94 protein-coding genes and 2 tRNA genes (1 of these 96 running past the window's edge) are annotated in these 115,343 nt (G+C 58.3%); 51 read left to right on the forward strand and 45 right to left on the reverse strand.

Annotated features, from left to right (window positions below):
• Window positions 1-156: 156 nt before the first annotated feature.
• Window positions 157-2,403 carry a mechanosensitive ion channel family protein gene (locus RBB47_RS21605; RefSeq protein WP_305987966.1) on the reverse strand — a complete coding sequence of 749 codons (2,247 nt, stop codon included), beginning with the start codon at window positions 2,401-2,403 and terminating at the stop codon, window positions 157-159.
• 225 nt (window positions 2,404-2,628) lie between these two features.
• On the opposite strand from RBB47_RS21605, the gene RBB47_RS21610 reads away from it, so the two are divergent.
• Genes RBB47_RS21610 through RBB47_RS21620 form a run of 3 tightly spaced genes read left to right on the forward strand, consistent with a single transcriptional unit; the run spans window position 2,629 to window position 4,877 of the window.
• Window positions 2,629-3,054: a DUF805 domain-containing protein gene (locus tag RBB47_RS21610; RefSeq protein ID WP_305987967.1), complete on the forward strand. Its 426-nt coding sequence runs from the start codon at window positions 2,629-2,631 to the stop codon at window positions 3,052-3,054.
• A 51-nt stretch (window positions 3,055-3,105) separates the two neighbouring features.
• Window positions 3,106-4,281: a succinyl-diaminopimelate desuccinylase gene (gene dapE, locus RBB47_RS21615; RefSeq protein ID WP_305987968.1), complete on the forward strand. Its 1,176-nt coding sequence runs from the start codon at window positions 3,106-3,108 to the stop codon at window positions 4,279-4,281.
• An 11-nt stretch (window positions 4,282-4,292) separates the two neighbouring features.
• Window positions 4,293-4,877, forward strand: a complete 585-nt coding sequence (locus tag RBB47_RS21620; protein ID WP_305988069.1) for a hypothetical protein — start codon at window positions 4,293-4,295, stop codon at window positions 4,875-4,877.
• Between the two features lie 61 nt (window positions 4,878-4,938).
• Here RBB47_RS21620 and dapD read toward each other — a convergent pair whose 3' ends face one another.
• Complete coding sequence (gene dapD / locus RBB47_RS21625) at window positions 4,939-5,790, reverse strand: 2,3,4,5-tetrahydropyridine-2,6-dicarboxylate N-succinyltransferase (protein ID WP_305987969.1); 852 nt, start codon at window positions 5,788-5,790, stop codon at window positions 4,939-4,941.
• Window positions 5,791-6,435: 645 nt separating this feature from the next.
• On the opposite strand from dapD, the gene RBB47_RS21630 reads away from it, so the two are divergent.
• The gene (locus RBB47_RS21630; protein ID WP_305987970.1) at window positions 6,436-7,341 is read left to right on the forward strand and encodes an EamA family transporter; all 906 of its coding nucleotides are present in this window, start codon (window positions 6,436-6,438) and stop codon (window positions 7,339-7,341) included.
• A gap of 57 nt (window positions 7,342-7,398) precedes the next feature.
• Here RBB47_RS21630 and RBB47_RS21635 read toward each other — a convergent pair whose 3' ends face one another.
• Window positions 7,399-8,445, reverse strand: coding sequence for an alcohol dehydrogenase family protein (locus RBB47_RS21635; protein WP_371932828.1), 1,047 nt, complete (start codon window positions 8,443-8,445; stop codon window positions 7,399-7,401).
• A 67-nt stretch (window positions 8,446-8,512) separates the two neighbouring features.
• On the opposite strand from RBB47_RS21635, the gene RBB47_RS21640 reads away from it, so the two are divergent.
• The gene (locus RBB47_RS21640; protein WP_305987971.1) at window positions 8,513-9,034 is read left to right on the forward strand and encodes a TetR/AcrR family transcriptional regulator; all 522 of its coding nucleotides are present in this window, start codon (window positions 8,513-8,515) and stop codon (window positions 9,032-9,034) included.
• A 9-nt stretch (window positions 9,035-9,043) separates the two neighbouring features.
• Here the strand turns inward: RBB47_RS21640 and RBB47_RS21645 are convergent, their stop codons facing one another.
• The 8 genes from RBB47_RS21645 to rpmH form a co-directional block, all read right to left on the reverse strand.
• Window positions 9,044-9,919, reverse strand: coding sequence for a LysR substrate-binding domain-containing protein (locus RBB47_RS21645; protein ID WP_305987972.1), 876 nt, complete (start codon window positions 9,917-9,919; stop codon window positions 9,044-9,046).
• A 358-nt stretch (window positions 9,920-10,277) separates the two neighbouring features.
• On the reverse strand, window positions 10,278-11,021 hold the full coding sequence (locus tag RBB47_RS21650; protein WP_305987973.1) for a pyrimidine 5'-nucleotidase: 744 nt from the start codon (window positions 11,019-11,021) through the stop codon (window positions 10,278-10,280).
• The gene (argB, locus tag RBB47_RS21655; RefSeq protein WP_305987974.1) at window positions 11,018-11,905 is read right to left on the reverse strand and encodes an acetylglutamate kinase; all 888 of its coding nucleotides are present in this window, start codon (window positions 11,903-11,905) and stop codon (window positions 11,018-11,020) included. The genes RBB47_RS21650 and argB overlap by 4 nt, the downstream gene beginning before the upstream one ends.
• A gap of 108 nt (window positions 11,906-12,013) precedes the next feature.
• Window positions 12,014-12,661 carry a ribosome biogenesis GTP-binding protein YihA/YsxC gene (yihA, locus tag RBB47_RS21660; RefSeq protein WP_305987975.1) on the reverse strand — a complete coding sequence of 216 codons (648 nt, stop codon included), beginning with the start codon at window positions 12,659-12,661 and terminating at the stop codon, window positions 12,014-12,016.
• Between the two features lie 9 nt (window positions 12,662-12,670).
• Window positions 12,671-13,351 carry a CatB-related O-acetyltransferase gene (locus RBB47_RS21665; RefSeq protein ID WP_305987976.1) on the reverse strand — a complete coding sequence of 227 codons (681 nt, stop codon included), beginning with the start codon at window positions 13,349-13,351 and terminating at the stop codon, window positions 12,671-12,673.
• A gap of 182 nt (window positions 13,352-13,533) precedes the next feature.
• Entirely contained in the window at window positions 13,534-15,381 is a 1,848-nt protein-coding gene (yidC, locus tag RBB47_RS21670; protein WP_305988071.1) for a membrane protein insertase YidC, read from the reverse strand.
• 9 nt (window positions 15,382-15,390) lie between these two features.
• Complete coding sequence (gene rnpA, locus RBB47_RS21675; RefSeq protein ID WP_305987977.1) at window positions 15,391-15,792, reverse strand: ribonuclease P protein component; 402 nt, start codon at window positions 15,790-15,792, stop codon at window positions 15,391-15,393.
• A gap of 59 nt (window positions 15,793-15,851) precedes the next feature.
• Window positions 15,852-15,986 (reverse strand): 50S ribosomal protein L34, encoded by a 135-nt coding sequence (rpmH, locus tag RBB47_RS21680; RefSeq protein ID WP_006934271.1) that lies wholly within the window; start codon window positions 15,984-15,986, stop codon window positions 15,852-15,854.
• A gap of 288 nt (window positions 15,987-16,274) precedes the next feature.
• Between rpmH and RBB47_RS21685 the strand changes: the two genes are divergently transcribed.
• The 5 genes from RBB47_RS21685 to RBB47_RS21705 all read left to right on the forward strand — a co-directional run bounded on the left by RBB47_RS21685 (window position 16,275) and on the right by RBB47_RS21705 (window position 23,422).
• Window positions 16,275-17,132 carry a TVP38/TMEM64 family protein gene (locus RBB47_RS21685; protein WP_305987978.1) on the forward strand — a complete coding sequence of 286 codons (858 nt, stop codon included), beginning with the start codon at window positions 16,275-16,277 and terminating at the stop codon, window positions 17,130-17,132.
• Window positions 17,133-17,187: 55 nt separating this feature from the next.
• A complete protein-coding gene (locus RBB47_RS21690; protein ID WP_305987979.1) occupies window positions 17,188-18,618 on the forward strand; it encodes an NAD(P)/FAD-dependent oxidoreductase in 1,431 nt (476 codons plus the stop codon).
• A 50-nt stretch (window positions 18,619-18,668) separates the two neighbouring features.
• Window positions 18,669-20,141, forward strand: coding sequence for a HAMP domain-containing sensor histidine kinase (locus RBB47_RS21695; RefSeq protein WP_305987980.1), 1,473 nt, complete (start codon window positions 18,669-18,671; stop codon window positions 20,139-20,141).
• A 227-nt stretch (window positions 20,142-20,368) separates the two neighbouring features.
• Window positions 20,369-20,445 (forward strand) — tRNA-Arg (locus RBB47_RS21700).
• Window positions 20,446-20,782: 337 nt separating this feature from the next.
• Complete coding sequence (locus tag RBB47_RS21705) at window positions 20,783-23,422, forward strand: AsmA-like C-terminal region-containing protein (protein ID WP_305987981.1); 2,640 nt, start codon at window positions 20,783-20,785, stop codon at window positions 23,420-23,422.
• 82 nt (window positions 23,423-23,504) lie between these two features.
• Here the strand turns inward: RBB47_RS21705 and RBB47_RS21710 are convergent, their stop codons facing one another.
• Window positions 23,505-24,530: an AraC family transcriptional regulator gene (locus RBB47_RS21710; protein ID WP_305987982.1), complete on the reverse strand. Its 1,026-nt coding sequence runs from the start codon at window positions 24,528-24,530 to the stop codon at window positions 23,505-23,507.
• Window positions 24,531-25,105: 575 nt separating this feature from the next.
• Here RBB47_RS21710 and RBB47_RS21715 point away from each other — a divergent pair.
• From RBB47_RS21715 to RBB47_RS21735, 5 genes are all read left to right on the forward strand, one after another.
• Complete coding sequence (locus RBB47_RS21715) at window positions 25,106-26,050, forward strand: class I SAM-dependent methyltransferase (protein ID WP_305987983.1); 945 nt, start codon at window positions 25,106-25,108, stop codon at window positions 26,048-26,050.
• 145 nt (window positions 26,051-26,195) lie between these two features.
• A complete protein-coding gene (locus tag RBB47_RS21720) occupies window positions 26,196-27,548 on the forward strand; it encodes an aspartate aminotransferase family protein (RefSeq protein WP_305987984.1) in 1,353 nt (450 codons plus the stop codon).
• On the forward strand, window positions 27,545-28,630 hold the full coding sequence (locus RBB47_RS21725) for an anhydro-N-acetylmuramic acid kinase (RefSeq protein ID WP_305987985.1): 1,086 nt from the start codon (window positions 27,545-27,547) through the stop codon (window positions 28,628-28,630). The genes RBB47_RS21720 and RBB47_RS21725 overlap by 4 nt, the downstream gene beginning before the upstream one ends.
• A gap of 331 nt (window positions 28,631-28,961) precedes the next feature.
• Window positions 28,962-29,969, forward strand: a complete 1,008-nt coding sequence (locus RBB47_RS21730) for a YncE family protein (protein ID WP_305987986.1) — start codon at window positions 28,962-28,964, stop codon at window positions 29,967-29,969.
• Window positions 29,970-30,306: 337 nt separating this feature from the next.
• Window positions 30,307-30,924, forward strand: coding sequence for a GntR family transcriptional regulator (locus RBB47_RS21735; RefSeq protein ID WP_305987987.1), 618 nt, complete (start codon window positions 30,307-30,309; stop codon window positions 30,922-30,924).
• Window positions 30,925-30,932: 8 nt separating this feature from the next.
• On the opposite strand, the gene RBB47_RS21740 is transcribed toward RBB47_RS21735, so the two are convergent.
• From RBB47_RS21740 to RBB47_RS21755, 4 genes are all read right to left on the reverse strand, one after another.
• Window positions 30,933-31,349 (reverse strand): MAPEG family protein, encoded by a 417-nt coding sequence (locus RBB47_RS21740; RefSeq protein WP_305987988.1) that lies wholly within the window; start codon window positions 31,347-31,349, stop codon window positions 30,933-30,935.
• A 145-nt stretch (window positions 31,350-31,494) separates the two neighbouring features.
• Window positions 31,495-33,087 (reverse strand): bifunctional aspartate transaminase/aspartate 4-decarboxylase, encoded by a 1,593-nt coding sequence (locus RBB47_RS21745; RefSeq protein ID WP_305987989.1) that lies wholly within the window; start codon window positions 33,085-33,087, stop codon window positions 31,495-31,497.
• Window positions 33,088-33,106: 19 nt separating this feature from the next.
• Window positions 33,107-34,816, reverse strand: a complete 1,710-nt coding sequence (gene aspT, locus RBB47_RS21750) for an aspartate-alanine antiporter (protein WP_305987990.1) — start codon at window positions 34,814-34,816, stop codon at window positions 33,107-33,109.
• Between the two features lie 116 nt (window positions 34,817-34,932).
• Window positions 34,933-36,327 (reverse strand): L-serine ammonia-lyase, encoded by a 1,395-nt coding sequence (locus RBB47_RS21755; RefSeq protein WP_305987991.1) that lies wholly within the window; start codon window positions 36,325-36,327, stop codon window positions 34,933-34,935.
• A gap of 249 nt (window positions 36,328-36,576) precedes the next feature.
• Here RBB47_RS21755 and kynU point away from each other — a divergent pair, with 249 nt between their 5' ends.
• Entirely contained in the window at window positions 36,577-37,797 is a 1,221-nt protein-coding gene (gene kynU, locus RBB47_RS21760; RefSeq protein WP_305987992.1) for a kynureninase, read from the forward strand.
• Here kynU and RBB47_RS21765 read toward each other — a convergent pair.
• Entirely contained in the window at window positions 37,790-39,778 is a 1,989-nt protein-coding gene (locus tag RBB47_RS21765) for a bifunctional diguanylate cyclase/phosphodiesterase (protein WP_305987993.1), read from the reverse strand. The genes kynU and RBB47_RS21765 overlap by 8 nt on opposite strands.
• A 384-nt stretch (window positions 39,779-40,162) precedes the next feature.
• Between RBB47_RS21765 and RBB47_RS21770 the strand changes: the two genes are divergently transcribed.
• The 10 genes from RBB47_RS21770 (at window position 40,163) to hemP (ending at window position 49,006) form a co-directional block, all read left to right on the forward strand.
• Entirely contained in the window at window positions 40,163-40,390 is a 228-nt protein-coding gene (locus RBB47_RS21770) for a hypothetical protein (protein WP_305987994.1), read from the forward strand.
• A 70-nt stretch (window positions 40,391-40,460) separates the two neighbouring features.
• The gene (locus RBB47_RS21775) at window positions 40,461-41,231 is read left to right on the forward strand and encodes an ABC transporter ATP-binding protein (protein WP_305987995.1); all 771 of its coding nucleotides are present in this window, start codon (window positions 40,461-40,463) and stop codon (window positions 41,229-41,231) included.
• On the forward strand, window positions 41,228-41,935 hold the full coding sequence (locus RBB47_RS21780) for an ABC transporter ATP-binding protein (RefSeq protein ID WP_305987996.1): 708 nt from the start codon (window positions 41,228-41,230) through the stop codon (window positions 41,933-41,935). The genes RBB47_RS21775 and RBB47_RS21780 overlap by 4 nt, the downstream gene beginning before the upstream one ends.
• A 5-nt stretch (window positions 41,936-41,940) precedes the next feature.
• The gene (locus RBB47_RS21785) at window positions 41,941-42,813 is read left to right on the forward strand and encodes a branched-chain amino acid ABC transporter permease (RefSeq protein WP_305987997.1); all 873 of its coding nucleotides are present in this window, start codon (window positions 41,941-41,943) and stop codon (window positions 42,811-42,813) included.
• Window positions 42,814-42,828: 15 nt separating this feature from the next.
• A complete protein-coding gene (locus RBB47_RS21790; RefSeq protein WP_305987998.1) occupies window positions 42,829-43,794 on the forward strand; it encodes a branched-chain amino acid ABC transporter permease in 966 nt (321 codons plus the stop codon).
• A 93-nt stretch (window positions 43,795-43,887) separates the two neighbouring features.
• Complete coding sequence (locus RBB47_RS21795; protein ID WP_305987999.1) at window positions 43,888-45,093, forward strand: ABC transporter substrate-binding protein; 1,206 nt, start codon at window positions 43,888-43,890, stop codon at window positions 45,091-45,093.
• A 292-nt stretch (window positions 45,094-45,385) separates the two neighbouring features.
• Window positions 45,386-46,564: an NAD(P)/FAD-dependent oxidoreductase gene (locus tag RBB47_RS21800; RefSeq protein ID WP_305988000.1), complete on the forward strand. Its 1,179-nt coding sequence runs from the start codon at window positions 45,386-45,388 to the stop codon at window positions 46,562-46,564.
• Between the two features lie 98 nt (window positions 46,565-46,662).
• The gene (locus tag RBB47_RS21805) at window positions 46,663-47,691 is read left to right on the forward strand and encodes a substrate-binding domain-containing protein (protein WP_305988001.1); all 1,029 of its coding nucleotides are present in this window, start codon (window positions 46,663-46,665) and stop codon (window positions 47,689-47,691) included.
• Window positions 47,692-47,782: 91 nt separating this feature from the next.
• A complete protein-coding gene (locus RBB47_RS21810) occupies window positions 47,783-48,247 on the forward strand; it encodes an Rrf2 family transcriptional regulator (RefSeq protein ID WP_305988002.1) in 465 nt (154 codons plus the stop codon).
• Between the two features lie 543 nt (window positions 48,248-48,790).
• A complete protein-coding gene (gene hemP / locus RBB47_RS21815; protein ID WP_305988003.1) occupies window positions 48,791-49,006 on the forward strand; it encodes a hemin uptake protein HemP in 216 nt (71 codons plus the stop codon).
• A gap of 110 nt (window positions 49,007-49,116) precedes the next feature.
• On the opposite strand, the gene RBB47_RS21820 is transcribed toward hemP, so the two are convergent.
• From RBB47_RS21820 to betI, 4 genes are all read right to left on the reverse strand, one after another.
• Window positions 49,117-50,400: an adenylate/guanylate cyclase domain-containing protein gene (locus tag RBB47_RS21820; RefSeq protein ID WP_305988004.1), complete on the reverse strand. Its 1,284-nt coding sequence runs from the start codon at window positions 50,398-50,400 to the stop codon at window positions 49,117-49,119.
• Window positions 50,401-50,593: 193 nt separating this feature from the next.
• A complete protein-coding gene (gene betB / locus RBB47_RS21825) occupies window positions 50,594-52,057 on the reverse strand; it encodes a betaine-aldehyde dehydrogenase (protein WP_305988005.1) in 1,464 nt (487 codons plus the stop codon).
• Between the two features lie 44 nt (window positions 52,058-52,101).
• On the reverse strand, window positions 52,102-53,760 hold the full coding sequence (gene betA / locus RBB47_RS21830) for a choline dehydrogenase (protein ID WP_371932829.1): 1,659 nt from the start codon (window positions 53,758-53,760) through the stop codon (window positions 52,102-52,104).
• A 14-nt stretch (window positions 53,761-53,774) separates the two neighbouring features.
• Window positions 53,775-54,377, reverse strand: coding sequence for a transcriptional regulator BetI (betI, locus tag RBB47_RS21835; protein ID WP_305988006.1), 603 nt, complete (start codon window positions 54,375-54,377; stop codon window positions 53,775-53,777).
• Window positions 54,378-54,578: 201 nt separating this feature from the next.
• On the opposite strand from betI, the gene RBB47_RS21840 reads away from it, so the two are divergent.
• From RBB47_RS21840 to choV, 3 genes are all read left to right on the forward strand, one after another.
• Window positions 54,579-55,526, forward strand: a complete 948-nt coding sequence (locus RBB47_RS21840) for a choline ABC transporter substrate-binding protein (RefSeq protein ID WP_305988007.1) — start codon at window positions 54,579-54,581, stop codon at window positions 55,524-55,526.
• A 77-nt stretch (window positions 55,527-55,603) separates the two neighbouring features.
• Window positions 55,604-56,446 (forward strand): choline ABC transporter permease subunit, encoded by an 843-nt coding sequence (gene choW, locus RBB47_RS21845; RefSeq protein WP_305988008.1) that lies wholly within the window; start codon window positions 55,604-55,606, stop codon window positions 56,444-56,446.
• Entirely contained in the window at window positions 56,443-57,486 is a 1,044-nt protein-coding gene (gene choV, locus RBB47_RS21850; protein ID WP_305988009.1) for a choline ABC transporter ATP-binding protein, read from the forward strand. Before choW ends, choV begins: the two co-directional genes overlap by 4 nt.
• Window positions 57,487-58,833: 1,347 nt before the next feature.
• Here the strand turns inward: choV and RBB47_RS21855 are convergent.
• Complete coding sequence (locus RBB47_RS21855) at window positions 58,834-59,046, reverse strand: cold-shock protein (RefSeq protein WP_305988010.1); 213 nt, start codon at window positions 59,044-59,046, stop codon at window positions 58,834-58,836.
• Between the two features lie 376 nt (window positions 59,047-59,422).
• Between RBB47_RS21855 and RBB47_RS21860 the strand changes: the two genes are divergently transcribed.
• Window positions 59,423-59,764 carry a BA14K family protein gene (locus RBB47_RS21860; RefSeq protein ID WP_305988011.1) on the forward strand — a complete coding sequence of 114 codons (342 nt, stop codon included), beginning with the start codon at window positions 59,423-59,425 and terminating at the stop codon, window positions 59,762-59,764.
• Window positions 59,765-60,034: 270 nt separating this feature from the next.
• On the opposite strand, the gene RBB47_RS21865 is transcribed toward RBB47_RS21860, so the two are convergent.
• Both RBB47_RS21865 and RBB47_RS21870 read right to left on the reverse strand, forming a co-directional pair.
• Window positions 60,035-60,508 (reverse strand): YaiI/YqxD family protein, encoded by a 474-nt coding sequence (locus RBB47_RS21865; protein WP_305988012.1) that lies wholly within the window; start codon window positions 60,506-60,508, stop codon window positions 60,035-60,037.
• Window positions 60,505-61,728 (reverse strand): TIGR03862 family flavoprotein, encoded by a 1,224-nt coding sequence (locus RBB47_RS21870; RefSeq protein ID WP_305988013.1) that lies wholly within the window; start codon window positions 61,726-61,728, stop codon window positions 60,505-60,507. Before RBB47_RS21870 ends, RBB47_RS21865 begins: the two co-directional genes overlap by 4 nt.
• Window positions 61,729-61,928: 200 nt before the next feature.
• Here RBB47_RS21870 and RBB47_RS21875 point away from each other — a divergent pair, with 200 nt between their 5' ends.
• Complete coding sequence (locus RBB47_RS21875) at window positions 61,929-63,122, forward strand: HD domain-containing phosphohydrolase (RefSeq protein WP_305988014.1); 1,194 nt, start codon at window positions 61,929-61,931, stop codon at window positions 63,120-63,122.
• Between the two features lie 231 nt (window positions 63,123-63,353).
• Here the strand turns inward: RBB47_RS21875 and RBB47_RS21880 are convergent, their stop codons facing one another.
• Both RBB47_RS21880 and RBB47_RS21885 read right to left on the reverse strand, forming a co-directional pair.
• Complete coding sequence (locus RBB47_RS21880) at window positions 63,354-64,139, reverse strand: glycosyltransferase family 2 protein (RefSeq protein ID WP_305988015.1); 786 nt, start codon at window positions 64,137-64,139, stop codon at window positions 63,354-63,356.
• 84 nt (window positions 64,140-64,223) lie between these two features.
• Entirely contained in the window at window positions 64,224-65,858 is a 1,635-nt protein-coding gene (locus RBB47_RS21885) for an alpha-glucosidase (protein ID WP_305988016.1), read from the reverse strand.
• 580 nt (window positions 65,859-66,438) lie between these two features.
• Here RBB47_RS21885 and RBB47_RS21890 point away from each other — a divergent pair.
• Window positions 66,439-67,605 carry an acetyl-CoA acetyltransferase gene (locus tag RBB47_RS21890; RefSeq protein WP_305988017.1) on the forward strand — a complete coding sequence of 389 codons (1,167 nt, stop codon included), beginning with the start codon at window positions 66,439-66,441 and terminating at the stop codon, window positions 67,603-67,605.
• 302 nt (window positions 67,606-67,907) lie between these two features.
• Window positions 67,908-68,435, forward strand: a complete 528-nt coding sequence (locus RBB47_RS21895; protein ID WP_305988018.1) for a hypothetical protein — start codon at window positions 67,908-67,910, stop codon at window positions 68,433-68,435.
• A gap of 497 nt (window positions 68,436-68,932) precedes the next feature.
• Here RBB47_RS21895 and RBB47_RS21900 read toward each other — a convergent pair whose 3' ends face one another.
• On the reverse strand, window positions 68,933-70,024 hold the full coding sequence (locus tag RBB47_RS21900) for a hypothetical protein (RefSeq protein ID WP_305988019.1): 1,092 nt from the start codon (window positions 70,022-70,024) through the stop codon (window positions 68,933-68,935).
• A 253-nt stretch (window positions 70,025-70,277) separates the two neighbouring features.
• On the opposite strand from RBB47_RS21900, the gene cysG reads away from it, so the two are divergent.
• The 5 genes from cysG (at window position 70,278) to RBB47_RS21925 (ending at window position 75,105) form a co-directional block, all read left to right on the forward strand.
• On the forward strand, window positions 70,278-71,741 hold the full coding sequence (gene cysG, locus RBB47_RS21905; protein ID WP_305988020.1) for a siroheme synthase CysG: 1,464 nt from the start codon (window positions 70,278-70,280) through the stop codon (window positions 71,739-71,741).
• 19 nt (window positions 71,742-71,760) lie between these two features.
• Entirely contained in the window at window positions 71,761-72,060 is a 300-nt protein-coding gene (locus RBB47_RS21910; protein WP_305988021.1) for a DUF2849 domain-containing protein, read from the forward strand.
• A gap of 67 nt (window positions 72,061-72,127) precedes the next feature.
• Window positions 72,128-73,786: a nitrite/sulfite reductase gene (locus RBB47_RS21915; protein ID WP_305988022.1), complete on the forward strand. Its 1,659-nt coding sequence runs from the start codon at window positions 72,128-72,130 to the stop codon at window positions 73,784-73,786.
• Window positions 73,773-74,534, forward strand: coding sequence for a phosphoadenylyl-sulfate reductase (locus RBB47_RS21920; RefSeq protein ID WP_305988023.1), 762 nt, complete (start codon window positions 73,773-73,775; stop codon window positions 74,532-74,534). The genes RBB47_RS21915 and RBB47_RS21920 overlap by 14 nt, the downstream gene beginning before the upstream one ends.
• 37 nt (window positions 74,535-74,571) lie before the next feature.
• Window positions 74,572-75,105 (forward strand): DUF934 domain-containing protein, encoded by a 534-nt coding sequence (locus tag RBB47_RS21925; protein WP_305988024.1) that lies wholly within the window; start codon window positions 74,572-74,574, stop codon window positions 75,103-75,105.
• A 402-nt stretch (window positions 75,106-75,507) separates the two neighbouring features.
• Here RBB47_RS21925 and RBB47_RS21930 read toward each other — a convergent pair whose 3' ends face one another.
• Window positions 75,508-77,754 carry a xanthine dehydrogenase family protein molybdopterin-binding subunit gene (locus tag RBB47_RS21930; protein WP_305988025.1) on the reverse strand — a complete coding sequence of 749 codons (2,247 nt, stop codon included), beginning with the start codon at window positions 77,752-77,754 and terminating at the stop codon, window positions 75,508-75,510.
• A 4-nt stretch (window positions 77,755-77,758) separates the two neighbouring features.
• Window positions 77,759-78,220, reverse strand: a complete 462-nt coding sequence (locus RBB47_RS21935) for a (2Fe-2S)-binding protein (RefSeq protein ID WP_305988026.1) — start codon at window positions 78,218-78,220, stop codon at window positions 77,759-77,761.
• A gap of 166 nt (window positions 78,221-78,386) precedes the next feature.
• On the opposite strand from RBB47_RS21935, the gene RBB47_RS21940 reads away from it, so the two are divergent.
• A complete protein-coding gene (locus tag RBB47_RS21940) occupies window positions 78,387-78,950 on the forward strand; it encodes a TetR/AcrR family transcriptional regulator (RefSeq protein WP_305988027.1) in 564 nt (187 codons plus the stop codon).
• A 31-nt stretch (window positions 78,951-78,981) separates the two neighbouring features.
• Here RBB47_RS21940 and RBB47_RS21945 read toward each other — a convergent pair whose 3' ends face one another.
• The 10 genes from RBB47_RS21945 to RBB47_RS21990 all read right to left on the reverse strand — a co-directional run bounded on the left by RBB47_RS21945 (window position 78,982) and on the right by RBB47_RS21990 (window position 90,967).
• Window positions 78,982-81,288: a fused MFS/spermidine synthase gene (locus RBB47_RS21945; RefSeq protein WP_305988028.1), complete on the reverse strand. Its 2,307-nt coding sequence runs from the start codon at window positions 81,286-81,288 to the stop codon at window positions 78,982-78,984.
• A 96-nt stretch (window positions 81,289-81,384) separates the two neighbouring features.
• Window positions 81,385-83,007 (reverse strand): ATP-binding protein, encoded by a 1,623-nt coding sequence (locus RBB47_RS21950; protein ID WP_305988029.1) that lies wholly within the window; start codon window positions 83,005-83,007, stop codon window positions 81,385-81,387.
• Between the two features lie 12 nt (window positions 83,008-83,019).
• A complete protein-coding gene (locus tag RBB47_RS21955; protein ID WP_305988030.1) occupies window positions 83,020-83,730 on the reverse strand; it encodes a response regulator transcription factor in 711 nt (236 codons plus the stop codon).
• 431 nt (window positions 83,731-84,161) lie between these two features.
• Entirely contained in the window at window positions 84,162-84,569 is a 408-nt protein-coding gene (locus tag RBB47_RS21960; RefSeq protein ID WP_305988031.1) for an MAPEG family protein, read from the reverse strand.
• 94 nt (window positions 84,570-84,663) lie between these two features.
• Window positions 84,664-85,047, reverse strand: coding sequence for a VOC family protein (locus RBB47_RS21965; RefSeq protein WP_305988032.1), 384 nt, complete (start codon window positions 85,045-85,047; stop codon window positions 84,664-84,666).
• A 115-nt stretch (window positions 85,048-85,162) separates the two neighbouring features.
• On the reverse strand, window positions 85,163-86,410 hold the full coding sequence (locus RBB47_RS21970; RefSeq protein ID WP_305988034.1) for an RNA polymerase sigma factor: 1,248 nt from the start codon (window positions 86,408-86,410) through the stop codon (window positions 85,163-85,165).
• Window positions 86,379-86,771, reverse strand: a complete 393-nt coding sequence (locus tag RBB47_RS21975) for a YciI family protein (protein WP_305988035.1) — start codon at window positions 86,769-86,771, stop codon at window positions 86,379-86,381. Before RBB47_RS21975 ends, RBB47_RS21970 begins: the two co-directional genes overlap by 32 nt.
• Window positions 86,772-87,282: 511 nt before the next feature.
• Window positions 87,283-88,677, reverse strand: coding sequence for an aspartate aminotransferase family protein (locus RBB47_RS21980; protein ID WP_305988036.1), 1,395 nt, complete (start codon window positions 88,675-88,677; stop codon window positions 87,283-87,285).
• Window positions 88,678-88,710: 33 nt separating this feature from the next.
• On the reverse strand, window positions 88,711-90,117 hold the full coding sequence (locus tag RBB47_RS21985; protein WP_305988037.1) for a glutamine synthetase family protein: 1,407 nt from the start codon (window positions 90,115-90,117) through the stop codon (window positions 88,711-88,713).
• Between the two features lie 142 nt (window positions 90,118-90,259).
• Window positions 90,260-90,967, reverse strand: a complete 708-nt coding sequence (locus tag RBB47_RS21990) for a GntR family transcriptional regulator (protein WP_305988038.1) — start codon at window positions 90,965-90,967, stop codon at window positions 90,260-90,262.
• Between the two features lie 155 nt (window positions 90,968-91,122).
• Between RBB47_RS21990 and RBB47_RS21995 the strand changes: the two genes are divergently transcribed.
• From RBB47_RS21995 to RBB47_RS22020, 6 genes are all read left to right on the forward strand, one after another.
• On the forward strand, window positions 91,123-92,511 hold the full coding sequence (locus RBB47_RS21995) for a glutamine synthetase family protein (protein WP_305988039.1): 1,389 nt from the start codon (window positions 91,123-91,125) through the stop codon (window positions 92,509-92,511).
• Window positions 92,512-92,667: 156 nt separating this feature from the next.
• Entirely contained in the window at window positions 92,668-93,756 is a 1,089-nt protein-coding gene (locus RBB47_RS22000) for a polyamine ABC transporter substrate-binding protein (RefSeq protein ID WP_371932830.1), read from the forward strand.
• A gap of 79 nt (window positions 93,757-93,835) precedes the next feature.
• The gene (locus RBB47_RS22005) at window positions 93,836-94,993 is read left to right on the forward strand and encodes an ABC transporter ATP-binding protein (RefSeq protein WP_305988041.1); all 1,158 of its coding nucleotides are present in this window, start codon (window positions 93,836-93,838) and stop codon (window positions 94,991-94,993) included.
• A gap of 9 nt (window positions 94,994-95,002) precedes the next feature.
• Window positions 95,003-95,932 (forward strand): ABC transporter permease subunit, encoded by a 930-nt coding sequence (locus RBB47_RS22010; protein WP_305988042.1) that lies wholly within the window; start codon window positions 95,003-95,005, stop codon window positions 95,930-95,932.
• The gene (locus tag RBB47_RS22015) at window positions 95,929-96,750 is read left to right on the forward strand and encodes an ABC transporter permease (RefSeq protein ID WP_305988043.1); all 822 of its coding nucleotides are present in this window, start codon (window positions 95,929-95,931) and stop codon (window positions 96,748-96,750) included. Before RBB47_RS22010 ends, RBB47_RS22015 begins: the two co-directional genes overlap by 4 nt.
• A 129-nt stretch (window positions 96,751-96,879) precedes the next feature.
• Entirely contained in the window at window positions 96,880-98,094 is a 1,215-nt protein-coding gene (locus RBB47_RS22020) for a GNAT family N-acetyltransferase (protein WP_305988044.1), read from the forward strand.
• Here RBB47_RS22020 and RBB47_RS22025 read toward each other — a convergent pair.
• Window positions 98,039-98,281: a DUF6460 domain-containing protein gene (locus tag RBB47_RS22025; RefSeq protein WP_305988045.1), complete on the reverse strand. Its 243-nt coding sequence runs from the start codon at window positions 98,279-98,281 to the stop codon at window positions 98,039-98,041. The two genes, RBB47_RS22020 and RBB47_RS22025, sit on opposite strands and share 56 nt — an antisense overlap.
• Before the next feature lie 470 nt (window positions 98,282-98,751).
• On the opposite strand from RBB47_RS22025, the gene RBB47_RS22030 reads away from it, so the two are divergent.
• The 3 genes from RBB47_RS22030 to RBB47_RS22040 all read left to right on the forward strand — a co-directional run bounded on the left by RBB47_RS22030 (window position 98,752) and on the right by RBB47_RS22040 (window position 101,112).
• Complete coding sequence (locus RBB47_RS22030) at window positions 98,752-99,294, forward strand: hypothetical protein (RefSeq protein ID WP_305988046.1); 543 nt, start codon at window positions 98,752-98,754, stop codon at window positions 99,292-99,294.
• Window positions 99,295-99,777: 483 nt separating this feature from the next.
• On the forward strand, window positions 99,778-100,473 hold the full coding sequence (locus RBB47_RS22035) for a CoA transferase subunit A (RefSeq protein WP_305988047.1): 696 nt from the start codon (window positions 99,778-99,780) through the stop codon (window positions 100,471-100,473).
• 12 nt (window positions 100,474-100,485) lie between these two features.
• Window positions 100,486-101,112 carry a CoA transferase subunit B gene (locus RBB47_RS22040; protein ID WP_305988048.1) on the forward strand — a complete coding sequence of 209 codons (627 nt, stop codon included), beginning with the start codon at window positions 100,486-100,488 and terminating at the stop codon, window positions 101,110-101,112.
• A gap of 162 nt (window positions 101,113-101,274) precedes the next feature.
• On the opposite strand, the gene ftsH is transcribed toward RBB47_RS22040, so the two are convergent.
• From ftsH to RBB47_RS22060, 4 genes are all read right to left on the reverse strand, one after another.
• A complete protein-coding gene (ftsH, locus tag RBB47_RS22045) occupies window positions 101,275-103,101 on the reverse strand; it encodes an ATP-dependent zinc metalloprotease FtsH (protein ID WP_305988049.1) in 1,827 nt (608 codons plus the stop codon).
• 89 nt (window positions 103,102-103,190) lie between these two features.
• Window positions 103,191-104,879 (reverse strand): iron ABC transporter permease, encoded by a 1,689-nt coding sequence (locus RBB47_RS22050; protein WP_305988050.1) that lies wholly within the window; start codon window positions 104,877-104,879, stop codon window positions 103,191-103,193.
• Window positions 104,880-104,992: 113 nt separating this feature from the next.
• Window positions 104,993-106,036, reverse strand: a complete 1,044-nt coding sequence (locus tag RBB47_RS22055; protein WP_305988051.1) for a Fe(3+) ABC transporter substrate-binding protein — start codon at window positions 106,034-106,036, stop codon at window positions 104,993-104,995.
• Between the two features lie 287 nt (window positions 106,037-106,323).
• Entirely contained in the window at window positions 106,324-110,964 is a 4,641-nt protein-coding gene (locus RBB47_RS22060) for an ATP-binding protein (RefSeq protein WP_305988052.1), read from the reverse strand.
• Window positions 110,965-111,220: 256 nt separating this feature from the next.
• Between RBB47_RS22060 and RBB47_RS22065 the strand changes: the two genes are divergently transcribed.
• The 3 genes from RBB47_RS22065 (at window position 111,221) to RBB47_RS22075 (ending at window position 112,725) form a co-directional block, all read left to right on the forward strand.
• Window positions 111,221-111,607, forward strand: a complete 387-nt coding sequence (locus RBB47_RS22065; RefSeq protein WP_305988053.1) for a phasin — start codon at window positions 111,221-111,223, stop codon at window positions 111,605-111,607.
• A gap of 334 nt (window positions 111,608-111,941) precedes the next feature.
• The gene (locus RBB47_RS22070; RefSeq protein WP_305988054.1) at window positions 111,942-112,460 is read left to right on the forward strand and encodes a phasin; all 519 of its coding nucleotides are present in this window, start codon (window positions 111,942-111,944) and stop codon (window positions 112,458-112,460) included.
• A gap of 188 nt (window positions 112,461-112,648) precedes the next feature.
• Window positions 112,649-112,725 (forward strand) — tRNA-His (locus RBB47_RS22075).
• A 113-nt stretch (window positions 112,726-112,838) separates the two neighbouring features.
• Here RBB47_RS22075 and RBB47_RS22080 read toward each other — a convergent pair.
• Window positions 112,839-115,343 carry the 3' portion of a DUF5801 repeats-in-toxin domain-containing protein gene (locus RBB47_RS22080; protein WP_305988055.1) on the reverse strand. 2,580 nt of this gene lie beyond the right edge of the window, so the window shows 2,505 of its 5,085 coding nt (coding positions 2,581-5,085); its start codon lies beyond the right edge, outside the window — the gene reads right to left on this strand; the stop codon is at window positions 112,839-112,841.

Below are 115,343 nucleotides of genomic sequence, written 5' to 3' on the forward strand. Positions count from 1 at the left end.
CAAACGGGGACGACAAATCCGGGTAAATTACGCGAGACACGACTTGGAGACGGCTTGTATTGTACCGTTGTTCTAGCGGCATGCTCTCAATCGCATAATCCAAACCGGAAAGCGGTCGCACAGGTCATGGCATGACGAGAGTTTCAGCTAGTTGGCTCATTCAGCGGCGGGCTTGTTCTCTTCGGACGCAGCAGCGGCCGCGGCTGCCGAGGTCAGGGCTTCTTTTTGCTTGTCGTCCAGATTGGCATTTTCAGGCAGCTGGACCCGAACCTCCTTGCGGGCGAACTGGATGTCGTTTTCCTCAAACGCTTTTTGCACGCGCTTGTAGATTTCCTTGCGCACGCCGAACTGTTTGCCAGGTTTCGTCGTGAATTTGCCGCGAACAACGATGCCGACGTCGTCGACATCCGCGACGCCCTGACCCTTGAAGGGAGCCAACAGGTCGTCTTTGAACTCTTCCATTTCCATGATCTCCTGGCCGATCTTCTTGAAGAGTTTGCGGACTTTTTCGACATCCGTATCGAAAGGCACGGTGAATTTCAGCTTCATGATCACCCAGTCACGGGAGAGGTTGGTCAGCTTCGGGATCTGGCCGTAGGGCACGATATGCACCGCACCTTTCGTGCCGCGCAGTTGCAGCGAGCGGATTGAGATTTTCTCGATACTGCCCTGCGTCCCGCCCGTATCGATGAACTCGCCGAGCCGGAAGGCGTCATCCATCAGGAAGAAAACGCCGGAGACCACATCCTGTACGAGGGTCTGCGCACCGAAGCCGATGGCAAGACCGATGACACCCGCGCCGGCCAGGAGCGGCGTGATGTTGATGCCAAGCTGGCTGAGCGCCAGGAGGCCGGTCAGTGTGATGATGGTGACCTGCAACACGACCCGCATGAGAGGCAGGATTGTCGCCAGGCGCGACTTGCCGGCACCGCCCATTTCCGCGTCATCGTCCTGTGTCTCGGCAGGCGGGGAATCCTTGGCGAGCTGATGCGCGACCCAAAGGTTGGTGATCTCCCAGGCAAGATAGCCTGCTGCCAGGATCAACAGGAAGATGACGCTGTTGCGGGCAACGGCCGAACCGTCGTCACCGCCGAGTGAAAGCAGATTGAGGCCGTAGATACGTCCGACGACCAGGATCAGGAAGGCAAGCAGTGCGACCCGCGCGATGCGGACATAGCTGTGCCGTGTCTGAAGATGCGCTGCCTCAGCGACCGGCCCTTCGCCCTGCATCGGCGGCACGATATGCGAAACGATGCCGCGCACCATGGTGTCGAGGAACGGTGCGAACACCACCAGAGCGATCACGGCAAGGGAGCGCCCGGCGGTTAGCGCATCCACGCCCATGCTCGCGGTGAACTGCACCAGCAGCCAGTTGAAGGCGATAAAGGCCATGGAGAAGTAGGGCCAGAACTTGGCCATACGTTCCAGCCCGGAGGTCGGGTCTTCCTCTTCGCCCAAAATGATGCTGGTCAGCCCGTGACGAGCCTTCCAGATGACGGCGATGATCCAGGCGTTGACGGCAAAACCGATGAAGAAGCGGAAACTGCCCCCGGCATCGGTTCCCGCCGCTTGCATGACGTTGCGAAGGAAAAACGCAACGCCGACAACGGCGAAGAGGATCGTGAAGTTGTGATAGAGCGATCGTGCCGTCGGATCATCGGCAGTCACCAGACGCAGTTCGCTCCGATTTGGCGCAAGGGCGAACCGCAGCAAGGCCGCAATCAGGCGGGGCAGGAACACGATCCAGAAAACGGCCTGAAGGGCGAAAGACCGCGTAACCGGGTCGAAGACTGCGATGCGGCCGACGATCAGTGCAACGATGGCAAAGACCAGCAATCCGCCGAGATCGAGCCCGGCGCGGGTCGAGACAAGTTTTACGGTTTCAAAAAGGCTTTCAGGAGACTTGCTCTGGATCGTGTCGCGCCTTGTGGACGTGAGGCGGTTGACCAGGAATTCCGCTGCAAACCCGGCCGCCAGAATGAGCGCGATCGCACCGATCAGAATGTGGATTGGACCGGCGACGGCTCCTGAAAAGAGCGCGCCGATACTGGAGATGATGCCGGTGAAGAGATCCGGCAGGCTCTGAAAGTGACCGGCGACCATGGCTCCGAAAGCACCGACGGCGGTTCTGAGCTGCTCAACAAAGCCCGGACCCTCGGCCACGGGCGTGTCTTGTCCTGCTGCTGCGGCGCTTTGTTGCAGCAGCGTCATGAGGTCCGTCAGTGCCTCAACCTGCTCCGGATCGAGATCCGAAACGAGCTTTTCCATCGCGTCCTGTTGAAGGGCCGGAGGCAGGTCGGAGGCGGCCTCCTGTGCGTGACCGGGTCCCGGGAAGAATGCAGCCACGGCCAAAAAAACACAGGCAGCACAAGCGAATAGAAATTTCTGAAAAGCACCGGTCATGACGGGACCCCCAACGGTGTTGGTTCGTATCATCTCAAATAAGACATGCCCATGGTGCAAAATCCATTAATATTCCGCAGCGTAATTTTCGAAATGTGGAAAGCTCGCTGTGCACGGAAATTGGGCGATGTCGCAATTGACGAGATAAGACCGGACGACGGCGCTTGATCCGAACCGCGTATGCGTCTACCTCCATGCGATATCAATTATTGTGAGCGGGACTGAATGAATACCCCCCCACCCAGCGCGAATATTTCCCCCGGCCCGGTTTGGGCCCTGATGAGCCCCATCGGCCGGATAGGCCGAGAGCCCTATTGGCTCTGCTTTGCACTTGTTTGGGTCATTATCGGCATGGCAATCAGGATCTGGTGGTTGTCCATTCCCGGATTGCCCAATCCCGAAGATGTGACACCAAGCGCGTTTGCGGGTTCGAACCCTTTGTTTCCGCTTCTCTTCTTCGTGCTGCAGTGGTTCGAGCTTGCGATCGTGATCAAGCGCCTCCAGGACATTGGACAGAACGGTTTCTGGGCGCTGCTCATCTTTCTGCCGGGTGTCAATCTGCTGATGGTCATCGGGCTGGGCTTCGTTCCGAGCCAGACTCAACCCAACAAGAACGGTCCGTTACCCAACAGCTACTGGCGCAAATCCTGAGGCCCGATCCAGAACCCCTACGCCTTTTCCTCAAGAAAGCTTCCGCCTGTCATGACGTCGACTGCCGTATCCATCGCCCAAGACCTCATTCGCTGCCCTTCGGTGACGCCTCAAGAAGGCGGAGCGCTTGCAGCACTTGAAAAGCTGCTTGGCGGGGCAGGGTTCTCTGTTTCCCGGGTGACGTTTCGCGATGAGGGCACGCCGGATGTGGAAAACCTGTTCGCGACGATCGGGTCGGGACAACCGCACTTCGTTTTTGCCGGTCATACCGATGTCGTTCCGGCGGGCGCGGAAAGTGACTGGAGCCACGGCCCGTTTGACGGTGATATTTCAAACGGTGTCCTCTTCGGGCGCGGCGCTGTTGACATGAAGGGCGGAATTGCCGCCTTTGCCGCCGCCGCACTCTCGTTCGTCAACGAGTTGGGTGCCGGCTTCGGCGGAACGATCTCTTTCCTGATCACGGGAGATGAAGAAGGCCCGGCTGTGAACGGGACCGTCAAGCTGCTTCAATGGGCTGAGAGCCAGGGTCACGTGTTCGATGCCTGCATTGTCGGAGAACCGACCAATCCGAACCAACTTGGCGATGCAATCAAGATTGGCCGCCGGGGGTCTCTCTCCGGAACCGTGACCGTGGCCGGCACCCAGGGACATGCTGCCTACCCGCATCTTGCCGCCAATCCGATCCCGGGCCTTTTGCGCCTGCTGACAGCCCTTGACACACTGGAGCTGGATCACGGCAATGAACGTTTCCAGCCAACCAACCTGGAGATTGTCACGGTCGACGTTGGAAATCCCGCCTTCAATGTCATCCCGGCGCGCGCGGAAGCCCGCTTCAATATCCGCTACAATGACGAATGGACTTTGGAGAGCCTGAAGGCGAAAATTCTGCAGACGCTTGAAGCGGTGGATCTCGGCGATCTGAAGCTCGACATTGAATTCAAGCGCGACGCCAGCGAATCTTTTCTGACAAAGGACGAAAGACTGATCGAGACACTGGGGACCGCCGTAAAGGCAGAGACAGGGCGCGTTCCGGAATTGTCGACAGGTGGCGGCACGTCCGATGCGCGGTTTATCAAGAACTATTGCCCTGTGGTTGAGTTCGGCCTTGTCGGGCAGACCATGCACAAGGTTGATGAATGCGTGAATGTCGAGGATCTTGACCGGCTGACAGCGATCTATAAACGATTCCTGGTCAGTTACTTTTCGAAGGCTTCGGGAGCAGCTTGATCTTGATCAGCATGAACGAAATCCGGGCGGCGCTGGACGGGTCCTGGTTGCTGTTGCGCAACCGGCCCGAAGGCATGGCATTCTTCGACCAGTCCATCCATGGCTTCTGGCGTTCCTTCCAGGTCTTCTTTTTGCTGGTGCCCGCGTACATGCTGGCCGGCCTCTACGAAAAGCAGCTCTATCTCGTCGAAAACCGCTATCACCCGGAGGGCTTTCCCAACAATGCCTTCTGGACGGCTCAGGCGTTCGGTCACGGCATCGACTGGATTGCGCTGCCGGTTATCCTGGCGCTCATTGCCGCGCCTATCGGCATTTCACACCGCTACGTGCCCTATGTGGTGGTCCGGAACTGGACCAGTTTGCTGGCCTCGATTCCTTTCATGCTGACCTACATTCTTTACCTGCTCGGCATTTTCCCGCTGGGAATAACGGTGCTGCTCTATTTGACCTGCGTTGTCGTTCTGCTCTGGTACCGCTTTCTGGTCGCGCGGATCGCATTGCAGGCCACAATCAGTCTGGCCATCGGGGTCGTGGTCCTCGACATTCTGCTCTCGCTCGTGATCGCCCAGGTCGTCGGCATTCTCTGGAACATCTGAAACCAAAAAAACCCCGCCTTCGGAAAGGCGGGGTTTGTTCAGGTTCAACGATCTGAATCGATCAGTCGCGTAGCAATTCGTTGATGGCCGTTTTCGAGCGGGTTCTTTCATCGACCGTTTTCACGATAACCGCGCAATAAAGGTTCGGTGCGGCCTCACCGTTGCCCATCAGGCTCGAAGTCGGCATGGAACCTGCGACCACGACAGAATATGGCGGCACTTCGCCGTAGCTGATTTCGCCTGTCATCCGGTTCACGATACGGGTCGACTGGCCGATATAGACGCCCATGCCCAGGACGGACCCTTCCCGCACGATGCAGCCTTCAACGACCTCCGAACGGGCGCCGATGAAGCAATTGTCCTCGATAATGACCGGGCCGGCCTGCAGGGGCTCCAGAACGCCGCCAATGCCAACGCCGCCGGAAAGGTGCACGTTCTTGCCGATCTGTGCGCAGGACCCGACGGTTGCCCAGGTGTCGACCATTGTGCCTTCGTCCACATAGGCGCCGAGATTGACGAAAGACGGCATCAAGACCACGCCCTTGCCGATAAAGGCCGAGCGGCGCACGGTGCAGTTGGGAACCGCGCGAAAGCCTGCATCTTCGAAATCCGAGCCACCCCAGCTGTCGAACTTGGAGGGCACCTTGTCCCACCAGACCGCCTGACCCGGCCCACCCTTGATGACTTCCATCGGGTTGAGACGGAAAGACAGGAGAACGGCTTTCTTGGCCCACTGATTGACGACCCAGTCTCCATCCTTCTTTTCTGCAACGCGCAACTCGCCGCGGTCGAGAAGGTTCAGTGTGGTTTCCACTGCATCCCGGATCTCGCCGGTCGTCGAGGTTTCAATGGAAGCACGGTCTTCGAAAGCCGCGTCGATGATTTGGGACAGGGCGGCGAGATCATGGGTCATCTGACAGAGGTCTCCGGCGTTAACAATTTGTGCGCGGACCTAAGCCGCCGGACCGATCCCTGTCAAGCACAGGGCGGCTGCCAAGTGTTCTGAGGGCGACATAGCCAGCGCGACTGGCTGGCGTGAGCGATGTTTCGACAGTCATCAAAGCTAAGCCTCGCGTGATGCGGGATCGGTGGGTCTGAAGTGGAAACTTTGCGGGAAGTGTTCGCCGGCGCCGCGTCTCCGGTCCCGGATCTTGGTTCTGCCGCTTCCGGGGCTGTTACTATTGATTTCAGCTTCGGACTTACTCGGAACTTTCCGTATGCGCCCTTAGGTGGTGTGGATCGATACCTTCTTTGCTAACACCCCCTTCATCCTGAGGAGGACCGTCGGGTCCGTCTCGAAGGATGGGCCGCGCACTTCGGAGTATGCCGCCCATCCTTCGAGACAGCGCTTCGCACTTCCTCAGGATGAGGAAGATGTTGTGCAATCTTCAGCCGGGATGACAAACCTCAAACTTTTGGAATTCAGTCGCGCACGCGTAGTTTGCTTCTTGAATCTAGTTGAGAAAAAATAATGCGATCCTTTCCGTTTTCGCTAGTTTTTGCCGTCTTGAGAAGGCGTAAGATGATGTGACGTCAACTTAGGGATATGGCTGTCATCGTGGAACTGTGGATCCCGATCACAATCTTTGCAGCATTTTGCCAGAACTTGCGCACGGCAATGCAGAAGCATCTGAAGGGTAGGCTCGGGAACACCGGCGCGACCTTTGTCCGCTTTGGTTACGGGGTGCCATTTGCGCTTCTCTACGCCGCGGTCCTTCACTTCGTCTTCGAGAACCCTCTGCCAAGCCCCACAACCACGTTGCTGGTCGCCGGTGCGCTCGGTGGGCTGGCGCAGATTGTCGCGACGTTCCTGTTGATCTACCTGTTTTCTTTTCGCAACTTCGCCGTCGGAACGGCCTATTCCAAGACCGAACCGATCCAGGCAGCATTGTTCGGACTGGTCGTACTCGGCGAGCACGTCTCCCTTATCGTTGCTCTGTGCATTATGGTCGGCATCGCCGGTGTCATCATTATTTCGCTGGCACGCGTTCCCTTGACGTTATCAGCCGTGCGCTCGTCGCTCTTTGGTCGGCCCGCTCTGATCGGACTGGCGTCGGCCGCCTTTTTCGGAGCCTCGGCGGTTGCTTACCGAACTGCATCTTTGTCGTTGGATGGGACGACGGTTGCCATGCAGGCCGCAACCGCCCTGGTCTATGCGACGCTGTTTCAAACATGTGCGATGTCGATCTGGATGGTTTTTCGCGAGCCGGAGGAATTGCGCGCCAGCCTGAGAGCCTGGCGTGCCGCAATCTGGGTCGGGGCCTCCGGTGTTGCCGGGTCCATCGGCTGGTTCACTGCCATGACGCTGCAGAACGTCGCCTATGTCCGTGCGCTTGCCCAGATCGAGCTGGTTTTCACCTTCCTTGCCTCCTGGCTGGTCTTCAAGGAAGTGATCTCCCGCTCGGAAATTGTCGGATGCCTGCTGATTGTTGCCGCAGTGATTGGAATTATCCTGCTTGGATAAGACGGATGATCGCGCTGATGCGCAACCGTGCCGAGTTCAGCGACAACACTAAGCGGTTCAGGCCACTTCCAGAACAATCTTGCCAATATGCCCCTTTTGGCCAAAGGCTTCTTGCGCGGCAGAAATCTCTTTCAAAGGATAGGTCTCAGCGACCAGCGGCTGGACTTCCTTGCGTTCGATGCGTGCGACCAGGTTTCCGAAAACCTGTGGTTCCAGAACCGTGCAGCCAAAGAAACTGAGGTCCTTGAGATAGAGCGTCCTGACATCGAGTGTGACCATCGGGCCGCCGATCGCACCTGATGCTGCATAGCGCCCCTTGGGTTTCAGGATTTCGAGGAGCGAAGGCCACTTTTCACCGGCGACAAGATCTATAACGACGTCTACCGAGTTGGCCCCGAGCTCGCTTGCATAATCTGCATCCCTGTTGAGTGTCCGGTCTGCGCCGAGCTCAAGCAATGCGCCGGATTTGGCAGGACTTGTCACTGCGATGACTGTGGCGCCTCTTGCTTTGGCCAGCTGGATCGCCGCCGATCCGACGCCTCCAGACGCTCCGGTTATGAAAACTGTGTCTCCTGCTTTCACGCCGGTCCGTTCAAGCATGTTTTCCGCTGTTGAATAGGAACAGGGAAACGAGGCGAGTTCGGCATCGCCCAGATCGCAGGTGATCGCATAGGCGTGGCGCGCGGCCACCTTTGTGAACTGGGCAAAGCCACCGTTGCATTCAGATCCGAAATACCACGGTGAGGCAAGCTGCTCGCCTCCCGCCTCCACCAGACAGGGTTCGATCAAGACACGCTGACCAATCCGGGACGGGTCGACGCCTTCGCCAACCGCAACGATCGTTCCACACACGTCTGCGCCCTGGATCAACGGCAATTTGAGAGCGACGCCTGTCCAGGCCGCGTCTTCTGCCTCGTTGTCTCCCTTCGAATACCAGCCGATACGCGTGTTGACGTCAGTGTTGTTGACCCCTGCTGCCAGCACCCGAACGAGAACGTCGCCCGGGCCCGGGCGCGGTGTTTCGAGATCATCGCGCCATTGAAGCTTATCGGGGCCGCCATGCCCGGTCAGGACGACACCATGCATTTTTTCTGGGATGGGCACGGGAAGTTCTCCGGTAGAATGATTGTTCTACTTGCTCGGGTAGAGCATTTGTTCTACCCCGTCAACCATGACCGACACAAAAACCAGGATCGCCGCCGGACTGGAGCGGGTGTTCGCGGAGAACGGGTTCGCCGAGCCGAACATCGACAGCCTGCGCGAGGCCGCTGGTGTCAGCCTCAGAACACTCTATAAGTACATGCCTTCGCGAGAGGAAATGGTGCTGAGTGCCCTGGAACACAGGCATGGCCGTTACATGGATCTGGTTTTTTCAGACATGCCGGCGGACGACGCGCCCATCTTGCATGTCGTGTTTGACCGTGTTGCACGCTGGATGGCCGAAGAGGCGGCGCATGGATGTCTTTTCCACGCAGCAGTTGCCTCCGCGCCGCACAACGAACGTCTTCGTGCCCTGCTTGGAAGGCACAAGACGGAAGTCGCACAGAAGATCGCGGTATTGTCCGGACTTCCGGAGCGGAGCGGAGAAATCGCCCTGATCATCGAAGGCCTGATGCAGGACTGGCCACTTCATGGTGACAAGGCGACTGAAAGTGCCAAGACCCTCGGCGATTTGCTTCTCAGCGTCCGGTGAATCGCTGCGTTACATTGCGCCGGCTGTTGCCCTGTAAAGCCAGTCGCGAAACGCGGCGACGGGCCGCGTCAGGGTCCGCGCCGGGGACCTGACAAACCAGTAGCCGGTTTCCAGTTCGAGCACCGTCCAGTCCGGGGAAATCAGGTGTCCTGCATCGAGTTCCTGCGAAACAAAGCGCCGATCGATCACGATGGCCCCCATGCCGGCAATGGCAGCCTGGATTGCAAGGTCCCGGCTTTGCAGCACCGTGCCGGAACTGACGTCGGGATGGCTCAGCTCGGCTTCCTGGAGCCAGTCGGTCCAGTCGCTCCGCCGCGCGGAACTGTGCAGCAGCGGCAGACCTGTCAAAGCCTCCGGGTCCGATGGATCCTTGTCACCCAACAGGCTCGGCGCCATTGCCACTGCGAGATGTTCTTTCCAAAGAAGATGGCTCTCAACGCTCGGCCAATTGCCGGTCCCGAGCCGAATGGCGCAGTCGTAATTCTCCCGGTCAAGGTCCACCATGCGAGTCGATGCGGACAGAAGCAGTTCCACATCGGGCTGACTAGCTTGAAAGTCCGGCAGCCTGGGGATCAGCCACCGGGTGGCGAAGGTCGAGACTGTGCTGATCCTGAGTTCGGTTCGGCCGCGCCGCTTGAAACTGTCCACGGCCTCTTCGATCCGGTCGAAGGCATCGCCGAGGCTGAGCGCCAGGCGCTGCCCTTCCTCGGTCAGCGAGAGCCCGCGGCCATCCCGGTTGACCAGCGTTGCACCAAGTTCGCTCTCAAGCTTGCGCATAAGGTGCGACAAAGCTGACGGCGACACACCGAGCTTTTCGGCCGCAATCGCCGCGCGGCCATGACGGGCGAGCAGGGAAAATGCGTGAAGTGCGCGTAAGGAGGCCATGGAAGGAAAGAGTCCGCTGGTTGAGTTTTTCTCAATTTAGTGCAGTTCCTGCGAAAGGAGAACCTTTGCTCTGCTCCTCGTTGAACAACGGCTTTGTTCTTTGAGAAATGACCTTATTGGCGCTCGTGGCCCATCCTTCGAGACAGGCCTGCGGCCTTCCTCAGGATGAGGACTTTATGTGTAGCGCCTCAGGAGAGCTTTTGAAGAGACCAGTGAAAACCAAGGCAGCCCTGCTGCGCACACGGCCTCATCCTGAAGAAGCGCACTGCGCTGTCTCGAAGGATGGGCCGCAAGCACACTTCTCAAACCCGTTGGCTCGGAACGAAGATGCCCTGTTTCGGGAAATTGCCAGGCTCGATTACCGCAAGGCGCCCAAGACAGCCTTCAGGAAACCTGTCAGATCTTCCGTGACAAAATCCACATGCGGATAGGGATCGCCTTCGAGGTCCCAGCTTTCCTGAAACACTTCGCGCGAACCTGTCGGCACGATCAGGGCGGTGCGCATGCCGAGCTGGTGCGGCACTTTCAGGTTTTTGGGTAGATCCTCAAACATGGCGGCACGGGCCGGAGAGATGCCGGTCAGGTCGATAAACTTGTCGTAGGTCTCCCGGTTCGGCTTCGGCACAAGGTCGGCGGAGACGATATCGAAGATATCCTCGAAATGCTCGGAAATGCCGAGGGCCGCAGCCGTGCGTTCCGCGTGCGGCCGGTCGCCGTTGGTGAAGATGAATTTCTTGCCGGGAAGGGACTCGATTGCCTTGCCAAGTTCGGGATTGGGGTCAAGTCCGGAATAGTCGATATCATGGACGAAGTTGAGATAATCGTCTGGATCGATGTTCTGGGTGGTCATCAGCCCGCGCAAAGTCGTGCCGTATTCGTGATAGAGCGCCTTTTGGTGCGCCATGGCATCCGACCGGTTCAGGTCCAGAACCTTTTGAACGTAAAGCGCGATCAGGTCGTCGATCTGGGAAAAGAGGTCCGCCTCGTGGGGGTAAAGCGTATTGTCCAGGTCGAAGACCCAGGCCTCGACGCCCTTGAACACCCTGAGGTCCTGGCGGTGTGCGTGCTGGCCCTCGGCGGGCAGGATGCGTTTTCCGGTCACGGGCGGATCAACGTCCCCGCGCCGCCATCGGTGAAGAGCTCCAGGAGCACCGCGTGCGGAACTTTGCCGTTCAGGATAACAACACCTTCAACGCCCCGATCCAGAGCTTCAATGCAGGTTTCGACTTTTGGTATCATTCCACCCGATATAGTCCCGTCTGCCATAAGGTCACGTGCAGCGGCGACGGTGAGCTGCTTGATCAGGTTGCCTTCCTTGTCGAGGACACCTGGAACATCTGTGAGGAACAAAAGACGTTTGGCATTGAGCGATCCTGCAATCGCACCAGCTGCCGTATCGGCATTGATGTTGTAGGTCTCGCCGTCCTCGCCATGAGCGACCGGTGCAACCACCGGAATGATGGCTTCTTTCAGAACCAGCCGAAGAACGGTCGGATCGACACTTGAGGGCTCGCCGACGAAGCCGAGATCGACAACGCTTTCGATATTGCTGTCCGGATCGACGACTGTCCGGTTGAGCTTGCGGGCCGTGACCAGATTGCCGTCCTTGCCGCAAAGGCCGACCGCCCGGCCGCCTTCAGCATTGATCATCTGGACAATTTCCTTGTTGATTGCCCCGGCGAGGACCATTTCAACAACCTCGACCGTCGCCTTGTCGGTGACGCGGAGCCCGCCCTTGAATTCGCTGACAATGTTGAGCCGCTGGAGCATCTTGCCGATTTGCGGGCCACCGCCATGCACGACTACCGGATTGACGCCCGATTGGCGCAGCAGCGTGATGTCGCGTGCAAAGGCCTGGCCGAGTTCAGCATTACCCATGGCGTTGCCGCCGTACTTCACCACCACGGTCTTGTCGTCGTAGCGCTGCATATAGGGCAGGGCATGGGCGATGATATGTGCGCGGCTGGACATGTCGGGGTTTGTCATCGAGAGGCTTTACTCAACTAGAATGCTCAAAAGACGTGCAGAAGAACCCTGCTATAACCGGTTTGCCGGGTCTTCACAATTCTCGCGCCCGTGCGAAACCATCACGGCTTACTGATTGGCAAGAAGGCAGAGTTCAGCCTTCAGCTCGTCAATGCCTTTGTTTTTCTCCGAAGAGGTCGCGATGATCAAAGGATGCGCCGCGACGCGCTTCAAAAGCGCCGCCTGGGTGTCTGCAATCAGGCGCGTCAACTGGGTTGGTTTGATCTTGTCGGACTTCGTAAGCACCACCTGGTAGACGACCGCCGCCTTGTCGAGCAGATCCATGGTTTCAAGATCGTTCTTCTTGATGCCGTGCCGGCTGTCGATCAGCAGGATCACCCGCCTGAGGTTCGGGCGTCCGCGCAGATACGAGAACACAAGCGCCGTCCACGCTTCGACCAGCTCCTTTGGTGCCTGGGCGTAACCGTAACCCGGCATGTCGACGATCGTCAGCGGCGTGTCCGGTGCGACGAAGAAGTTCAGCATCTGGGTCCGGCCGGGAGTGGCGGAGGTGCGCGCCAGTCCTTTGCGCCCTGTCAGGGCGTTGATCAGGCTGGATTTGCCGACATTGGAGCGACCGGCAAAGGCAATCTCCGCGCCTGCTGCCGGCGGCAGATTGGACATGTCGGTGACACTGGTCAGGAATTCCCAGGGGCGGGCAAACAGCAGCCGGCCCGCTTCCAGGTCTTCCTTCGAATAGGTTTGTTCGTCGCTCATGGGGCGCTTTTAACTTGCCTTCTGGCTGGCGTCGAGACCGCTTTCACCGTCCGCGCAAGCGTTCTCCAGCGCGTCGATATCCGCTCCCCAGATCTCGGGCAGGTGGCGGGTGACCTTTTCGATGGGCCAGTTCCACCACGCGATTTCAAGGAGACGCTCAACCGTTGCCTCGTCGTATCTGAGTCGCACGACCCGGCCCGGGTTGCCGACGACAACCGCATAGGGCGGAACGTCGGAGGCTACGACAGCATGCGCGCCGATGATGGCGCCTGAGCAGATCGTGACCCCGGGCATTACGGTGGAATTGGTCCCGAACCAGACGTCATTGCCGACGATCGTGTCGCCGCGCAAATGTCCGAAGATCGTTTCCGGGTCGAACTGCTCCATCCACTCTTGCGCGAAGATATGGAAAGGATAGGTGGAAAACCCGGTCATGGCGTGATTGGCACCGTTCATGATGAAGTTGGTTCCGCAGGCCAACGCGCAGAATTTTCCAATCCTCAGCCGATCGCCGATGTAGTCGAAATGGTAGCGTACGTTCCGGTTTTCGAAATCGAGGGCGTTCTTGAAATCATGATAGTAGGTGTAATCGCCCACCTCGATGTTTGGGCGGGTGATGACGTTCTTCAGGAAGACGGTATGGTTTTCGCCGTGGAACGGATGAAGCGTGTCTGGGGACGGGCCGTGCATGAGACCTCCGGTAAGCAAGAATCAAGGGAAGAGATTGAGCGTTGCTGAACGCATTCGACCTGCCGGTCGGCGGCTTCGCCTTGCGGATTAGGTCTTGCTTCATCGGATCATCGGATTGCAGGCTCCCGTGTGTTTCCAGTCAAATCGAAAGGCCCCGCCGGATGGCGAGGCCTTGGGTTGTATCAGCTCTTTTCGGCCTTGTCAGCCTCGTCGTCCGAGGCCGGTTTCTTTCGTTTGAACATAGCCCCCAGATTGTCCCAGAGTTCCACCTTCGCCCCCTGGCGGCGCATGATCACGTATTGCTGGGTGATCGACAGGAAGTTGTTCCAGGCCCAGTAGATCACGAGACCGGCCGGGAATGAGGCCAGCATGAAGGTAAATACCACCGGCATCCAGGTGAAGATCATCTGCTGGGTCGGATCGGGCGGTGTGGGGTTCATTTTCATCTGGATGAACATCGTTATGCCCATCAGGAGCGGCCAGACGCCAAGCATCAGAAGCTGTGGCGGATCCCAGGGAATCAGCCCGAACAGATTGAAGAGCGAGGTCGGGTCCGGTGCAGAAAGATCCTGGATCCAGCCGAAGAAGGGCGCATGGCGCATTTCGATTGTGACGAACAGAACCTTATAGAGCGCGAAGAAGACCGGGATCTGGATCAGGATCGGCAGACAGCCGGCCAGGGGATTGATCTTTTCCTTCTTGTAGAGCTCCATCAACGCCTGTTGCTGCTTCTGCCGGTCGTCCTTGTAGGTTTCTCGGATTTCGGTCATCTGCGGCTGCACGAGCTTCATCTTGCTCATGGAGACGTAAGACTTGTTCGCCAGCGGGAAGAAGATCAGCTTGATGATCACTGTCACCACGAGGATGGCGACGCCGAAGTTGCCGAGCAGGTGGAAGAAGTAGTCAAGCGCGAAGAACATCGGCTTGGTCAGGAAGTAGAACCAGCCCCAGTCGATCAAAAGCTCGAACCGGTTGGCGCCGAGCGTTTCCTCGTAGCCGTCGATCAGCTTTGTTTCCTTCGCGCCGGCGAAGAGATAGGAGCTGGTATCCGCTGAACCTCCGGCCGGAACGGCGACGCCGCTGCCCAGATAATCGGCCTGGAAGTTGCCGGTGACATTCGAGTGGCTGAAGCTTGGCTGGAATTCCTGTCCGGGAACCGGGATAAGCGTTGCCGCCCAGTACTTGTCGGTGATGCCGAGCCAGCCGTTGTCGACTTTTGCCGGACGGACATCGCCTTCCTCCTCAAGGTCGGAATAGTCGATCTCCTGAAGACCTTCCTCGCCGAATACGCCAAGCAGGCCTTCGTGAAGGATCCAGATCCCGGTGGTCTCCGGAATGCCTTTTCGTGCAATCAGGCCATATGGATAAAGCGTAATGGTTTCGGCGGAACTGTTGTCAACGGACTGCTCGACGGTGAACAGGTAATTTTCATCGACGGAGAAAGTCCTTTTGAACGTTAGGCCTTCACCATTGTCCCAGGTGAGTGTCAGCGGGGTCGCCGGGGTCAGCGTGGCATTCCCCTCGGCGCTCCAGACCGTATCGGGTCCGGGCAGGGTGACGTTGGCGCCCGGGTCGGCAACCCAGCCGTAGTCCGTATAATAGGGATCAGGGCTTCCCTTCGGCGAGAACAGCGCAATGGTCGGGCTGCTCTTGTCGACTGTCTCGTGATAGTCCTTCAGGCGCAGGTCGTCGAGGCGGGCACCCGACAGATTGATCGACCCTTCGAGGCGCGGAGTATCGATGACGACGCGCTTGCTTGCGGCAACCGCCTGTGCGCGGTTCGCAAAGACAGCCGGCTGACCAGCGCCCTGTGCCGGAAGGGCCGCATTGCCCCCTGTCGTCGCGGATGGTTGAGGAGCGTCCGGGTTGGCGCCTGTTCCGGCAGCCTGGCGGGCGGCCTCAGCCTGTTGCTGCGCCTCGACGGCCGCCTGCTGGCGCTCCAACTGCGGTCCTGCGATAAAGTACTGCCAGGCCAGCAGAACAATCAGGGACAAGACGATGGCCAGGATCGTGTTTCGGTTTTCAGAAATCAACTGGAGTTACCCCTGTTTCCTGCGCGGTGTCGGTTGCGACGTCCGATTACCCCGGCGCGGTTTTCCCCGTCCGCGCGGTGTTTCCGGATCCAGCACTTGGCTAAGGCCAGACTTAAGGTCTGCGACGAGTTTTTGAAAGGGAAGAGTGAGCGCTGAATCGCGTGCGACAAGCACAAAATCGGCTTTTTTTGGAATGTCGCCCGCTTTCAGTTCGGCAACGGCCGCCCTGAGCCGCCGTTTGATGCGGCTGCGCATGACCGAATTGCCGGTTTTTTTGGTGACTGTGTAGCCAACACGCGCTGCGTCTTCAGTGTCCCGTTGCAATCCCTGAACGACGAAAGCGCGCCGACCCAACCGGCCGCCTTTGGCGACCGCCAGGAATTCGGAGCGCTTTTTCAAAGTGTCCATGGCGGCGGATTGGTGTTGGCTGCAGCCGCCAACCCGGCGCACTGCGCGCTGGTCGCCGATCAGGCGCTGAGGCTCTTGCGGCCTTTTGCACGGCGGCGAGCAAGCACCTGACGGCCATTTTTGGTGGCCATACGTGCGCGGAATCCGTGGCGGCGCTTGCGGACAAGACGGCTCGGTTGATACGTACGCTTCATTGTTCTTCCCCGCGCGGATTTCTGCGCGGCCCTTGTTCATTTATAAATTCTTTGGAGGAAGCACTCGAAGCGCTGGAAGAGCGCGGCTTGAAAAGCCTTGGGTCCGAATGCATGTCCCGGTCGAGCGCGCTTATAAGCGCCGCGCCGCTTCAAGTCAACGTTCTGCGGCAAGAATCTCGGGCCATTTCCGGTTCACGCACAGGTGAACACGCAACACCATGGCGTCACTTATCAGTGATGCACGGTTCTTTTTACGAGGTTTAAGGTACATCTGGCTAAGAGAACACTGTGGCGGCAATAAGAACCAACGGGTTTGACGAGTTGATGGGATTGGAAATGCTGGGGGACAAGGCTGACACCATGACAGGGCCGAAGGAAACGGAACCGGTAGCCGAAGCACCGGTGAAAGCTTCGGTATTCAGCCGGATAAAAAAGTGGCTGCCGCTCGCCATCCTTGTGGTGCTGATGGCTGTTGCGTTTTCGCAAGGACTGCACAACAAGCTGACGCTTTCCAACCTGATCATGCAGCGGCAGGATCTGTTCGGGTTTGTCGATCAGAATTTCGCTTTGGCGATTTTCACCTTCCTTGCTGTCTATGTCGCATGTGTCGCCCTGTCCTTTCCCGGCGCCTCACTTTTAACCATCGCCGGCGGGTTTCTGTTCGGCTGGGTGGTCGGTGGCATGGCAACGGTAGTCGGAGCGACCCTTGGGGCCTGCGCTGTTTTCCTCGTGGCCCGATCGTCTTTCGGGGAGGTTCTGACCAAACGCGCCGGTCCTTTCCTGGCACGCCTTGCCGAAGGATTCCGCACCGAAGGGTTCAGCTACCTGCTGTTCTTGCGGTTGACCCCGGTCTTTCCGTTTTGGCTGGTCAACATCGCACCGGCGATCTTCCAGATGCGGCTTCCGACATACGCGCTGGCCACCTTTATCGGCATCATTCCGGGGACCTTTGCCTTTGCGTTCATCGGCTCCGGGCTGGACAGTGTCATTGAAGCACAGGAAGCGGCCAATCCCGGCTGCGCCGCTGCGGGCACCTGTGAGGTCGAGATTTCGGCTCTGGTGACCCCGCAACTGCTGGCCGCCTTCTTTGCACTTGGAATCGCCAGCCTCATTCCGGTGGTGCTGAAAAAAGTCCGCTCTCGCTGACGGCTCGTCTAAGATCGGTCCGACTGCGTTTCACTTGCTCGAACAGGAGCCCTCCATGGCAGACATGCTGACCCCGGATATTTGTGTGATCGGTGCCGGTTCAGGCGGACTGTCTGTCGCTGCCGCCGCTGCGGCTTTCGGTGTTGACGTGGTCCTGATCGAAAAGGGTCTGATGGGCGGGGATTGCCTGAACTATGGCTGTGTGCCTTCAAAGGCGCTGCTGGCTGCGGCCAAGGCCGCCTCGAGCAGCGGCTGGAACGAACGGTTCGGCATTCATTCTGCCGGTCAGGAAATCGACTTTGCAGCGGCCAACGATCACGTCAGAAGCGTTATTGCCACGATCGAGCCGCACGATTCGCAAGACCGTTTCGAAGGGTTGGGCGTCAAGGTTCTGCGCGATCATGCCACCTTCACCGGTCCGGACACGGTCGAGGTCGGTGGCAAAAGAATCAAAGCACGGCGATTTGTGGTTGCGACAGGCTCAACTGCCTTCGTCCCGCCGATCCCCGGACTGGATGAGGTTCCCTATCTCACCAACGAAACGCTGTTCGAGTTGCGAGAGGCACCTTCCCATCTGGCGATCATCGGGGGCGGTCCGATTGGTTTGGAAATGGCCCAGGCGCATCGCCGTCTCGGCGCGAAGGTCACCGTTTTCGAGGCAATGAAGGCCTTTGGCAAAGATGATCCGGAGCTTGCTGAAATTGTCCTGGATTCGCTGAAGGAAGAGGGCATCGAGATCCTCGAGGAAACGGCCGTTGAGCGGGTTGAAGCAGCCGGCGATGGGGTCAAGATCGTTGCGAAAACCGGAGACGGGACTCCTGTCGAAACAGAAGCCAGCCACCTGCTGGTTGCCACAGGCAGAGCGCCGAATGTGGACGGGCTGGGACTGGAGGCGGCCGGGATCGAATACGATCCGAAGGGAATCAAGGTCGACAAGGGTCTGCGCACCACCAACCGCAAGGTCTACGCGATCGGCGATGTGGCGGGTGGTTTGCAGTTCACCCACGTTGCCGGTTACCAGGCGGGCCTCGTCATTCGGTCGATCCTTTTTCGGATGCCGGTCAGCATGAACAACACCATCGTGCCGTGGGTGACCTACACCTCGCCGGAAATCGGCCACATTGGCATGACCGTAATCGAGGCCAAGAAAGCCTACAGCGGTGCCGTCAAGGTGTTGAGCGCCGAATATGCCGGCAACGACCGGGCCCAGGCGGAGGGCGTGACCAAGGGACGCCTGAAACTGATTGTCGGTCCGGGCGGACGTTTGGCGGGAGCCGACATTGTCGGCGCTCAGGCAGGCGAGATCCTGAACCTTCTGTCGCTGGCGCTTTCGAAGAAGATGACGATGAAAGACCTTGCGGGATTTGTTGCGCCTTATCCGACACTTGGCGAACTGGTGCGCCGCGCTGCAATTTCGTACTATGCGGATCTGCCAAAGAAAAATTGGATACGGACGCTTATCGGTATATTGCGTAAATTTGGATAGGTCATTGCAGGCAGTGCCAAGAGGCACAACGACATTTGGGACGACAGGACATGAAGCATGAGGGTGCGCCGGAAGGCGCTGCAGTCCCCTCCAGTGAATCAGGTGCACCGGCCGGTCGCGGCGACCGTCCGGACCGGCACCGGCTCGGCGGTCTGTCGGGAAAACTGCTGCTGCTGACGGTGGTTTTTGTGATGTTGTCCGAGGTCTTCATCTACGTGCCCTCGATCGCCAACTACCGCAACACATGGCTGATGGACCGCCTGACCACCGCCGGCGTGGCGGCCTCGGTCCTGGCTGAGACCAGCACGATCGCACCGCGTCTGCAGGAGCAGCTTCTCCAGACAACCGGCGCCGTCGCCATTTCCCTCGATCAGGGCTCCCGGCGCAGCCTGATTGCCATGAACGACGTCCCGACAGACGTCGATATCGTCGTCGACATGGCAAAGGTAAACCCGTTTTCGTCGATTGTCGGCAGCTTCCAGATCCTGACCTATCGAGGTGATGGTGTGATGCGTGTGGTCGGACTTGGCCAGATGGGACATACCGAACGGGTAGACATCGTCTTGCCGGTCAGTCTGCTGCAACAGGACATGCTGGCCTTTTCCGGCCGCATCCTGGCTCTGTCCCTGGTGATTTCCGGCATCACGGCAAGTCTGGTCTACATAACCCTGCGCGCGCTGTTCATCCGTCCGTTGCGGCGGTTGACCACGTCGATGGAACGGTTTGCGGAAAACCCTGAGGACACCTCGCGGATCATTGCCGTGAGCGGGCGCAAGGATGAGCTCGGTGACGCTGAAATCCGGCTGGCGGCGATGGAAGAAGCACTATCGCGGGCGTTGCACCAGAAACAGAGGCTGGCCGATCTCGGTCTCGCCGTTTCCAAGATCAACCATGATTTGCGCAATCTGCTGGCCTCAGCTCAGCTTTTCCTGGAGCGCCTGGAACACGTGCCGGATCCGACGGTCAGCCGTCTTGCGCCAAAAATCCTGGCGACGCTCGACCGGGCCGTCAGTTACACCCAGGCGGTGATGTCCTACGGCAAAGCCCAGGAACGTCCGCCACAACGCCGCCTGCTTGCCCTTCAGCGGGTCGGAGAGGACGTCGCCGATGTTCTCGGCCTACCGGACCACGAGACGGTGGCGTTCGAGAACAAGGTTCCCGATCACATCGAGATCGACGCCGATCCGGAGCAGATTTTCCGCGTCCTGCTCAATCTCGTCCGCAACGCCCTCCAGGCGCTGGAAGCGGAAAAGGACGAAGCACTGGTCCGCCGGATCACGCTGGACGCGGTTCGGGACGATGACTGCGTGCACGTCATCATTTCCGACACGGGGCCGGGGATACCGGAAAACACCAAGAAAGCGCTCTTCAAGGCTTTCCACAGTGGTTCAAAAAAGGGCGGCGTGGGTCTCGGCCTTGCGATCGTCGCAGAGTTGTTGAAGGCCCATGGCGGGACCATCCATCTCGACGAAACCAGTCCGGGAGCCTGCTTCCGCCTCAAGGTGCCGGACCGCCGGTCCTGACCGGCCGGGTTTGCGCATGGCCCGGGGCGCCAAATACCAAGTCCCTGCAAATTCCGGGCGTTTCGGTTCTGTGTGACAGTTCCTTGAAAAAAAGTTCAAAAAGTCCCTTGCATTCGCTGCTGGACCGCAGTACGTAAGCGCCCTGTCCGGGGCACACGTTGCTCCGCAGAGCCAAGACGGTTGTCTGCTTCGACGACATCAGGACAACCCGCTCTTCGCACCCATAAGCACCGGTAGCTCAGCTGGATAGAGCACCAGACTACGAATCTGGGGGTCGGGGGTTCGAATCCTCCCCGGTGCGCCATTTCTCCGAAAATCAGCCCTTCATGCGAAAGCAGCGAGAGATTTCATGCAGCTCGCCGTTGAAGCAACCTAATTGCCGACAATTCAAGTGTCCTTGACGGGTGAACTAGCGGGAGACGCTCGCGGTTGTTATCGCGCCGTCCGGACGCGCACTGATGTTGCCTGCCGGGGGCTTTAGCTGACCGATCTGATGGCGCACCTCTCACATTTGCCTGATCTTTTTGAATTAGCACCAATTTGCATCAAAACCGGCATAGACTGGATGCTGTCGGGCATTGCGTTGCAAACCAAGGCGGATCGAAAGCATGGGCGAGGAGCCTAAAAGACGAAGAGGACGCGTGACCAGACTGGTGCGTCTTCTTGCGCTCGGGCTGGTCACTCTGGTGATCGCCGCAGGTGTCGCGACCTATTCGGTTGCAACGCTCGATCTCTATGCATCGCTACGGCAGGAACAGGCGGGTGAAATCCTGTCCCGCGTCTTCGGCCGGCCGGTGGAAGTGCGCGGCCCCGTCGTCCTGATACCAGGCAGGCGGCTCGGGGTCCGGATCGAGGATTCTTATATCGAGCGGTCCTCCGGCGGGGGCAGCGACAAGGCGCGCGTCTTTGAAACCGTCGCGTTCGATGCGCCCTACAGTCTCATACGCGGCAACGTATCGGGGATCCGGAATTTCCGCATGAGCGGTGCCGAGATCGAATACCGTGCCGACGAAGGCACCGAGCGCACGAAGCCCCGGTCCAGTTTTGAGCTTCTGTCGACACTGATCAACAGCCCCGTGCTGGACAATCTGGAACTGACCGACGTCGTGTTCCGGTTCCTCGACACAAACGACGGCTGGGACGAAACCTTCCGGATCAAATCCCTGACGCTCGTCACGGGCGCAGCGGCGCAATCGACCGAGGTCAAATTCGAGGCCGCCATCAACGGCACGCCGCTGAGCGCCAGCGGAACTGTTCCTTCCTCGACGAAGGCGCTGGCCGACAAGACCGGGCCGTTTGAACTCGACATCGCGCTGCCAGGGTTGGACACCCGCCTGACCGGCACCGTCGACACGTCGGAGACGGTGGCGAAGCTGGAGGGTGACCTCTCGTCGAAGTCCGACTCCATCACCAAGTTGCTGGCATCACTCGGACTGGAAAGCGCTGTTGAAGGTCAGGCTGTACTGACCTGGGCGTCCTCCGGTCCGATAGACAAACTGCAGCTCAGCGATATCAAGCTCGATTTCGAGGGCGAGAACGGCGATCAGGTCACGGTCAGCGGTCAGGTGAGCGATGTCTTCAGCGGATCGGTCTTCGACCTTTCATTTCAGTCTGTTCTGGCGCCCCTTACGGCCGAACCCTCGAGCGCATTCGCGGTCAATGTCGAAAAGATATCCGGAAAGGTCAGCGGACCGCTCAAGGCACTTGCTGTCGACCACGCCGTCATCACCACGGATGCCGTGCTGCTCGAATTCGATGAGATCGGACCGATTTCGGTCGGCCGCGTGGTCAAGAGCGACGATGACAAGGTGGGACTGGAAGACATCACCGTTTTGGACGGGCCCGACGATGCCCCCTATCTGACCATGAAGGGCAAGGTAGACGACATTCTGGCGTTTCGCGGCGCTGATCTTTCCGGGTCCTACAGTTTTCCAACCGCCTTGCTGCTGAACCGGCCGGCAACCGATGCACCGGAGCTTGGCATCGTAAAGGGGACCGTTGCTCTCAACGAAGCTTCGGGAGCCTTCGGCCTTGAAGAACTGACGGGCCAGACCTCCGGCACGGATATTCTGGACCTGAAATTCGAATTGGCCATTCCGGAATTTCGCGTGGTCGAAGACCTGGAGTTTTCGACCAGCCTGTCCTTGCCTGAGCCGGCAAAAGTGTTGGCGTCGCTCGGGATCAAGACAGACAGGACGCTGCCCGCCTTGGCGTATTCAGGAACCAGCGGCCTGACAAGCGACAGCGCGAAGCTTTCAGGCAAACTGACGTCCGGGGCAACGGACATCAATGCAAATCTTCAGCTGGAGCCTCACAAAGAGGGCGCAGAGTGGGTGGTTGTCGGCTCCGTCTCGTCGGAAGAAATGGATTTTGTCGATCTTGCGGGTCTTGGTCAGTTCGCAAGCCTTGCCGCTGCGGGCCTGGAAGACGACGACGATTTCGAACTGACCAAGGAATTCGAAGCTTCTTTGAGCGCTGACGTTGCGTTGAACGTGAAGAAGATCGTCTCTGGAAAGAAACACGCCGGCAACCTGTCCGGAACGTTGAAATATGACGATGATCACCTGCAACTTGCCGGTCTCAAGCTTGACTATATTGGCGGCACCGTGCGGGGCGACTTCGGTGTAAACTTGGCCTCCAAATCCCTTCCGACAAAAGCCCATGGGCGGATGGAAAAGTTTCCGCTCAAAAGCCTGATGAACGAGGTCGGTTTTCAATCGCCAATTTCGAGCACTGTCTATGCCAGTTTCGACGTCACGGGCAGCGCGGTGTCTGAAACCGACTTCCTGAGGTCGCTCACCGGAAACGTGACGGCGTCGCTCTGGGGTGGTGTGCTGCCGAACCGGCTGATCGACCTGACGGGCCTCAGCATCTTCACCTGGCTGGTCACAAGCAACGAGGACCATACGACAAAGCTCGTCTGCGCGGTCCTTCCGCTTCATTTCAAGAATGGCGTGGCAACGTCAAAACAAATGATCGTGGAGACGGAAAACGTCCAGCTCGTCGGGGCAGGGAGCGTTAATCTCAGGACGGATGCATTGGATCTTTCCTTCGCCCCGCGCGCCAAGCGCAAGCAGCTTGTCGAGATTGTCTCACCGTTCGAAATTCGCGGCACACTCGGCAAGCCCGACGTGACCGTGAAGGACGCAGGCCCCGGACGGGCCATCGGCGAGGTCGTGGCCCTGCCGCTCAACCTCGTCAGTCACATCTTTCGAGGCTCTGGCCCGATCAACCCGAAAGCAAGGCCCTGCACCTTGCCGAAAAATTCGGGCCCGAAGTAACGCGTTCGGGATTTAGACTTCAATAGCAACCCCGTGAGCGATCCGCTTACGGTCACCCGGGCCTTTCAGCAGAGTTTGAAGATCAGCCGGCTTTCAAACCCCGGACTTCGGACGCCCGCGCGCCGGGGGTGACGCCGAACCAGCGTTTATAGGCGCGGATAAAGGCCGGAGAATCCGAATAGCCCAGAAGATATGCAATTTCCGGCAGGGAGAGATCGCTCTTCTTCAGGTATTCCTCGGACAGGTTGCGCCTTACGTCCTCAAGAACGTCGGAGAAGGTGGTGCCTTCGTCGGCGAGCCGCCGTGCGAAAGTCCGTTCTGTCATGCCCAGTTTGCCGGCGACCAGACTTGCCGAGCTTTGGCCTTTCGGCAAACCTTCGATGACATGGGCCTCGACGCTTGAGAGAAAGGATTTCGGCGCGGACCGCCGCTCTTCCAGCATTCTGTCGGCGACATTCGACATCAGCCCGAGCAAGTCCCGGTCTGAATGGACCAGGGGGGTTTCAAGGTCCGAGGCATGAAACACGATCCCGTGCATGTCACTGCCGAAATAGACGGGGCATCCGAAAAAGAGCTTCATTTCGGCCGGAACATCGGCGCGCTGGTGATGAAAATGAACTTCGGCCGGACGCAGGACCCTGCCTGTGCCATAGCGATAGTTCGACAGGATTGCCGCCATTCCCGCTTCGTTGGCCTGTCTCTTGAAATAGGAACTCCGGTCCACGTCCTGATAGAAGAGTTTCGCGGTCGTTTCGGCCTTTGCAAGCGAGAGACGGTAGCTGTCGACGAATATCCGGACGTATTTGACGTGGTTGAGGATCGCCTGTTCAAGCGTTGCTGCCGAGATCCCAAGGTAAGCGATCACGCCAAAGGTGCCGGTCGGTGTCGCCTTGCCGACATCAAAGCCGAACAGGTCATCCTGCAGATACTTTGCAGCCTGTTCGAGAAAAGCATCGGACTTCTTGAGCGGCACCCGGCGGTCAAACCCTTCCAGATCCTCAGAGGTCAGCCCGGACGCGCGGAGCGCTTCAGCATGATCTTCACCACGCTGTTCCATGGCCTTGACCGCGGCCCTGATCAATGCGGCATCAACCTCGGCATCACGCAAAGTTACTCTCCAAAATACTTTGGCGCCAAATGACAGCGGATTGGCATCAACGGACAATCGGATCCGTCATTGCACGACTAAATAAGTATCGAGCAGACAAGCTTAGGGTACGGACCCATAAAGGAAGTCGGTTTGGTTTGGATCGTTTTGGCCAGATGAAAGGAGCGAAAGCGCAGGAAATGTGGTTCATTTTCAAGCCTTTCGCGACGCAGCAGATGGCCAAAACGGACAAATCCGAAGGACGGCAAAATAGCTTCGCCTCGCAGCGTCACCGTGCTTGACCGGGCACAAAGCCCGCTCTTCACACGCTTCCTTGCGAGACTTCGCCATTTCTGCCGCCAAATCGGCTTCATTTATGGGTCCGTACCCTAGAATATAAACCAAATTCCGCGCGATGTTACCGTCGTAAAAATTATAAGTCATCGCGGAATATCTCGAAACTTTGGCAAATCGGTTGTTCGTCGCATTTGGTGCCCCCACTGACCGCGACGCACTTGTTGTGGTTCCCGGCCACGACTGCCGCTTGCCCCTTGACCGCGCTTCGGCGCGGTTTTTTGTTTTAAGGGCCAGAGACGTTGTCGGTCACCTACGAACGTTTCGCGCTCGCGGTGTCACTTTTGCCTCGCCTGTCGCACGCTCGATCCGTGATCCTGTGCACCAGAATGGGCACAAAAGTCGTTCCGCCACGTGTCACACAGGCTTCGCCGCCAGCTGATACCACCACGCGCATGATCTGCGATCTCTCTATTCCAGACCGTTTCGACAACGTGGTCGAGACATATATTGCTTATCGCACGCGCTACGCCCCCGAGCTCCTGGACTGGCTACTTGCCGAAACGCGGACGGGAACGGCGGCGCACGTGCTGGATTTGGGCTGCGGGCCGGGTTTCATTGCGAATGCGCTGGGGCCTCGGGTCGCCCGCGTCACCGGCGTGGATCCCAGTATGTCGATGATAGCCGCGGCAAGGGCCGAAGCACCGAAAAACGTCACCTACCATGAGGGTTCCTCGGAAAACCTCTCGATTGTGAAGGGGCCAATCGATCTGGTGACGATGGGGCGATCCTTTCACTGGATGGACCGTCCGGCGACACTGGAAAATCTGAATAAACGTGTTGCAGAACACGGCGCGCTGGCCATTCTTCATGACAAGCCGATCAAGGCGCCTGAAAATCTCTGGTGGTGGACCGCACAGGAAGTTGGAAAGGCCCATGCCAGGCCGGACCCGACCAGCCTTCACCGGATGAGCGACGCGTGGGAACCGCACGAAACGGTTTTGCACGCTTCAGCCTTCAGCGAATTGCGGCGTATCTCCGTGCTGTCACGTCACACGTGGACCTTTGACAGTCTGCTGGGCCATTTTCTGTCGCGCTCGGGCAGCACACCGGAGGTGATCGGCGCGGATGGTATTGCTGCGTTCGAAGGCGCGTTGAAAGAAGCACTATTGCCTTTTGTAGAAGGGCCCTGGGAAACGCTGAACGACCATGTCGCCCTGATCGCCCGCAGACCGGCCCGACCTTAAACGGGTATTGGGCCCGGAAGGCGTCGCAGCTTGCCAAATGCCATTGTGCAGGCCGGTTTAGTTGGTTAGCTTGCGCATAAAGGCCGCCTTGCGATCAGCACGTCGGGTTGCCGATCCCTTCTCTTCACTTCCAAAGAGGCGTTTCATGGCGCAGTTGCCGAATTCACTCGAAGCCCGCGATATCGCTTTTCAACTTCACTCGTACGCGGACGCCCGCCGCCAGGAGGACACCGGTTCCCTCGTGATCGAAAAGGGCGAGGGCATTTATGTCGAGGACGTCAGCGGCAAGCGCTATATCGAGGGCCTGGCCGGTCTTTGGAGCGTTGCCGTCGGCTTTGGTGAAAAACGCCTTGTGGACGCTGCCGCCCGGCAGATGGAGAAGCTGCCCTACTATCACACCTTCACCTTTAAGACCCATGGACCGTCCGTCGAGCTTGCCGAAAAGCTGATCGGCATGGCGCCCGTGCCGATGTCGAAGGTCTATTTCACCAACTCAGGATCTGAAGCCAACGACACCGCGATCAAGCTGATCTGGTACCGTTCCAACGCGCTGGGCCAGCCGGAGCGCAAGAAGCTCATTTCACGCGTGCGCGGCTATCACGGCGTCACCGTCGCCTCCGCGAGCCTCACCGGTCTGCCCAACAACCACAAGTCTTTCGATCTGCCGCTGCCGCAGATCCTGCACACGACCAGCCCGCACTACCGCACCATGAAAAAGGACGGCGAGAGCGAGACCGATTTCGCCAAAAGGTGCGCGCAGGATCTGGAAGATCTGATCCTTGCCGAGGGACCGGAAACCATCGCCGCCTTCTTCGCCGAGCCCGTCATGGGCGCGGGCGGCGTTGTCGTGCCTCCGGAAGGCTACTGGGAAGCAGTGCAGCCCGTCCTAAAGAAGTATGGGATCCTTTTCGTCGCCGACGAGGTCATCTGCGGCTTCGGGCGCACCGGCAACATGTTCGGCACCGAGACCTTCAATCTTCAGCCGGACATGATGACCCTGTCGAAGGCCCTGTCGTCGTCCTACCAGCCGATCTCCGCACTTTTGATCAACGACACGGTATATGAACCTATCGCGGACGAGTCCCACCGGATCGGCGTGCTCGGCCACGGTTACACCGGCAGCGGTCACCCTGTAGCCGCCGCCGTTGCGCTGGAAAACCTGAAGATCATCGAGGAAAAGGACCTCGTCAATCATGTGCGCGAGATCGCGCCAACCTTCCAGGCGCGCCTGGCGGGTCTTGGCAGCAATCCTCTGGTGATCGAAACCCGGGGCATCGGGCTGATCGGAGCTGCCGAACTGCATCACCCTGCTCATGCCGATACGCCGGGATCGCTCGGCGCGGCCACGAACGCCGTTTTCCATGAAAATGGCCTCATTTCGCGCGCCATGCTGGATGCCATGGCCTTCTGCCCGCCGCTCATCATCACCGAGAGGCAGGTCAACGAGATGTTTGACATTGTCGAGGAAAGCTTAAAGAAAGTGGCCGACACTCTATGACCGGCTGGTCGATCGTCGGAACCATCTCCGGAACGTCCGCGGACGGCATCGATCTGGCGGAAATCGAAACGGATGGCCTTGCAGTCAACCGTTTCGGACCGGCAGAGACGATCGCTTATCGTCCTCAGACCCGGACAAAAGTGCTGGAAGCGGCCGCTCTGAAAGGCAAAGGCCGGGAGCGGTGGCCGGACATCGGAAAGGACGTGAGCGAGGATCATGCCGCCGCGATCCTCGACTTCCTCAAGCGGCACGCGCTTCGCCCGGACGCGGTTGTTTTTCACGGCCAGACAGTCTGGCACGATCCGAAAGCCGGCGAGACAGTGCAGCTCGGCGACCCGCAGGCGCTTGCAGACAAGCTGAACCTGCCGGTGATCGGCGATGTTCGGCTTGCCGACATGGAAGCCGGTGGGGAGGGGGCACCGCTGGTGCCGGTTTATCATCAGGCGCTTGCAAGGACGCTGGTCGGAAAAGACAGGGAACCGATGTGTTTTCTGAATATCGGCGGCGTGTCCAATCTGACCTTTATCAACGGCGACCAATTGCTGGCTTTCGACATCGGCCCGGGTAACGCGCTGCTCGATGACTGGGTCCGGCGGCATGGGTCGGGGGATTTCGACACCGGCGGGTCGATCTCGGCACGCGGTCAGGCCGACGAAGCGCGGCTTGCCGAGGCGTTGACGCATCCATTCCTTTCCGAACCCGGTCCGAAATCGCTCGACCGTTACAGTTTTTCCGGTGATTTCGTCGAGGGCTTGTCCCTTGAGGACGGGGCGGCCACGCTGCTTGCCTTCACCGCAGAGGTGATTGCAAAAGCCGAGACATTGCTGCCCGGCAAACCGGGGCTTTGGCTGGTCTGCGGCGGCGGGCGCCACAATCCGGTGCTGATGCAGGCGCTCAGCGATCGATTGTCAGGCGATGTCGTCTCGGCGGACAACCACAAGATCGACGGCGATGCGCTGGAGGCGCAGGCAATGGCCTTTTTGGGCGCACGGCTGAAAGCTGGTTTGCCGACAACGTTTCCGGATACGACCGGCGCTGCCCAGGCCGTGACCGGTGGAAAACTCTACGTTCCGGCCTCGTGAGCGAACCTGATCACTGCCAGCACCCCCGAAGCTTTAGAGTGCTCGTTTGAATTGAAGTAGGCGATCGGTGAACGAGATCTCTATCTATTAGGCCGTTGCTTTGAAATTCTAGCGCGACGCTAAAAAGTAGAGCTTTTCTCAAAATAAAAACATAACTGAGAATGATTTAATTAATAAAAACTATCGATTTGATAGATCTTATATTTGAACATTAAAGCTATTTAATTTTGTTCAAGTGGCATGAATATTTATCTATTCCTCCAAGACGTCTCATTTTCTTTCGAAAAATTAGAGATGTCTGTTTATGGACTAAACAGATTGGAGGTTGAAAGTGTCCTTTGCGAGATATGTTCTGACAACTGCGTCCGCAGTCTGTCTTCTTGCCGGCACAGCGCTCACTGCGAGCGCGGCCACGTTGATCGTTGGCAACAAATACGCCGGCACCGTAAGTTTCATCGATCTGGAAACAGGGTTGGAGGTGAAGCGGCCGGTCACGGGCGGGTCGCCGCATGAACTGGCCCTGTCGCCGGATGGCGAGCAGGTTGTTGTCGTGTCCTACCTCGAGGACGGATACATCGGTCGTGAGCTGAATGTCTTCGACGTAGCCACGGCGGAACATTTGAGGACGATCGACATTTCACCGCATATGGCGCCGCACGGGATCGCGTGGCTCGGTGATACAAACAGCGTAATCGTTACGACTGAAGAGACACGCGATGTCATAACGGTCGATGTCGCCAAGGGGGTGGTCACCGGACAGGCAGAGCCGGATCTTATTGGCACGCATCTGCTTGCGATTTCACCGGATTCTTCAACGGCCTATGTGACCAGCCGAGACTCCGACAAAGTCTCGGTGATTGACACACAATCCATGGAAATTTTGCACACCGCCAGCGCGGATGTCGGTCCGGAGGCCGTTGATGTCAGCCCTGACGGCAAGGAACTCTGGGTTGGGAACAATCAATCCGAGACAATAAATATTTTCGATCCGTCCACGATGGCGCGGCAGGAAACGATCGACACCGGCTTTCTTCCGATCCGAGTGCGTTTCCATCCCGAAAGCCAAGCCGTGGCGGTTGCAGACCTGAACGGCGACCGCATCGTCGTCTATGACCGTGACAGCCGCGCGGTGAAGGCGGAAATCGACCTGGCTCCGCATGGTGCAAATGGACCAGCTTCACTGCTCTTCTCGCCCGACGGCAAATATCTTTTCACCGGTGCGCAGGATGGCGCACGTGTTGCGGAGATCGACACGTCGACATGGACTGTGATCCGTGTTTTCGAAACAGATGAGGGCGCTGACGGGTTGGCCTTTAGCGATATGCGGGTCAGCGTTTAACCGCTTTGGTGTGAGGGAATGAGATCGCTGAAGCGCTCAGACCCAACGTCATATGCCTCGTGGGCGTTAAGCGAGGAACCCCCCACCCCAACCCCTCCCCACAAGGGGGAGGGGACTCCTCTTCGATTGCCGCGACGCCTCTGGCATTTCCAAATTTGTTGCGCAAAACGCGAGCCAATTGAACGGCTCGGTTCCCCTCCCCCTTGTGGGGAGGGGTCAGGGGTGGGGGTCCTTACGCGCCAAAGGACTTGCAACCGCCCTGTCTTCGGCGAAAGGACCGCGTTGTCTTGCGGCCACCTCCCTTGCGAAACGCCTGACTTGCCGCTAACCAGACCCTATGAACGGATCTGAAATCTACAAGCGACTCATCGGACTTATCGAGGAACGGGTGCTGAAACCCGGCGACCGCCTGCGCGAAGCGGATCTTGCCGAGGAGTTCGGTGTGTCACGAACGCCAATCCGCGAGGGGCTGAAGCGGCTGGAAGCGCAAGGTCTTGCCGTCCATGAGCCGAACCGCGGCATGGTCGTGCCGACGCTTGATCATGGCCAGATCAACGAAGTCTATTTCATGCGTGAGATTCTGGAGGGGACCGCCGCCGGTCTTGCTGCCAAGCATGCCTCGCAGCCGGAAATCGAAATCCTGCAGGATCTTGTAAAGGAGGACAGGCAGCGCATCGCCGACAAGGACAGTCTGGTGCGCTCAAACCGGGATTTCCATCGCCGTTTGTGCCTTGCCTCGCACAACCGCTATCTTGTCGATCTGATCGAGCACCTGCGCCTGTCTTTGATCCTGATGGCCGGCACAACGCTGGACACGCCCGAGCGCAGGGAAATTGCTGTCGAGGAGCATGCCGCGATCGTCGAAGCGATCGCCAAGGGTGACAGCGATGCTGCAGAGGCCGCAGCGCGCCTCCACATCGCCCATGCCCACAAGACGCGCCTGCAACAGATCTGATCGGACTGTCAGACCTGCGCTGTACCGCTCATGAGCGAATTGGCGGCAAGGACAAGATTGGCGAATGCCGCGACCCAGATCACCGTAAAGGTCAGCGACATTCCGACAACGCGGAAATTCATCGGCTCCGGTTGGCAGCTCAGGCCGTAAGCATGTACCGAACGCCCGACGAGCAGAAACAGGCCGAGCCCATAAAGCAGCCAGTGCGCGCCGCCCATCAATTCCAGCATCAAAAGAAGCAGGATGGCGAGCGGCGCATATTCGGCGAAGTTGCTGTGGACCCGCATGCGGCGCAGCAAAACATCGTTGCCCTGGTCACCCAGGCTGATGCGCTGGTCACGGCGCGCGCCAATAACACGAACGCTCAAAACCATGTAGATCATCGCGAGCAGGCTCGCGAAAAATGGGGTGATGATGATGGTCACTGTCTTCTCCCACGCCCTGAGTTCGCGATCCTCAAACGATCGCGATTTGGTCACCGGGCATTTCTTCCAGACAAAAAAGATACGCCGAACCGGAAGGTCCGGTTCAGCGCTCGTCAATTTGCGTAACCTTCCAATTTTGCAGAGCTCATCCCGTCTTGGAAAACTCGTCGTAATATTCGGAGATCACCTTGCGGGCGAAAGCGCCAATCTTGGCGTATTCGGCTTCGGTTAGGTTCGCGAGTGACACCCGCGCCGACGCGTCGACCACCTCGAACCCCTTGCCGGGCAGCAGAACAACGCTGGTTTCCTCCGCAAGCCGGAACAGGAAGTCGTAGCCTTTCTTGTTGGCGACGAACCAGTCTGCAAAGGTCTCCCCATAGAGCCGGCCGCTGAGGTGCTGAAGGTTGATCAGCGTGTAGTAGTTGACGTCCGAAGGCTCCCGGTGCGGTTTGACACCCATGTTGAGTTCAAGCGTATTGAACCGTTTGCGGATCAGGCTCTTGGCCGCGTTCTTGTAGCGGTCGTCCCGGTCCAGAAGCCCGGCGAGCGCGAACAGCATCATCTGGATCTGCTGGGGCGTGGAGGCGCCTGCTGTGTGATTGAGCGCAACGGCGCGGCTGTCAGCGACAAGCCGGTCGATGAACTTGATGTCGCGCGGTGTTGTCGTGAGCGAGGAATACCGTCGGTCGAGGACTTTCTTTGTATCTTCTGCGAGCGCAGAAAGCGCTTCGTCGAAGACATTGTCTTCATGCAGCGCGATCACCCCGAGCCGCCAGCCGGTCGCACCGAAATATTTCGAGAACGAATAGACGCACAACGTGTTGCGCGGGCACTTTGCAAACAGCGATACGAAATCGTCGGCAAAGGTGCCATAGACGTCATCCGTGACGACGAAGAGATCGGGACGTTTTTCGTTGATCACCGCCGCGACCCGGTCAAGATCATCCGGAGACAGCTTCACCGAGGGCGGATTGCTTGGGTTGACGATACAGAAAACCTTAATGTCCGGATCTTCCAGCTTTGCCAGTTCCGCGTCGCTGAACTGCCAGTCTTCCCCTTCCGCCATGCGGATGTCGACCACCGGCATGTCGTATTCCGGAAGGGGTGGAATCTCCAGGTAGGGCGAGAAGATCGGCGTGCCGAGTGCAATCTTGTCACCCGGTTTGACCAGCCCGTTCTGCTTGAGCGTCTGGAAGATATAGGTCATGGCGGCCGTACCGCCTTCTGTTGAGAAAACGGAGAAGGGCCCCTGCCGCGGCTCGCTGCCGAACATCTCCTCACCGAGATACGCACCGACAATTTTTTCCGCATTTGTCAGCATGCGCGGCGGCACCGGGTAATTGCAGCCCAGGAACCCTTCCACCATTTCATGGAGGAGCTCGTGGCGGTGAATGCCGAGCTGGTCCTTGGCATAGGACAGGGCAGCCCGCAGGAAAGTCGTGCCTTCGCGGTCTTCGTGACGGTGGATGAAATCCTCAAAGCGCAGCAGCATGCCTTCCTTGTCAGGCAGACCGCCAAAGCCGCTGTCGAGATAGGAATAGGAGCGTTCTGCTTCCTCGACCGAAAAGTCACCGAGGCGCAGGAAACCGCGCCGGGGATGCGTTGCCAGGAAGTTCGGATTGCCGCGCCCGGCGTTCAGCATCATGCGTTGCGACGCGGAGGACGCGATTTCAATGAGTTTGTCCTTCAGTTCGAAGGGGCTGAGGTCCTGGAACTTGGAATAGTCTTGCGTGCTCATTTGAAATCTCCCGGAGCGACTATTGAGCCGGATTCGTTGAAACGAGGCCGACGATCAGCGGACCCCAGAGGGTCAGCAAAACGTTGGCAACGGCATAGGTGACCGTGAAGGTGACGACCGGTGTAGCATTTTCCGCCTTGCCCATCAGCGCCGCAAAACCCGGGTTGGCGCTGCGGCCCCCGGCAACGCAGGCCAGGGCCTCAATCGGGTTCTGGATCCGTAGAACGTAATAGGAAAAGAAGAACCCGATCAGCTGCGGAATAAGCGTGACGCCGATGCCGAACAGGAAAATGCTGACACCTTGCTCCTGCAATGTTGTCAACACCTGCGGTCCGGCACTGATCCCGACAACGCCGACGAAGACAGCCAGTCCGAAGTCCCGCAGGAAGTTTACCGCACCCGTCGGCAGCGCCGCATAGCGCGGATGCGTGCTGCGCAGCCAGCCGAACAAAAGCCCGGACAGAAGGCAGCCGCCGCCGCTTCCGATCGTCACCGGAACGCCGCCGATCTTGAACTCGATCAGGCCGAGCAACAACCCGAGCGTCATGCCGATGCCGAAAAAGATGAAATCGGTCACGGCCGCGGAACTGATGGGATATCCGATCGACTTCTGTACCTTGTTCAGATCGCGCGGACTGCCTGTCAGCTGCAACTCGTCACCCTTGTGGATTTCAAGGTTAGGCAACAGCGGCAGTTCGCGTCCCATCCGGTTCACACCGGTCACGAACACATCGTGCAAAGCGTTCGACTTTGTGTGGTCGTGAATGCCCTGAAGCTTGCTGCCCGCAAAGTCCGGATTGGTCAGGACGATATGCCGGTTTTCAAGGACAAGTCGGTAGCCATCCGGAGCTGTCGTCTCTCTCCCCCAGTTCATTGCGGCACTGTCGAGTGTGGTGACGAGACCGGTCACGGCAAGAACGTCGCCGGGCTGGAGAGACTTGGCGTCTTCCAGAGAAATCTCCTGACCAGCACGGAGGACGGCTTCGACTGCAGCGTCGTCCATGGAGCTGTCGAGATCTCCGGCCGATTTCCCTTGCCAGTCGCTGCCCTCCGGTAGTCGGAAAAACCGCGTATCGATCCGTCGTGCGGCATTGAACTGGCCAGGCTCGAGTTCGGTGGCGCCGCCGGACATTTTCTCCGCCAGCTTGAGGGCCTCCTTGCGGATGTCCCAGCGCATCACGGTCGGGAAAAACCAGGTGATCATGATGATCGGCCCGATGGAGCCGAAGATGTAACAGACCGCATATCCGACGGCGATATTGGTCTCCATGATCTGCTTCAGATCCGCTGACACATCCAGTTTCTGAATGGTCTCACCGGCGGTGCCGATGATCGCGGATTGCGTCAGGCCACCGGCTGCGAGGCCGGCCGCGGTCCCCCGGTCAAGTCCGAAACCCCAGGCAAAGGCAAGGACCGTAAACAATCCTAGCAGACACATGACCGCCGCCGACAGCAGCTGATTGAGCGATTTCAGTGACAGGGCGCGAAAAAACTGCGGTCCCCCCTGATATCCGACGGCGTAGATGAAAAGCGCGAAGAATATGTTCTTGACCGCGCTGTCGATCGTCACCCCGACCTGGCCCAGAACGACGCCCATGATAAGCGTACCGGCGATGCCGCCGAGCACGAAATTTCCAATCTTCAGTTTGCCTGCAAAATACCCCAGAGCAACGGCGATAAACAAAAACACCAGCGACGACTGGCTCGCCAGCCACTTCAGAATTTCCATCCATGTTCTCCCGCGATTGACGCAACGGAGCGGTACGACAACCTAGGATGCAACTATTACCTCATTTTTACGCTGCGACAATTTGAATTTGCGAAATTGTAAAATTTGTCAATAAGTTAGCATTCGACGATGTTGACAGCGAGGCCGCCTTGCGAGGTTTCCTTGTATTGCTCCATCATGTCCATGCCGGTCTGCCGCATGGTTTCGATGCAGCCGTCGAGCGGTACGAAATGAGACCCGTCCCCGCGCAGGGCGAGCGAGGCTGCGGTTACAGCTTTCACGGCACCGAGCGCATTGCGTTCAATACAGGGAACCTGCACCAGGCCGGCAATTGGATCGCACGTCATGCCAAGGTGATGCTCAAGGGCAATTTCGGCAGCGTTTTCGATTTGCTCGTTCGTGCCGCCAAGGGCCGCACAGAGCCCGGCGGCGGCCATGGCCGACGCGGAACCGACTTCCCCCTGGCAGCCCACTTCCGCGCCAGAAATGGACGCGTTGGCCTTGATGATGCCACCAACCGCGGCTGCCGTCAGAAGGAAGACACGCACGCCGGCCTGATCCGCGCCTTTGCAATGATCAAGATAATACCGCGTGACGGCGGGGATAACGCCCGCTGCCCCATTGGTCGGTGCCGTCACGACCCTGCCGCCGGCGGCGTTTTCCTCGTTGACGGCCATTGCGTAGACGCCCAGCCAGTCGACGACATTGTGCTCAAACAGCGGGTTGCTGCGGCCCTCGCGAATGAGTTGCTGGTAGATGTCCGCCGCGCGCCGTTTCACTTTGAGCCCGCCTGGAAGAATGCCTGCCTGGGTCAGCCCCCGGTTGATGCAGGAATCCATCGCCGCCCAAAGCCGGTCGATACCCGCTTCAACTTCTCCGCACGGTTTGTCGCAACACTCGTTCTGCAGCTTCATGGCCGCAATGGATAGCTCGGCCTCACGGCCCATTTCGAGCATTTGCTTTGCGGAGGCGAACGGGTAAGGAACGTTCTGCGTGGTCAGCTCATTGACGGGCTCATTGGTGGTCTTGCGCAATTCTGCTTCACTGACCACGAACCCGCCGCCGATCGAATAGTAGACGAACGTATCGGCCAGCGATCCGTCCGCATTCAATAGGTTGAAGGTCATGCCGTTGGCATGCAGCGGCAAGGGCGGGCCATAGTCGAAGATGACGTCTTGTTCCGGATCAAAGTCGATCTCCAGCGAGTCGGAAATCTTCAGTTTCCGGTCCCGCCGCAACGCTTCAAGCAGCGGTTCGACCTGATCCGGATCGAGCGTGTCGGGCGTTGCGCCCAATAGACCGAGACAAACCGCCTTGTCCGTTGCGTGCCCCTTGCCGGTGAACGCGAGGGAACCGTGTAGCGTCACGGTGAGGCGCACCGCTTTGCTTTCGGCTCCGGACAGGCCGCGAACCCTCTCCAGATACCGGCGCACGGCGACCATCGGACCAACTGTGTGAGAGCTGGACGGACCGATACCGATCTTGAATATGTCGAATACGCTGATGAACATCTGATCTGAACCCGCGCTGGAAGACTGTTCTGACTTGGTCAGCTTTGACGTCCAAGCTAACAAAAGGCGTCCTTCGGTCCGGCGCTCAAACGGGCAAATTTATGCTGTTTGCGACATCTTCTGATCCGTAGTGGCGGTCCATCTTGGGTGATCGCGGAAATTGGAAGGTGTGCGGTGTTGTTTGTGCCTTTTCGCTTTGCTAGCTTGCCGCCTCTTTTTGCTGCACGATCCTGTCCCTACGAGCCTTCGATGACCTCTTTGCACCCGTCCGACCTGAATGATGTTTTGAGACACAAGAAAGATGCTTTCCAGATACCCGAAGGCGTCATCTATCTTGATGGCAATTCGCTCGGCGTCTTGCCCAAACATGTCGCGGGGCGAGTCGCTGAGGTCGTGACACAGGAGTGGGGTGAGAGCCTGATCCGTGCCTGGAACACCCACAGCTGGATCGACCTGCCGCTGCGCACGGGCGATCGCATCGGCCGTCTGATCGGCGCGCCTGCAGGAAGCGTTGTTGCCTGCGACAGCACCTCGGTCAATGTGTTCAAGGTTCTTTCAGCCGCCCTGTCCCTGAAGCCGGACCGGAAAGTGATTTTGTCCGACAACGGCAATTTCCCGACAGATCTTTATGTTGCGTCCGGACTGAAGGAGCTTCTTGGCAAGGGCCACGAATTGAAGATCGTTGATCCAGCCGAGGTTGCATCTGCACTGGACGATATGGTCGCCGTCATGATGCTGACCCAAGTCGACTACCGGAGCGGACGCCTGCACGACATGGCGGCGCTCACACGCAAGGCGCATGACGTTGGAGCACTCGCGATCTGGGACCTGGCCCATTCTGCCGGTGCCATAGAGGTCGACCTTGCGGGAGCCGGCGCCGATTTCGCGGTGGGCTGTGGCTACAAGTATCTGAACGGTGGTCCCGGAGCGCCAGCCTTTCTTTATGTTTCCCCTGAGCATCTGGACAAGGTGACATCGCCTCTGACTGGATGGATGGGACATGAAGCACCCTTTGCATTCGACCTTGATTACCGGCCAACTGACGGGGTCAATCGAATGACGGTGGGAACACCAGCCATTCTGGCTCTGTCCAGCCTTCATGCGGCGCTTGATGTCTTTGAAGACGTCGACATGGCGGACCTGCGGGCGAAATCAGTTTCGCTCAGTGAGCTTTTCATCTCGGAAGTCGAAGCGACTTGTCCGCAGCTTGTCCTGGCAAGCCCGCGCGATCCGCATAAGCGCGGCAGCCAGGTCTCGTTCAGATTCGACGAAGGCTATGCCGTGATGCAGGCCTTGATCGCGCGTGGTGTGATCGGTGATTTCAGGGCGCCGGACGTGATGCGTTTCGGCTTCACCCCGCTTTACCTGTCGCATCAGGACATTGTCGACGCAGTCGGAATTCTGGCTGACATTCTGAAGACGGGTAGCTGGGACCGGCCCGAATTCAAAACCCGCGCCAAGGTCACATAGAGGCGATCTGGTTCTGCGTTTCCAGCATGGACAGGAAACGGTCTTCAGGCACCGGCTTCGAATAGAGATACCCCTGGTACCGATGGCAGCCATTCTGGGAAAGCCAGGACCGCTGCTCGATCGTCTCGACACCCTCGGCAACGACACCGGCCCCAAGTGCCGATGCAAGCGACAGGATCAGCTTGACGATTTCGCCTCCGGAAGCAACGTCTTCCATGAACATCCGGTCGATCTTGATGCCGTCGATCGGGTAGTTGTGGAGATAGGCGAGATTTGAGTATCCGGTGCCGAAATCGTCAATGACGATCCGATAGCCGGACTTTTTCAGCGTGGCCAGGGTTTCGCGGGCATTCGGAATGTCGCCGAGAATGACGGACTCCGTAATTTCCAGAGAGATCCTGCCTGGCGTGCACCCGGTTTCAAAGGGAAGCGACTGCATCAGGGTGACGAACGAAGAATCTGAGAGTTGCTTCGGCGATACGTTAAGCGCAAGCGGGACCGCGTATTTCAGGTTATGCAACCGCATCTGCAGCCGGGCGACCTGCTCAGCCACCCAGGCTCCAATGTTGTTGATGAGCCCGGTATCCTCCGCAATGTGAATGAAATCGTCCGGTCCGATAAGCCCGCGTTCGGGATGTTGCCATCGCAACAGCGCTTCACCGGCAACCACCCGATCCGTGCGGGTACACGCGATTGGCTGATAAAAGAGAACAAACTCGTTCTCACGCAGCGCGCGATCGAGGTCTTTCTTCAGGGCCCGGTGTTCGTCTCTCAGCCGCCGCATCCGTTCGCTGAACCTGACGCACTTGTTTTTTGCATCGGACTTGGCCTGGTAAAGCGCAAGATCCGCATGCCGCATCAGCTGATCGATGTCCTGCCCGTCATCGGGATAGTGGGCATAGCCGATGCTGAGGCCCACACTGCGTTGCTTTCCTTCGATGACACGCGGCGTTGCAAAGGCTTTCAACAAAGATTGCCCGAACCAGTCGCAGCTTTCCTCTCCGGACTTTTCCAGGTGACAGATCAGAAATTCGTCGCCACCGAGGCGCGCAATCACATCCTGCCGGCCGGCAAGCGCTTTCAGTTCCTCGGCAACCTGCTGAAGCAAAGCATCGCCCGCTGCATGACCGAGTGAATCGTTGACGAGTTTGAAGTCGTCCAGGTCAAGAAGATAGAGCGTCGCCTTGCGATTTATTTCGTTCGCTGTTTCGAGGATTTGCGTCAAACGCTCTTGAAGATAAGTCCGGTTCGACAGACCTGTGAGCGTATCGTGACTTGCCAGATATTTGGCACGTTCCTTGGTTTCATGCAGCTCTGTTACGTCAGTTTCGTTGACGAGATACGCGAGCTCCCCGGAAGTGGCATCGTGGCAGGCGCGAACAGTAAGCTCATGCCAGCGAGGGCCGGCGTTGGTTTTGACCTGCGCAACGAATTTCAGCGTACGTTCGTCATCTACGCGATCAAAAATACCCTGATAGTCCTCAGGATGTACAAACTGCTCAACAAAAGGTGTGTCCAGTCCAATACATGCTGCTCGTGACGCAGTGTTCCGGTAGAGCGGCTTTCCGTCCCGGGTAAACTGCGAAATCATGACCGTTGTGTGCAGCAGCGCCTCTGCGCTTCTGAGGGCTTCCGGTTCCTGTTCTTCCTGCTCACGTCCTTCGCACAGCAATGCCATGCGCCCGTCGGCGAGGCGTACACCGCTCATGGATATCTGAAGGACCTTCGGTTTGCCTTTTGGGTAAAGGGTCCAGATCTCCGAGAACGTCACGTCACCGTTGCAAAAGTCTTGCTGATATTGGCGGAGCCGCTGCTCGACCGCCGGTGACATGTCTGCGGAAAGATCGCGTGACTGCAGCTCTTCCAGCGAGTCTGCATCCGTTATTTCAAGGGTTTTGCGGTTGGCCCAAATGTAACGCTTGTAGTCGAAGTCGAAGATCCAGACTGCTGCGTCAAGCCTGTCGTACAAATCCAGAAGCATTCCCTGATCAACTCTGCTGTCTGCAAGGCTGATCGGAATGACGTCCGCGTCATTTCTCCGCGAATTGGTTCTTTCTGGTCGGTTCGACAGTGTTTTCCTCCTGCGTTCTGCTGTGGCCGGTCACAGTATTTTCGGTTCGTTCGTTCTATTCCGGTCTTGTCACCAGCCTTCGCATGAATGCACATTTCAAAGGGCCGACTGAAACTCTAGTCCAGAAATCCTGTAGCAGGCTTAAGAATAAAAGTTCAAATTGCATTGTTTGAGGAAAAGTGCAGAATTATTGTAAGAAATACCGAGTATAGTCTCAATTAATCGAACCAAAACAAACGAAATTCACGCTGGTTTTCAACAGATTGCTCTCGCTTTTTGGATCAGATAGGCCACTTGAGCGCGTTTCTGACGCAGACAGAGGCGTCGAATTTGGTCCCTTGCCGAAAGAATACGACGGGTTTTTTCACCGTATTGCGAATTACGCATTCCTTCGACGGTCGAATTCTGGAAAATCTTGCTCTTTCTGTTGTGCAAGCGGGTGATTATCAGTTGAATGATCTGTCAATAAAGTTAGAAGGGCAGGGCGCTGCCGCAGGCATGACCCAAAATGCCCGCACCTGAATGCCGGAACAGGCATGCGCGGCCAAAACGAAAGAAGAAAGACCGCTTCGGGGGGCGGCAAGGAGCTTGAATGCTTGAGCTTGATCAGCTCGTTATGGATTTCGGCGGGTTCAAGGCAGTTAACAACTGTACGTTTCGTGTCGAAGAAAACAGTATCACCGGACTGATTGGGCCCAATGGGGCCGGCAAGACGACGCTCTTCAACCTGATCGCAGGGGCGCTGCAGCCGACAAGCGGCCGCATTCGCTTTCTGGGCGAGGACGTAACAAGTCTCGCCAGTTACGAGCTGTTTCACAAAGGTCTCGTCCGCACGTTTCAGATCCCGCACGAGTTCCACAAGCTCACGGCACTGGAAAACCTGATGATGGTGCCGCCGTCCCAGCCGGGCGAAAGCCTGTTCGCCAACTGGCTGAAGTGGGGACAGGTCAAGTCGACGGAGAAGAACGTCGAACACAAAGCCTACGAAACGCTTGAATTCCTGGAACTGACCCATGTCGCGCACGAGCGCGCAGGCAATCTCTCCGGTGGTCAGAAGAAGCTGCTTGAGCTGGGTCGGACCATGATGACCGATGCCAAGCTTGTATTGCTGGATGAACCGGCCGCAGGCGTGAACCGGACCTTGCTGCGCAAACTCGAGACCAAGATCGAGATCCTCAACAAGGAGCGCGGCTACACGTTCATCCTGATTGAGCACGACATGGAAATGATCGAAAAACTCACTGACCCGGTCGTCTGCATGGCCGAGGGCAGTGTTTTGATCGAGGGCGATTTTCAGACGGTCCGCTCCGATCCGCAGGTTCTGGAAGCTTATCTTGGCGAGAAAACGGGAGATGCGGCATGAATGCGCTTCTCTCGATGGAAAACCTGACCGCTGGTTACGGCGAGGCCGACATTCTCCAGAACGTATCGATGACGGTCGCACAAGACGAGATCGTGGCAATTGTCGGCCCCAATGGTGCCGGCAAATCTACGGCGATGAAATCGGTCTTCGGTCTCCTGAGTGTCCGCGGTGGCAAGATGCTGTTTGACGGCGACGAGATCACCGGCTGGGCGCCCAATCGTATCGTGCAGCGTGGCATTTGTTATGTGCCGCAGGTCGACAATATCTTCCGGGAAATGTCGATCCACGAAAACCTGGAAATGGGTGGTTTCCTGAAAACCGGAGACCTTACCGCCGCCTACGATCGGGTCTATGAGCTGTTTCCCGATCTCAAGGAACGCCGCAAGACCCTCGCGGGAAGCCTGTCGGGCGGACAGCGCCAGATGGTCGCGATGGGACGGGCTTTGATGCTGGACCCGAAATTGCTCCTGCTCGATGAACCAACGGCCGGACTGTCGCCGAAATACATGGAGCAGATCTTTCAGATCTGCCGTGACGTGCAAGACGCCGGTGTTGCCATTCTTCTGGTGGAACAGCATGCGAAGCAGGCGCTGGCCTTTTCCGACAGGGGCTATGTGCTCGCCGCCGGCAAGAATCGCCATGAAGGCACCGGTGCAGACCTTCTGGCAGACCGTGAAGTCGCCGAAATGTTCCTGGGTGGGTGATCGGCATGGACCTGTTTGAACTTCTGAATTTCTACGTCGTACCGGGCATCGTGCTGGGTTCCATCTATGCGCTCGGAGCGGTCGGCATTACGCTGATTTTCGCGATCCTGCGCTACGCCCATCTGGCCCATGGCGACATGGCGACCCTTGGTGCTTTCCTTGCGCTTGCCGCTGTCACAAGCCTCGGCGTCTCCCCCTACGCGGCCCTGCCGATCGCCATTGTCGGAACCGCCGTTGTGGCGGTCGGGATTGACAAGGTTTTCTACGAGCACCTGCGCGAGCGGCCGAAGATCGTGACCGTGATGGCCTCGCTTGGCATCGCGCTGATGATCCGGGCCGTGGTGCAGGTTGTCTGGGGTGTCGACACGCAGACCTATTCCCGCGGTATCGTGCGCCCGGAAGACTATTTCGGCATCCGCATTCGCGACCGGGAGATCTTTACGATCCTGGCGATGGTGGCCCTGGTTGGCGCGCTGCAACTGTTTCTCACGCGCTCCAAATGGGGCAAGGCCATGCGGGCGATGTCGGACAATCCGAACCTTGCTCTCTTGTCCGGGATCGACAACAAGAAAGTGGTGATACTGACCTGGGTGATCGCTGGCGGGCTTTGTGCAGCGTCCGGCTTCTTCCTCGGTGTCAACACGGAACTGAAGTCGATGATGGGCTGGCACATGCTTCTGCCCATGTTTGCCGCCGCCATCCTCGGCGGCGTCGGCCGGGTGGAGGGCGCTGTCCTTGGCGGCTTGATCGTCGGGATTGCAGAAGAGTTGTCGGTGCTGGTCATTCCGAGCGAGTACAAGGCCGCCATGGCCTTTGCCATCTTGTTGTTCATGCTGCTTGTGCGCCCGACAGGGCTGCTCAAGGGCAAGGTATTGTAAGGGGAGGGGAGAGCGATGGAACTTCTTGGTCTTGTCAACTACGCCCTCTTCATGGCGATTTTCATCTGCATTTACGCGCTTCTTGCGCTGGGCCTCAACATTCAGTGGGGCTTCGCCGGTCTCTTCAATGCAGGCATTGCAGGTTTCTTCGCCGTTGGCGCCTATACATCGGCGATCATTTCGACGCCTGCCGCGGAAGGCCGGATCGGCGGCTTTGATCTGCACTTTGTTTTCGGCTGGATCGCGGCGATGCTGGCAGCGGCGCTTGTCGCGTGGCCGATCGGGAAGATCTGCCTGCGATTCAGGTCCGACTACCTGGCAATCGCCACGATCGGGATCGCGGAAATCATCAGGCTCGTAATCAAGTCCGAGCCGGCCCTCACCAACGGGGCACGGGGCATATCCAGCATTCCCCGTCCGGTCGGCGATATCGGCTACATGGAATCACAGATCGCCTATCTCATCATCGTCCTGGCCGTGCTGATCGCCGCCTATGTCCTCGTCGAGCGCCAGTTCAACGCGCCCTGGGGCCGCATGATGCGTGCCATCCGCGACAATGAAGATGCGGCCAAGGCAATGGGCAAGAACGTCGAGTTCCGCCGCCTGGAAGCCTTTATCTTCGGGGCGGCGCTGATGGGTCTCGGCGGCGCGCTGTTTGCTCACTTCAACCGCTCGATTACCCCTGAGGCCATCGATCCGATGGTCGCAACGTTCCTGATCTGGATCATGCTTATCCTGGGCGGATCCGGTAACAACCGGGGCGCGATCCTGGGGGCGGCGGTGGTCTGGATCATTTGGTCCGTTTCAGAGATTGCAACGGACCGCCTTCCGCATGAATATGCGATACAGGCAAAATACATCCGCTTGTTCCTGATCGGTCTGATGCTGCAATTGGTGTTGCGGTTCAGGCCGGAGGGACTGCTTCCCGAGCCATTGAGGGGAGACCAGCGGGCAACGAAATCCGGGGCGGACCAGCATTAGGCCCGCTCCACGGGATCCGCGTGTCGTTCCGGCGTGCGGGAGCCGAAAATCCTAAAGACCCGGCAAAGACCGGATAGTTGAGGAGGTACTCTTATGAAAACCAAGTTTATTGCGCTTGCAGCCGGCATGATGGCGGCGACGGCGCTGGCGTCCGTTCCTGCAAAGGCTGACGTTAAGATTGGTCTGATCGGCGGCGTTTCCGGTCCGATCGCGGCCATGGCACCGGCCATGATCGACGCGGCCCAGCTGGCCGTTCAGCAGGTCAACGAGCAGGGCGGCATCGGCGACGGTGAGAAACTGGTTGGCGTTGTCGGCGACAGTGCCTGCAACCCGCAAGGCGGCACGGATGCGGCCACCAAAGCCGTCAACATTGAAGGTGTTGTCGGCCTCGTTGGTCCGCATTGCTCCGGTGCTGTTCTGGCGGCTGCCGGTTCGGTCACGATCCCGGCTGGCATCACGCTGATCACACCGTCCGGAACGTCGCCGGAAATCTCCGGTCTTGAAGACAAGGGCACTGTGTTCCGCACCGTTCCGTCTGACGACTATCAGGGCCGTGCGCTTGCACGTACCATGAAGGAGATGGGTTACGGCAAAGTCGCTGTCGCTTATCTCAACAACGACTACGGCACCGGCCTCGCAAATGCGTTCAAGGCAGAATATGTCGATGAGCTCGGCGGTGACATCACTCAGTTTGCGGCACACGAGGAAGGCAAGGCGTCCTACCGTTCCAACCTGGCGGAACTCGCCAAGGGTGGCGCCGACACGCTGGTTATCTTCGACTACGGTGACGGCACCGGTCTGACCATCCTGCGTCAGGCATTGGAAAACGGCTTCTTCGACAAGTTCGTCGGTGGTGACGGCATGAAGTCGGACGCCGTGATCAATGAACTGGGTGCGGAAAACCTCGCCACCTTCGTTGCGTCTTCGCCGGTCGGCGAACAGTCTGAATCTTTGACCATGTTCAACGATGCCTTCAAGGGTGTTGGTGGCGATCCGGACGCAATCTTTGCAAACACGTCTTATGATGCCGCCTTCCTGCTTGCGCTGGCCGTTGAAAAAGCGGGCGGCAAGAAGGAAGACGTCGCGGCAGCCGTTGTCGAGGTTTCCAACGGTGAAGGCGAAGCCATCCGTCCGGGTGAGTGGAAGAAGGCGAAAGAGCTGATCGCAGCTGGTACCGCCATCGACTACAAGGGCGCGGCCGGTGACCATAACTTCGACGCCAAAGGCGACGTTCCGGGCACCTACGCTCTCTTCGAAGTCGGCTCCAACGGCTTCGAGACAATTACCGAAATGAAATAAGTTTCTTTCCTTCAGGAAGAGATTTTTGAGAAACCGGCGGTTCGGAAGAGCCGCCGGTTTTTTTTAGCACCGCAACCGCAGTGTTATCCCGGGCAAGTGAAGCGAGACCCGGGACCCACTCAGACGCGATTGACAGGTTGATCTGAGAGGAGGCCCCGGATCCGCGCTGGCGCTTGTCCGGCGTGACAATCCCGGAGTGACAGGCCGATTGAATGACAATATCAATTCCAGGCCGACCACCGATCGAAAACGGCTCTTACACACACAATCCAAACCCGCTATAAGCCCCGCCATGCGTGACCTGGATGTTCTTGTGCTCGGTGGCGGCGCCGCCGGCTTGATGTGTGCGATTGAAGCGGGAAAACGCGGGCGCAAGGTGGCGGTCATCGACCATGCCAGGCGGCCCGCGGAAAAAATCCGGATTTCCGGCGGTGGACGCTGCAATTTCACCAATCTGCACTCAACGCCGGCCAATTTCCTGTCGCAGAACCCGCGCTTTTGCGTCTCAGCCTTGAAGCGCTATACGCAGCACGACTTTTTGGGGCTTGTCGAAAAGCACCGCATTCCCTGGCACGAAAAGACGCTTGGCCAACTTTTCTGCGACGAAAGCGCCAAAGACATTATCCGCATGCTTTTGGCCGAACTGGAACAGGTCCGTGGAACGCTGCAGCTTGAAACGGAAATCAAAGCCGTTGAAAAGCCCGACGATCGATTTTCCGTCGCGACGTCCAGGGGACTGCTTCAGGCGAAGTCGCTGGTCATTGCCACCGGTGGCCCGTCGATCCCCAAGATGGGTGGCACCGGCTTCGGCTACGATGTCGCCCGGCAGTTCGGGCTGAACGTCATCGCGCCGCGGGCGGCACTTGTGCCGCTAACTTTCTCCGACGCCAACAAGGCGCTCTGCGGCCGTCTTGCGGGCGTTTCGGTCGATGCAAAGGTTTCATTCCAAAAGACGACGTTTCGCGAAGGACTGCTGTTTACGCACAGGGGGCTTTCCGGGCCGTCGATCCTTCAGATCTCTTCATACTGGCAGGAAGGCAAGCCGATTGCGGTCAACCTGGTGCCGGAAACCGATGTATTTGAATCGCTTCGAGATGCGCGGGGCGAGAGCCCCAGACAGGATTTGAAAACCGCCCTCGGCCAATTGTTGCCCAACCGTCTGGCCGATGAGCTCTCCGATGTGTTTTCCCTGAAAGGACGGCTTGCCGACCAATCAGACAAGGTCTTGCGGCGGGCGGCGGATCATCTGAACCGCTGGCAGCTGACACCTGTTGGAACGGAAGGCTACCGCACGGCGGAAGTGACCCTGGGCGGTGTCGACACCAAGGAGCTTTCCTCCAAGACCATGGAAAGCTCCAAGGTGCCCGGGCTGTTCTTCATCGGCGAGGTTGTCGACGTCACCGGACATCTGGGCGGGTTCAACTTTCAATGGGCCTGGTCGTCCGGCCACGCGGCCGGTCAATTCGTCTGAACCGAATAGTGTAGCGGCCTATAAATCATGCGCTGCAGCATTTTTTGATGACCGTTCCTCATTGACGGATATACTCAGTCGAATCTGAGGGAACTTGCATGAAGCGCGTGACAATTCACGATGTGGCTGACGCAGCCGGTGTCAGCCTGGCAACGGTTGATAGGGTGTTGAACGGGCGTCCCGGCGTGCGCAAGGCAACGATCGAAAAGGTGAAACAGGCGGCCGACAGCCTGAACTACAAACCGGACGTCTTTGCCGCCGCGCTTGCAAAGAAGCGGACTTACCGGCTGCATTTTCTCATTCCAAACGGTCCCAATGCCTTCATGGAGGATCTCTCCCGGGAGGCGGCCTCACATGCGCGAACCATGAGCGGCGACAGAATGCAGGTCCATGTGGAGCCGATCGATGCCTTCGACGGTCATCGGGTCGCCGGCACACTGGCGATCCTCGACAAGTCCGTCTGTGATGGCGTCGCGGTCGTGGCTCCGGCCTTTCCGGAAGTCAGGGCGGCAATTGATCGGCTTCAGGTCCGTGGCGTACCGGTTGTCACCCTGGTCTCCGATCACCCTTCGTCGTCGCGCCAGCATTTCGTCGGAATAGACAACACAGCCGCAGGACGGACGGCCGGCCGTCTTCTCGGCAGGTTTTTGCCGAAGACCTCCGGCAAAATCGGATTGATTGCCGGTTCACTCGGATTGCGTGACCATGCCGAGCGATTTGATGGGTGCCGGGACGTGATCGCGCAGTGCTTTCCCCATCTGGAGCTTTTGAAAGTCCGCGAGGGGCGCGACGACAATTCCAAGAATGCAGATCTGGTAAGGCGGCTTTTGGAAGACCATTCCGATCTTGCAGGTCTCTACAATATCGGAGCGGGCAACCGGGGCGTGATCGCAGCACTCACCGCTTCCGGTCGAGCGGAAAATGTCGTCTTTGTCGGTCACGAACTGACGCCCTATACGCGCGACGCGCTCAGTGACGATGTGATGGACGCGGTTATCGCGCAGGATCCCGGCCACGAAATCCGAAGCGCAATACGCGTGTTGAAGGCGCTCTGTGACGGCTCCCCGATCATAGATGGACAGGAGCGCATCGGTATTGACGTTTTTATCAGGGACAATTTGCCCTGACAGTCTGGAATCGCTCTAAATTCGTTAAAGTGCACTCAAACACTCAATTTTATGCATTGACCTTTAGGCCGACGCGTCGCATATCTTAGCGATGCGCTTGACACAACAGACCAATTATGCGGTGCGCGCTCTCATGTACTGCGCCGTGAACCCGGACAAACCGAGCAAGGTTGCCGACATTGCAGCCAGTTTCGAAATGTCCGAAACCCATCTCTTCAAGATCATGAAGGTTCTGGTCGATTCCAATCTGATCAAGACAATTCGTGGCCGAAATGGAGGGGTTATGCTGGCCCGTCCAGCGGAACAGATCTCCGTCGGAGAAGTTGTCCGTGCCGCGGAGGAAAGTTTCCTCTTGGCGGAGTGCTTCGATTCCGGCCGCAAAGACTGTCCGTTGATCCTGTCCTGTGGTTTCAACGGGCTTTTGCATGAGGCTCTGGAAGCTTTCATGGAAGTGCTGGACGGAAAATCCATTGCCGATCTTTCCGAAGACCGTTTCGGCATGCGCGACTTGCTCAAGATCGATGTGACCGAAACGCCGATCGCCGCGAACGCTTAAGCGAAGTCTGCACAAGAGACGTTGAAAGCGCCTCCAACTAGCCGGCGCTTTTTCGCTGCGGACAATGGCCGCAATGCGATGAGGCGCGGGGCTCACGCGCTCTGAACACTCCATTCAGTCAGTCATTGCCGGACTTGATCCGGCAATCCACACCGCTGCGTTTCAACATGAGAAGACCTGAGGGTCGGACACGGAACGGCATGGATGCCATGGTCAAGCCATGGCATGACGGATGGATATTGTTGAGAAAGTTGCCTTAAAGAAAACGCCGGGCTGGCTAGCCGCTGAGGGAGAGGAGAGGGCGGTTGGCTGGCCTGGCATTTTTCGTCTCCGGTGACCCGGAAGACCCCCGACTAATACGAAACCGGAGGACGCGATTTCCAGTTCCGTTTCGATCAGGTATTGCCTTGATAAGAAAACTTGAGTATGAGTGTCAAGTATAAAGTTGAGTAAGAAACTCACCTTTTAATTGTTCTTATCTGGATGCCCCACGACACTTGGTTTCGAGGGGCGCAAAGCAAAGGCCAAGGACCGATTGCGCGCATGACACTCTCTGCCAACAGCCACAAGCGCCGCCTGTCAATCAGCTCTGGGGGTGCACCCCGAAACGCCTTGGCAGGCAAAACGTTGGAGCAACCGAAAACCGAATTCGATTCGCGCGACCTCTTCAGCGGCTTGCGCCAGATCCAGATCGTTCACAACGAAGATACGTATCGCCTTTCCATCACCAAGCAGGGCAAACTCATCCTGACAAAGTGACACCAGGAACTACCAACTTTGTCTTCCCGGTTTGCCGCGCCAGCGGCAACACCGGGATCCGGTACTGCGCAGAGATGACAATGTCGGCCTTGAAAAGACGCTTCCCCTCGTCAAGCGGCAAAGATGGCGACAGGTTTTCCAACCCCTCGCAAAGCGTGCTCACCCATGGCGTTCAGACCTGTCTGAAGGTCGCCTGACAGCACATCGCGGACCGGTTCCGTCAGCAAAAGTTCTCTGCCGAGCGGTTTGCAAAGGGATTCCACACGGCTGGTCTCGTTCACGGCGCGTCCGATCACAGTGAAGTCGAGACGTTCCTCGCCGCCCACATTGCCGAAGAAAACTTCGCCCCGGTGCAGGCCGATACCGATCTTGAGCGGATGCCAGTATTCTGGCGCAGGCAATCCGTCTGGCGGTGCGGTGTTGAGATCTTCGATGGCGGAAAGGGCGGCTTTTGAGGCTTGGACCGCTGCGTTCGCTGCTGCGCTTTCTCCAAGAGACTGCTGATCAAACACGGCCAGAATTCCGTCACCCATGAATTTGAGGATCTCGCCGCCGTGACTGAGGACGGAATGCGAAATCTTGTCGAAATACGCGTTGAGAATGGCAGTCACTTCGGGGCCGCTGAGGCGGTCGGCCAACTGGGTGAACCCGCGCATGTCCGACATGAACACCACGGCCTTGATTGCTTCGCCATCGCCGCGCCTGATCTCGCCGTCCAGGACGCGCTGTCCTGCGATCGGGCCAAGATAGGTATCGGCCACATTGCGCGCGATCCGCTTTACGATGTGTCGTTCTACATGAAGCGCCAGCAGATCGATCAGGGTGCGAATGCGATCCTTGTCGACATCCGGAAATCCTCCCGGCCGTTTTGTCGCAAAGGTCATGGCGTTGTGAATTTCGCCCGCTGCGCTCAACGGGAGCGCGACATAGGATGTGTAGCCCTGCTCGGCAAGATCTTGCATAAGCGTGCCGGAATTGACGCCCTCTTCGGTTTCGAGGTCCACCTTGATGATCTCGCCTTCACGCATCACGCGATATAGTGGGTTCTTGGTGAAGGCCACATTGTTGACCGCGTTTGCATCGGCTGCAATCTCGTCGCACAGTTCGTCGGTGCTGTTCCAAACCCAGGAAAAACCCACCACCTTCGGATGAAGCGTGCCGATATGGAGGGTGCAACGGTCGATCTCAAGATGGGCCGCCTTGCAGCGCCACATGAACTCTTCGAACATCAGCATGACGTTGTCGATTTGTGTTGCTTCGTGGAGCAACCAGTCATGGACATCTTCAAGGCTTTGCGTTTCAGGCGCGCAGGCTGGTCCGCGATTTGAGCGCGCAAGCAGGTAAATGTGCTGAACATAGGTGCGTGGCGAAGGGTCTAGCACGTGGGTGTTCATGCGATCTCCAGAGGTCTGTCTTGCCCCATAATCTCGGGTGCCAGGAGGCTAAGTTCAATCTGAAAACCGGTTTTTGGAAGATAAAGGTTCCAAAGGCAGCTTTCATGCACAAAACCGATTGCGCCGAAACCGATGGAATTCGGCGTGCGGTGTCACGAAGGATGGGAGGAAACGACCGGAGCGGTCTGTGTTTCTAGAACGCTGCCTCGACGCCGTCCATTTCGACATAAACGCTTTTGATCTGGCTGTAATACTCGATTGCCGCGTGACCGTTTTCGCGTCCGATACCGGATTTCTTGTAGCCGCCGAACGGCATTTCGATCGGCGTCAGATTATAGGTGTTGATCCAGCAGGTACCGGCTGCCAGCCTGCCGATGACGCGATGCGCCCGCTGGATGTCCTTGGTGAACACGCCGGCAGCCAATCCGAATTCGGTGTCGTTGGCACGGGCGACGACGTCGTCTTCGTCGTCAAAATCGAGCACGCTGAGCACCGGGCCGAAGATTTCCTCGCGCGCAATCGTCATGTCGTCGGTGACGTCGGCGAAAACGGTCGGCTGGACGAAGTAACCATCCGGGAAACTCTCCACCGACGCCGCGCCACCGCCGCAGACCAGGCGCGCCCCGTCCCGTTCGCCGACTTGCATGTAATGCATCACCTTGTCGAACTGCTGCCGGGAGACGAGCGGTCCGATATTGGTCGTCTCGTCCAGCGGGTCGCCAAGCACTGCACTGGCAGTACGCTCTGCAAGACGGTTCAAAAACTGTTCCTTGATTGCCGTGTGCACGAAGACGCGCGTACCATTGGAACAGATCTGGCCGGTCGAATAGAAATTCGCGTTGATCGCTGCCGAGATCGCGTTCTCGATATCGGCATCGTCGAAAATGATCAGCGGCGACTTGCCGCCAAGTTCCAAGGTGGTTTTTTTCAGGTGCTCGCCGGCAAGTGCCGCGACTTTTGATCCGGTCGGAACGGACCCTGTCAGCGACACCTTGGCAATGTCCGGATGGGCGACCATTTTTGCGCCAACATCACCGAAACCCTGAATGACATTGAAGACACCATCGGGAAGCCCGGCTTCGCTCAAAGCTTCAGCGAGCTTGAGCGCGCTCAAAGGAGTCACTTCTGACGGCTTGAAGATCATCGCATTGCCGCACACAAGCGCAGGGGCCGCTTTCCAGCAGGCGATCTGGATCGGATAGTTCCAGGCGCCGATACCGAAACAGATGCCGAGCGGCTCGCGTTTCGTATAGGCAAAGGAGCCGCCGAGATCGATATGCTCGCCCGTAAGCGTTGCCGCGAGGCCGCCGTAATACTCCAGACAGTCCGCGCCGGAAGCAGCATCCGCGATCAGGGTCTCCTGCAGAGGCTTGCCGGTGTCCAGCGTTTCCAGAACGGAAAGCTCGCGGTTTTTCTCCCGCAGGATCTCTGCAGTCCGCCGCAAGATGCGGCCGCGTTCTACAGGTGGTGTCGCAGCCCAGATTTTCTGCCCGTCGCGGGCTGCGGCGATCGCGGCCTCAATGACGGCGTCATCCGCCGACCTGATCTGCGCGATCACTTCGCCGGTTGCCGGGTAAAGGGAATCGAAGGGCGTGCCTGCCTGGCTTTCCAGATAGGAGCCGCCGACATAGTGAGAAGCGTTCGGTTGGGCGCGCATCAAAATGCTCCTGCGTATGACTGTGACCGGTCCTGCGGTCGAAATTAGCGTTGGCTGGTTTCCCAGTCCGGATGGATCCAGGGCTGCTGGTTCGAAGCCGGCAACGGATCCTTGCCGAGGATATGATCGGATGCCTTTTCACCGACCATGATCGAAGGCGCGTTCAGGTTTCCATTGGTGATTTGAGGGAAAATGGAACTGTCTGCAACACGCAATCCCTCAACACCAATCACACGGCATTCCGGATCGACGACGGCCAGCGGATCGTCTTTTGCACCCATCTTGCAAGTGCCGCAGGGGTGGTAAGCACTTTCCACGTGCTCGCGAATGAAGTCGTTCAGCGCTTCGTCGCTTTGAACGCTGTCGCCCGGCTGGATCTCCTTGCCACGATAGGGCGCAAAGGCTTCCTGTCCGAAGATTTCCCGGGTCAGCCGGATTGAGGTCCTGAAGTCTTCCCAATCCTCGTCGTGAGACATGTAGTTGAACAAAATGGACGGTTTTGCTTTCGGATCTGAGGATGTCAGCCTGACCCGCCCGCGCGACTTTGACCGCATTGGACCGACATGAGCCTGAAACCCGTGTCCTTCCGCAGCCGCCTGACCGTCATAACGAACGGCGAAGGGCAGGAAGTGATACTGAATGTCGGGATATTTGACGCCGGCTTTCGTGCGGATGAAAGCGCAGCTCTCGAACTGGTTCGATGCCCCCAGGCCATTCTTGAAGAACAGCCACTGCGCGCCGATCAGAGCCTTGGAAAAGAGATTCCAATGTTTGTAGAGCGTGATCGGCTGAATGCAGGCCTGTTGAATGTAGAGTTCCAGGTGGTCCTGCAGATTGGCGCCGACGCCGGGCCGATCGGCAACAACATCGATGCCGAGGTCTGACAATTGATCCGCCGGACCGATCCCTGAGAGCATCAGGATCTTGGGAGAGTTGATGGAGGACGCGGACAGGATGACCTCGCGTTCCGCCTTGGCTTCGCGAATTTCACCACCGGTCTCAAATTCAACACCGACGGCGCGATTGTTCTCGATCAGAACCTTTCGCACCAGCGCACCCTTGATCAGTGTAAGGTTGCCGCGCTTGAGCGCCGGTTTCAGGTAGGCGTTGGCGGCTGACCAGCGGCGGCCCCTGTGGACCGTCATTTCCATGTCGCCGAAGCCTTCCTGCTTCTCGCCGTTATAGTCTTCCGTCACACCGTAGCCGGCCTGTTGGCCGGCATCCCTGAAGGCGTGAAACAGGGGGTTCCACTTGGTGCCCCGCTGCACGTGAAGTGGTCCGTCCGTTCCCCGCCAGCCGGCTTGTCCCTGCGGGTTTTGCTCCTGGCGTTTGTAGTAGGGCAGGACATGCCTGTAGCCCCAACCGCTCGCCCCCATCTCTTCCCAGGTGTCGAAGTCACAGGCGTGGCCGCGCACATAGACCATGCCGTTGATCGAGGACGAACCGCCGATGACCTTGCCGCGCGGTGTCGCGAGGCGGCGGCCGCCAAGATGTGGCTCGGGTTCGCTTTCGTAGCCCCAGTCGTAGATCGGCATGTTCATGGGATAGGACAGGGCAGCCGGCATCTGGATCAGCGGGCCGACATCCGTTCCGCCGAATTCCAGCACCAGGACACGATTTTTCGGGTCTTCCGAGAGCCGGCTGGCCATCGCGCAGCCTGCGGAGCCTGCCCCAACGATGATAAAATCAAACGCGTCGATCATTCAGGAGCCTTGTCTCAGCGATGGTTGCTGCGATCCGCATGGGCGGTAATTTGGGTTTCAACATAGTCTTCGACCATGGCGATAGCGGCCTGGCGGTCAGACTGGGCGTCGCTCAGGGCCTGCCGGATCCACACGCCGTCGATCATGGACGCCGTGCCTTCGGCGATGCGGCGTGCCTCTTCCTGCGGCATGAAGAATCTCAGGTTGTAGGTCAGGTTCGACGCAAGCCTTGCTGCATAGATTCGCAGGAGCCGGCTGTTGCTGTCGGTGGTTCTGGACTGCACATAGAAGGCGAGCCAGGCCGCAATCACTGCCGGCTGAAACTGGTCGACGGCAAAGTTACCCGCAATAATCGCCGAGATCCGTTCCCGTGGCGTCTCGGCCCTGGCGAGGTTCTCTCGGATAGCGCGGCCGAGTTCGGTCAAGAGATGCCGCATTGTTGCTGCAAGTAGTTGATCTTTAGAGCCGAAATAGTGGTGAACCAGGCCGCCGGAAACACCTGCACGCTTTGCGATCTGAGCCATCGTTATGTCGCTGTAGCCGCGCTCGTGAATCGCATCGACCGTGGCATCGATGAGGCTGCGTCGCCGTTCCGCTTCCATTCCGACTTTTGGCATCGCGATCTCCAAAACTCTCTGCTTCTTATTTTTAATTGATCAATCAATCAATGAAAACTTGCAAATTTTTACCGTGGATGGTTGGATTGGCTCCAGTCAGACTGTTGGGGACAAAGTCGGGGGAATTTGGCTCGTGCAGAACAAACCCTGGTCTTCAAACGGCCTCAAACAACAAATCAACTTTCCATAGGAGGTACACCAATGAAATTCGCAGCGACACTCGCTGGAGGCCTTGCACTTGGCCTGATGCTGTCCGGAACCGCGCTGGCAAGCGATCCGGAAGCCTGCAAGACAGTTCGTTTCTCCGATGTCGGCTGGACTGACATCACCGCGACCACCGCCGCCACGTCCGTGGTCCTGGAAGCACTCGGTTATGAGCCGGAAGTTAAGATCCTGTCGGTACCCGTGACCTACGCTTCCTTGAAGAACAAGGACATTGACGTTTTCCTCGGCAACTGGATGCCGACCATGGAGGGCGACATCAAGGCCTATCGCGAGGATGGCTCGGTTGAAACGGTGCGCGCCAATCTGGAAGGTGCGAAATATACGCTTGCCGTTCCGAAATACACCTATGACAAGGGCTTGAAGAGCTTCGATGACATCGCCAAGTTCCGCGATGATCTCGACGCCAAGATCTACGGCATCGAACCGGGCAATGACGGCAACCGTCTGATCATCGGCATGATCGACCAGAACCTTTTTGGCCTTGAGGGTTTCGAAGTCGTTGAATCATCCGAGCAGGGCATGCTCGCCCAGGTAGCGCGCGCCGGAAAGCGTGAAAACGACATCGTCTTCCTGGGCTGGGAACCGCATCCGATGAACGCCAATTTCGAGATGGCCTATCTCGACGGTGGCGACGACATTTTCGGACCGAACTTTGGCGGCGCGACGGTCTACACAAACGTGCGCGCGGGTTACACCGAGGAATGCCCGAACCTCGGCAAGTTCCTCAACAACCTCGAATTCTCCCTGCCGATGGAAAACGAAATCATGGGCGCAATCCTGAACGACGGCGAGGACCCGAACAAGGCAGCCGCAGCGTGGCTGAAGGTTCATCCGGCAACGTTCGAAAACTGGCTGGTGGGCGTGACGACCATCGACGGGGGTGACAGTTTCGCGGCGGTAAAATCCGCGCTTGGTGTCGAATAAACCCATACAACAGCGCCGGTGCGGACAGTCCGCCCGGCGCTTTTCCTTGAAACAACAAGAATAACCGGAGCAGCGTGTTGGACTGGCTGACAGACCACAAACTGCCGATTGGCCCATGGGCGCGGGCTTTCGTCGATTGGCTGACGGACAACGCCTTTTGGTTCTTTGACGGCATTTCGATTTTCCTGGAAGCGCTGATCGACGGGATCCTGTGGCTGCTTCAAACACCGCATCCGTTGATCATCGTCGCCATTGCGGTGGCGATCGGTTTTGCGGTTCACCGAAAAATCGCATTTGCTGCGTTTGTCGCCATTGCGCTCCTGCTCATCATAAATCAGGGCTACTGGGAAGAAACCACCGAAACGCTCGCGCTTGTCATTGCTGCGTCCGTCGTTTGCATGGCAGTCGGTGTGCCTGTCGGCGTCGTTGGCGCACATAATCCGCGCTTTTATGCAGCACTTCGTCCCGTGCTCGACCTGATGCAGACGATCCCGACATTCGTCTATCTTATCCCCGCGCTGATCCTTTTCGGGTTGGGCATGGTTCCCGGGTTGATCGCGACAGTTATCTTTGCGATCCCTGCACCCATACGCCTGACCCAATTGGGAGTATCTTCAACGCCCAAGGCACTTTTGGAAGCCGGGGAGGCATTTGGAGCCACCAAGTCCCAGCTTCTTTGGAAGGTGGAACTGCCTTATGCGTTGCCGCAGATCATGGCTGGGCTGACCCAGACAATCATGTTGTCCTTGTCCATGGTCGTCATCGCGGCTCTCGTTGGGGCTGACGGTCTGGGTGTTCCGACCCTGCGTGCGCTGAACACTGTGAACATCGCGCAGGGGTTTGAAGTCGGGGTCTGTATCGTGCTTATCGCCATTGTACTTGACCGGTTCTTCCGAAAAGAAGAAGGGGGCAAGCGATGACCAGCTCAGCCCAGCCCATCGTCTCCTTCCGGAACGTCGACATTGTCTTTGGTGACAAACCGCAATCAGCGCTGTCCCTGATCGACGCCGGCAAGACCCGGCAGGAGATCCAGACCGAAACCGGTCAGATCCTGGGCGTCGCCGGCGCCTCCCTTGACGTTCATGAAGGCGAGGTTCTGGTGCTCATGGGGCTTTCGGGCTCCGGCAAGTCCACGCTCTTGCGCGCGGTCAACGGATTGAACCCGGTGATCCGCGGTGAAGTTCAGGTTCACGACGGCAGCAGCTACGTGAACCCGGAAACCTGCTCCGCAAACGAGCTTCGCCAACTCCGCCGCAGCCGCATTGCCATGGTGTTCCAGCAGTTCGGCCTGTTGCCCTGGCGGACAGTGTCCGAAAATGTCGGTTTCGGCCTCGAGCTTGCGGGCATGTCGGTTCAGGACCGCGCCGCCAAGGTGGAAGCTCAGCTGAAGCTGGTTGGCCTTTCCGGCTGGGGCGAAAAATTTGTGCACGAGCTTTCCGGCGGCATGCAGCAGCGGGTTGGTCTTGCCCGGGCCTTTGCCACGGACGCGCCGATCCTTCTGATGGATGAACCCTTTTCCGCGCTTGATCCGTTGATCCGCGACAAGCTGCAGGACGAGTTGCTCGATCTGCAGAAGGAACTTAACCGGACGATCATCTTCGTCAGTCACGACCTCGATGAAGCCGCCAAGATCGGCTCGCGCATCGCCATCATGGAAGGCGGTCGGATCATTCAACTCGGGACGCCGCAGGAAATCGTCAAGAACCCCGAAGACGGTTACGTCGCCGATTTCGTCAGTCACATGAATCCGCTCAATGTCCTGCGGGCCCGCGATATCATGGTCCCGCCCGGAAGTCTGCCGGGATCGCTGGCCAGCGCCTTGACGTGCGAGGGCAGCACACCGGTGCGCGATGTCGCCAAGCTCAAGAGGTCCAGTTCAGACCCCGTTGTGGTTCAAAAGGACGGTGCGATCGTCGGCGTGATCGGCGAGAACGAGCTGCTCGACTGCATGCTTAAATGATGAGCGCGCATGCGTGAACTCATTCGCCGCTCCATCGTTATCCCGGACGCAGCGAAGCGGAACTCCGGGGCCTGCTCCTTTGCAGATGCAGTGTGATGAGCGTGGTGCTTCCGCAGCCCATGCAAACCCTTCGGCAAGTTGAGAGGTGAATTGGTCCCGGCACAAGACTGGCGCGGCAACTCGGGCCCTGACTTCTGCCCCGGCCCTGGTGTCATCCCCGATTTGATCGGGGATCCAGTCCACCTTGCAACAAGTGACCACTTTGGTTTTCGGGAAAACGGGCGCTCCGAATTCAAACAAGGCGACACTGGAAACGAGTAGGTCCCCGATCAAGTCGGGGATGACACGGGAGGTGTTTGGCGTGCGCTCGCAGCAAACCACCAGTCCCGTCCCGAACTTGATCCGGGACCTGCGTGTTTCTTGTCGATGAGGCCCTGGCTCAGGGCCGGGCGGTGATGGGAGGGCAACGATGTTTTGTTCGGCCCTCTGCTGTCACTCTGGGCGACTGTAGGGAGACCCGGGGCCTACTCGTTTGCAGAGACGATTAAATGATCCGCGGCGCTTACGCAGCCGTTTCAGACCCTTCGGCAAGTTGAGAAGTGAGTTGGCCCCGGCTCAAGTGTGGCGCGGAATCCAGGGCACTGACCTCCGTCCCGTACCCGGTGTCATTCCCGACTTGATCGGGGATCCAATCCACCTCGCAACAAGTGACCTGTTTGGTTTGCGGGAAAAACGGGTACTCCGAATTCAAACAAGGCGACTCTGGAAACGAGTAGATCCCCGATCAAGTCGGGGATGACACCGGAGGTGGTTGGCTTGCGCTCTCGGCAAACCACCAGTGCCGTCCCGGACTTGATCCGGGACCTGTGTGTTTCTTGGCGATGAGACCCCGGCTCAGGGCCGGGCGGTGATGGGAGGGCAGCGATGTTTTGTTCGGCCCTCTGCTGTCACCCCGGGCGACCGTGGGGAGCCCCGGGGCCTACTCGTTTGCAGAGACGATTAAATGATCCGTGGCGCTGACGCAGTCGTTTCGAACCCTTCGGCAAGCTGACAGTCCTCTAGACTCATTTAGGGCGCGGCTCCCCAGTCCCGGTTCGCGCTCCGCTTGGCCGGAATGACGGTCGAGGGTTGTTCTGTTTCGGCACCAGCTCAAACAGCGCATTTGTCATCCCTGCGAAGGCAGGGATCCAGTAATCCCGTTCGTGTGTGCTGGGTCCCGGTCTTGGCGTTGCCAAACCGGGAGGACAAATTGGCACTGGGTTGCAAAAAAAACGGGGCCGTTTGGCCCCGCTTTCAATCCGCATGTCTGCCAGACCGCTCATCTGGCGATCGGCGACGTTATTAAGCTTAGAGCAGCTCGAGCTGAGCAGCCTGCTTGCCGCGGCCGCGGCGATCGTCTTCAGCGACGAAAGAGATCTTTGCACCTTCGACCGGTGCTCCGAGCCCGGCCTGCTCGAATGCTGTCACGTGGACGAATACGTCCTTGCCGCCATTGTCCGGCGTAATGAAACCGAAACCGCGGTCGTGGTTGAAAAACTTGATGGTGCCGTTCTCGCGCATGGAGAAGCCTTTCCGTTGAATTGTGCGCTCGCCAACCAATGCCGGCAAAGCGCTGATAAACGAGAAGTCAATAAGAAACGGAAAGCTTGGGTATTCAGAGCAGTGCTTGATGGAGCACCGCCGAAGTCAGTCTCACCGGGTTCTTCGTCATGTCCCGTACGGCGCAACGCGCGCCGATGCGCAACAATGTAGGTCTGAGGCTGCGGTCAGGCAAGTGAAACAAGTGTGAGTCCCCATTTCACGGCCAAATCACCGAATTTTCAACAAAGGGATTCCTTGTGACTCCGGTCACAGCAGCCGATCGGTTGCCTTCCTATATTCGTTTCATGAGTTGAGGCGAACAGCGAATGCCTCCCAACCACGAAGGGACACCGGAATGTTCAAGAAGATCGCAATCACCACCACTGCGCTGGCTCTTGTCGCCGGTGTCACGCTCACCTCTCAGACAACTTCTGCAGAAGCCGGCAACGGATGGCGCGTTGGCGCTGGCATCGCCGGCGGTCTGGCAGCAGGCGCAATCATCGGTTCCGCCTTGTCGCAGCCGCGCTACGTCGCCCCGCCGCCGGTCTACTACCCGGCTCCGGCTCCGGTCGTGACCTATCGCCCGGCTCCGTGGACCCCGGCCTGGTACAACTACTGCCACGCCAAATACCGGTCCTTTAACCCGAACACCGGCTATTTCCTGGCGTATTCCGGCCAGTACCGCTTCTGCCGCTAAGATTTTCGGGACCGCATGTCCGGTCCCACCATTGATAATGACAATGCAATGCAACGAGCCGGTGCAAATACGACATAACAAGTGTTACCGGCGTCTCCCCGCAAGGACCTCCTCCCAGCCTTGCGGGGAAATTTATGTCCACGGTACGGACTCCTAAATGAAGCCGATTTGGCTATCTGCCACGTCGCGAAAGGCTTGAAAGTGAACCACATTTCCTGCGCTTTCGCTCCTCGCAGTTGGCCAAAACGATCCAACCCAGATTGACTTGATTTATGAGTCCGTACCCTGGTCTCCTGCAATCCGCTTTCCGGCGCGCATCGTCGTTTCGAGCTGATTGAGAAATCGCGATCTGTCAGCCTTGGTAAAGGCCGGACCGCTCTCGCGGATTTCACCAACTTCCCTTAAATGCGTGTTGAGATCCCGCATGGCGAGGCGCATGCCGATGCCATCCTCCCGAAACGGTTTGCCCGTCGGGCCGATGACGAGAGCGCCTGCCTTTACGCAGCGCGCCGCCAAGGGAACGTCGGCGGTGACAACCACATCACCGGCGCTGGCCCGCTCGGCGATCCAGTTGTCCGCCTCATCCGGGCCTTCAGGAACAACCACCCGTTCGATGAGATCACCTTCCGGCAGACGCATCCAGCTGTTGGAAACGAACTTGATCGCCACCTTGTGGCGTTCACCCACGCGGATGCATTCGTCTTTCACCGGGCAGGCATCGGCATCGACATAGAGTGTTGTCATGAGGTTTTTCCGCTGGGATTTGTTGTCAGATAGGCCATCAATCCGTCGGCTGCCCTTCGGGCAGTCGCAAAACAGGCCTGCAGGAGATAGCCGCCGGTGGGTGCTTCCCAGTCCAGCATTTCCCCGGCTGTGAAAACGCCGGGCAACTTTTTCAGCATCAGATCGGAGGTGACCTCGTCAAGTGCGATGCCTCCAGCCGAAGATATCGCCCGGTCGATCGGATAGGTCGCAAGGCACGTGACGCGAACAGACTTGATCCGCTCTGCAAGGCCGTCCGCGTTCTCCGGCAACGGGCCGTTTTCCCGAAGTAGGGCCAGTTCGACAGGATGCAGCTTGAGGACCTTCTTCAGGTAAGTCGATTGCGATTGCTTGCCGCGCGGCCGTGAAAGCTTTCCGGCAAGATCGCCGGTGCTGATTGCCGGGCGCAGATCGATGAATAGCTCGGCAGATCCGCTGTTGTTGATGGTTTCGCGTATCTCGGCAGACAGCGCGTAGACCGCACCGCCTTCGAGCCCCTTTCCGGAAGCCACGGCTTCCCCATGTGCAGAAGCGCCGCCAATGCGCAGGCCGATGCGTTTCAGAGGCGTGCCGGCAAACCGGTCCTTTAGAAAGTCGCTCCACGCAACCTGAAAGCCGCAATTGGCGGGCTGAAACGGGGTGACTTTCACGCCTTGTTTTTCCAGAACCGGAACCCAGGCCGCGGTGGATCCGAGCTTTGGCCAACTCGCACCGCCAAGCGCCAGCAGGAGTGCGCGGGCGGGCACGGTTTCAGGCTCACCCGAGCCGGATCTGATCAGAGCCGAGCCATCATCGGTCAGCCCGGTGAAGGCATGCCGGCTCAGGAGCCGAACGCCGTTTTCCTGAAGGCGACGGAGCAGGGCGCGCAGCAAGGGCGAGGCTTTCATCGCCTTCGGAAAGACGCGCCCGCTCGTGCCGACGAAGGTTTCCTGCCCAAGGTCATGACACCAGTCGACGAGTGCACTTGGCGGAAAGGACTCGATCATCGGTGACAGAAAGCTTTCCGCGTCCCGGTACCGCGTCAGGAACTGTTCCAGATCCTCGCTGTGGGTCAGGTTGAGGCCACCCCGGCCAGCCATCAAGAACTTGCGGGCCGGTGAAGGCATCTGGTCGGCAATGGCGACCGAAAAGCCACGCGCGGACAGGCGGTCGGCAGCATAAAGACCGGCGGGACCGGCACCGATGACGAGCACATCAAACATGGGGCCTTATAGGGCGACTTTCGCAAGTAACGCTACTGCTGAATGACCACGCACAAGATCTGGCACCAGCTTCACGCAAAGCGGGCTGAAACGGCACAGCTTCGAAAGCATTTGTTATCCGTCTTATGGAACTATGACGTGAACACCGAACCGGCAGGAGCGGCGCGCCGCTGCCTGCGTTCGGCACGAGGACCGCAATCATGGAAAAGTCTCCGGAGCTGATCGTCGTCGTGGACCCGGATGCTGCCGTCCGGACCGCCTTTGAGCACCTGTTCGGCGATCGATACAAAGTGTGCACTTTCAAAGAGTCTGAAGAAGCGTTGCAATTTCTGCGGCAGAACCACAATGCCGCGGTGATCTTCTCCTGTTTCAACTTGCCCGGCCGCGGCGGCACCGCTTTTTTGCATGCTTCGGAAATGATCGTGCCGCTTGCGGCCAGAGTTATGCTTACGCATGAAAGTTCCGCCGAAGCGATCAAGAAGACGCTGAATGAAGGCCATGCCTTCATGTACATTCAAAAGCCGTGCCGCAGGAACGATCTGGAATCTGCTCTGGAAACCGCACTGTCCCACCACCAGCAGCTTGCCAGGGACAGGGCAACGCTCGAGCGCACGCTTGCCGGATCGGTCAAGCTTCTGATCGATATGTTGGGTCTTTTTCACCCCGAGGCATTCCGGCGAACGAGCACAGTGCGCAAACAAGCGTTGAAACTTGCCAGAAAGGTCGGCATCCGCAAGACCTGGGAACTGGAAATGGCGGTCATGCTGTCTCCGCTCGGTGAAGCCTTGTTGCCGAAGCAGATCCTCGCCCGCTATCGTGCCGCCCGCAGCCTGACGGAACAGGAACGCGACGTGCTCGACCGGTCTCCGGCGCAAACACGTGATCTGCTGCTGAACATTCCGCAGCTCGAAAAAGTCTCTGAGCTGCTCTACCTGTCCGGCCGTGGCTATGACGGCTCGGGTTTTCCGAAGGACGGCCCGATCGGAAACGATATCCCGGTGATCTCGCGGATTTTGAAGCTTCTGACCGACCTTTGGTATGCGAGCCCGGAAAGCGGACCGGATGCGGCTGCCTTCGAAGCACTGACAATCCATCGGCACAAATACGATCCCGAGCTTCTGGAGGCGGCGAGGGATGTTCTCCTCGACGATGTAGCGGATGATCGAAAGGCGCACGTCTCTGAATGTTACATCCGCTCGCTCCGGCCCGGCGACGTTCTCGTCGACGATGTGCTGGCGGAAAACAGCCACGAACTTGTTCTGTCGCGTGACCACACGCTTACACCGACAACCATCCGCCGGCTGGAACATTTTCACCACACGACCGGCGTCCGCCAGCCGATCCGGGTGGAACGGCACGACGTTCCGGACAAGGTTCTGGATGCAGCGGGTTAACCGCTGCGGAGTCTTCGGCATTGATTGCGTTTCAGAACCCCCACCCCTAACCCCTCCCCACAAGGGGGAGGGGGACTAAGCCTCAATCCTCAAGACCAATCGGTTGTTGGAACCTCAAGTTTTCTGCTGCGTTGACGCGCTACACGGTTAAATTCCCCTCCCCCTTGTGGGGAGGGGTTAGGGGTGGGGGTAATGTTGCGCAAATCGGGGGTTCCACACGAAACTGAACGCCTACTTGCCCTTCTTCTCCAGCAATTCCGCCTCATAGGCTTTTGCCACGCGCAGAAAACGGGCATGGGCGTAGTTCATGGAAAGAATGAAACCCCACCAGCCGTATTTTCGGTATTTTCGGACAAAATAGGCCTTGAAAAAACTGACAGGAAACTCGGTGAGGAGGCGCGAACGGGGTAGTTTGCGTCCACGTGCGCGCATGTCCTCAACCTGCATGCCAGAATAACGATTGTACTTGCCGACCTGAAAGTCGAGAGAGCGGATCGAGCGATGCGCCATGATGCCCGAAAGGCTGGCAATCCGGGCGCCGTCCTCCGGGCGGACGGTGTCATGGACAGTTGAGTCTGAGAACCGTCCCTTACGCCGGTCATAAAGTCGGATCTGATGATAGCCATAGGCCCATGGCGCAGGCTCCGGCTCATGGGCGTACATGTCGCGGATCATGATGCGCCAGCCGTCGGCGTCCTTGTAGCTGCCGCCAGCGAATTTTGCCCGTATTTCCGCGGCAAGCTCCGGGGTCACTTCCTCGTCGGCATCCAGATTGAGCAGCCAGTCGTTGCGGCACTGGTCTTCACCGAAACGTTTCTGCGGGCCATAGCCTTGCCAGTCGTGCTGGACGACCTGCGCACCGAGCTGTCTGGCGACATCCTGCGTTCCATCCGTTGAGCCGCTGTCGATGACAATGACTTCGTCGACCCAGTCGATCACGCTCTCGATCGGCCGGGAAATCCGGTCGGCCTCGTTCTTGGCAATGATGAAGGCGGAGAGGGGCAGGCGCTCGGTCATTCAGGCTCCGGGTGATCAACGGGTACCGGAGCATGCCCGGCGCGTTTATTTAGCCGCGCCGGGAGAGCTTTTGAAGCAGCAAATTCAGGATTTTACCCTGGCGAAGACCGCATCAAGGCCGCCGAGGCGGATCCGGTTGCCGTCAATCGAGCCGGTAAACCCGGGTGCGTTCAGGTTTTCCAGCTGCAGACCGTCAAGCTCGATCGCCTCTGCACCCTCGGCCAGATTGAACGCGCAAAGGATGGTGTCACCGCCATGGCTACGCGTGAAGACGAGGGTCTCACCGCCGCTTTCCAGGAACACCATGTCTCCCTTTTTCAACGGAGCGAGATCCTGCCGCCACGCAAAGAAGGCGCGGTTTCGGTTGAGGACGGAGCTTTTGTCCTTGTCTTGCTCGAACGCAGCTTTTGCCAGGTGTTCTGGGGCGACCGGCAACCACGGTTCGGCATCGGAGAAACCGCCATTGGCGTTGTCCTTTACCCAGGGCATTGGCGTCCGGCAACCGTCACGGCCGGTATATTCCGGCCAGAAGCGAATGCCGTAAGGGTCCTGAAGCTTTTCAAAGGGTACATCGGCCTGAGTGAGGCCGAGTTCCTCGCCCTGATAGAGGCAGGGAGTTCCGCGCAAAGAGGCACAGAGCGCCGCCCCGAGCGGTGCGAACTTTGCCATGTCCTTGCCGTCTCCCCAGCGGCTGGTGACCCGCTTGACGTCATGGTTGGAAAGCGCCCAGCTCGCCCAGCCCGATCCGATCCCGCCATTCATTTCCTCAACGATCCGGCGAATATAGGGAGCCGAATGCTGGGGCGTCAGCAGGTCGAAGCTGTAGGCCATGTGGATGCGCTTGCCGGCTTCCGTGTAGGAGGCCGTCAGTTCGACCGCCTGGCCGTCGGCGCCGATCTCTCCGACAGATGTCGCGCCGGGGTATTTGTCGAGCAACGCCCGGAACCGCTCCAGAAAGGCCAGATTTTCCGGCCGGGTCTTGTCGTAGATATGGTCCTGGAAGCCGTAGGGGTTGGTCGGATCAACAGTCGACGGTGCCTCATCTCCGCTGAGCGGCGGATTATCCCGGAGGTCCGCGTCGTGGAAATAGAAATTCACCGTGTCCAGGCGGAAGCCGTCGACACCGCGCTCCAACCAGAAGCGGGCGACATCCAGAACGGCGTCCTGAACCTCAACGTTGTGAAAGTTGAGATCCGGCTGGCTGGTCAGGAAATTATGCATGTAGAACTGGCAGCGGCGGCTGTCCCATTCCCAGGCCGGCCCACCGAAGAGCGACAGCCAGTTGTTCGGCGGGGTACCGTCCGGCTTGGCATCGGCCCAGACGAACCAATCGGCCTTGGCATTGTCCTTCGAAGACCGGCTTTCCTTGAACCACGGGTGCTGGTCAGACGTGTGTGAGATCACGAGATCGATCATGACTTTCAGACCGCGCTCATGCGCGGCCCTCGTCATGCGGTCGAAATCGGCCAGTGTCCCGAACATCGGGTCGACGTCTTCATAGTTGGAGACGTCGTAACCGAAATCATGCATCGGCGATGTAAAGAAAGGCGACAGCCAGATCGCGTCGACCCCGAGCGAGGCAATATAATCCAGCCTTTCGGTAACACCGTTGAGATCGCCGATCCCGTCACCATTGGTGTCGTTGAACGAGCGCGGATAGATCTGATAGATCACCGCACCGCGCCACCAGTCCGGGTCCTTGATCAGTTTTTCTGGCATTGCGGCCTCCTGGCCAGTATCGGCTTCCTCGAACATTGCCGGTCTCCGTTCCGCTGCTCAGGCGGGTTAACAATTCAAAGCGCTTTGAATGGCTATATGCCGCGGATCGCGAGGTCAAGTTACATTGCGTAAAAAGTGGTGTGTGAGGCCCGAAACAACCGAAACCGATCTCAGAATGTCAGCCAGAGAAGCAAAAACCGGCCCTGCAGAACAGGACCGGTGGAGCAACTGAAGATGTTCAAAAAACAATTTTGTCCGGAACATGGCAAAGCTATCCAGCGAGCGTGACGGAGCGATGACTGATTTCTTGGTGACCTGCGAAATTTGAAACTTGGTTAAATCAGAATTGTCTTTCAGCGCAGAAATTCTAACGCAAAACTAATTTATTAAATATATGAAATTAAAAATGAAAATAAAACTTGATGACGTTTAGGTCAATTTCTTCTTGCAAAGCAGCATGGAAGCTGGGACTGTCCGGCGCACAGAAGTTTCCGTATGGTGGAGGCAGCGCGGGAGACCGCCTCTTTTGTCCCGTCCGGGGAGCCTTTCATCGACGACAGACATACTTGGAGGAAATCTGATGACGGCAGCGATGGTTGGATGGGCGCATATGCCTTTCGGCAAGCATTCGGAAGAGACCGTTGAAAGCATGATCGTCAAGGTCGCTGTGGATGCCATTCACGATGCCGGCATTGCCCCGGAAGACGTGGATGAAATCCTGCTCGGCCACTTCAATGCAGGCTTTTCCGCCCAGGACTTTACCGCTTCGCTGGTACTTCAGGCTGATCCGGCACTCCGGTTCAAGCCGGCAACGCGCGTTGAGAACGCCTGCGCAACCGGCTCTGCCGCCGTTCATCAGGGCGTCCGTGCGATTGCCTCGGGCGATGCCCGTTTCGTGCTGGTGGTTGGTGTCGAACAGATGACAACAACACCCGGACCTGAAATCGGCAAAAACCTTCTGAAGGCTTCCTATCTTAAGGAAGAAGGCGACATTCCGGCCGGGTTTGCAGGTGTCTTCGGCAAGATCGCCCAAGGCTATTTCCAGAAATTCGGTGACCAGTCCGACGCGCTTGCAAAGATTGCATCGAAGAACCACAAGAACGGCGTCGGCAATCCTTATGCCCAGATGCGCAAGGACCTGGGCTTCGAGTTCTGCCGTGCGGAAAGCGAGAAGAACCCGTTCGTTGCCGGCCCCTTGAAACGCACGGACTGTTCGCTTGTCTCCGACGGTGCTGCAGCACTGGTGCTGACCGATCCGGCCACAGCCCTTGGCATGAACAAGGCTGTTGCTTTCCGCGGCATGGCGCATGTTCAGGACTTTCTGCCGATGTCGCGCCGCGATATCCTGAAATTCGAAGGCTGTTCCAAAGCTTGGGGCGAGGCGCTCGGCGATGCCAATCTGGCGCTGGAAGACCTCTCCTTCGTCGAAACTCATGACTGCTTCACCATTGCCGAGCTGCTCGAATACGAAGCCATGGGGCTGACCGCGGAAGGCGAGGGCGCAAGAGCGGTTCTGGAAGGCTGGACCGAAATGGACGGCAAGCTGCCCGTCAATCCGTCCGGCGGCCTGAAGGCCAAGGGCCACCCGATCGGCGCCACCGGCGTTTCCATGCACGTCCTCACCGCGATGCAGCTCACCGGTTCCGCCGGTGACATTCAGGTCAAGGACGCCGAAATCGGCGGCATCTTCAACATGGGCGGCGCGGCTGTTGCCAACTTCGTCTCGGTAATGCAGGCGATGCGGTAGCGGTTGTTGTCAGCTGTATTTGGAAAGCCGGCGGTTTTCGCCGGCTTTTTTTGGCGCGTTGATTGTCATCCCGGCCAAGCGCAGCGCGAGCCGGGACCGGGGAACCAGAAGCGGTGATTTTGGGCGCGAAAGTCTCGGCAGTTTGGCGCTCCGATCCCGGATCTCCGCTCCGCTGCGTCCGGGATGACGAGGTTGAGTTTGATGCCCTAACGTTATGCTCTCGCGCTCCATAGCCCTAGGAAACAACGAAAAAACGTGCCAGCGTCAGAAAAAGGAACACCGACCACGGACAAGACGCGCGCATGACAATGCCTGACCAAACAGCCTCTGACGCGTTGCCGGATGAAACTCGGATCAACCGCGATTGGCCGAAAACGTTGGCGTTGGTTGCGATTTGCCTCGGGCTTGTCGCGGCATCGCTATACGGCGTGCAGTCCGAGCCCGATAGCTATCAGGAGCGCCGGTTTCAGCATGGCTCCTTTTTCATCCTGCCGATCTTTTCTGTTTTGTCCGTGTTCACCGTTTTCAGGGTGTTTGTGCCACTCGGAGCGCCGGTGCGAGTCAATTTAACTGGATTTACCGACCTTAGAGCTGGAAAGACTCCCATTCCCTGGAGCGAGATAAGCAACGTCGTACGCAAGGGCGAATATGTTTCGCTGACCTTGAAGAGAAAATACGCCAAGACCTATCCATTTTCGTGGTCGCAAAGAGCGCTCAAGGCTTCCAGAAAGTCAGCCGGGCCGACGCACCTTCTTGTTGCCGTCTGGTGTCTGAAAACCAGCAGTCCGGACCTCCTGGATATCGTTTCGGCCTATCGAGACCAGGCGTGAGGCGGTCGCTTGGTGAGCCAAAACAAAGGGGTCGGAATTGGTCGCTTTCAGACTTGATGCGGCCGGTGCTGTGCCTCACCACTCCTGAATCTCCACATTGCTCCAGCCAGAATGATGGGGGCGTTTGAATGCATGTTCCAACCGACAAATCGGCGATAAGCATCCTTTGTTGTTGCGAAGTCATGCCATGACTTGATCATGGCATCCATGCCAATTTCTTTCGGCGCGCGAAGAATACCTCCGATTGTCATCCCGGTTTGACGTCCCGGCGGCAAGACCGGGATCCAGTAGTCACTGCGAGTGACGTAGAAAACACTTAGATTCAACGCATTACCGGATCCCTGCCTGCGCAGAACGACAAGCGAAAGGTTCGCGCAGCGAAACCCTCTCCATTGCCATTCCGGCCAAATAGAGCACGAACGATCAACCCGAAATTGGTTCGAGCGTTGGCCCCTGATCAAGGCCGGCGCTGCGCGTTGGGAATGGCTGAAAGCCGTCTATTGCGCGGCTCCAACGGCTGCAGCGTAGAAGGCCGGGTCGGTCAACTCGGCTGGCGAGACCGGTGCACCGCCACCTTCTCCGACATAGGTGTCGGCGACGCCATAGATGAAGATCCCGCCAGCGCTTCGCGGCACGAATGCGACACGCTCTTTCAGATCATAGTCGCCTGCCTCGCAATTGGCATAGCTGGTGTAGAGCTGCTTGCCGTCCTGCGTGATGCGTTTCGTCCCGGAAGAGAAGCTGCCGTCGGCGCATTTCTTCTGGCTGTCGGCGATAACGAGAGACATCAGCTCTTCTTCGCTCTGATAGCTGCCTGGCGCAAAAATATGGGCAACAAGCGTGCGCGCATCATTTGCCGCAACAGCGTGCAGGCCGTTGAGCTCGTCGTCGCGCTGACCGTCCGGGATGAGCTTCAGGCCCGACAGTCCGGCGCTGCCCATAAGGTTGAAAAGGGCCTGTGTCGCTTCAACGGCGAGCTGCGGATCTGCAGCTGTTGCTGCGGGAGAGCTGCTTTGCGCGGGTTTCGTCTGCCCGAGGCCGCCTTGCGGATTGGCTGCGGCGACGTCGCCCATCCCCGGCGCCGCACCATAGCGGGCAACGTTCTGGTCGACGCATTTGGCAAGACGGGCCATCAGCCGAGACGTGCCGGTCAGCCTGAATTCGTAATTGTTGGCGCCATCATAGACATACAGCGTCCGACCGCGACGGAAACGGGTGATGATGTAGCTGCCTTGAGGCATCTGCATGCGCGCGAGTGTCTTGGAAGTTGCCTTGGCGACACCCTGTTGCCAGCCTCCGCGGTCGATGCGGAATTGAAGCGGAATGTCTGTGCCCTCTTCCATGGTCCAGGAGGGAGATGAAAATCCGATGGCCCAATTGTAGGTCGTGTCCACCTGCACGTAGAGCGTGATGCCGCTTCGATAGGATGCCGACGCGACGCAAGTGCTGAAAAGCCCTGACTGATCGTCCGTGAAGGCGCTTCCGCTCCACCCGCCGGAGCGAAAGTTCTCGACGATCGCGGCATTTGCCTGAAACGCCGCAAACAAGGTCAGAAAGCCTGTTACCGCAAGAGACTGAAGAAGACGCATCTTACCCCCTTTGATGCAATGACGCGGGCCGTTGCCTGCTGCGCCAATCAGTTGGAAAGGTTAGTTGATTTACGCTGCGGCATCAACAAAACAGGCTTGGCTTGAGATCCGCGCTGGAACCGGAATCGGCCAAACACCGTCATGGGAAAAAACTATTCCTCTTCTGGGCCGAGCTTTGAAAACCGGTGCCCGGCACTTCGAGGGGCGGCAAATTACATTTAAGCCATCACACTGGGACTGGAGACCCTTGAAGATGGCAAGCCGCCGCGGCGACATTGTGAAGACGTTGAAAAGGCCCGAAGACCGGCTGGATGTGTTCCCCGCGTTCATGAAGGTTGCGGGCCGGCGTGTTCTGGTCGTCGGCCATAGCAGCGAGGCAGCTGCAAAGGTGCGCCTGCTGGGTGAAACCAATGCCGAGATTGTTGTGATCTCCAAAAACGTCGATGCCGATCTTCAAAAGGCCATCGACCTGTTCGAAGCCGAACATATCCAGGAAGAGTTCAGGCCTGCGCATCTGACAAATGCAGCGCTAGTGTTCTCCGCGCGCGAGGACTGGGACCTCGACAAGGCCGTCGTCGACGCTGCCAGGATCATGGGCGTTCCGGTGAACGCTGTCGACAAACCCGAACTCTGCGACTTTTATTCCGGTGCGCTCGTCAACAGAGCGCCGATCGCCGTTGCTGTGACGTCAACGGGTGTGGGACCGGTGCTGTCGCGTCACATCCGGGCGCGCGTTGAGGCAATGTTGCCGCGCGCAACGGGTGAACTGGCACGCCTTGCCGAAAGTTTTCGCGACGCCGCAGCCAAGGTGATCACCGACGGCGCGCTTCGCCGCAATTTCTGGGCCCGGTTCTTTTCCGGATCTGTTGCGGCCAATCTTTATGCCGGCAAAAACGATGTCGCGCGTATAGAGGCGCAAAGACTGTTGAACGGCATGGCAGATGAGCCGGGCTTCGTCTGGCTGGTTGGCGCGGGCCCTGGCGCGGAAGATCTTTTGACCTTGAGAGCGCAGCGTCTTTTGCAGGAAGCCGATGTCATTGTCCACGATGCATTGGTGCCTGCAAGTGTCGTTGCAATGGGCCGCCGCGACGCGGAGCGCATCTCGGTCGGAAAGCGCAAGGGCGCCCATTCCGTACCGCAGGCCGAGATTTGCGAGCTTCTGGTTGAGCTCGGCGCGAAGGGCTTGAAAGTTGTGCGCCTGAAAGCCGGGGATCCGATGATCTTTGGCCGGGCCGCAGAGGAAATGGAGGCGCTTCGCGCTGGCGGAATCGGATTTGAGATTGTCCCCGGTGTCACAGCAGCCTTTGCCGCGGCCGCCTCGGCCCAGATCCCGCTTACTCTGCGCGGAGTGGCCTCCAACCTTGTGTTTGCAACCGGGCACAATGCCAAATCCGAAACGTTGCCCGACTGGGCAGGGCTCGCGCTCAAAGGGGCGACCGTCGCCGTCTATATGGGCCGCACGGTTGCCGCTGCCGTTGCTGACCGGATGATCGGTGCCGGGCTGAAGCCTGAAACACCTGTCGCGGTCGTTGAAAACGCCGCCCACACGGGCGAACGCCTTTTCGCCGGAACGCTTTCCGAACTCGCGGTTCTGTCGAACCGTTCGGAGATTGACGGTCCGGTGCTCATCGTCATTGGCGAGGCCGTTGGTCATGCCGCCCTGGATAAGGCCGAGCCGCTGGCGCCCTTCGAGGCAGCCCGCGCCGCGGTCGCCTGACAAGAAGAGAGAAATCGAAATGAAAGTCATCACCGCCAACCGCCTGCTGAATGGCGACGTTGTCTGGCTCGGCGAAAACGCAGCCTGGGTCGAACGGGTGACGCTGGCGAAGGTGTTCGACGGCAAGGACGACGTGGACTCGGGCCTGGCCATCGGACAGCAGGCGGAGAAGAACCAGGAAGTCGTCGGTGTCTACGAGATGGACGTGACGCTGGAAGAGGGCGTGATCGTTCCGGTCCGCCTGCGCGAACGGATCCGGGCGGCTGGACCGACCACACATCCGCAATTTGGCAAACAGGCACGGGCTGTATCGGCCTGATCAGAAGAAGGGAAGGGCAGCGCCGGAAAGACGCATAAACGGCAGCGCCCGCTAGGAGAGACAAGAGATGTACCGCTACGACGAATTTGACGCCAGCTTTGTCACTCAGCGCACCGAGCAGTTCAAGGACCAGGTCCGCCGCCGGTTGGCCGGTGAGCTGTCTGAAGACGAATTCAAGCCGCTGCGCCTGATGAACGGCCTTTATCTCCAGCTCCATGCTTACATGCTGCGTGTTGCCATTCCCTACGGCACGCTGAATGGCCGCCAGATGCGCAAGCTTGCGCATATCGCGCGCACATACGACAAGGGCTATGGTCACTTCACCACGCGCCAGAACATCCAGTTCAACTGGCCGAAGCTGGAAGACACGCCAAAGATCCTGGAAGAGCTGGCCGAAGTCGAGATGCATGCCATCCAGACCTCCGGCAACTGTATCCGCAACGTGACCGCCGACCATTTCGCTGGTGCCGCAGCCGACGAGGTTGCCGATCCAAGGCCCTATGCCGAGATCCTGCGTCAGTGGTCATCGCTTCACCCGGAATTTTCGTTCTTGCCGCGCAAGTTCAAGATCGCCATCACCGGCGCGCCGAACGATCGCGCCGCGGTTCAGGTTCACGACATCGGCTTGCAGCTGACGCGAAATGATGACGGCGAGATCGGATTTGTCGTTTACGTCGGCGGTGGTTTGGGCCGCACGCCGATGATCGGCCGGAAAGTACGCGATTTCCTTCCCGAAGAAGATCTTCTGGCTTATTCGGAAGCGATCCTGCGCGTTTACAACCGCTACGGCCGCCGCGACAACAAGTATAAGGCCCGCATCAAGATCCTGGTGCACGAAACCGGCCTTGAAGAACTGAAGGCGGACATTGAGGCGGAATTCGAGAAGATCCGCTACGGTGTTCTGCGTCTTCCCGACGAGGAAGTTCGCCGCATCGAAGCCTACTTCGCCCCGCCTCCGCTCGAAGTGGGTCCGGTCACCTCCGAAGCTGTCGAAGCACGCCGTGAAAAGGACGCCGCATTCGCGCAGTTCCTCGCGCATAACCTGAACCCGCACCGGGTGCCGGGCTACACCTCCGTGACGCTTTCCATGAAGCCGATCGGCGGCATTCCGGGGGATGCGTCGGACGCCCAGATGGACGTCATCGCAGACTTGGCCGAACAGTTCGGCCATGACGAGCTTCGCATTAGCCACGAGCAGAATGTCATCCTGCCGCATGTCAAGCTGGAGGATCTTCCTGCCCTGTTTGGCAAGCTGGTCGCAGCAGAAATCGCGGAAGGGAATGCCGGTCTGATCACGGACATCATCGCCTGCCCGGGCATGGATTACTGCGCCCTGGCGACGGCACGCTCGATCCCGGTTGCGCAGCGCATCTCCGAGCGTTTCGGCACCGCCGGCCGCCAGGCAGAGATTGGCGAACTGAAGATCAAGATTTCCGGCTGCATCAATGCCTGCGGACACCACCATGTCGGTCACATCGGCATTCTCGGCCTGGAGAAGAAGGGCGAGGAATTCTATCAGGTGACGCTCGGTGGATCGGCCAACGAGAACGCATCAATCGGCGAGATCGTCGGCCGCGGCTTTTCTTCGGAAGAAGTTGTCGATGCCATCGAGACGCTGGTCGACACCTACCTCGGCCTCAGGTCCGGCAACGAGGAAACCTTCCTGGAAGCCTATCGCCGGGTCGGGGAGGCGCCGTTCAAGGAGGCCCTTTATGGCGCTGCATGAAACCTTCAGCCTGGGCGTTGATCCGGAGCTGGGACTGCAGGCGGAAGTGGCTGCGCTGAATGCCCAGTACGAGGATCTGTCCGCGCAGGAAATCCTGATGGGCGCGATCCGGCATCAGTTCGCCGGTGATATCGCCATGGTTTCGAGTTTCGGCGCCGATTCAGCCGTGCTCCTGCACATGGTTGCCCAGATCGATCCGTCGACACCGGTGCTTTTCATCGACACGGTGAAGCTCTTTCCGGCAACCCTGCTTTATCGGGACGAGTTGATCGAAAAACTCGGCCTGACCGACGTTCGCACCTTCAAGCCGTTGAACGAAGATCTGGCGAAGGAAGATCCGGCGGGCATGCTCTGGATGTCCGACACCGATGCCTGCTGCAACATCCGCAAGGTCGTACCGCTGGAACGGGCGCTGAAGGGGTTTGAAGCCTGGATTTCCGGCCGCAAGCGCCACCAGAGTTCGACGCGGACCGGTCTTGAACATTTCGAGATCGACGCAGGCCGTGTGAAGGTCAATCCACTGGCGGACTGGTCTGCCGCCGAAGTGCTGGACTATGCACGCTCCCACAATCTGCCGCCGCATCCATTGGTTTCACAGGGGTATCCCTCGATCGGCTGTTTGCCGTGCACCAGCAAAGTGGCACCTGGTGAAGACGCGCGCGCAGGCCGCTGGCGCGGACAGGACAAGACCGAATGCGGCATTCATTGGCCGACACATGGCAAGGAAATCGACGGCAGCGGTATCTGATCCGCTGCCGGTAACTGACACTTGAGGACGCAAAAGAATGACTACGATCTACAAGGACGGCGAATTCGTCGAAGAAACATGGACACGGGCTGAGGCTGAGACCGGGGCTGCTGTCGATGGCAACCTGCTTGTGTCGCAGGCACTGTTTCTGGAAGACGCTGAAGACTATGTCGGGCGCGAGGATCTGACGGCGGTTCTGGTTGAAGCCGGCGACGATGTCGAACAGATCGTTCCCTACCTCGACAAGCTGGCCTTTGTCGCCGTGGATTTTCCAAGTTTTGCCGACGGCCGCGGATTTTCCGCCGCCCGCATCCTGCGTGAGCATGTCGGTTATGAAGGCGATATCCGCGCGTCCGGCAAATACATTCTCGACCAGGTGCCGCTGGCCCGCCGCTGCGGCGTTTCCTCTTTCGAGATTTCCAAACCGGAAGTGCTGAAGGCGCTCAAGGCCGGCGAATGGCCGGAAGTCACAAAGTACCTGCAGCCCGTCGGTACGGTCGACGAAATCCCGGTCGGCACCCGCCCATGGGCGCGCCGTTCGTTCCGGGACGTGGCCGTCGCTGCCGAATAAGGACGCGGTGGGACGAGACGATTGCGTTCCGTCTTGTTCCGCTGAGATCTGAAAACAAAACCCCGCCGCTGGAAACAGCGGCGGGGTTTTGTTGTTTCGAGGGCACTGTGTCACCCCGGCCAAGCGGCAGCGCCGAGCCGGGGCCCATTCGCCGTTCAGTTTGCCGAAAGGGTCTGTTCGGTCGACGCAGTACTTTAATTCCCAATGTCCGCTCTGCGAATGATTAGGCCCCGGATCTCCGCCGCGCTGCGTCCGGGGTGACAGACTGAGCTGTTGCAAAGAACCGTCGTCACGCTGGCTGGACTGACAGCCGAGCGAAGTGGCGTCGCATAATGTCCTAACCCGGCCATAGGAAATGGCGGCCGCGCCTTGTTGCCTTAGGGCCTGCAGTGGGTGCAGGCCTCAGGCAAAGGTGACCGTTTTGTTGAAAGGCATTTCGCGCAGGCGGGTTCCCGTCGCCGCGAAAATCGCATTCGCAAGGGCCGGTGCTGCCGGCGGAACCGGCGGTTCGCCGATGCCACGGATCTTCTCGGAATTTTCCAGTCCGCGAACTTCAATTTCCGGACACTGGTTGAACCGCATGCCCTCGTGATCCCAGTAGTTTTCCTGTTGCGCACGGCCTTCGGAATAGGTGATTTCACAGTTCATCGCGTGACCGAGGCCCCAGATCACGCCACCCTTGACCTGATTGTCGAAGGCAATCGGGTCGAGCACACGTCCGACATCGGCCGCGACAAAGACCTTGTCGATCCGGATACCGTTTTCCGTGTCGGTGACTTCAACCACTTCGGCAACTGGAACGCCAAAGGAATTGACGAGCGCAAGCCCGCGTCCCCGCTTCGCACCGAGATCGCCGCCCCAGCCCGACATGTCCCCGACGGCCTCAAGCACCTTGCGGGCGATGTCGTCGTTCACCAGGCGGAGCCGTTCCTCCAGCGGATCGGCCCCGGCTTCTGCGATCAGCTCATCCAGGAAGGATTCGGCAAAGAAGCCGTTGGAAGATGCGCCGACCGAACGCCAGGCGCTTGTCGGAGCCAATTCGTTATGTGGCGCCTGATAGGCGGTCATGCGGAAATTCGGGATGGCCATCGGCATGTTCCAGGCGCCCGCGGCAATCTGCCCGTCCGCCATGCCCGGACGATCCAAGAATTGACGGCCCATCTGCGACGTCGTCGTTGACGGTGCGGAGACACTGATGTCTATCGTCTCTACCTTGCCGTCTTTCACGGCACCCTGCATGCGGGCCATGGAGATCTGGCGCGGATAGTCCTGCGCGAAGTCCTCTTCGCGTGAATAGGTGAGCTTGACCGGTGTCCCCTTCAGGCTCATGGCCACTTCGGTGGTGCGCTTGATGTTCTCGTCTTCGCCGCGGTGACCGAAGCTGCCGCCTGAATACTGATTGTTGATCGTCACCTGGTCCGGCTCCAGGCCGGTGATCCTGGCGACGTTGTTCTGAACGAAACGCGGCATTTGGGTCGATGCCCAGACCTCCGCCGAGGTCTCGTCTACCTTAACGATTGCACACAGCGGTTCCAGCGGCGCATGGGCTACATAGGGAACCCTGTATTCAGCCTGGATCGGCTGATCGCCGAGGTTGGCGTCGACATCGCCGTCGTCGCGCCATTTGGAATCGAGGCGGTCTTCGGTAAAGGAGTCTTCCAGGATCTTCCAGTGCCCGGCCATTTCTGGCGGATAGGCGCCGTCGGCCCAATCGATTTCAACCATGCGGGCTGCCTGAATGGCGCGCCAGGTGTTGTCGGCAATCACCGCGATCCCGCCGGTCACCGGCACGACCTTTTTCACGCCGCGCATTTTTTCCGCTTCGCTGGCGTCATACGTGTTCACGGAGCCGCCCTTGTACGGATTGGTGATCACCGTTGCATGCACCATGCCCGGAATTTCCAGGTCTATGCCGTAGACCTGCGTACCCGTCGATTTGGCGACGATGTCGATACGGTCCATCGATTTACCGAGCATGCGCCAGTCTTGCGGATCGCGCAGGGTGACGTCATTGACAGGCTCCAGGCCAGCTGCGTCTGCGGCGAGCTGGGTATAGGCGAGCGCGGTGCCGTCCGGCAGGATCACCGAACCCTTTTCGGTTTTGAGCTGACTGACCGGAACACCGGATTTCTTCGACGCGGCAAGCTTGAGCGTTTCTCTTGCAACGGCCCCGGCGCGGCGCAGTTTTTCGTAACTATCGGGAACCGTGCTCGAGCCGCCGGTCACCTGCATGCCCATGAGTTTGGCAACGGTGCCGAGAACCGTCCGCATGGCTTCCGCTTGGAATTTTTCGTCAGTTGACATGAACGGCGCCATTTCCTGCGTCACCGCCTGGTTGTAGTAGGCGGCGCTCGGCTTGCCGTAGTCCGTATTGAACTGTCCGAAGTCGACGTCCAGTTCCTCGGCGATGAGGGCAGCCTGCATGGAGACGGCGCCCTGGCCGAGGTCGACATGGGGCGTGATCAGCGTGATGCCGTCCCCATCGATCTTGACCCAGGGATTGAACACGGCCTCACCGTCCGACACGTCGTCAAGCAGCGGATTGGCATGGGGTTTCCGGACCTGGTAGTAGCCGAAGGCAACACCGCCGGCGACGGCCACGGCGCCGACGAGAAACGCGCGGCGGGTATATTTCATAACCTTGCCCATCGTTTCAGGCTCCTCTCAGCTCGCCGGAAGCGGTCTTGATGGCATCTCGAATGCGCGGGAATGTGCCACAGCGGCACAGGTTCCCGGACATCGCCTCGGCGATCTCCTCGTCCGTCGGGTTGGGGTTCTCGGCAAGAAGGCTTGCTGCCTGCATGATCTGGCCGGACTGGCAATAACCGCATTGTGCAACCTGATGGTCGATCCAGGCTTTCTGGACCGCATGCAACGTATCTGGCGTGCCAAGCCCGTGGATGGTGGTGATTTCTGCATCGCCGACATCTTCGGCAAATGTCTGACAGGAGCGGACGGCAACTCCGTCGAGGTGGACGGTGCAGGCACCGCAAGCCGCGACGCCGCAGCCGTATTTGACCCCCTTGATATCAAGCTCATCCCTCAGAACCCAAAGAAGAGGCATGTCTGGCTCGACATCCACCTCGCGAACCTGGCCGTCAATCTTGAGTTTCATGCTGGCAGTTCCTGTCATTTGCTGGCGTCGTGTCCGGAAGCGTCATTGAGCTTCACTCAATCCGGTTGTTGCACGCTCGTGCCGATCATAGAAGTATTCAATACGACAAATCATGTCTGTTTGTCTTGTTATTGACAAATGGACACGATTTGTCAATACGAAAGATATGACGACGAAAAACGAAAAGATTCTCGAAGCGGCGATGCGCGTCTTTTCGCGCTACGGCATCAAGCGGGCGACCATGAACGACGTCGCCGAGGAAGCTGGTCTTGTTCGGCAGACGCTTTATACGGTGTTCCCGTCGAAGGACGCACTCCTGCGCGCCGTTGTCGGTCACTGGGGCGAAGCGATCATCGCAAAGACGCGTGAAGGGTGGCAGAGCGCTCAAACGCTTGACGATAAGATCGAAGTTTTCTTTGAACAAACCATACGCGAACCCTACAGGATCATTCGGGCGGCACCGGATGCGGACGACGTTATCAAGGGAGCGACGACCGGGACTGAAGCAGAAGTGAAAATTCTGAACCGGAAGAAGGCGGCGTTGGTTGCAGAAGTCCTTGGGCCTTACGCCAATACGCTCGAGAGACAAGGCCAGAGTGTCGAAAACTACGCTGAATTCGTGCAGAACGCGGCCCTGGGTGTGAAACACTCGGCCAAGGACGAAGAGCAGCTGGATCGGCAGCTTTCCGCCCTGAAAGCGTCGGTGCTGGCGGTCGTGAACGAGACGTAAGGGTTCGAGAGGGAACTGTCTCTCGAACTCTTTACTTGTCGCCGAACTCGTGACGAACGATTGCTCCGACGATGTTCGAATAATCGTCCGTCCAGGGCGTGGTCTGACCCGCGCTGACAGTCTGCCATCTGGGGTTTTCAAGGATCGTTCCGAGGTCGGCCTCATCCCGCGCAAGAACCACGACATCCGATTCGAACACCTGGTCCGGTCTTTCTTCGCCCTTGGTCGTTCCGCGCTTGGCAAAGCGGATAACATATCCATCGGTTTCGGCAATGGCCGCAAGAACGCTGGCAAGCTCCAGGTAGCGGTTCGAAATGTGAAGGGCCAGCACCCCGTCTGCACTGAGCTTTGAGAAGAAGAGGTCGATCGCCTCACGTGTCATCAGGTGCACCGGAATGGAGTCGGATGAAAACGCATCGATCAGCAGATAATCGAATTTCCGGTCCGGTTCTGCTTCGAGAGTGAGCCGGGCATCTCCGAGCACCATTCTGGTTTCCGGTCCGCAATCGGAGATGAAACGGAAGTAGGCCGGATTGGAGGCGACATCGATAACCGCTTTGTCGATCTCATACACTGTCCAGGTTTCGCCGTCCTGTCTGTGGCACAGGAAGCTGCCGGTTCCAAGGCCGACGATGCCGATCTGCCCCAGCGGTCCGCCTGCGCCCTCGCGAGCAGCACGCAGCGTATCCGCCATCTCACCCGTCTCATGGTAATAGGCCAGCGGAACGGGAGATCCCTTGCCGGTCTCGGCATCGAAGGCGCTCATGTCGATGCTGCCATGGACGGTTGTTCCATGGACCATTCTGCGGTGAGACCCGTCATCGGTGTCCTTGACCTTGATCACGCCGAAAAACGACCGTTCCATATGAACGACGTTCGGGTCGAGCTGCAGGAGAAGCACTAGCGGGGCTGTCAGGACCAGCAGGACATGGGAGACAGGCTGCCATTTGAGCTGAACAATCGCGGCAAGCGTGATGAGGCCGAGGATCGAAAGAACAACGACTTCCTTGCCTTCAACACTCGGAAGCCAGCCTCGGGCCGCCGACAGCCAGAAGACACACAAAAGTGCCACGCCGAACAACACGGTTTTGAAGACCGATTTCGATGTTGCACCGTTTTTCAGGGGCAGCAGGAAGAGCGCAATCAGCATCAGCATCGGATACTCGGCGACCCAGCTGAAAACGTTGGGCGCGATGAGCCCGGCAAAAATGCCGCCGAGGACCCCTCCGACAGACATCCAGAGGTAAAACGCGGTCAATTGGCTCGCATGTGGACGCAGCTGATAAAGCCTTGCGTGGCAGAACAGCACCGTAATGAAATAGATCAGCAGATTAGCGCCAAGCCCGAACACCAGAGGCAGGAACTTGGGCATGAAGATCACGGCTGCGGCGATGATTGCCATGAAGGGCAGGATATTCGACAGGAAGTCGACAGATATCAGCGGCTTGCTCTTGAAGACGATGACAAAGGTCAGCAGGAAGAGCGACAGGGGCACGACCCACATGAACGGCGCAGACGCGATGTCGACTGCGATATGCGCTGTCAGGGCGATCGTCAGCGCGGAAGGAACCGCTGCCAGGGCGAGATAGGTGACAATCTGCCGCGCAGTGATGACCTGTGCGGACGAAGGAGAACTTTCGGTCTTTTCGGCAGCGCCGGACTTGATATGCGCCTCTTGCGGTTGCCGGAAGATTGTCGCCGCGCAAAGCAGAATTCCGATCACGAGCGCAAAGTAACCGATGGTCCAGAACAGCGACTGTGACCCGAGCGTCAGCGAGGGCTCAAGCACCAGGATGTAGAGATAGAGCGACGCAAAGCTGCCGATATTGCTGGCACCGTAAAGAAAATAGGGGTCGGACGCATGCTTGTGGCCGGTTTGTGTGAACCACGCCTGAAGCAGCGGAGCGTTGGCGGAAACGGCAAAGAAAGGCAGGCCGACAGAAACGGCGAACAGCCCCAGAAGCCAGATTTCCTGGTAAGCGGCCGGTGGCGTGTCCCAGCCCCGGGCAATTCCGAGCGGCAGGAACAGGCACGCGGTCAGCAGGACCAGGGTGTGGACCAGGATGGCATGCTTTGTCTGAAGGTAGCGCGTCAGCAGATGCGCATAGGCGTAGCCCAGAAGCAGGACAGTCTGGAAAAACACCATGGCGACAGACCAGACGCCGGGTGATCCACCGAGCTTTGGCAAGACCAGTTTCGAAAAAAACGGCTGGACGGAAAAGAGCAGAAACGCGCTCAAAAAGAGCGTTCCGGCAAAAAGTTGCAGGACCGGAACTGTTACTCCAATGCGACCGCTCTCGTTTGCGGAAAGTGACGGCTGGCGCGGCTGCTGCATCATGTCTACCCCAAATTACCCGGGCACACACTACGAAAGCCAAGTTAAACAACGCATAACCGACGTGTTTAAGATTAAGGAAACGAATTCGAATTCGCGTCAACTTCGCGTGACTGGAAACCGGATCACGAAACAGGCACCACGCTCCTGCGGCAGGAGTTCGATCGTGGCTTGATGCGCTCGCAGGAGCGCCCTAATGATGCCGAGCCCCATGCCGGTTCCACCGTTTGCTCGGCGCGTTGTAAAAAAGAGATCGAATACCTGATCCCGGTTGCCAGGTGAAATGCCGTCTCCGTTGTCGGAGACCCTCAGCGTCAGCGCCGTTTCCGACTGTTGGGGATCGAAGCTGACCGCGTCCGCGCCGTGCCTTGCGGAGTTGTCGATCATGTTTTCAAAGACGATACGCGCGTTCTCCGGAGAGAGCGGCAGGTCGCAGTCACCGGACTGGCCGATGTCGACGCCCTCAAAGCGGCCGCGGATTTCGCCGAGAACCGTGGACAGCCGGCAGCTGCCGCCGATCTCAACGCTGTCGGCACGGGCAAGATCGCGCAAGCGGTTCAGGAGCCGAGATGCCCGGTCCGTGTCGGTCAGGATGTTCTTCAGGAATTTTGCCCGCTCCGCTTCACTCAGCTCATCGCCACCGTCCTGCAACAGTTCCGCCGCGCCCTGAATCGCGGTGAGGGGAGACTTCAGCTCGTGGGTAACATGATTGGCGAAGGTGTTGATATAGTCGTTGCGTTCGAACAGCTTGCGCGATGTGTCCAGCATGCTGCTGGAAAGCGCGTGGATCTCCCTGTTGCCGTGGATGGAGAGCGGTTTTAGCGCCTCCCGGTCGCCGCGTCCGATCTTGAGCGAGCGCTCGGTTAGAGCCTTGATCGGTCCGGAGATGCCGCGTGAGAAGATGATGCCGACGATGACCGTCGCGCTCAGAACGAACGCAAGCACCCAGAAGACGGTTTCCCGCTTCAGAAACATTTCTTTCAGGATGTTGCTTGGTGTGCGTGAGGTGTAAACAACGCCGGCCACATGGTTGCCGACGATGATGGGCATGGCGACAAATACCCGAACGCTCGTGCCGCGGCTGATCGAATAAATCGGTTGCGGGTTGTTGACGACGCGTTCGCGCAGAACACTTGCATAGCGGCCAGCGAGTGCCATCTGCACTTCGTCGATATGGGCGAGCGAAAGCCCTGTCTCGTCGCGTCCGGCGATGACAAGGCCATTGGTATCGAGCACCCTGAAACCGGCCAGCGTGAGCTTCTGGGTGTCCTTGAGGATAGGGTCAAGCTGAGACCCTACCAACAGGTAGGCCGGGTGGGGCGGCGTTTCGCCAGGCAGAGGATCGGGCCGCGCCGGAAGAACCGCTGTCTTGTTAAGATCAAGTTCCGGAAGCTGAGGCGTCCATTCCCCTTTTCCTTTGAGCTGCCGCGAATAGTCGGAGGAAAGGAGCCCACGCTGCTTGGCAAGAGGTCCGGCAGCGGGCAATTCGGTTTCGAAATTCAGGTTGTCCGCGTCTTGCAGAACCAGCAATTGGGCCGCCGTGGCTGCGATCGCCGCGGATTGGGCGATCAGTTCGGCCTCGGTGGTTTCGACCAGCTGATTTTCGTAAACCCGAAAAAAGACGATCCCGGCAAGCGGGACCAGCAGCATGATGCCGAGCACGAGGGCGATCACCAAGCTGATCGACGGGCGCCATCGGTCGCGGAAGGAACGGGACAGCATCGGCAACGGGCCTCAGCCCTCGTTCACGCAGGAACCGAGACGGAAGCCGACGCCATGCACTGTTTCAATGGCGTCGTTACAGCCGCCCGACCCGAGCTTTGCCCTGATATTGCGGATATGGCTGTCGATCGTCCGATCGGAGACGTGGATATTGTCCCTGTAGGCCTGGTCCAGGATCTTTTCGCGTGTGAACACGATCCTTGGCCTGCTCATCAGCGTTGCGAGAATATCGAATTCGATTGCTGTCAGCGCGATGTCGCTACCGTTCACGCTCACTTGCCGTTCCTCCCGCGCAAGGCAAATCAGACCCTGTTCGAGGCGGGTGGTTTCGGCCGAAAGCGGCTCGGTCAGGACCGCGCCATAGCGTTTCAGAATTACCCCGACCCTGGCAATAAGTTCGCGCGGACTGAAGGGTTTGGTGACATAGTCATCCGCGCCAAGTTCCAGCCCGATGATCCGGTCGATTTCGTCGTCGCGGGCCGACAGAAACAGGATCGGAACTTCGGATTTTTTCCTGAGTTCCCGGCAGACATCGAGCCCGTCCATCTCCGGCAGACCGATGTCGAGAATGATTAAAGCCGGTGCATGAAGAACCGCCTTGTCCAGCGCCTCCTTGCCATTGGTGGCAATCTCGTGGCTGTAGGAAGCTTTCTGAAGGGCGAAGCAGATTACGTCCCGGATATGCGGATCGTCATCGACGACGAGAATGGTTTTGCTCTGCAATGGACTTGTCCGGACAAATACGCTCCAGCCTGTTTCACCGGAGCCAGATCTTGAGGCGCTATCCCCTAAGAGATAACCGAGGCGGTATCATGTTTCCAGCCACCAGCCGTCGCGGCGCAGACTGCGGGGAAGGGACCTGTCGACAATCTCGGCTCTGAACAATCGGGATCGGCGGACGGGTTCGGCGAGCCGATCGGCGGACCACGGCGTGAATGGGCATGGGTGATATCGAAGTGAAACTCTTTTGAAGCGCAAGAACATGTTTTCCTCCTGGAGCGCTGGAACTGAAGGAGGTTGTGCCCGGACTGCTTGCAGTCATCAGTGAGGCTTTGTGCAGATTTTATGCAGATAGAGATTCCGGCGAACGGACCGGCGCCTTCACACTTGACGAAGGCGCTGTACCGGTCGCCGTTCTCATGAGGGGGAAACGCCTAGACGTTCACACCAAAGGTCTTGAGCAAGACAAATCCGGCGAAGAGCACAAGCGGTGCCAATGTCAGCAGCATGCCGATTGCCCGTCCGGTCCCAAACCCGGTCGTCACGACGGTTCGATAATGCAGCAGGCGGCCGAGCAGCAACGCACCGCCACCAATCAAAAGCAGCAGATGCGGTGCTCCGGCAAGTTCCGCCGCTGCCATCGCAAGCAGTGCGATGGGCACCGTTTCGGTATAGTTGCCGTGGGCGCGCATGCGGTGAAGCAAAACGTTGTCGCCACCATCCAGGAACTGGACATCGGTTTGGGCACGGCGCAGGCCGACAGCAACGGTCATCGGGATTTGTATCAGCGCAAAGATCGCGACAAAGACGATCGTTACCGGAAGTGCGGAAATCAGGTCCATTCCAGGATCCTCCTTTGGGACAGAAATCAGGCGATGCCGGCCGGCAGCCATTTGCAGCTGACAAGCTCCGGCCGGTTAAATTGGCGTTTCTTGCTTAAGCGTCTGCCGGCGCTTCGTAGGTGATCAGCGCAATCACACCACCGACCGGATCGATCAGCGTCGCCATGCGGCCGACACCCGGTACGCTCATCGGCTCGCTTGCAATGGTTGCCCCGAGTGATTTCGCCTTTTCGACCCGTGCGTCGACATCATCGACCGTCACATAAGGCAGCCAGCGCGGCGTTTCGGCGGCCATGGGAGGAAACCCGCCGATCTTGTCGTCGCCATTGGCAATGACAGTGTAGGACATGCCCGGCATTTCCATGTCCTCCAGGCCCCAGCCCAAAAGGCCGGTGTAAAACTCTTTTGCCTTGGCGTCGTCGCCGCTGTGAAGCTCCATCCAGCTGAAAGCGCCATGGGTCTGCATCGGGTTGCTCATGTCTTTCGTCCTCATGTCTAAATCAAATGCCTGGCAAGCCCAGGTAATCAGAGGACGCAGCAGTCTTGTCAGATCCGACAGGGGAAACAGAAAAATCAGAAAAAGATTTCTGTCATCAGATCGCAGGGACCAGGGACGCAAGTTTTCGTTCAATATGGCGCCGTTCGGCATCGGTTCCTGAAAGTTCAAGCGCTCTTTCGAAATTCAGCCGTGCTTCGTTGCTCAGGCCGATCTCATGCATCAAGGACGCTCTGAGAGCGTAGTAACTCGCATATCGCTGCAGTGGAGTCGCCAGGTGCTCAAGATTTCGAAGCGCTTCCGCCGGGCCCTTGAGCTTGGCAATAACCACGGCCCGGTTCAATGTCACCACCGGCGAGGGGCGGATGATTTCCAGGGCGCGGTAAAGCCGGTCCAGTTCCGCCCAGTCCGTGTCCTCGTAACGGGCGGCTCGTGTGTGCGTTGCCGCGATTGCAGCTTCCACCTGAAGAGGGCCGGGTGTCGCCTTGCGAAGTGCTGCCTCCAGCAACACGGTTCCTTCGGCAATCAGTGTCCGATCCCATTTTAACCTGTCCTGCTGTTCCAGCGTGACGGCTTCACCGTCAGCCGTCAGCCGCGCTGATCGTCTGGAATGCTGGATCAGACAGAGCGCCAGCAGCCCGCGCAACTCCGGCTCTTCGGGAAACAGGCGCACGAGCAGGCGTGCAAGGCGAATGGCCTCTTCGCACAGCGTTTCGCGTATGAGGTCTTCGCCATGCGAGGCGGAGTACCCCTCGTTGAAGACAAGGTAGATTGCATTGGCAACCACAGAAAACCGCGCCGCACGCGCCGACGCATCCGGCTCCTCATAGCGTAACTTCGCCGCCTGAAGCCGTTTCTTTGCGCGGGTGATCCGTTGCTCCATTGTCTTTGGCTGGACCAGAAAGGCACGGGCGATTTCGTCCACGGAGAGCCCTGCAACGATTTTCAGGGCAAGCGCGATCTGCTGGTCCCGCCGCAGCACCGGATGGCAGCAGGTAAAGAGGAGACGCAGGATGTCGTCACGGTAGACAGATTGGTCGAGCGACACCGTCATGTCGTCTTCCGGATGAGACCCGTCATGGACGGGTTCCAGATCCTCCGGTGCTGCGGGCGTCTCGCGGCGTTTCTTCCGGAAGGCATCAATCCCGGCATTGCGTCCGGCAACGATCAGCCAAGCGGTTGGATCTTTGGGCAACTCGTCCCGCCGCCAGGACTTCAGCGCCTTGAGCGAGGCTTCCTGAAAGGCATCTTCAGCAAGGTCAATATCGCCAAACGCGCGATTGAGCGCTGCCACGACGCGCGGACGGGCAGCCCTAAGATGCGTCGATAACCAGGCGCTCTGCATTTTTGAAATCTGCTCCCTCGAAGTACTCGACCGGACGGACTTCGACGCGGCCATGGTCCAGAGGAAGCAGTTTCACAGCATCGATGGCCTCTTCCAAAGAAGAACAATCAAGCAGGTAAAACCCCATGAACTGCTCCTTGGTTTCCGCAAAGGGGCCGTCGGTAACGACGTAATCGTCGCTTTCCTTGTTGATGGTGACCGCCGTTCCGGTCGACATCAGCTTGGTCGCCGCTGCGAAGTGCTTGTTCGATTTGGTGTGTTCGTGAAAAGCGCGGTGGTGGCGCATGATCTCGGCATGCTCCTCCGGTGTGACCGCATCGATAAAATCTTCGCTGGCGTAAATCAGGACAGAAAAAAGCATCGTCACATCCTCTGGCGTCTCGGGTTCGCTACCCAAGGAACGTCCGAAGACGAGCTTAGCCGACATGCGAAGCTGAGAAAAACGAAATGATTGCACCTTTTTGGAGGTAAACTGGCGGCAAGCTGGCACTGTCATCCCGGTCAAGTGAAGCGAAGAGCCGGGGCCTACTTGCCGATCCAGGTTCGACAGCGATCGAACCGATGGCACGCCAAGTTTGGCGAATGGTGCCTTGCTTCCAAGGTTCTGGCAATGAGTAGGTCCCGGGTCTCCCGTCGGTCGCCCGGGGTGACAAAGGATTTAAAGAACGAACTCATTTTTGGCAGTGTCATGCCATGACTTGATCATGGCATCCATGCCGATTGATCACAGCTGACACCGTTCGCTTGCAGGTTGCTGAAACGGCATGGATTGCAGGGTCAAGCCCTGCAATGACGTGGAATTTTCAGGTTGTTCCCGATATTGGATTTCTGGTCCTCGAATGAGTTGGCGACAACTCAAAACGCCGGCAGCCTTACCTCAACCAACCGTCCTTCTTCAACACGTCGAGCGTATCGTCGAGCGTCTTTTGGACGGTCTCGACCAGGAAGTCTGCCTCTTCGTGGCTGAGCACCAGCGGCGGCGAGATGATCATGCTGTCGCGCACAGCCCGCATCACCATGCCGTTCTGGAATGAAATGTCCCGGCAAATCGTTCCGACGGTGCCCGTGTCGGGAAAGGCTTTCTTCAGATCGCTCTTGTCCGGCACCAGTTCCAGCGCACCGACAAGCCCAGTCATGCGGGATTCCCCGATCAGTGGGTGATCGCCAAGCTTCAGCCAGCGCTCCTGAAGATATGGACCGATATCGGTCCTGACCCTCTCAACAAGGCCTTCACGCTCAATGAGCTCCAGGTTGGCGAGCGCGGCGGCTGCACAGACCGGATGTCCCGAATAGGTGTAGCCGTGATTGAAATCCTCCCCGGCCTTCATCAGGCCTTCGGCAACCCGGTCGGACACAAGCACACCGCCCATCGGCAGATAGCCGGAGGTCAGGCCCTTGGCGATCGGCATCAGGTCCGGTTCCAGGCCGTAATAGTCCGAGCCGAACCATTCTCCAAGACGGCCGAAACCGCAGATGACCTCGTCGGCAACGAACAGAATGTCACGCTCTTTCAGGATGCGGCGGACTTCCGGCCAGTAGTTGTCGGGCGGAATGATCACGCCGCCGGCACCCTGGATCGGTTCGGCGATGAAGGCCGCGACCTTGTTCTCGCCAATCTCGTCGATCGCCTGTTCCAGTTTGCGCGCCGCATGGATACCGAACTCTTCCGGGCTCATGTCCTGGCCTTCGCCGAACCAGTAGGGCTGGTCGATGTGGTGAACGCCGGAAACCGGAAGATCGCCCTGGGCGTGCATCGTCTTCATGCCGCCAAGGCTCGTGCCGGCAAGCGTCGAACCGTGATAGCCGTTCCAGCGCCCGATAATCACCTTCTTGTCGGGCTGCCCCATCTTGTCCCAATAGGTACGCACCATGCGGAACACGGTGTCGTTAGCTTCCGATCCCGACGAGCAGTAAAAGACCGTGTTGACATGGTCCGGCGCGAGTTTGGCCAGCTTTTCCGAGAGGGCGATTGCGGGCGGATGGGTGGTCTTGAAGAACGTGTTGTAATAGGCAAGCTCGCTCATCTGACGGTAGACGGCGTCGGCAATCTCCGTGCGCCCGTGGCCGACCTGAACGCACCAGAGACCGGCCATGCCGTCGAGGATTTTCCGTCCCTCGGAGTCCGTCAGCCAGACACCGTTCGCGCTGGTGATGATCCGGCTGCCTTCCTCGTTTAGCGATTTCATGTCCGAAAACGGATGCCAGTGGTGCGCAGCGTCGATTTCCTGCAACGCCTTGGTCGGGTAGATGTTGGAATGGGCCGTCATGGCATGAACTCCAAAAGAGGGCAGTGGCGTTGATCAGACATTGAGCAGGAGATATTCCCGCTCCCAGGGACTGATCACGGACATGAAGGTCTCGAATTCCTCGTATTTGATTGCGCGATAGGTAGCGACGAACTTCTCGCCAAAGATCTCAATCATTTCGTCGGAATTTTCGAATTTCGCGACAGCCTCGGGCAGGCCGCGCGGCAAGGACTTGGCAAGCTCGGAGCAGTCGTCTGTCTTGGGAGCGTCCGGCTTCAGTTCGTTGATGATGCCGAGGTAGCCGCACGCAAGGCTAGCCGCAATGGAAAGATAGGGGTTCGCATCCGAACCCGGTATCCGGTTCTCAAGTCGGCGCGCTTCCGGACTGGAGTAGGGCACGCGTAGTCCGACGGTACGGTTGTCGTAGCCCCAATAGACATTGACCGGCGACGTCGAGACTTTCGAAAAGCGCCGGTAGGAATTGACGAACGGCGCCATGATGCAGGTGACCGTCGGCAGGTATGTCTGATGCCCGGCAATGAATGACAGGAACGCAGGCGTTTCCTCGCCATTCTCGCCGGAAAAGATGTTCTTGCCGGTTTCCCTGTCGATCACCGACTGGTGGATATGCATCGCCGATCCTGGCTGATGCGACATGGGTTTCGACATGAACGTTGCGTACATCTCGTGCCTGAGTGCCGCTTCCCGGATCGTGCGCTTGAACAGGAACACCTGGTCGGCAAGGGCAAGCGGATTGCCATGACGCAGATTGATTTCCATCTGCGCGGCGCCTTCCTCGTGGATCATCGTATCGATCTCAAGGCCTTGCTTTTCGGACAGGTCGTAAATGTCGTCGATCAGGTCATCGAATTCATTGAGAGCCGAAATCGAATAGGACTGGCGTCCGACTTCGGGCCGCCCGGAGCGGCCCGTCGGCGGCTCCAGAGGATAGTCCGGATCGGTATTGGGCCGCACCAGATAGAACTCGACCTCCGGTGCAATCACCGGCTGCCAGCCCTTGTCTTCATAGAGTTTCAGGACGCGCTTCAGAACATTGCGCGGGGCGGTTTCCACCGGGGCTCCCTGGCGCGTATAGGCGTCATGGATGAGCTGTGCAGTCGGGTCGGTCTCCCAGGGCACGGTTGTCAGTGTGCTGTAGTCGGCCCGGAAATAAAGGTCACCGTCGGTCGGATTGTGCTGGAACCGCTCATCATCGTCCGGATAGTCGCCCGAAATGGTCTGCGCGAAGATCGAGGCCGGCATGGTCATGACAGGACCTGAAAAGAACTTCTCGACCGGCATCATCTTGCCCCGGGCAACACCGGCAATGTCCGGAACGATGCACTCGATGTCCTCGATATTGCGTGCGTGCAGCCACTCCCGTGCAGCATCACCGTCCGGGACGCCGCGCAAACTGTCCGCAATGTCCAGGCGGCTACTTGCTGGCGTTTGATCACTCACGACGGGCTCCAAAGGTTTGGCACGCAATGCGTGCCTGGAAAATTGTCTGGTCGTCTCCGCCAGCCTCCAAAGCCTGATGCATGACGGTGTAACCAATTTTGTGATCACAAAATGACACGGTCTTGAACGGGGATCAACCGTCTCAGGTCCCGTTCAGGATTTCATTCCCAAGAATACCCATGCCGTCGGCGATGTCGCCCGCGATCGCATCCCGCAGCGCCTGGTTGTCCTGCTGTTCGATGGCTCGGATCGCTTCCTTGTGGTGGTCGACAAGGCTCGCCGTGCCCACCCTGCCGTATACGGTGCGCATGAACGGGGCAAACTGGAGCCAGAGGCTGTCGATCAGTGGCAGGAGCACCTTTGAATTTGACGCCCGGTAGAGATGAAAGTGGAAAGCGTGGTTCAGCCGCATATAGGCCTCCGCATCCCCGTTGACGATGCGCTGGTCAATATCGTCGTCAATGGCGGTCAGGACCTTGACATCGCGCGCCGAAAGGTTGGAAAGAGCCCGCTCTGCAAGCTCTGGTTCCAGCAAAAGCCTGGCTTTCACGACTTCGTCGAACCTGTCCTTCGTCATGTCCGGAACCTGCACGCGACCGTTGCTTTTCACCTCCAGCGCGTTTTCCGCCGAGAGCCTTTGCAAGACTTCGCGGACCGGCATCGGGCTGACGCCCAGCTCACCCGCAAGTCCCCTGATCGTCACGGCCTTTCCCGGAATGAAGCGGCCCGTCAGAAGGCCCGCGCGGATAGCTGTGTCGACTTGCCCACGCGTTGCGCCGCGTGCGGAAGAAGGCGCATCGGCGGCCCCGTCTTTCGGACCGGCTGTGGAAACGGAACGCTGGGCTGCCAACTCGGTCTCCCGATCATTAAAAACAGTCAATCTGTGCGATCTGCCTTGACAGTCATTTACGAAAGTGATCACATTTTTGAAAATGAAGCAAACAAAAGCTGCGGCCGGTGTCCCGCTTTCGCATCGGAACCGATCAGTCTGAAAGCAGGGGTTTTATGAACGAACTTCCCCATCAGATTCTTGAACATCCGGCTGAACCCGGGTGGAAGACGGAGTTTGATGCCTTTCTCGCCGCCAATCCGGATCTGGACACGCTTGAAGTCATCCTGCCGGATACCAACGGCGTTTTGCGCGGCAAGTGGTTGCCCGGCAAGACCCTTCCCAAGGTGTTCGAACAGGGCGTGGCCTTTCCCTATTCCCTGTTCGGCCTGGATGTCTGGGGGCGTGAAGTGGAAGCCACCGGCATGCATCTGGAGACCGGAGACAAGGACGGTGTCTGCTGGCCGATCCCGGAAACCCTGAAACTTGTGCCCTGGACCGAACGCAAGACGGCACAGGTGCTGTTGTCCATGTACGACCGGGACGGTCAGCCATTCCTGGCCGATCCGCGTCACGTCCTGGAAAACATGGTGGACCGGCTGAAGTCGGAATTCGGCGTAACAGCGACCTGCGCTTTCGAGCTTGAATTCTACCTGTTTGAGGAAAGCGAGGGCGACTGGACCGAACAGCCCAAACCACTGTTCTCGACCCACCTTGGCCCGGCGCGCCAGAACATGTACGCGCTCTCCGATCTTGAGGCGCTGCTTCCCGTCGTTGATGATTTGCGCAAGGCATGCGAGGCGCAGGGCATTCCGGCGGATGCAGCCGTTTCCGAGGCGGCGCCCGGCCAGTTTGAACTCAATCTTCACCACCGCCGCAACCCATTGCTGGCGGCGGATGATGTCGTGCTGCTGCGGCGCCTTGTTGCCGGCGTGGCGCGCAAGCATGAACTCAAGGCCTCGTTCATGGCCAAACCTTTCGTGGAGTGGCCGGGCAACGGCATGCATGTTCATGTTTCCATGGAAGACGAGAACGGCAATCTGTTCGCGGATCCGGACAAGGGGCCCGAACGCCTGGGGCATGCCATAAACGGCCTGCTGAAGACCATGCCGGAAGCACTTTTGTTGTTCATCTCGACGTTCAACGGCTTCCGCCGGATGCAGCCGGGGTCTTATGCACCCGCTTCGATCTGCTGGGGGTATGACAACCGCTCTGTCGCGCTTCGGGTTCCGGCATCCAGCCCGGACGCAGCACGCGTCGAGCACAGGATCGCGGGTGCGGATGCTAATCCCTACCTGGTGCTGACCGGTATTCTGGCCGGCATGCTGGAAGGTCTTGTTCAGAAAAAGGAACCTCCGGCACCGGTGACCGGGAATGCCTATGAAAAACGGAAGAAACGCCTCACGCCCTGGATGGACGAGGCCATTGACGCCTTCGAAGCCTCCAAGCTGATGAAGAAGGCCGTGGGACCGGAAATGCACAAGGTGCTGACAGAGATCAAGCGGGAGGAGTTGAACGAATTCGGACGGGAGATCTCGTCACTCGAGCGGCAGACCTATTTATAAGGCAGCTACTGCCCGAAATCGATGCTGGACAAAAACCCGGGCCATCGCCAATCTGCAGTGGAACAGGGATGGAACCAAACGGGAATGTCCGTTTACTATCAGGGACAAGGCCGCAAAAGGCCGCCGTCAAACCTCTGAGGGGAGTTCAGAATGAAAGTGAAAAGCTTGTTGACCGGAGTTGCAGCACTCAGCCTGTTGGGCGGTGCTGCATTTGCGCAGGACCGCACCGTCAATGTTTACAACTGGTCCGACTATATCGATGAATCGATCCTGGAAGACTTTACCAAGGAAACCGGCATCAAGGTCGTCTATGACGTCTTTGACAGCAACGAGGTTCTGGAGACCAAGCTTCTTGCCGGCGGCACCGGATATGACGTCGTCGTTCCGACCGGTACGTTCCTGGCACGTCAGATCCAGGCAGGCGCGTTTTCCGAGCTGGACAAGTCCAAGCTGACCAACATGGGCAACATGTGGAAGGACATTGAGGAGCGCGTCGAAAAGTACGATCCGGGAAATGCCTATTCGATCAATTACATGTGGGGCACCACCGGCATCGGCTACAATGTCGGCAAGGTGAAGGAAATCCTCGGCGAAGACGCGCCGGTCGACAGCTGGGATCTCCTGTTCAAGCCTGAGAATGTCGAAAAACTCAAGGATTGCGGCGTCTTCATGCTCGACGCGCCCACGGAAATGATCCCGGCGGCGCTGAATTATCTCGGCCTCGACCCGGATAGCAAGGACCCTGCGGAGATCGAAAAGGCCGGCGACCTGCTCAAGACCATACGGCCGAGCATTCAGAAGTACCATTCTTCTGAATACATCAACGCGCTTGCGAACGGCGACATCTGCGTTGCGGTTGGCTGGTCCGGCGACGTTCTGCAGGCGCGCGACCGTGCTGCCGAGGCAGACAATGGCGTGACCGTTGAATATGCGATCCCAAAGGAGGGCGCGCAGATGTGGTTCGACCAGATGGCGATCCCTGCGGATGCGCCGAACATGGAAGAAGCGCATGAGTTCCTGAATTACATCATGCGGCCTGACGTCATGGCGAAAGCGTCCAACTACGTTTATTTCGCCAACGGCAACAAGGCGTCGCAGGAACTGCTGAACGAGGACGTGATCGGCGATACGGCGATCTATCCGGACGAGGAAACGGTCAGCAAGCTCTATACGACCACACCCTACTCGCCGAAGGTCCAAAGGGTTGTCACCCGGACCTGGACGGCCGTGAAAAGCGGTCAGTAACCGACTTCGAAAAGCCAGACCCGCCGGATCGGGTCTGGCTTTTCACTTTATGTGGATCTCTTAGGGGTGGGGGATTGTTTTGGCGAAGAAATCAATAGGACCGGTGCGCAGGGAGTTCAGTCCCTGGGAGAACACGGATCATCCGCCCTTCATCGAATTCCGCAATGTCACCAAAAAGTTCGGTGATTTCGTTGCGGTGAAAAACCTGTCCCTGAAAATTTACGAGAAAGAGTTTTTTGCCCTTCTCGGGGGATCCGGATGCGGCAAGACGACCTTGATGCGCATGCTGGCGGGCTTCGAAACCCCGACCTCCGGACAGATATTCCTCGACGGTCAGGACCTTGCCGGCATCCCGCCCTACCGGCGCCCCTCCAACATGATGTTTCAGTCTTATGCGCTGTTCCCGCACATGAATGTGGAGAAGAACATCGCTTTCGGTCTGAAGCAGGACAAGATGCCGGCGGCAGAGATCGAGGCACGCGTTGCAGAAATGCTGCGGCTGACCAAGCTGGAGCAATTTGCCAAGCGCAAGCCGCACCAGCTGTCAGGCGGCCAACGCCAGCGCGTTGCCCTTGCGCGGTCCCTTGCAAAGCGCCCCAAGGTGCTGCTGCTTGACGAACCGCTCGGTGCCCTGGACCGGAAGCTGCGCGAAGAAACCCAGTTCGAGCTGATGGGCCTCCAGGAAGACCTCAAGATGACCTTCCTCATCGTGACGCACGATCAGGAAGAGGCCATGACAGTGGCGGACCGAATTGCCGTGATGGACAAGGGGGAGCTGGTTCAGGTGGCCACACCCTCCGAGATTTACGAAGCGCCCAACTCGAAGTTCGTCGCGGATTTCATAGGTGACATCAACCTGATCGAAGCCAAGGTCACGGAAAAGACGGAGGCGGTCACCAAGCTGGTTTCGGTCGTGGACGGCTTTGCCATCGAGTGCGATCAGGAGACCGAGGCAAATGTTGGCGACACGGTCTGGTATGCGATCCGCCCCGAAAAGGTCCGGATTGCGCATGGCCAGACTGAACCCGGTGTCGTCAACCAGATCGGCGGCATCGTCTGGGACATTGCCTATCTCGGAGACGTATCGATTATCCATGCCAAGGTCGGCGAAGATGAACACGATACGATCCGGGCAACTTTCACGAATGTCTCCCGGATGGTCGAAAACCCGATCAAATGGGATGACAACGTCGTGCTGACATTCGACCGGGACGCCGGCGTCATTCTGGCGAGATAGGAGGGCATAATGGACGAAGTACATGTCGCTGCGCCTCCAAGAAGAAGCCTCGGCGCCTGGCTGCTGATTGCAGTTCCCTATTTCTGGCTATTTCTGTTCTTCCTGGCGCCGTTCCTGATCGTCTTCAAGATTTCCTTGTCGCAGACGGCGATTGCCATCCCGCCCTATGTGCCGACTTTCGACCTCGCCGAAGGATGGCAGGCCTTCACCGATAGCCTGTCTGAGTTTTCCCTCGAAAACTATGTCTGGCTGACCGAAGACGCCCTTTACTGGAAGTCCTACGTCTCCTCGGTTTCGATCGCCGCCGTATCGACCTTTCTGACCTTGCTGATCGGATATCCGATCGCCTATGGGATGGCACGCAGCCCGCAATCGTGGCGTCCCACCCTGTTGATGCTGGTTATCCTGCCCTTCTGGACAAGCTTCCTGATCCGCGTTTACGCCTGGATCGGGATCCTGAAGAACGAGGGACTGCTCAATCAGTTGCTGTTGTCGCTAGGGCTTATCAGCGAACCGCTGGTGATCCTGAACACCAATCTCGCGGTCTATATCGGTATCGTCTACTCCTACCTGCCGTTCCTGGTCCTGCCGCTTTACGCCAGCCTGGAGCGCCTCGACGGAACCTTGCTGGAGGCTGCGGAAGACCTCGGCTGTCCCTCCTGGAAAGCCTTCTGGAAGATCACGGTTCCCTTGTCATTGCCAGGTGTCATTGCCGGATGTTTTCTGGTCTTCATCCCGGCTGTCGGTGAATTCGTGATCCCCGACCTGCTTGGCGGCTCCGATACGCTGATGATCGGCAAGACATTGTGGGTCGAGTTCTTCAACAACAGGGATTGGCCGGTCTCCTCGGCCGTTGCAGTGATCCTGCTCCTGATCCTGGTGATCCCGATCGTGCTCTTCCAGAACCAGCAGCAGAAGATGGCGGAGAAAGAAGGATGACGCGCGGCCCGACCTGGTTCAACATCACTTCGCTGGTTGTCGGCTTTTCGTTCCTCTATCTGCCGATTGTGCTTTTGGTGATCTATTCCTTCAATGAAAGCCGGCTGGTGACGGTCTGGGGCGGTTTTTCAACCAAGTGGTACGTCTCGCTGTTGCAGAACGATCAGCTTCTGGATGCGGCTTGGGTCACCTTGCGCGTTGCCTTTACCTCGGCAACCATCGCAACGGTTCTCGGCACCCTGGCGGCCCTTGTTCTGGTGCGCTCCGGACGGTTTATCGGACGCTCGCTCTTTTCAGGAATGATTTTCGCACCGCTCGTGATGCCGGAAGTCATCCTTGGCCTTTCGCTGCTGCTTCTCTTCGTGGCGATGGATACGGCGCGCGGCTTCTGGACGGTGATGCTGGCACATACGACCTTCGCCATGTGTTATGTCGCCGTTGTGGTTCAATCCCGCCTCGTGGGCTTCGACAAGTCCGTGGAAGAAGCGGCTGAAGATCTCGGATGTCCCCCGGTGAAGACGTTTTTTCTGGTCACGCTGCCGATCATTTTGCCTGGCGTTATTGCCGGATGGATGCTGGCCTTCACCCTCTCGCTCGACGATCTTGTGATTGCAAGCTTTACCACCGGTCCGGGAGCGACGACGCTGCCGATGAAGATCTATTCCCAGGTTCGCCTTGGCGTGACGCCCGAAATCAACGCGGTCTGCACCATTCTGGTTGCTCTCGTGACACTCGGCGTGATCGCGGCCTCTATTGCCACCAAGCGCCAGCAGGTGCAGCGCGAACGCGACGAAAGAGCGGCGTTCGGCGACGGCTGACTTTCTTCATGAAATTGTTTCTGAAGTTTTCTGAAATTAACCAAGCTTTAAGCAAATCGTTCACAACCAGAGCGAGTTTGATAATATTTTGTTCAAATTTTATTGAGCTTCACTTTTGGGCAAAGTGAAATGACGTTTTTTAGCACTGAAGAAAAATTCACAACCTCATCCCCGGAAACAATCGACGGAAGTTTTGACCTGTCGATCCGTTGGCACGACGACTTGTCGTTGAACAATCTCGAAGTGTTGTTTGATGCGCTTCCGGGCAAACCGGTGCTCAGTCCTTTCCAGGAACCGTGTTTTCTTCACGCTTTCAGTCAAACGGTTGCCAAGGCGCGCTGCGACAGGTTTTCAATCGCATCATTCCATCTTGCAGGCGATGACAGGCCGCTATTGCTGGTTCCGCTTGTCTGGTACCGGAAGGGACCCTTTCGGCTGGTGTCACTCCCGGACACGGGACTTTCCGATCAGAACGGTCCGGTGTTGAGCTCTGAATTCGAGAACCTGCCGGACGCGTTGAAAGCCAATGTGCTGCCAATGTTGGTGGGCTCGCTTCCGAGATGCGATCTCCTGAAGATTGCAAACATTGCGCCGACCATCGGTTCGATTGCGAACCCTTTTTATGATGCCGAACAGGCGGTTGCGAGCAACGTTGCACTGTGTCTTGACCGGGGCATGTTGGATGAAGTCGGCTCGGAACCGAAGAAGTCGGTCTACAAGGAAGCGGATGCAAAGTTCAGAAAGCTGCTCCGCGCAGGTGTCGAGTTCGTCGAGGCTGAAACGGCGGCGCAGAGCGAACAGATCTGCCGCGTTCTGCTTGAGCAGCGCCGTCAGCGCCAGAACTGGACCGGCGATGAGGTCCACGATGAGTTCTACAGGTATCTTTCCGGCATGACCGGCAGCGAAGGCCTGGTAAAGGCCTTTGCGTTGAAAAACGGCGAAGAAGTGGTTGCCGCGGCTATCGTGCTCGCCAATCGGGCGTGCGCCAACGGTGTCCTGGTCTCAATAGGAGATCCGAAATGGCACCGCCTGTCTCCCGGCATGGTATTGTTCGTGAAGTCAATCGAGTGGGCGCGGCAAAGGGACGTTGCCCGTTTCAGCCTCGGCGCCGGTATGTATGCCTACAAGAACCGTTTCAAAGCAGCGCCGGTTGTTACCAAGAGTGTGATGGTGCCGAAAAGCAAGGCAGGGGATCTTTTGGTCGCCGCCATTTCTGCCAGGCAATCGGCGCGGCAGCTCCGTCGCAACGTCGCCAACGCGGGCAAATCATTGCGGCCATCGCACGCGTTCAACCAGCTGGTGGCCTTAGCAGATAGGTCAACAACCAGACCGGCACGACGATGAAAGCGCCGAGGATCATGTTGGGGATTGCCCAGTCCCGGAATTCCAGCATGTAAATCCAGAGCTGCAGCGGGCTCAGTCCGACAGAGCCCAAAATGTCTTCTGCCGATATGTTGACAAAGGAAAGACCCGCACCAACCAGCAGCGAAAACACTGCAATCTTGAACAATGTGGACCAGAACGGGTACACGGCGGGCTGTTTCTTTCAATCGGATGCCAAAACATTGCCGGACGGGATCTGCTCAAGACCCGGACCGACAGCTGCCCAATTCTTCGCTTTAAGACTTTACAAACCATAAACAACTTTCAGAAACGCGCGAAAGTGCGGTCTTTTCTGGTCAGTCTCTCGAGCAGTCATCGCAAGCTGACGTCCTTCCGCTTCCTGACGCGTGATGGCTATGATACAGCCGAATTCAACTGTGTGAGACCATTTTGAGAATCTGGCGATTCCTAAAAAAGTACCGATCGGTAGTTCCCGTGTGACGCCCGGCACTCCGAAAACACTCTCTTCCCCACGAAATTAAGAACAGCCGACGCAGAGGTAGGCACGAAAAGACGCCCTGCGGTCAATGCTGAAGTCTCAAACGGAAAGATACAGGAATGACCTAAGACCCGGTCGTTTCGACCGCTGGATTAATGGAGAATTCAATGCCAGGACACATGATCCCGAACCGATACACGTATAACGACATTGTCGGCGTGACGCGCGGGCGGCAGCTCCCGACGGTTTACTTTTCAGATGGCGCACATTTTACGCAGTGTCATAACGACCCGAACAATATCGGATACCACCCACCCTGCACACATCTCTTCTTTGGAAACGTTCAGAACGCTGTTTTAGACGCAGCCTGGCAGCAAGCCGCAGTTAACCTCAACAATACGGGTGAAGATTGGGATTTAGAGGACCGGTACGGCGAATTCTACGCTTTGGTGGCCGCGCAACTCAATGTAAACTTGAATGCAGTTGGCCCGGTGCCACTTATTGCCCCGCAGGGCCCGCAGGCCAATGTGAAACTGTTTGAGATCACTCGGCAGAACGGCCAGATCTACTACCATGAATCGGGCAGCTTCATTCAGGCCGTCAACGGCATCGTCAAGAGGCAGACGTTGCTGCTTGAACTTCGCCAAAAGACGTCAAACAGGCAGCTCATAGCGGGAACGCCCAACTACCAATTCGTCAAGCAGACGGTGCCGCGCCCGTAGGGTGCGCCACTCCGTCGTGACCGCTGGTTGGCGCGGCGGCGCTCATCCACGGGCGCGGGAGGCTCGCGGCAAACGTCAAGGTTTGTTTGCCATCACGCAGCGCGCCCGGCTCGGCGAATTGCCTGCCAAATTCTCGTCATTTCGTGGGGCAAAAAACATGAAGTGCCCAGAGTTCTTGCCTGCGAACTGATCGACCTGTCCTTGTCCGATTACAAGACGCAATGTCACCGGACACAAAAAGCGGAACCGTCTTCGCTTGTCGAGTGCCCGTTCCTGCGGAACGCTTAACCGTCAAAAACACTCCCAAAACACGCATAGCGCATACCCGGATGCCGTTTTCGACTGCGGGACTTTCCGGCAAATCGATTAAATGATCGGACGCTCATGTTTTTCGCTGCAATGCGGCAAAGATGTCTTGACCGGGAAGAACCGAGCGGCGAATGTGCGCCTCACGCACCTTGCGGTCTTAACTGGGAGTGAAATATGAACAAAATTTATCCGGACGCAAAGGCCGCCCTGGATGGGCTAACCTTTGACGGCATGACTGTAATGGCTGGAGGATTCGGCCTTTGCGGCATTCCGGAGAACCTGATCATCGCGCTCCGGGATTCCGGAGCCAAAGACATCACCGCAATATCCAACAACGCCGGTGTAGACGACTTTGGCCTCGGTCTTCTGCTGCAGACGCGCCAGATCAAGAAGATGGTCTCTTCCTATGTGGGCGAGAACGCGACGTTTGAAAAACAGTATCTGAACGGCGAGCTTGAGCTTGAGTTCAATCCCCAGGGAACGCTTGCCGAGCGCATTCGTGCAGGTGGCGCGGGAATCCCGGGTTTCTACACCAAAACCGGTGTCGGCACGCTGATTGCCGAAGGCAAGGAACACAAGGATTTCGACGGCGAGACCTACATCATGGAAACCGGACTGGTCTCCGATGTTGCCCTGGTCAAGGCTTGGAAAGCCGACAAGGAAGGCAACCTGATTTACCGGAAAACCGCACGCAACTTCAATCCGATGATGGCGACGGCCGGCAAGGTCTGTGTTGTCGAAGTGGAAGAAATTGTCGAGATCGGTGAGCTGGATGCGGACAACATCCACACCGCCGGTATCTTCGTCGATCGCATCATTCTCGGTGATCACGAAAAACGCATCGAAAAGCGCACGACGCGCGCAGCCTGAGGAGGACCCATCATGGCCTGGACACGTGATGAAATGGCAGAGCGCGCTGCGCACGAACTGGAAGACGGGTTCTATGTGAACCTCGGCATCGGCATCCCGACGCTTGTGTCGAACTATATTCCCGACGGTGTGCATGTGACCCTGCAATCGGAAAACGGCATGCTCGGAATGGGGCCGTTCCCGACGGACGACGAGGTCGACGCTGACCTGATCAACGCCGGCAAACAGACGATCACCGAGCTGCCGCACACGAGCTACTTCTCGTCTGCGGACAGTTTCGGCATGATCCGCGGCGGTCACATTGACTTGTCCATTCTCGGTGCCATGGAAGTGGCCGAGACAGGCGACCTCGCCAACTGGATGATCCCCGGCAAGATGGTCAAGGGCATGGGGGGTGCCATGGACCTCGTGGCCGGCGTAAAGCGCGTCGTCGTGATCATGGATCACACCTCGAAGGCAGGTGACCCGAAGCTTCTGAAGGAATGTTCGCTTCCACTCACGGGCGTGAAGTGCGTCGACCGCATCATCACCAACTTTGGTGTGTTCGACGTCGTGGACGGCGGGCTGAAAGTTGTCGAATTGGCGCCTGACGTCACGCTTGAGGAAGTCAAGGAAAAGACCCAGGCGACCATCGTCTGAAGCACCTTGGTGGCGACGGAGTCGTTACCTTAGAAAAGTCAGAAGGCATCACCATTTTGGTGGTGCCTTTTTTGTGCGCGAAGGGCGTCAGGAAATCCGGATTGCCCGTCCGAACAGTCCAGGGACGGCGCTGCTACCCGGAGCGCAGTCCTTAGTCAGGATCTATTCCGCGGCTTCGTCCTTGCGGCGCTCCGCAACAGGCCTGATGGCAGGGAAGTCCGTATCCGTCAGGGTCTCCTTGGAAAGCAGCAATTCAGCGCCTTCGTCGAGTTCGCCGCGATGTTCGTTCAACAGATCCTTCGCGCGCACCATTGCCGCTTCGACACGGGACTTGATGGCAAGGTCGATTTCCCGTTGCGTATCGGGCGAAACCTCGGCCACGTCACCGGCAGGTTGTCCGAGGAAATTCTGGCGCTGCGTGGCATAGGCGCGGTTTCCGAGCGTCTCTTCCATCCCGTAGCGCATCACCATGTCCCTTGCGACTTCGGTCACCTTCTGAAGATCGTCGGAGGCGCCAGTGGAGATTTCGCTGAATATGATTTCCTCTGCGGCCCGGCCGCCCATCAAAACCGCCATACGGTTTTCCAGGTCCTGGGTGGACAGGAGAAAACGGTCCTCGGTCGGGCGCTGCATCGTGTACCCGAGAGCACCGATGCCGCGGGGAATGATGGAAATCTTGTGAACCGGATCGCAGCCTTCCAGATTGGCCGCCACAAGGGCGTGCCCCATCTCGTGGAAGGCAACGGTTCTGCGCTCCTTGTCGGATAGAATGCGGCTGCGTTTTTCCAGCCCTGCGACAACGCGCTCCACTGCTTCGTTGAAATCCTGCAGCGTGACGGCGTCGCCGTGCCGGCGCGTTGCAAGAAGTGCTGCCTCGTTGACGAGGGTCGCGAGGTCAGCGCCAGAGAAACCGGCGGTGAGCTGGGCGATCTGGTCAAGGTCAGTATTGGGATCGAGCTTGATCTTCTGAACGTGCACTTCAAGAATGGCAAGACGGCCCGACTTGTCGGGCCTGTCGACGAGAACCTGCCTGTCGAAACGGCCAGCTCTGAGCAGTGCCGGATCCAGGATCTCCGGACGGTTGGTGGCGGCCAGCAGGATGATCCCGCTCGACGTGTCGAATCCGTCAAGCTCGGTCAGCAGCTGGTTGAGCGTCTGTTCCTTCTCGTCATTTGTTCCCATGGGGCCGCTGGAGCGGGCGCGGCCCAGTGCGTCCAGCTCATCGATGAAGATGATTGCCGGTGCCGCCTTGCGAGCCTGGTCGAACAGGTCGCGAACCCGCGCTGCACCAACGCCGACGAACATTTCGACGAATTCGGATCCGGAAATGGAAAAGAACGGCACGCCGGCCTCGCCGGCAACTGCACGGGCAAGCAGCGTCTTGCCGGTGCCTGGAGGTCCGACCAGCAGGATGCCCTTGGGAACGTGCGCGCCCAGACGGCCGTAGTCCTTCGGATCCTTCAGGAAGTCGACCACTTCCTTCAGTTCCCGTTTTGCTTCGTCGACGCCGGCAACATCCTTGAAGCGGACATCGACATCGGTCTCGACATAGACCTTGGCCTTGGATTTGCCGACGGTCATCATGCCGCCGATGCCCTGCTTTTCGGCAATCTTTCGGATGAAGAACATCCAGAGACCGAAGAACAGCAGAACCGGCAGGACCCAGGACATGATATCGCGAATGAAGGTGCTCTGGACGACGCCGGTGAACTTGACGTCGTATTTTGTGAGTTCCTCCGCGAGCGGGATGTCCACGCGCGTTGTGACGAAATACTGCTTGCCGTCCTTCAGGGGTTCCTTGAACTTGCCCTCGATCGTGTTTTCCTTGATCGAAATCTCTTCGATCTTCTTGTCCTTGAGATACTGCTCGAACTGGCTGTACGGGATCGGCTCGACCGTCTTGTAAGTCGTCCACCAGCTCTGGAAAAGCAGCACCAGCATCATGGCGGCGAAGGCGTACCAGAGATTGATCTGATGTTTCTTGTCCATGGAAAACACATCCCGAAAGAGGTCTGAGCAATGCCGCCATTGGGACGACTTGGGCGCGGGCTGTCAAGGCATTGATATGCTTGCCAGCCTTACTCCAAAGCTTCCGTCCGGCGTTGCGACACTTTTGTGCGAAACGAAATCGCGCTTGATCTGGCCAGGTAGATCACCGGGATCAGGCCGACCAGGACGATCGCGAGAGAGGGCAGGGCGGCTTCCTCGAAAGCTTCCCGGGAAGCAGCTTCGAAAACGGTAGTTGCGAGCGTCTCGAAGTTGAACGGCCGCAGGAGGATTGTTGCCGGCAGTTCCTTCATGCAATCGACGAAACTCAGCAACGCAGCAGAGAGCAGGACGGGTTTGAGGATCGGCAGGTGCACCTGATAAAGCGTTTGGCCGGTGTTTCTGCCAAGCGTTCGTGCGGCCATGTCCAAGTGCGGTGTAATCCGCCCAAAACCGCCTTCAACCTGACCGTAAGAGACCGCCAGGAACCGCACTACATACGCGTAGACAAGGCCTGCGCCACTGCCCAGGAGAAGCAGACCGGTGTTGATCCCGAACCAGGCCTCCATCCGCGCGTCGAGGTAATTGTCGAAGCCGGCGAGCGGTATCAGAATGCCGATCGCCAGAACCGTACCGGGGATGGCATAGCCTATGGAGGCCAAACGCACGGCGCTTTTCAGTGGACCCTTCCCATTGATCCGCAGGGCGTAGGCGAGGGCAACCGAAATGACAACGGTCAACAGCGCGGCGATGGCAGCAAGGCTGAAGCTGTTCCAGACAGCCTGAAGAAACCCCGGGGACATGATATCGTCCAGCCGGCGGCTGGCACGGTCCGCAAGCAGCAGACCCGGAACGACGAACCCGGCGAAGATCGGTGCAAAACAGACAACAAGGGCAAGCGCGGACTGCCGGCCGTTCAGGTCGAACCTGGTTGGGGGGCGGTGTTTTGAATCGCCACGGCTGTCAAACCGCTGCTTTCTTCGGCCGAAGCGCTCAAGCCAGAGCAGCAAAAACACCATCGCCAGCATGGCGAGCGCGAGCTGCGCCGCACCTCCCAGGCTCGAGCGGTTAAGCCAGGTATCGTAGACGGAGAAGGTCAAAGTCTTCACGCCGAAAAAGGTGACCGCACCGATATCGTTGAGACACTCCATCAGGGCGAGAGAGACACCGATTGCGATGGCCGGCCGGGCAAGCGGAAGCGCGACGCGAAAAAAGAGCCCATAGGGCGACGCACCCAAGGTACGCGAGACATCAAGGGTCGACGATGATTGGATGAGGAAGCTTGCCCGGGTCGTGAGATAGACATAAGGGTAGAGCACAGCCCCCATGACGAAGATGGCGCCGCCGAGTGAGCGGATTTCCGGAAACCAGTAGTCACGCGAGGTTTTGAACCCGAACAGATCGCGGATCAAGCTCTGGACGGGCCCCGTATAGTCGAGCACTTCCACATAGGCGAAGGCGACAATGTAGGTCGGAACGGCGAGCGGAACGAGAAGAGCCCAGTCGACGATCCGCCGTCCAGGAAAATTGCACATTGTCACGAGCCACGCCGTGACAACCCCCGTCACGCAGGTTGTCAGCCCGACGCCGAGCATCAACAACAGTGTGGTCTGAAGCGCTCCGGGCAAAACCGTTCTGAGCAGATGTCCCCAAACCTCGCTGGTCGGCGTGAACGCGATCCACACAATGGCGCCGAGCGGCAGCAAAACCATCGCGGCGATAACGACTGCTGTGACTTGCCAGAAACGATCTGCAAAAGAGAGTGTGGGCGTGCGCAGCAAGGTGGGTCTTTTAGTTCGTAATGGTTCGCAGGAAGCTCTAAACGCAATCTCTTGAAAAAGCAAAAAAGCGCCGTTCGCGAACGGCGCTTTTCGCTTGTCAGGTCAGCCCTTTGTTAAGACGCCGGACCATTGTCGAAGCCAACTTTGTCAACCAGCTCGCTGGCGGTCTTGCGGTTCTTGGCGATTTCGTCAAGCGTCAGATCATCCGGCTTGAGCTCACCCCAGCTCTGCACGCGTTCGGAGACTTCCACACCCGGTGTGACCGGGTATTCGAAGTTGGTTTCCGCGTAGATTTTCTGAGCGTTGTTGGACGACAGGAATTCAATCAGCTTGACCGCGTTGTCCTTGTGCGGTGCGTTCTTGGCAAGAACGACCCCGGCCAGGTTCACGTGGCTGCCGCGATCACCGGAATTCGGGAACAGGATGCGGACGCTGTCTGCCCATTCCTTCTGCTCCGGCTCTTTGTCGTTGGTTTCCATCTTGCCCATGTAATAGGTATTGCCAAGCGAGATGTCGCACTCACCGGCAAAGATGGCTTTCACCTGGGCGCGGTCATTGCCGGCGGGCTTGCGAGCGAGATTGTCGCGGACACCTGCAAGCCATTCTTCGGTTTTCTCTTCGCCATGATGGGCGACCATCGAAGCAATCAGGCCAATCGTGTAGACGTGCTGGCCGGAACGGGTGCAGAGGCGGCCCTTCCATTTGGGGTCGGACAGCTCTTCATAGGTGATGCTGTCCTGGTCGACGCGGTCCTTGGACGCATAGACAATGCGTGCGCGATTGGTCAGGCCGATCCAGTGGCCTTCCGGGTCACGGAACTGAGCCGGAATGTTCTCGTTGACCAAGTCGGAGACGACAGGCTGGGTGATGCCAAGCTGCTTGGCGCCATCCAGACGTCCGATGTCGACGGTCAGAAGAATGTCGGCAGGCGAGTTCTCGCCTTCTGCTGCGATGCGTTCACCGAGGCCCTTGGAGGCAAACACGACATTTGTCTTGATGCCTGTTTCAGCCGTAAAGGCATCCAGCAGCGGCTGGATCAGAAACGGCTGACGGTAGGAATAGATGTTGACTTCACCGTCGGCGAGAGCCGGGGCCGCCGCGAAAGAAGCTGTGGTCAGGGCAAGAACGCCTGTAAGGGCGCGAAGGGTCGAACGCATGGAACACTCCCAAAGAAAGACATCGTTTTCGCTTCAGCCTTGGGCCGAATGCTTGGCCGGGAATATGTCCGCATCTTCGGAATAAGTCAATAAACATAATAAAATCAATAGTTTAGAATGATTCAAAACTAACTGGAGGTTTTTACTCCACTATTTTGATGAAAATTGGCGGGAAAACAGGAGTTTAATCCTCTACTTTAGCTCGCGGAGACGGAAGGGCAGGACCTGACGCCGGATCACGAAACCGTGATCCAGTACCTGGGTGTGACAAAATGCGCAGGCTGGTTCTACTCCGACAGGACCCGCTGTGTCGGGAAGACGACTTCCACTAGCGTTCCCTGATCAGGGGTCGAGTCGATGTGGAAAGTCGCGCGGTTCGCCTCCACCAACGCCTTCGTCAAAGGCAGGCCGAGGCCGGTGCCGCCGCCGCGGCTGGCAGTGTGCAACTGCCGGAACGGCTCCAGCGCCGCCGCCAATTGCTTGGAAGTCATGCCTGTGCCGGTGTCGCGCACCCTGAGGGCCACTTCGCCGTTGCTTTCCAGCGCGGTCGACAGGATCACCTGCCCACCGGACTTGTTGTACTTGATGCCGTTGGACAGGAGGTTGAGCACGATCTGGCGCAACGACCGCGGGTCGGCAACCACCTCCGGAACCGATTCCGGAAGGCTTGCGCGGATAATGACCCGCTCGCGATTGGCCTGTGGCTGCATCAGCGCAACGCACTCATTGATCACATCGTTTGTCGAAACAGCGGTGAACTTGAGGTCCAGCTTGCCGGCCTCGATCTTGGAAAGGTCCAGAAGATCGTTGATCAGGCTCATGATGTGCGAGCCGGACGTACGGATGTCCTTCAGATAATCCTTGTAGCGGTCGTTGCCGATTGCGCCGAACCGCTCTTCCATCATGACCTCGGAAAAGCCGATGATCGCATTGAGTGGGGTTCGGATCTCGTGGCTTATCTTTGCCAGGAAGTCGGACTTCTGCGAGCTGGCATTCTCCGCCTGGCGCTTGGCCTGCGTCAGCTCTTCTTCCGCTGTTTTCCACTGGGTGATATCGCGAAGGACGGCGCAGAACTTTGCGTCGTCGTCGCGGCTGGTGATCCTGCCCATGGTCATGAAAAGCGGGATAAGGCCGCCGGCAGGCACCTGACCTAAGACCTCGCGGCCATCGTTCAAGATGCTGGCGACACCGTTGCGTGACAGGCCGTCGAGGTAGTCCGACGCTGCACGGTGGCTTTCTGGCGCCAGAAACTCGGTGAAAGGCGCCCCGATCATGTCCGCCCGGTTGGCACTGAAGAGCGCCTCCGCCGAACCGTTGACCTTGACGATCGTCCCATGGCGGTCAAGGACAAGAACGCCGTCTGTCGCCGTTTCCAAAATGGTATCCATTTCGGCGATCTGGTCCTGGGCATTGTCCAGTTCCGCGCGCACTTCTGCAAAGAAATTGGGAGAAGTCGGTCCAGTCGACTGTCCGTTCTTCATCGGGCGTTCGGTGATGGAGATCATCAGGCCACGGCTGCCGTTCCAGGGAACGGAGTGCATATGGGCGTCCACGTTCAGAACACCGCCGTCGGCAAGACGAACCTTCATGGCTTCATCGACTTCTCCATCGACACCGACGGCATCCGCGAGTTCGTCCGTATCGTCTATGAAGAGCGCTTCCAGCCCCCCCGCCTGGGAGAGCGATGAAATGGAGCGGTACCCGAGCATTTTCAAAAGCGCCTTGTTGGCATAAAGCACTTCGCGGTCGTGAACGATCGAGATGCCGATCGGCAGCCTGTCGAGCAGGCTGGGGTCGATCGGTCCTGCCTCGGGAACTTCGGGCGGAAGATCCTCATCGGTTTCTTCTTCCGGGTCCGGTGCGTCGAAGTCTTCAAGGTCCCCTTCAAGCCGCGCACCGAGCGCTTCGGCTATCTTGCGGAAGGCCTGGCGCTCCGGGCGGGAAAGGCTGGACGTGTCAACGGGCACCACACGTGGTCTTGCCGTGGCCAGCGGAATGACTTCGCCGGTCTTCTTCTCAGGCTCCGGATCGGCGGTGCTCCTTTCTTCAGCTTCGACCGCCTGCTCGTGCTCTTCATAAGCAGCGGTCTCTTCGTAAAACTCGCGCTCTTCCTCGGCGTCAGCGGCACTTCCGTCTTCAGGTGTCGTTTCTTCAGAAGGCGCTTCCGCCTCGTCGTCTTCGTCGGTCTGTGCTGTGGTGTCGTCGGTGTCGTCAGGCAGACCGTCGTCGCCGCTGGCCGCTGCAAGGGGCTCGTCGCCCGCATCCACATCGTCCGATGTTTCAGGCGCGTCGATCAATGCGTCAGGCGCAGTCTCCTCAAGATCGTCCTCATCTGTGTCATCAGCCGCACGGGGTTCATCTGCAGGCGTGTCCGCCGAGGCCTCATCAAACAGATCCGGAGATCTGGGTTCGGGGGGCTTGTAGGACTTGGCAAGGTTCTTGACGGCGCTTTCAATCTCGGCAGGTTTTAGCTCGGCAGGCCCCGCGATGCCGACCGGTTCGTCCGCTTTCTCTTCCGCGTCCAGCGTATCCTGGTCTTCGGAAACCCCTTCTTCTAGGTTTTCCTCAATTGGCGCTTCGTCGTGGACTGCCTCGGTCGACGCTTCCTCGACAACATCGTCCAACTCTTCTAGCTCTGCATCGGCATCGGCATCGGAACCGCCGTCGGCTGCACTTTCGTCTTCGGTTTCTGCTTCAACCGGGTCGTGCGCATCTTCGTCTTCAAACTGGCCGTCGGCGCTTTCCTCCGCCGTGTGAGGCCCCACGTCTGCCTGAAGATCTTCGCCAGCAAGGGTCTCGTCGCTGTCATGATCGTCGGTTTCTTCGACCAACTCTTCAACAGCTTCCGCGGCCGTGTCCTCCGCTTCGTCCGAGCCGGTTTCATCTTCGATGATGTCATCGTCATTGAGACCGGCATCAAGTGCAGCAGCTGCGCTTTTCAGATCGTCCGACAAGTCGATTTCGTCGGCGGCCGGGCTCTCGGCATCGAGCGGTTGCTCTCCGCTTGAAGATGTCTCAGCAGACTTTTTCCCCTTGAACATTGCCAGGGACCCAACCAGGGCCGCAGCACTTGCCCCGAGAAACGTTCGGCCGCCAAGGGAATTCGGCGGGGCAGGTTTCAGGTCAGCAGGATCATCATTCGCCGGCACATCGGGGTCTGCCACAACCATCGTTTCACCGGCAGGGCTGTCGTCATCGGACCTTTCGGGTTCCTCATCCTCCAAAGCCGGATCTTCATCTGCACCATCCGCTTCGAGTGCCGAGCTATCTTCGTCTTCATGCGTCGCAGCATCCGCATCATGTGAACCTGCGTCGCTCTGGAGAGCCTCGTCATCACCAACGTCAGTGTTGTCTTCCACAACGCCCGTCAGGTCTTCATCAGCGTTGTGGTCTTCGTCACCGGTGTCTTCTGCGTCGTCCACGGGCGGTGTTGCAACAATCGGAGCAACCGGCGTCGGAACGAAGCCATCCGGGTCTTGCACTGCATCGGAGGTCCGGCACACACCAAAGCCGCGATAGCCTTCAAAGACCCTGTTTCGGTCGAAAGCGGGCAGGGCCGCCATGTCGACAGGAACGCGCAGAGCCGCGCCGCTGACAGGCCAGGCAACCGTCTTGCCGCTCCAGGTATCGCGCCGATCCAGCGCCCGGGCTATATTGCCGCGCGGGTCGAGGCCGAACCTTTCCGAAACATCTGCCCAGGTAAGGCCGACAATCCCGGTTGCGTCTGGTCCCAGCACTTCGGCAAACTCGTCGGACAAAAACGTGAAGCGCTGGTCGACGTCCATTTTCCAGGCGAACCGCACAGGCCGGCGGCGTGGCTGGAAGACGAAGCTTTCCGCGTCCGCTTCGCTCTCGGCGGGCTCTTCTGCAGTTTCGGCTGCAGCCTCCTCGGAAGACACATCATCGGTGGCAGCTTCCGTGTCTGTATCGGGGAGCGTGTCTGTCTCAACCGCTTCAGTTTCAGCCGGCTCGTCCTCAGAGGCGTTGTTTTGAGGAGCGTCGTCGTCGGGTGCCTGGTCGAGGGTTGCTGTCTCGCCCGGTGCTTCTGCATGATCAGATGCGGTCTCGTGATCTGGCTCTTCTTCCACATCCAATCCGGCATCAGTATCCGCATCCGCCTGCAGCGGATCAGCGTCAACGGGATCGGCCGCCTCATCGGTGGGCGCTGCGGTGTCTTCTTCCGCGGCGTGTTCCACCTCGGCGTCCATGTCTTGCGCGCCCGCCGGAGCCGCGGTGCCGGCAACAGTTGCTACCGCGATTGCATCCTCATTTCCGGAGGATCCTGAAGCAGCCTGATCTTCTCCGATCGGATCGTTGCTCAGCACGACAATCCTCGGGCCAGCGGGGATCTGCAGAACCGCACCGTCGTGATATTGCTCGTTCAGATCGAGTGGGCCGAACAGCACTTTTTGCCCCTGCGGCAGATCGATGTCTTCCGGCATGCCGTCCAGCGTGCCGATCCTTTCCTCGACCTCACCTTCAGCGATCAGAAAAACTGTTCTGTCAGGAGATCTCAGCAGGTGCGCATAGGCGGGAATTGGGTCCTTTGTCAGAGCAAGACCCTTGTCGCTGCACACGATCAGTGCTGCGGTGCCGCCATCTGCAAGCTCGACCTTCTTGCATTGACACGTCAGGAGCATGACCCTCAGACCCCGGTAGAAGCGGAGACGGTCGATGCTGAAACGGTCGGTCAGTCCGGATTCGGCGATACGGGCGATATGCGGCCGGGCGGGTGAGCGCTCCAGGGACGTCAGGCCGGCAAGTTCGGAAACAGTCTGGACAGAAAAAAACGCGGCCCCGGCTGCGTTCGACCACAGAATTTGGGCACCGTCCGCAGACCACAGCCACGCCGCGCGCTTGTCGGCAGCAAGCTGAACCAGATCATTCATGGCACTCAGTTCCAGGAATGATTGGGTCTGGTTGTCCATGGTTATGCTCCAAAGGTCGGCGGCACCGGTTGGCGGACGCGCCGCGGCAAATTGCCTGCTTTAGTAAACACTCCGTTAATACAAGCAAAGCTTAGCGTCGTCCACGTAAAGCAAGTGTGCTAAAGGACTTACGTGAAGGCGTGGTTAACCTATCCCCATTTGTTTGCCGGATTGCCATCTGCGTGTTACGAATTTTTGGCAAGGACAGAACCAGAAGACGCGGACAGCCCTTGTCCGTGACCCGAGGAGCGCTGACATGAGCACTGACAAAACCGGATTCGAAGTTCCCGACCAGATGCGTGATTTTGCCGAAAAAAGTGTCGACCAGGCACAGAAGGCATTTGACGATTTCATGGGCGCGACCCACAAGGCTGTGACCAACGTTGAAGAAGGCGCAAGCGCTGTTCAGGCAAGCGCAGCCGATGTCAACAAAAAGGCACTTACTTACGCTGAAGAGCATGTCAACGCCGCTTTCAAGTTCGCACAGGAACTCGTCAAGGCAGACAATGTCGAAGACATGCTGAAGCTGCAGCAGACCTATCTGCGCAGTCAGATGGAAGCCTTTGGCGAACAGGCCCGCGAGTTCTCGAACGTGGCGACCAAGGCTGTGCAGGACGCAACCAAGGCTGCGCAGAAGAAATAATCCCGGTTTTCAGGGCCGCGCAGGACAATGAAGAACTGCGCGGTATCCAGTCGTGATTTTGCCCGCTGTGCGGCATAATGTGGAATTGATTGCGCGAAGGATATTGTCTTTCGCTTGGGCGACGGACTGTGGTGCGTCGTTGCCGACTCCGGTCAAACAGTCCCAAATGCCAAGCATCCCCTAAGAAGTTTGTTGTGCAGTGCAAAAAAATGTTGCAATGCAACAAACGATGCACTATGTAAGGGCTGCGGATGACGACAGGGTCCGCCGGCTGATGAGACGGCGGAATGACTTTTGAACCGATGATCGCATCCGGACTCTAGGAGATGAGATCATGACCGAGACCACGACTACCGCTAAAGCGGCCCCGAAAGCACGCACCGCCAAGGCCAAAGCCGCACCGGCTGCTGCTGCTGTTACTTTCCCGGACTTCGAAGCTTTCGCTCTGCCGAAAATGGAAATCCCGGCAGCGTTCCGCGAAGTGACCGAACAGGGCATCGAAAACGCACGCGAAGCATACGCTAAAGTGAAAAACGCTGCTGAAGATGCGACCGACCTGATGGAAGACACATTCGAAACTTCCCGCCAGGGCGTTGTTGAATTCAACCACAAGGCTGTCGACGCTGCGAAAACCAACGCTGACGCAACATTCAACTTCATCAAGGACATCATGTCTGCAAAGTCCCTTGCTGAAGCAATTGAACTGCAGTCCACGTTCGCTCGCGCGCAGTTTGACGCTCTGAGCGCCCAGACCAAAGAAATGCAGGAACTGGCGACCAAGCTTGGCACCGACGTTTCTGCTCCGGTCAAGGAAGCAGTTGAAAAATCCTTCAAAGGTCTGAAGGTCAACTAATCCGGTTGAGCTGCATCCAACATGCGGCAACAGATGCAATGCCCGGGGTTCTGCCCCGGGCATTTGCTTTTCAACAACCCCGTCTTTTCCAAAAATTGACGCTTGCCGGTGATCGGAAACGGGAGTAGAAGACGCCCTTGCAAATGGCGGTCCGGGCAAGTATGGTCCGCGCCACTTTAAAGGCCTTGGCAGACGTAGCTCAGTAGGTTAGAGCGTCGGATTGTGGCTCCGAAGGTCGGTGGTTCGAATCCACCCGTCTGTACCATTTCTCAACAACACAACTGTTCGGCCAAAAGCGCTCTAAGCGCTTGGTTCTTCCGTGGTCTTCAGAGCCGTCCCAACTCCGATGCATTCGTGAGTTTGCCGCGCGATTTCAGCTCAGGCAACGTTCACGGCGATCTCAGCTTCCACGCCCTGACCATCCAGAACGACACGGATTGTCTCACCCATCGAGGCATGGTCCTGAAGAATTGCCGCCTCCTGCCACGCATGACCGTCGTCCTGGCTGCCATCCTGGTCGACTTCGATGCGAACGTCGCCATTCTCGTCACGATGGGCCCGAACGAAGTCGGTTGCATCGGTTGAGGCGCCAAAGGCGTTTTCGAGAAGCTGGCCGAGATGGAGCTTGTCGCCATCCCCGAAGGTGTAGTCGGTGATCAGATCGGCTTCGGCGAGCGAATTGAGAACAAACGTATCCGCCCCCGCACCGCCTGTCAGCGTGTCAGCGCCGAGGCCACCGATCAGGATATCGTCACCGTCGGTGCCGATAAGGATGTTGTCGCTGCCGTCGCCTTCAATGACCGATCCGGTGACGGTGACCGCCACCGCCGCTTCCGGCGCACTCACCGCTTCGGTGCTTTGGTCTGCAGGATCCACGGCATCGCCGGTTTCAACGACCGTCGTCGTCGTTTCAAGCGAGCTTGCTTCCGTGTGGACGTCCAATTCGATCGAGCGCATCACCGTGGAGCCGTCTGCGAATGCCAGCTCCAGTTCAACCACATCCTTGCCCTCATGGCCAACCGGGGGGGTATAGACCACTGTAAGGTCCTCGCCGATGTCAACGGCGCCGATGGGCGGATCGCCCTTGATGTCGATCGACAGCAGTCCGGCTAAGACTTCTTCAGCCGACGCGGCATAAAGCACCAATGCAGTACCTGCGGCGATCGCGGTCGATTGGCGCGTGGTTTCCTCGTTGTCGTTGGAGACTTCGTTGGCAGCGCCAAAGCTGACCCCGGCATAAGCACCGGTGGATCCGTCCACTTTGGTGTAGGTGCCCTCGGCAAAGACTGTGTTGCCGTTGAGCGTGAGGTCGGTGCGGGCAGCATTCAGATCGATCGAAGAAATCCCGTGCTCGATCAGGCTCCGGAGCTCATCTTCCTGGCTGACACCGTCGGCGTTGGTATCCTGCCAGATTTTGATGTCGTTGAACGCCGCGTCTTCGGCATTGATCACGCCGTCGCCGTTTTCATCCAGCGACGCCAGCGCTTCCAGCGAGTCAGCATAGGATCCGCCATCAAAAACCTCGGAGAAGACCTCAAAACCGTTCTCGATGACGCCCGACCCGTCGATATCCAAAACCAGCATGCCGTCATCGGGTCCAACCCAGCCGATCTGCTCAGCCACGCCATCGCCGTCGATGTCGAATTCAACACCGTTTTCCGGTGCGGTCAGATCAACGCCGTCACCGTTGAGATCAATGATGATGGGGTCATTGGGGTCCGTGACGGTCACGTTGATAGTTTGCACATCCGTTTGGCCGCCAAAGTCACTGACTGTGATCTCTACCTCGTAGTCGTTGTCGCCACCCAGAACGAAGTTGGGCGGGGCAATGAAGCTCAGCTCTCCGGAAGAACTATCTATACTGAAGAGGGCTTCGTCGGCGCCGCCGGTTATCGCATAGGTCAGCGTTTGGCCATCCGGATCCGTAGCGTCGACGTCAGTGACGTCAGTTATCTGATCCTTTACGTTGATCGTTGCGGTATCGCCGCCACCGTCGGATGTGATCGTAGGCGCATCATCATTCGCGACGTTGATCGTCACCTGGTTGTCCAGTGATACGCTGTCGCCGTCGGCATCAGTGGCGATGATGTATGGGCCGAATTCAAGCGGGATCGTGTCGTCGGTGCCGTGGTCCAGATCTCCCAGCAAGATGAATTCGGCGTTGGTCTCATCGATGGTCAGCGTGAAGACCGTCGTGTCGCCATCGTCGAGCTCATCGGCGTTCGTGCCGTCATCGAGAAAGCCGGTGAGGGTGGTGCCGTCCGAGACGATGCGCACCTGAGTTCCGCCGGAGGTGAGGGTGCCGAAATCCTGTGCGTCGAATACTTTGAAAGAGAAACCGCCACCGCTTGCCGGGCCGTCATTGCCGAAACTGACAAGCGAGCTGAGGTCGAGGGTCGCGTTGAAGGCGCCGGTTCCTGACTGGAACACATAGACCTGGCCGACGTCATTGCCCAGTGTGGAGTCTCCAGGCGCGCCGACGGCAATGGTGTTGCCGTCAATCGAAACCGCCTCTCCCATATCGTCTCTGCCGAATGGAGACGGCGTCGGGTCCTCCAGTGTCTGGATAAGGTCACCCGTGGTTGCGTCGAAAACGTAGGTGCGGCCGTTTTCGTTTACACTCGCATCGCGGGCAGACGCACCGATGACGACCTGGTTGCCGTCGATTGCGACGGAAAAGCCGAAGAAACCGTTCTGCACGGGTTCAGGATCGACGAACGTGTGCAACAGCTGGGAGGTGCCGCTCGCAGCGTCGAAGGAATAGAGATACGCCTCGCCGCTATTGATCTCGGCACCGTCTTCCCGGCGCGCACCGACCACCACGAGATTGCCCTGGATCGCAACGTCGGACCCAAAACTGTCCTGAGTGTCCGGGCTGGGATC

The sequence above is a fragment of the Roseibium sp. MMSF_3544 genome, from assembly GCF_030732845.1.
Classification (GTDB): domain Bacteria; phylum Pseudomonadota; class Alphaproteobacteria; order Rhizobiales; family Stappiaceae; genus Roseibium.

What these genes read in the sequence shown, in the direction of transcription:
- RBB47_RS21605 (WP_305987966.1), bottom strand. Translation starts at nt 2,403, where the DNA reads ATGACCGGTGCTTTTCAGAAATTTCTATTCGCTTGTGCTGCCTGTGTT.
- RBB47_RS21610 (WP_305987967.1), top strand. Translation starts at nt 2,629, where the DNA reads ATGAATACCCCCCCACCCAGCGCGAATATTTCCCCCGGCCCGGTTTGG.
- dapE (WP_305987968.1), top strand. Translation starts at nt 3,106, where the DNA reads ATGACGTCGACTGCCGTATCCATCGCCCAAGACCTCATTCGCTGCCCT.
- RBB47_RS21620 (WP_305988069.1), top strand. Translation starts at nt 4,293, where the DNA reads ATGAACGAAATCCGGGCGGCGCTGGACGGGTCCTGGTTGCTGTTGCGC.
- dapD (WP_305987969.1), bottom strand. Translation starts at nt 5,790, where the DNA reads ATGACCCATGATCTCGCCGCCCTGTCCCAAATCATCGACGCGGCTTTC.
- RBB47_RS21640 (WP_305987971.1), top strand. Translation starts at nt 8,513, where the DNA reads ATGACCGACACAAAAACCAGGATCGCCGCCGGACTGGAGCGGGTGTTC.
- RBB47_RS21645 (WP_305987972.1), bottom strand. Translation starts at nt 9,919, where the DNA reads ATGGCCTCCTTACGCGCACTTCACGCATTTTCCCTGCTCGCCCGTCAT.
- argB (WP_305987974.1), bottom strand. Translation starts at nt 11,905, where the DNA reads ATGACAAACCCCGACATGTCCAGCCGCGCACATATCATCGCCCATGCC.
- yihA (WP_305987975.1), bottom strand. Translation starts at nt 12,661, where the DNA reads ATGAGCGACGAACAAACCTATTCGAAGGAAGACCTGGAAGCGGGCCGG.
- RBB47_RS21665 (WP_305987976.1), bottom strand. Translation starts at nt 13,351, where the DNA reads ATGCACGGCCCGTCCCCAGACACGCTTCATCCGTTCCACGGCGAAAAC.
- rnpA (WP_305987977.1), bottom strand. Translation starts at nt 15,792, where the DNA reads ATGGACACTTTGAAAAAGCGCTCCGAATTCCTGGCGGTCGCCAAAGGC.
- rpmH (WP_006934271.1), bottom strand. Translation starts at nt 15,986, where the DNA reads ATGAAGCGTACGTATCAACCGAGCCGTCTTGTCCGCAAGCGCCGCCAC.
- RBB47_RS21690 (WP_305987979.1), top strand. Translation starts at nt 17,188, where the DNA reads ATGGCAGACATGCTGACCCCGGATATTTGTGTGATCGGTGCCGGTTCA.
- RBB47_RS21695 (WP_305987980.1), top strand. Translation starts at nt 18,669, where the DNA reads ATGAAGCATGAGGGTGCGCCGGAAGGCGCTGCAGTCCCCTCCAGTGAA.
- RBB47_RS21720 (WP_305987984.1), top strand. Translation starts at nt 26,196, where the DNA reads ATGGCGCAGTTGCCGAATTCACTCGAAGCCCGCGATATCGCTTTTCAA.
- RBB47_RS21725 (WP_305987985.1), top strand. Translation starts at nt 27,545, where the DNA reads ATGACCGGCTGGTCGATCGTCGGAACCATCTCCGGAACGTCCGCGGAC.
- RBB47_RS21735 (WP_305987987.1), top strand. Translation starts at nt 30,307, where the DNA reads ATGAACGGATCTGAAATCTACAAGCGACTCATCGGACTTATCGAGGAA.
- RBB47_RS21745 (WP_305987989.1), bottom strand. Translation starts at nt 33,087, where the DNA reads ATGAGCACGCAAGACTATTCCAAGTTCCAGGACCTCAGCCCCTTCGAA.
- aspT (WP_305987990.1), bottom strand. Translation starts at nt 34,816, where the DNA reads ATGGAAATTCTGAAGTGGCTGGCGAGCCAGTCGTCGCTGGTGTTTTTG.
- RBB47_RS21755 (WP_305987991.1), bottom strand. Translation starts at nt 36,327, where the DNA reads ATGTTCATCAGCGTATTCGACATATTCAAGATCGGTATCGGTCCGTCC.
- kynU (WP_305987992.1), top strand. Translation starts at nt 36,577, where the DNA reads ATGACCTCTTTGCACCCGTCCGACCTGAATGATGTTTTGAGACACAAG.
- RBB47_RS21765 (WP_305987993.1), bottom strand. Translation starts at nt 39,778, where the DNA reads ATGCTTCTGGATTTGTACGACAGGCTTGACGCAGCAGTCTGGATCTTC.
- RBB47_RS21775 (WP_305987995.1), top strand. Translation starts at nt 40,461, where the DNA reads ATGCTTGAGCTTGATCAGCTCGTTATGGATTTCGGCGGGTTCAAGGCA.
- RBB47_RS21780 (WP_305987996.1), top strand. Translation starts at nt 41,228, where the DNA reads ATGAATGCGCTTCTCTCGATGGAAAACCTGACCGCTGGTTACGGCGAG.
- RBB47_RS21785 (WP_305987997.1), top strand. Translation starts at nt 41,941, where the DNA reads ATGGACCTGTTTGAACTTCTGAATTTCTACGTCGTACCGGGCATCGTG.
- RBB47_RS21790 (WP_305987998.1), top strand. Translation starts at nt 42,829, where the DNA reads ATGGAACTTCTTGGTCTTGTCAACTACGCCCTCTTCATGGCGATTTTC.
- RBB47_RS21795 (WP_305987999.1), top strand. Translation starts at nt 43,888, where the DNA reads ATGAAAACCAAGTTTATTGCGCTTGCAGCCGGCATGATGGCGGCGACG.
- RBB47_RS21800 (WP_305988000.1), top strand. Translation starts at nt 45,386, where the DNA reads ATGCGTGACCTGGATGTTCTTGTGCTCGGTGGCGGCGCCGCCGGCTTG.
- RBB47_RS21805 (WP_305988001.1), top strand. Translation starts at nt 46,663, where the DNA reads ATGAAGCGCGTGACAATTCACGATGTGGCTGACGCAGCCGGTGTCAGC.
- RBB47_RS21810 (WP_305988002.1), top strand. Translation starts at nt 47,783, where the DNA reads ATGCGCTTGACACAACAGACCAATTATGCGGTGCGCGCTCTCATGTAC.
- hemP (WP_305988003.1), top strand. Translation starts at nt 48,791, where the DNA reads ATGACACTCTCTGCCAACAGCCACAAGCGCCGCCTGTCAATCAGCTCT.
- RBB47_RS21820 (WP_305988004.1), bottom strand. Translation starts at nt 50,400, where the DNA reads ATGAACACCCACGTGCTAGACCCTTCGCCACGCACCTATGTTCAGCAC.
- betB (WP_305988005.1), bottom strand. Translation starts at nt 52,057, where the DNA reads ATGCGCGCCCAACCGAACGCTTCTCACTATGTCGGCGGCTCCTATCTG.
- betA (WP_371932829.1), bottom strand. Translation starts at nt 53,760, where the DNA reads ATGATCGACGCGTTTGATTTTATCATCGTTGGGGCAGGCTCCGCAGGC.
- betI (WP_305988006.1), bottom strand. Translation starts at nt 54,377, where the DNA reads ATGCCAAAAGTCGGAATGGAAGCGGAACGGCGACGCAGCCTCATCGAT.
- RBB47_RS21840 (WP_305988007.1), top strand. Translation starts at nt 54,579, where the DNA reads ATGAAATTCGCAGCGACACTCGCTGGAGGCCTTGCACTTGGCCTGATG.
- choV (WP_305988009.1), top strand. Translation starts at nt 56,443, where the DNA reads ATGACCAGCTCAGCCCAGCCCATCGTCTCCTTCCGGAACGTCGACATT.
- RBB47_RS21855 (WP_305988010.1), bottom strand. Translation starts at nt 59,046, where the DNA reads ATGCGCGAGAACGGCACCATCAAGTTTTTCAACCACGACCGCGGTTTC.
- RBB47_RS21860 (WP_305988011.1), top strand. Translation starts at nt 59,423, where the DNA reads ATGTTCAAGAAGATCGCAATCACCACCACTGCGCTGGCTCTTGTCGCC.
- RBB47_RS21865 (WP_305988012.1), bottom strand. Translation starts at nt 60,508, where the DNA reads ATGACAACACTCTATGTCGATGCCGATGCCTGCCCGGTGAAAGACGAA.
- RBB47_RS21870 (WP_305988013.1), bottom strand. Translation starts at nt 61,728, where the DNA reads ATGTTTGATGTGCTCGTCATCGGTGCCGGTCCCGCCGGTCTTTATGCT.
- RBB47_RS21875 (WP_305988014.1), top strand. Translation starts at nt 61,929, where the DNA reads ATGGAAAAGTCTCCGGAGCTGATCGTCGTCGTGGACCCGGATGCTGCC.
- RBB47_RS21880 (WP_305988015.1), bottom strand. Translation starts at nt 64,139, where the DNA reads ATGACCGAGCGCCTGCCCCTCTCCGCCTTCATCATTGCCAAGAACGAG.
- RBB47_RS21885 (WP_305988016.1), bottom strand. Translation starts at nt 65,858, where the DNA reads ATGCCAGAAAAACTGATCAAGGACCCGGACTGGTGGCGCGGTGCGGTG.
- RBB47_RS21890 (WP_305988017.1), top strand. Translation starts at nt 66,439, where the DNA reads ATGACGGCAGCGATGGTTGGATGGGCGCATATGCCTTTCGGCAAGCAT.
- RBB47_RS21895 (WP_305988018.1), top strand. Translation starts at nt 67,908, where the DNA reads ATGACAATGCCTGACCAAACAGCCTCTGACGCGTTGCCGGATGAAACT.
- RBB47_RS21900 (WP_305988019.1), bottom strand. Translation starts at nt 70,024, where the DNA reads ATGCGTCTTCTTCAGTCTCTTGCGGTAACAGGCTTTCTGACCTTGTTT.
- cysG (WP_305988020.1), top strand. Translation starts at nt 70,278, where the DNA reads ATGGCAAGCCGCCGCGGCGACATTGTGAAGACGTTGAAAAGGCCCGAA.
- RBB47_RS21910 (WP_305988021.1), top strand. Translation starts at nt 71,761, where the DNA reads ATGAAAGTCATCACCGCCAACCGCCTGCTGAATGGCGACGTTGTCTGG.
- RBB47_RS21915 (WP_305988022.1), top strand. Translation starts at nt 72,128, where the DNA reads ATGTACCGCTACGACGAATTTGACGCCAGCTTTGTCACTCAGCGCACC.
- RBB47_RS21920 (WP_305988023.1), top strand. Translation starts at nt 73,773, where the DNA reads ATGGCGCTGCATGAAACCTTCAGCCTGGGCGTTGATCCGGAGCTGGGA.
- RBB47_RS21925 (WP_305988024.1), top strand. Translation starts at nt 74,572, where the DNA reads ATGACTACGATCTACAAGGACGGCGAATTCGTCGAAGAAACATGGACA.
- RBB47_RS21930 (WP_305988025.1), bottom strand. Translation starts at nt 77,754, where the DNA reads ATGGGCAAGGTTATGAAATATACCCGCCGCGCGTTTCTCGTCGGCGCC.
- RBB47_RS21935 (WP_305988026.1), bottom strand. Translation starts at nt 78,220, where the DNA reads ATGAAACTCAAGATTGACGGCCAGGTTCGCGAGGTGGATGTCGAGCCA.
- RBB47_RS21940 (WP_305988027.1), top strand. Translation starts at nt 78,387, where the DNA reads ATGACGACGAAAAACGAAAAGATTCTCGAAGCGGCGATGCGCGTCTTT.
- RBB47_RS21945 (WP_305988028.1), bottom strand. Translation starts at nt 81,288, where the DNA reads ATGATGCAGCAGCCGCGCCAGCCGTCACTTTCCGCAAACGAGAGCGGT.
- RBB47_RS21950 (WP_305988029.1), bottom strand. Translation starts at nt 83,007, where the DNA reads ATGCTGTCCCGTTCCTTCCGCGACCGATGGCGCCCGTCGATCAGCTTG.
- RBB47_RS21960 (WP_305988031.1), bottom strand. Translation starts at nt 84,569, where the DNA reads ATGGACCTGATTTCCGCACTTCCGGTAACGATCGTCTTTGTCGCGATC.
- RBB47_RS21965 (WP_305988032.1), bottom strand. Translation starts at nt 85,047, where the DNA reads ATGAGCAACCCGATGCAGACCCATGGCGCTTTCAGCTGGATGGAGCTT.
- RBB47_RS21970 (WP_305988034.1), bottom strand. Translation starts at nt 86,410, where the DNA reads ATGCAGAGCGCCTGGTTATCGACGCATCTTAGGGCTGCCCGTCCGCGC.
- RBB47_RS21975 (WP_305988035.1), bottom strand. Translation starts at nt 86,771, where the DNA reads ATGCTTTTTTCTGTCCTGATTTACGCCAGCGAAGATTTTATCGATGCG.
- RBB47_RS21980 (WP_305988036.1), bottom strand. Translation starts at nt 88,677, where the DNA reads ATGACGGCCCATTCCAACATCTACCCGACCAAGGCGTTGCAGGAAATC.
- RBB47_RS21995 (WP_305988039.1), top strand. Translation starts at nt 91,123, where the DNA reads ATGAACGAACTTCCCCATCAGATTCTTGAACATCCGGCTGAACCCGGG.
- RBB47_RS22010 (WP_305988042.1), top strand. Translation starts at nt 95,003, where the DNA reads ATGGACGAAGTACATGTCGCTGCGCCTCCAAGAAGAAGCCTCGGCGCC.
- RBB47_RS22015 (WP_305988043.1), top strand. Translation starts at nt 95,929, where the DNA reads ATGACGCGCGGCCCGACCTGGTTCAACATCACTTCGCTGGTTGTCGGC.
- RBB47_RS22020 (WP_305988044.1), top strand. Translation starts at nt 96,880, where the DNA reads ATGACGTTTTTTAGCACTGAAGAAAAATTCACAACCTCATCCCCGGAA.
- RBB47_RS22030 (WP_305988046.1), top strand. Translation starts at nt 98,752, where the DNA reads ATGATCCCGAACCGATACACGTATAACGACATTGTCGGCGTGACGCGC.
- RBB47_RS22035 (WP_305988047.1), top strand. Translation starts at nt 99,778, where the DNA reads ATGAACAAAATTTATCCGGACGCAAAGGCCGCCCTGGATGGGCTAACC.
- RBB47_RS22040 (WP_305988048.1), top strand. Translation starts at nt 100,486, where the DNA reads ATGGCCTGGACACGTGATGAAATGGCAGAGCGCGCTGCGCACGAACTG.
- ftsH (WP_305988049.1), bottom strand. Translation starts at nt 103,101, where the DNA reads ATGGACAAGAAACATCAGATCAATCTCTGGTACGCCTTCGCCGCCATG.
- RBB47_RS22055 (WP_305988051.1), bottom strand. Translation starts at nt 106,036, where the DNA reads ATGCGTTCGACCCTTCGCGCCCTTACAGGCGTTCTTGCCCTGACCACA.
- RBB47_RS22060 (WP_305988052.1), bottom strand. Translation starts at nt 110,964, where the DNA reads ATGGACAACCAGACCCAATCATTCCTGGAACTGAGTGCCATGAATGAT.
- RBB47_RS22065 (WP_305988053.1), top strand. Translation starts at nt 111,221, where the DNA reads ATGAGCACTGACAAAACCGGATTCGAAGTTCCCGACCAGATGCGTGAT.
- RBB47_RS22070 (WP_305988054.1), top strand. Translation starts at nt 111,942, where the DNA reads ATGACCGAGACCACGACTACCGCTAAAGCGGCCCCGAAAGCACGCACC.